This window comes from Nonomuraea sp. NPDC048882 (assembly GCF_040649755.1).
GTDB lineage: Bacteria > Actinomycetota > Actinomycetes > Streptosporangiales > Streptosporangiaceae > Nonomuraea > Nonomuraea maheshkhaliensis.
Genome location: NZ_JBEZGB010000006.1, coordinates 511,619 through 624,748, shown reverse-complemented (window position 1 = coordinate 624,748; position 113,130 = coordinate 511,619). Strand labels below are relative to the sequence as shown.

Sequence of the window (113,130 nt, the reverse complement as noted above, 5' to 3'; positions counted from 1 at the left end):
GGAGAGGCGCGCACGAGGGTGCGCCCCGCCCCGACCTCATCCTGCTCGACCTGAACCTGCCGAAGTACGACGGCCGCCAGGTGCTGGAGCAGATCAAGGGCGATCCCGCGCTGCGCTCGATCCCCGTCGTCGTCCTGACGACCTCCTCGGCCGAGGAGGACATCCTGCGCAGCTACGAGCTGTTCGCGAACGCGTACGTGAGCAAGCCCGTCGACCTCGACCGCTTCATGGCCGTGATCCGCCAGATCGACGACTTCTTCGTCACCGTCGTCCGCCTCCCCGGCCGCGCCCCCTCCATAGGCGACGACGGCCGCCGCTAGACCTCCGCGCCCGGCTGATGCGCCGCCTGGACCCGCTCCGCCTCGGGCCCGGACGCCGGCACCGACCCCACCCGCTCCGCGTCCAGCGGAGGGGCGATGTGCGGCCGCGTCATAGACCGTCTCCGCCGGCTGCGCCTGAACGGCCAGGTCACCAGCCGGACCAGCAGCCGCACCACGCTTCCCGCCAGCAGCGGTACGAGCAGCACCCCGACCAGGATCGGCGCGGCCATGTACCTGAAGTCCTGCGCCGAGATGTTGGCCAGCACCACGACCTGCTGCGCGGCCACGCCCGCCACCACCATGAGGACGTACCGGCTGCGCAGCGCCCACGCCGCCAGCGCCGCCGCCAGGTACGACAGGTACGCCCACGACGCCCCCCGCCACAGCACCCAGTCCCACTCGGGAACCAGCGCACGGTCCAGCCAGGGCTCGGCCACCCGGTTCAGCTCCATCGACAGCGGCCGCAGCGAGAACACCCACCGCTCGGGGAAGTCGGTCACCTCGTGCGGCCCGACGTAGGTGTCGGCGTTCGGCCGCCGCGACAGCCGGTACGTCATCCCGCCGGTCGTCAGCTCGTCCTGCACCGGCCGCCAGGCGATGGCGCCGCGGCACAGCCGGGTCCGCACCACTGTGGCGGGCTCGGTGACCAGCAGCCGCCGCCACAGCTCCAGCAGTTCGGTGGCGTGCATGCCGGCCTGCCACCAGCTGAAGTCCTTGCGCCAGATCAGCGGGTTGATGGTGGCGCAGGCGCCGCCCTCCCACCAACGTTCCAGCGGCGCCACGGACGTGAGCAGGGAGATGTCGGCGGGGGTGAACCATTCCGGATTCTCCCGGTACGCGACCGCGATGTCACCGAAGGCGGTGTGGTAGACGTACGTCCGCGACGGCGGCACGATCCCGTACTGCGGGAAGACGAGGTTGTTCAGCAGCAGCGGGATCGCGGCGGCGAAGGCGCCGGCCAGCAGCAGCCGCACCCGCATGGTGCGCACGATGAGCACCATCACCGGCACGGCCACCGCCACGACGAGGAAGCCGTTCGCGCGGAAGAGCCCGAGCAGCACGAACAGCGTCGAGAGCCAGACGAGCGCGGGCACTGTGACGGCCCGTCTGGCGGCGACGCGCGCGCACGCGCCCGCGATCAGCACGGCGCAGATCGTGAACGGCACGTCCTTCCACAACGTCACCGTGAACGCGCCCACCGGCGGCGCCAGCGGCATGAGCATGGCGACGGCGGTCGTCGCCACGCGCGGCGCGCCCAAACGCACGAGTGACCTGGCCAGGTACGTCAGCGCCCCCGCCATGGCCGTCGTCTGCGCGAACGTCACGGCCCCGAGGTCACCGGTGCCGGTGAAGCTCAGCCACACCAGCCCGTCGTAGAGCACCGAGTGATCGCTCACCCATGGCCCGACCAGGGTGTGGCTGAGATAGAGGACAGAGTCGCGGCTGAACAGGCCGGGGTAGAGCGCCGCCCACCAGCATCCGAGCACCGCCTGGACGACCAGGAAGGTCGCCATCGCGGTCCACGGCCGGCGCCGGGTGTCACTCCCCATGGTTCCCATCCTGAGCTGGGGGAGAGGTGTTAGAAGTAGGTCTCTCCTGGCGTCGGGCCCTTGCCGCGCAGCAGCGTGGGCACCGTGACGAGGTGGTAGCCGCGCTTCTTCAGCTCCTTGAGGATCTGCGGCATGGCCTTCACCGTCTGCGGGACGGTGTCGTGCATGAGGATCACGCCGTCGCGCTTGGCCAGCTTGAGCACGGCCGCCTTGATCTTCTTGGCGTCACGCAGGCGCCAGTCGAGCGTGGTGCCCGTCCAGAGGATCTCCGCCAGCTCGGTCTGAGACGCCGCCCAGAGCACGCGCTCGTCGGTGTGACCGAACGGCGGCCGGAACATCTTCGGCCGCACCCCCGTGGCCTTCTGGATCACTTCCTGGTTGACCTTGATCGCTTCCAGGATCTCGTTGTCGGAGTGGGCCGGCAGCGAGAAGTGGGCGTAGGTGTGGTTGCCGATCGCGTGCCCCCGCGCGACGATCTGCCGCGCGACCTTCGGCCGCTCCTCCACCCGCTTGCCGACCAGGAAGAACGTGGCCTTGGCATTCGCCGCTGACAACGTCTTGAGCAGGGCGGGGGTGTGGGCCCCCGGCCCGTCGTCGAAGGTCAGGGCCAGGCACTTGACCCGGCCGCAGTCGACGGGGGCCTGAGCGGGCACGGAGGTCAGGGCTAAGGAAGCCGCGAGGAGGGCATGAATCACCACAGCAGATAGCCTAAAGCCAACAGAACCCGCCGAAGTTACGCCGGATGTCTCGTTCTGGCCCCATCGACTCCGGCAGGTTCAGCGGCCCCGCCGCGCCCGCAGGAAGAGCGAGACGCCCTTGAGCGACTTGACCGGCAGATAGCGCTCGGCGCGGATGATCACCGACAGGCCGGCGTTGACGATCAGCGGCATCCGGCCCAGGTCGCTGCCGGTCGAGCGGCGGCGGTGCCGGGCCACGAGCGGGCGCAGGAGCACGTTCCAGCTCCAGACGCGATCGACGGTCAGCCCCGCCCCCTCGACGACGACCGTGAGCGAGTCGCGGCCGTAGCGGCGCACGTGGCCGACGGCGTCGTCGTGGGCCGACCACAGCGCCATGTCGCACGGCACCGCGATCAGCGCGTGCCCGCCCGGCGCCAGCACCCGGGCGATCTCGGCGGCGGCCAGGTCGTCCTCGTGGATGTGCTCCAGCACGTCGAACGCGGTCACCAGGTCCACGCTCCTGGACTCGAACGGCAGTGCTCGCGCGTCCGCCAGGACCGCCTTGAGCCCGCGCCGCCTGGCCGTCTCCACCGCCGCCTCACAACTGTCCGTCGCCGTCGCGTCCCAGCCCGCCTCCACCAGCACTCTGGTGTTCCCGCCGCCGGCGGCGCCGATGTCCAGCGCCCGCCCCGGCCGGCCGAGCCTGGCCATTCTGCGCAGTTCGCGGCGCAGCACGGCCCGGCGCTCCCGATACCACCAGTGGCCGTCCTCCAGCGCGATCAGCCGGCGGATCTCAGAGGTTTCCATGCGTCATTTCCTTGTACGGGAGAGGCGGAGCAGCGTGAACAGGCCGTATGTGGCCGTGGAGAAGAACGCCAGCGCGCTGAACCGGGGCGCGGCGCGCGGCCCGAACGTCCACCGGCGATTGGCTTCGACGTTGACGATTCCGGCCAGGACGAGCGCGCAGAGATTCGCCGACGCGGGTGACCAGGATTCGCGCAGGAGCAGATAGGCCAGCGCATAGAGAATGACGGAGAAAGTGCCGATGGCGGCGAACGACGTGAATTTCGCCACCGCCGCCATCGTCGCCGCCCGCGGCGCGGGCGTCACCGCGTCGGGATGCGCGGGCTCGGGCTCCGGCCTGGCCACCTCGACCTCCGCCCGCCCCAGCGCCATCGACCAGGCCACCCTGGCCAGGCCCTTGAGGTCGTCCACGGCCGTCCTGACCACGTGGACGCGGGAGTCGGCGTCCTCGATCCAGTCCACCGGCACCTCGTGCACCCGCAGCCCGTTGTGCTCGGCCAGCAGGAGCAGCTCGGTGTCGAAGAACCAGGAGTCGTCCTCGATCTTGCCCATCAGCGGCCTGGCCACGTCGGCCCTGACCGCCTTGAAACCGCACTGAGCGTCGCTGAAACGCACCCCGAAGCCGTACTTGAGCAGCGCGTTGTAGCCCCGCGACACCACCTCGCGGCGCAGTGAGCGGCGGATGCGCGCGCCGTGCGCCAGCCGGGTGCCGACGGCGAGCTCGGAGTGCCCGCTGGCCACCGAGGCGACGAGCGGGAACAGGGCGCCGAGCCCGGTGGACAGATCCACGTCCATGTACGCCACGACGTCGGCCGGGCTGTCCTGCCAGGCCGCCCGCAGCGCCGCGCCCCGGCCCCTGACGTCCAGGCGGCGCGCGTGCACGTTCTCCAGCTCACCCGCCAGGGCCCTGGCCAGCGGCCAGGTGGCGTCGGTGCTGCCGTTGTCCACGATCGTCACGCGCCACGGCAGCGGGAAGCCGCCGTCGAGGTAGCGGGTCAGCGTACGGACGCAGCCGGGCAGGGCCCGTTCCTCGTTGAGCACGGGGATGACGATGTCGACGCTCGCCACCCGGGCCGCCGGGTCGAGAATCGCGGGACTCGGCTCCACGATGGCACGCGTGTCCATGGACTCCCCTGATCTCTCGTGGCCCTTCGATCCACGGGTATGGTGCTGGGGCGTCCGGCGGGGCGCGGGTGATTTCCCCGGCCCATTCCGCGAACGGGAGGATCTTTTTACTTGCTCAGGGGATTTGATAGATGGAGCAGCACGCATTGCGAAACCGCAACCGGGCGAATTCCTGCGGACGCGGATTCATCCCGGTGAAAAGCCACGTGACGCCATATCGGTCGGCGAGCTGTCGCACGTTCTGCGCGGTGGGCGCGCGGAAGACCGCGTCGTTCGCCGCCAGCCGCGCCTGATCCGCGAACGGCACCGTGAGGTACGAGCCCGCGAACAGCCCGGCCCGTGACAGCGTGCTCTCCGCGTACGCCCAGCCCTCGACCAGCACCCGCCGCTCGCTGAACCCCGACACCCAGAAGTGCCTGCTGTCGCACACCCGCCACCCGTCGTGGAGGCAGTGCAGATCGGTGGCCACCACGTCGCCGGGCGCGGAGTGCTCACGCAGCCACCGCCCCGCCGCCCGCGCCCCCGGCGGGATCAGCCGCTCCCGCTTCTCGCCGTCCGGCACGATGTGCCCGGCCACCTCCCGTACGGAGGTCGGCACGGCGTACCCCGCCAGCACCGCGACCACCGCCAGCACGTGCCCGCGCCGCCACACCAGCAGCGCCGCCACCGCCAGCACCGCGTACGGCAGCACGACCAGCCCCAGCCGTCCACCGGGAAAACCGTCCGGCGCCTGCGCTGTCAGCAGACCGGCCGCCGGCGCGGCGACCAGCGCGGCGACCGCTCCCGCCGCCGCCAGGCAGGCGAGCCGGATCCACGACAGGCGCGGCGCCGCCAGCACCCCGCAGACGGCGGCGATCGACAGGTAGGGCCGGGCCGCCTCCAGGAAGTACAGCTGCGACTCGGCCGGGTGACCGAGCAGCGCGGCCGCGCCGATCCCGGCCGCACCGACACCGAGCACCAGCAACAGGGCCGGCTCCAGCACCCGCCGCCCCAGCCCCGCCACCCCACCCCACACACAGGCCAGACAGAACAGATGCACCCCGGTCAGCACGGCAAGCCACAGAACCGGCGCCGCCGCGGGCTCGGCCAACGCCGTCGCGGGCGCGGACAGCGCCGTCGGGGGCTCGGCCAGCGCTGTCGCGGGCTCGGACAGCGCCACAAGCCGCGCCCACAGCCCCCGCATCGTCGCGAACGGCGACACCACCGTGCCCTGCGCCCCCTGCCCGAACAGCACGAACTGGGCGAACAGGAGGCAGACGAGCGTCCACACCGCCGCCCCCGCCCACGGCCCCCGCCGCCACCGCCCCGCCAACCCCCGCACGACCCCGCCCCGCCCGCCACCCGCACGCCTGGCCGCCCACCGACCTCCGCCCGAACGCCCAGCACCCCTGCCGTCTCGCGCACATGCAGGCACCGCCCGCACCGCCAGGACGAGCAGCAGGGCCGCCAGCAGCATCGGCAGGTAGGTGGCCTTGGCGCCGGCCAGGACGGGGAGCAGCACCGCCAGCGCCGCCCACCGCCGGCCGAACTCGCCGACCAGCAGCAGCACCACGGCCGCGAACAGCAGCGCGCCGAACGTCTGCGTCGGGCTGGCCCAGACGGTGAACATCGAGCGCGTGGGAAAGCTCACGTCCTCCACCAGCTCGGGCCCGAACAGGAAGTACGCCACCCCGGCCGCCGCGACCCCCGCTCCCCACCGCCCGCCCAGCCGCCGCCCGATCGCCGCCACCAGCACGACCGTCGCCGCGGCCATCGGCAGCGTGGACAGCCGGTAGACCAGCGTCACTGGCTCGATCCCGGTAACCCAACTGGTGGCGGCCATCTCGGCGTGGACGAACCAGTGATAGGACAGCCCTTCGCCCAGCACAGACGGCATGGTGAGCGGAAAGTGATGCTTGGCCTCGCCGACCAGGGCCAGGTGGTACGGCATGTCCACATACGCGGCCGCCACCGGGACCCGGTACAGGAACAACGCGCTCCACCCGACCAGGTAGGCCACGATCCCCGCCAGCACCCACGCACACCACCCCGGCACCCGCTCCCGCACCCCGTGCCCGCCCCCCTGCCCACGCCGCCTCCCGGGGAACGGCCGAGACGAGTGCCGTCGCGCGTAGGGTCGCCCGGACGATGGCGGCGCGGATGGGTGCTGCCCGAACGACGGCGGCGCGGATCGGTGCCGCTCGGTCGTAGACGGCCCGGATGGATGCCGTTCGGACGATGTCGGCCCGTATGGGTGCTGCCCGGTCGCAGACGGCTCGGATGGGTACTGCTCGGATGCATCCGGCTCGGATGAGTGCCGCCTGGACGTGGACGGCTCGGGCGCGTGCCGTCCGGACGAAGGCGGCTCCGACGGGGGCCGTGCGGGCGGGAAGGCTCCGGTCGAGTGCCGTCCGGTCGCGTGGCGGGCCCACCAGTGCCGCCTCAGCCGGGGCACGCAGGTGAACGCGCACAGGACCGCGACCGGCGCACCCAGCACGAGCAGCGGCACCCCCACCGCCCTGGCCGGGATGTAGGCCAGCACCTCGACCGCGTACCCCAGCGCCAGCCCCGCCGCCAGCTCCTCGGCCAGGGACCGGCCGCCCCCGGTCAGCGCCCGCCACAGCAGCGTGCCGGGCAGCAGCACCCCTGCCCCCAGATAGGCGGTGAAGAACGCCAGGTCGCGCGCGGAGACCCCGCACCACAGGAACACGGCCAGCGCCCCGCAGCACACGAGGAAGGCCGGCGTCCATCCCGAACGGAACCCGCGAAAGCGTGCAAAAGCCGCCGGCACCCGACCCAGGCCCGGAAAACGCAAGAGACCGCGCCCCCGGAAGCGCAGCAGAGCGGCCGATGGCCACCCCAGGCGGGGGGCGCGCCCGCGGGCCAGGTGGACGAGCCGGCGCCGGGGTGGAGCCGGTGTCATCTGATCACGGTCACCAGACGCGTGAACTCGGCCGGCAGGTCGACACCGTCCCACACCCGGTGGAAGCTCAGCGCGCTGCCCACCGGCACCATGCGGTCGACCCCGCGCCCGGCCAGCCCCATGGCCAGCTCCTCCAGCTCGGCCTGGCCGAACCCGAAGTGGGTCATCGTCTGGTCACGCCGTTCGACCAGCTCCGCCAGCTCGCCCAGGGTCTCCAGCCTGGCGTACGCGAACGTGCCCGCGCCCAGCCACCGGCGCGGCGCCGCGGCGGCGGCCGACAGGCAGACGCAGGCCAGCGCGTTGCCCCGGAACTCCACGCCCTCGGCCAGCCCGTCGGCGGCCAGCCCGTAGGTGGAGACCCGCTTCTCCACGGCCATGGCCGCGTCGACGCCCCACCCGCGTACGGTCACCACCCGAGAGACGTGGTCGGTGAAGTCGGCCCGAGCCGTGTCGCAGTCGCCCTGCGCGCCCACCCAGAACACGGTCCTGGGCGAGGAGCAGGCGGCCTGGTCGAACCAGTAGGTGTCGTTGACGAACCCCTCGGCGACCGTCACCCGCGCCGCCCTGGGCGCGCACAACCACGCCGCCGCCCGGATCACGGCGAAGGAGGAGCGGTCGGGGAAGGTCAGGTCGCGGGCGTGGGGGGCCAGGGCGTGGCGGCGGAGCTCGCTCACGCTGCGGTCGCCGCCCCACACCACCCGCAGGTCGCAGGCGGCCGACAGCGCGGCCGTGACGGCGTCGGAGCGGTCGTAGGAGACGACGCGCTGCGTGGCCGCGACGGCGGGGTCGGCGTCGGCCAGCGACTCGTGCAGCGTCTCCAGGATCGTCTCGGCGACCACGCCGGAACGGGGTGACAGCCGCACGACGTTGCAGTTGCCCATCAGCGCCGACAGGGCCCACGAGTAGACGAAGACCGTGTCGACGTTGGCCGGCGGGACGTGGAAGATCAGGCCGCGCGGGACGCGTACGTGCTGGCTGCCCAGGCCCTCGACCGTGCGGGCCAGCTCGCTCGGCCGCAGGAAGAAGCCCAGCGAGCCCAGCTCGGGATGGCGCCGCGCGAGCGCGGGCCGCAGCAGCCGCCGGCCGAAGGCCGCGAGGAACTCCCTGACCCGCTCGTCACCCACGCGGAGGCTGCCGTCGAGCCCGGCGAGCAGCTCTTCAACCGGCACGGTGCCGGCGGCGGGGAACCTGACGTCCACCACGGGGACGTCGAGTGCGGTGCTGTTGTCCGGCATCAGCCCTGCCCAAGGGTGTCGCTGCAGCCGCGCGCCTCGGCCCGCGGCAACCGGCCGAGGACCTCGAAGCGTTTGCCCGGCCAGCTGCCGTCGTCGACCCCGCGCACCACGCCCATGTCCTCGGTCAGCAGCACGTGACCCGGATAGGACGTGGGCAGCGTGCTGACCACCTCGATCAGCCCAGGCACCCCGTCAGCGGCCTCCTGCCAGGTCTCGGGGTCGCGGATGACCACGTCGGCGAAGTCGGGGCAGTAGAGCCCGTCGCCGTCGGGGCCTTCGAGGAAGACGGTGCCGATCTGCTCGACCATGCCGTAGAAGTTGTGCACCCTGCTCAGCCCGCACTCGGCCGCCAGCCGCCGCCGGAACTCGGCGTTGCCGACCGCCTGCTCGGCCAGCCGCTTCCAGCCGCCCGAGTGGATGAGCACCCCCTGCGACAGGTCGCAGCCCAGGCCGAGCAGGTGGAGCCAGACCATGTAGGTGAAGCCGAAGATCAGGAACGGCTCGCCGCCGTGACGCCGCAGGAAGGACGTGACCGCCTCGGCGTCCACCCCGCCCTGCTCGTCGAGCACGAACGTGTGGTCGCGGCCGAAGTTCATCATGCCGAGCACGCCCGCGCCCCTGGCGCTCAACGTGGGGTCGCGCACCACGGAGCGGGTGTCGACGATCAGCATCGGCAGCCGCCGCTCGCCCAGCACGGCCCGCACGGTGGCGGCCAGCATGCGGGTCTGCGCGGCGGCGGCCTCCTTGTCGAGGTAGATGCGGCTGGGCCGCTGGCCGGTGGTGCCGCTGGAGGTCAGCACCCGGAACACCTGGTCCTCGGGTACGCTGCGCAGCTCGTGGGTCTTGAACAGCCGCACCGGCAGCCACGGCAGGTCGGCCACCCGCTCGTAGGGGGGCGCCGAGCCGATCGCGTCGAGGATGCGGCGGTAGGGCGGGCACGCCTCGCGGTGCCGCTCGGTCAGCTCCGCCAGCCGGGGCAGCAGCGCGGCGTCCCGCTCGGGGCCGGCCAGGGTGAACACGCTCATCGCGCGGGACGCCCGCTCATGCGAGTGACTCCAGGGTGCGGTAGTCGATCTTGCCGGACGCCAGCAGCGGCAGCCGGTCGATGTGGTTGACCTCGAACCCGCTCCAGTGCAGCCGCAGCTCGGCGGCCAGCCGCCGGGCCATGAGCACGCGCGCGGGCGGGTCGAGCGTCTCGGTCCAGATGGTCACCCGGTCGTCGCCGGCGGTGACCGCCACCGGGCCCGAGCCGCGCAGCATGCGCTCGACGTCGTCGAGGTTGACCCGGATGCCGAAGATCTTGGCCATCCGCTTGAGCCGGCCGGTGATGTGCAGGAACCCGTCGGGGTCGACCCGCCCCAGGTCACCCGTGCGCAGCACCCCGCCCAGGTCGTCGCCCCTGGCCAGGTCGTCGGCGGTGTCGGCGTAGCCCATCATGACGTTGGGCCCGTGGTAGAGGATCTCGCCGTCGTCGTCGGCCTCCAGCCGCCCGCCGGGCAGCGCGAGCCCGGCCGAGCCGAGCTTGTCGGCCAGCCGCTCGGGCGGCAGGACGGCCATGCGGGCGGTGGCCTCGGTCTGGCCGTACATCACGTAGAACCGGTCGACCTGGCCGGCGAACTCCCTGATCAGCTCGGGGGCGAGCCGCCCGCCGGCCTGGGTGAGCGTGGTGAGGGCGGGATAGCGCTCGCGGTCGAAGCGCATCCGGCGCATCATCGTGTACTGGTAGGGGACCGCGGCCAGCGACGTGCAGCCGTGGGCGGAGAAGTCGGCCCAGAACGAGCGCTCCAGCAGCCCCGCCTCCGTCAGCACCACGGTCGCGCCGGAGATGAGGTGGCTATTGAGCACGGACAGCCCGTAGCTGTAGTGCAGCGGCAGGCTCGTGGGCGAGATCACGTCGGGCCCGATGGACAGCGTCGAGGCGATGGCGGCGGCGTTGGCCAGGACCGCCTGGCGGGACAGGCGGACGAGCCTGGGGTTGCCGGTCGAGCCCGAGGTGGCCAGGAGCAGGCCCAGGTCGGGATGGGGCTCGGGCAGGTCGCCGCGTGGCGGCGGCGGGCCGTCGAGCGGGTTGGTGAACCCGAGCAGCGCGGCCGGCCTGAACCGCTCGGCCAGGTCGGCCAGCGTGGCGGTGGGCAGGTCGGGGTCGAGCAGCGCGATCGGCCGGCCGGAATGCCAGGCACCGAGGTAGCAGAACACCGAGGCCAGGGTGTTGCGCATGGCGCAGAACAGCGGCCCTGGCCGCAGCCCGTCGAGGTTTTCCGCCGAGCGCTTGACGTAGCGGGCCAGGTCGTCGCCCTCCAGGCCCTTCGCGTCTCCCGCGGCGATGAGCCGGGCGCGCGGGTGGGGGAACATCATGGCACCAGCCCGCCGTCCACGCCGAGCACCTGGCCGGTGATGAACGCGGCGGCCGGCGAGACCAGGAACGCCACGGCGCCGGCGACGTCGGCGGGGCTGCCGAGGCGGCCGAGCGGGGTGGCCGCGACGACCCCGGCCCGGCCTTCGTCGTCGAGCGCGGCGAGCAGATCGGTCTCGATGTAGCCGGGGGCCACGGCGTTGACCCTGACCCCTGCGGGGCCGAGCTCCTTGGCCGCGGCCAGGGTGAGGCCGAGCAGCGCGGCCTTGCTCGCCGAGTAGACCGCCTGGCCGGGGCCGCCCGCGCGGCCCATCACCGAGGAGACCAGCACCACGGCGGGAGCCGCACCCCTGCGCAGCAGCTTCAGCGCGGCTTGCAGGGTGTGGATCGCGCCGACGGCGTTGACCTCGAACAGGTGGCTGATCGTGTCGCGGCTCGTGAGGCCGAGCAGGCCGCCGGCGTGCACGCCGGCGTTGACCACGAGGGTGTCGAGACGGCCGTGGCGCTGGTGGATCCGCCGCATCATGTCGGCGAGCCGCCCGGCGTCGGCCACGTCGCCGTGGGCGTGGTCGGTGGCGCCGCCGGTCTCGGCCGCGACCTCGGCCGCCGCCTTCGCAGCGCGCTCCTCGTCGCGGCCGTGCAGCACGACCGTGTGATGAGCCGCGGCCAGGGCGCGGGCGACGGCCCGGCCGATGCCCCTCGTCGAGCCGGTGACGAGAGCGACCCTGCGCTCCACCGAGCCGCCCGCGCAGCACCCGCCGGGGCCGGTCACGCAGCACTCGGCGGGGCCGGCGGCGCCCGCCGGGCGGGGCTCAGCGGGCGGGCGCACCGACGCCGTGCTTCTCGAGCAGCTCGGCCGCCAGCGCGAACGAGCTCATGTCGATCATCTCGTCAGTGTCGATCATGACGGAGAACTCGTCCTCCATCGCGGCGACCAACGCCATGTGCGCCAGGGAGTCCCACTGCGGGATGGCCCGGTATCGGAGGTCGTCGACGTCGGCGTCGGGCGGCAGGTTGAGCGCCATGCGGAACACGGCCCGCAGGCGATCGAGATGACTCATGATCACTCACTCTCTGTCCTCAAGCCACGACGAAGTGTAGCCGCAATTGTTCGGGAAGAAAAACCAAGACCCCGGCCTGGGTAATGGAAGCGTATAACGAGGCGTGACCCGTGATGGGTGCTGGGAATGTCGGGTGGGACACGGCAACCGTACGGGGGGAATGATGGACGAATCCAATCACTGGTACGGGCACTCCCGCATACTCGGCAGATACTGTGGCCTCCCCGAGGATACGCCAAAGCGCATTCAAGGTTTCCTCCAGCACGGATGGAACTATCTGCACGGATTCCCGCCCAACGACCACTGGTGCAGCCCGGGTTATCCCCGTTTCATCTGGTCGGACGTGCTGCGCCGCAGGGGTTGGTCGATGGGCCGGCGCGGTCACTACCTGATCGGCGCGCCCTGGATTTACCTTCTTGACCTCGAACCCGAGCTGGGCGTCCGGCCGGATCGCGAGGGCACGATCTGGTATCCCTTTCATGGGTGGGAAAAGTATTCCGTCAGCGGTGACCACGCCCGGCTGGCCGACGAGATACGAAATGTCGAGACTGGTCCGGTCACCATCTGCCTTTATTGGTTGGAATACGCAAATCCGGACATTCGACAAGCGTATGGATCGAGGGGGTTCCGGGTCATCTGTCATGGCGATCGCGGGTCCCGCTGGGAGGCCAAGGGCCGCGACTTCCTGCGCAAGCAGCTGATCGAGTTGCGCGGCCACCGCAGGGTGGCCTCCAACCGGCTCGGCAGCGCGCTGTTCTACGGCGCCTCGGTGGGATGCGACGTGGCCGTCTACGGAGACCCGATGCAGTACGAGGACGAGCGGCCCGAATACGGCGGCACCGCGCGCCGCCTGCGGCTGTGGCCGGAGCTGCACGGCACCGACGTCGATCGGGAGCTGGCGGCCGAGGTGGCCCGGCGGGAGCTGGGATTCGAGTATCAGGCGACACCGGAGGAGCTACGGCGCATGTTCGGATGGAAGCGGGAGCGCACCGCGTGAACACCAACGAGACACCTGACAACGTGCGGCTGATCGGCGGGGAGATGCTCCTCTGGTCGGACATGTCCGGCCTGGGCGGCGTGGTGGACTGGCGCGGCGCGGCATTGGACCTGCTCGGGCGGGTGATGCCGGACGACGGCAGGGTGCTGCTGGTCGGGCCGCATCCGCAGGCGCTCGTGGACGACGTGGTCGCGCGGGCGCCGTCGGCCGACGTGCTGCTGCGCTCCTACCCCGACGCCTGCGCCCTGGCCGAACGGCATCCGGAGCTCACCGTCCACTGCGGGCGGCTGGAGCTGCTCGCGGCGGAGGAGCCGTACGAGCTGGTGGTGGCCCTCGACGGGCTGCTGCGCACGCACTCGGCCGAGGCGCCCGCCGCCGCATGGGACGAGTCGCTCGGCGCGCTGGCCGACCTGGTCGCGCCCGGCGGGCGGCTGGTCCTCGGCGTGCACAACGACCTGGGCGTGGACCGGTTCGTCGAGGCCAGGCCGACCGGCCGCGAGTGCGCCGACGACCAGTGGGCCCCCCACGGCTTCGACCCCAGCTACCCCGGCGGGCCGGGGGCGCTGGACGTGGGGCTGGAGTCGGCCGGGCTGAGCGTGCAGCGCTGCTACGCGGCCTTCCCCGACCGGCGGGCGCCCAGGTCGCTGCTGTCCAGGGAGGCGCTGGGCTTCGACCTGCCCGAGGCGCTGACGTTCGCGCTGAGCGCGGGAGACGGTGACCGGATGCTGGTCGCCGACCCGCTGCGGGTGACGCGGCTGGTGTTCCGGCACCGGCTGGGCGAGGAGCTGGCGCCGCTCTGGCTGGCCGTGGCCACCAGGCCGCCGCGCGCCGCGAGCGCGTCCAGGGCGGTGGAGCTGCCGCTCGGCCTCATTGAGGACGGCCAGGCCCTGTACGAGCTCACTCCCACGGGCACCCGCCGGCTGCCCGGCGGCGAGGAGCGGCCGGTCCCCGCTGGCCGCGTGGTGGAGGAGCTGCTGGTCGAGGCGTGCGCCCGCGAGGACGTCAGGACCATCCGCGAGCTGCTGTCCGAGCTGGCCGCGTGGCTGGAGGCGGGCGGCGAGGTGTCGGCGGCGGCCGACAGCCTGGTCCACGACGGGGAGCGGTTCGCCGCCGTCAACCCGCCGGCGGCCCCGTCCACGCCGCCCGAGCCGCACGTCGTGCTCTGCCGCATCCTGTGGCGCTTCGCGGTCAGGCTGCTGGCCGCCGGTCACCACCACCCGTGGCCGTGGCCGCTGGAGGCCGACCAGCTCACGCTGACCCTGTGCGGCATGGCAGGACACACCTGCGACCCCGGTGACCTCGACCTGGCCCGCAAGCTGGACGCCGAGCTCGGCCGGCCCGCCGAGCTGGCCGAGGACGCCCCGGCCTACCGCGACCTGCTGGCCGCGCGCGACCGCCTGGCCGACCAGCTCACCGCCGCGCTGGCCAGGATCGCCCGGCTGGAGACCAAGCTCTCCTACCGCGAGCGCGAGCTGGTCAGGGCCAAGGCGAAGCTGCGCAGGACCCAGCGCAAGGCCACTGCCTATCGCAGAACGCTCGGATACCGCCTCTCCCGCCGCCTGGCCCGTCCCCGCAAGGTCGCCCGCCGCGTCATACGCCTGCTGTCCGGCTGAGCCAACGATGAGGAGTGCCCGTGCCGGTTCTTTCGGTGATCGTCCCGTTCCACAACGTCGAGAAGTACATCGGACCCTGCCTCGACTCCATCGCCGCGCAGACGCTGGGGGAGGAGGTGGAGGTGATCTGCGTGGACGACGGCAGCGCCGACGGGAGCGCGGACGTGGTGGCGTCCAGGCGCGCGGCCGACCCGCGGATCACCCTCGTCCGCCAGGACAACCACGGCGTCGGCCACGCCCGCAACGTCGGGGTGCGCCACGCGGGCGGCGACTACCTCGCGTTCGTGGACGGTGACGACACCGTCCCGGCCGACGCGTTCAAGCGCATGGTGTCCACGCTGGAGGACACCGGCTCCGACCTGGCCTGCGGCAACGTCATGCGCCTCTACCACAACCTGCTCATCCCGTCGTGGGCGCACCGCGAGGCGTTCGCCAAGCCGCTCAGGCGCACCCACATCACCCGCCACCCGCTGCTGATCCGCGACCGCATGTTGTGGAACAAGGTCTACCGCCGCTCCTTCTGGGACCGCCTCGAGCTGAGCTTCCCCGAGCGCATGTACGAGGACCAGCCGGTCGCCATGGCGGCCCACGTCGGCGCCAAGTCCGTGGACGTGCTGGCCAGGGTCGTCTACCACTGGCGGCAGCGCGACGAGCCCGCCTCCTCGATCACCCAGCGCCGCCTGGAGCCGGGCAACCTGCGCGACCGCCTGCTGTCGGTGCTCCAGACCGCCGACCTGCTGGCCGCCGCGGCGCCGCGGCTCAAGGACGACTTCGACCGCGACACGCTCGACATCGACATGGGCGTGGCGGTGGAGGCGATGGCGGCCGCCGGCGCGGCGGCCGACGACGACCTGCTCGACCTGGCCGTCCGCTACCTCGACGGCGTGTCGCCGGAAGCCTGGCGGAGCATCCCGTTCGAGCACCGGCTCCTGGTCCACCTGCTGCACCGGCGCCGCCTCGACGAGCTGGCCGCCGTCTTCGCCCAGGCCAGGGACGGCCACCTGTGGCCCAAGGTCGGCTCGGCGGGCATGTTGCGCAAGCGCTGGTACGGCCGGCACCCGTCGCTGCCGGGCCACCTGTCCGAGATCTCCGGCGAGCTGGGCCTGCAGGCCAGGCTGGTGAGCCTCGACTGGCGCGACGGCGTGCTGCGCGGCGCGGGCCGGGTGGCCGTCGGCAGGTTCGACGTGGGCGGGTTGCGCCGGGTGCGGGTGCGGATCTGGCTGGAGGAACGCGGCACCGGCGACGTCATGCTGCTGTCCGACGAGGAGAGCGCCCCCACCTGGGAGAGCGTCGAGGACGAGGAGGGCGGCCGGCTGCCCGAGCACGCGTTCCCGTTCAGGTTCGCCCTCGACCCCGGCGCGATGTCGCGGGCCCGGCTGGCCAGGCACGGCCTGTGGGACCTGTGCGTGCAGCTCAGGGGGCAGGGGTTGCGGCTGGACGGCAAGGTGGCCGGGCCGCGCTGGCTGCCGCCGCCGATCCCGCTGCCCCGGCGCAGGTCGGGGGTGTGGCTGGTGCCCGTACGCACGTCGCGGGGGGCCTGGTGCCTGCGCGTCCGTACGGCGTCGATGACCGTCGGCGACTGCCGGGTGGACGACGGCGACCTGCTGCTGTCGGGGGTGATGACCGACACCGGCGACGGCGAGCCGGTGCTGCGGCTGCGGCGCAGGAACGACGGCGAGGAGATGTACTTCCCCGTCGAGCTGGACGGCCAGGACTTCCACGCCCGCGTGCCCCTGGCCGGCATCGACGAGCGCGTCGGCCACGAGTCGTGGTGGGAGGTGCTGATCGACCAGGGGCGGGCGCAGCGGCCCCTGGTCCGTACGCGGCCGCGCGCGCGGGTCACGGTCGCCGGGCGGAGCTTCCAGATCGACCGGGGCGAGGACGGCTGCCTGCTGTTGGTCGAGCGCTGATCGCGCGAACTCAGGACAGGATGCCCGCCAGCGTCTCCACGACGCGGTCCTGCTGCGCGTCCGTCAGGTCGGGGAAGAGCGGCAGCGACAGCTGCTCGGCGTAGTACGCCTCGGCCCGCGGGCACAGGCCGCGCCGGTAGCCGAGATCCGCGAACACCGGATGCCGGTACGCCGGCAGGTAGTTGACCTGCACGCCGATCCCGGAGGCGCGCATGCGCTCGTACACCTCGCGCCGCCGCCCGTCGTGCACCCTGACGGGGTAGAGGTGCCAGCTCGGCCGCACGTACGCGCGCTGGGCCGGCAGCGTCAGCCCCGGCACGTCGCGCAGCAGCGTGTTGTACCGGGCGACCAGCTCGGCGCGCCGCGCGCGGAAGCGGTCGAGCCGCCGCAGCTGGCTGAGGCCGAGCGCGCACAGCACGTCGGGCAGCCGGTAGTTGAGCCCGAACGCGTGCACCTCCTGGTGCCAGCCGCCCTCGTCGGGTTCACGCTGCTCGGACGGCTCCCTGACCAGCCCGTGGTTCCTGAACGCGGCGGCGCGCTGGAAGCGCTCCGGGTCGCTCGCCGCCACGGCCCCGCCCTCGGCCGTCGTCACGGTCTTCGTCGGGAAGAAGGAGAACGTGGTCAGATCCGCCAGGGCCCCCACCGGCCGATCCTTGTACGCCGACCCGATCGAGTGCGCCGAGTCGCCCACCAGCACCGCCCCGAACCGCTCGGTCACCGTGCGCAGCTCGTCGTAGTCGGCCGGGTGGCCCGCGTAGTCGACCGCCGTGACCGCCCGCGTCCGGCAGGTGACCAGCGCGGCGGCGGCGTCGGGGTCGAGGTTGCCGGTGTCGGGCTGCACGTCGGCGAAGACCACCCGCGCGCCCAGCAGCGCGGCCGTGGCCGCGGTGGCGACGAACGTCAGCGGCGAGGTGACCACCTCGTCGCCCGGCCCGACCCCGGCGGCCACGTACGCGACGTGCAGCGCCGCAGTACCCGACGTGACCGCCACGCAGGGCACGCCGCCCGTCCACCGGGCCAGCTCCGCCTCGAACCGGCCGACGGCGGGCCCCGTGGTCAGCCAGTCGCCGCGCAGCACCTCGGCGACCGCCGCCACGTCGGACTCGGCGATCGACTGCCGTCCGTAGGGCAGCATCAGCCGGCCACCATGGCGCGCAGGTCCTCGACCGACAGCCAGTGCTCGTTGCTGTCGGAGCGGTAGGCGAAGCCCTCGGGCAACTGCTCGCCGGTCTGCGGCGGCGTGTAGCCCCAGGTCGCGATCGTGGGCTGGACCACGTACCGGTCGGACAGCCGCAGCGCCCTGCGGCCGTCGTCGGCGCCGATCATCTCCTCGTGCAGCTTCTCGCCCGGCCGCACGCCGATCTCGTAGATCGGGCTGTCGGGGGCCAGGGCCTCGGCCAGGTCGGTGATGCGCATGCTGGGGATGCGCGGCACGTACAGCTCGCCGCCCTGCATGAGGTCGAAGGAGTCGACCACGAACCTGACCGCCTGCTCCAGCGTGATCCAGAACCTGGTCATGCGCTTGTCGGTGATCGGCAGACTGCCGCCCTGCTCGGCCAGCCGCTGGAACAGGGGGATGACCGAGCCCCTGCTGCCGACGACGTTGCCGTAGCGGACCACGGAGAAGCGGGTCTCGTGGGCGGCGGCGTAGTGGTTGGCCGAGACGAACAGCTTGTCGGCGACCAGCTTCGTGGCGCCGTAGAGGTTGATCGGGCTGGAGGCCTTGTCGGTGGAGAGCGCGACGACCTTGCGCGCGCCGGAGTCGATCGCGGCCTCCACGACGTTCTGGGAGCCGGCGACGTTGGTGCGGACGTACTCGAACGGGTTGTACTCGGCGGTGTCGACCTGCTTGAGCGCCGCGGCGTGGACCACGTATTCGATGCCGTGCATGGCCCTGGTCAGGCGGTCGCGGTCGCGGACGTCGCCGATGAACCAGCGCAGCCGCTCGTCGTCGGCGAACAGCTGCCTGGTCTCGTACTGCTTGAGCTCGTCGCGGGAGAAGACCACCAGGCGGCGGACCCCCAGCGAGTCGAGCGCGTGACGGATGAATGCCTTGCCGAAGGACCCCGTGCCTCCGGTGATCAGAATCGACGATCCACTGAGAATGCTCACGTGGCCCCCTGAAATCGCGCTTACGCGCTGTCGTCGTCGTGGCAGGCGGTAGCATAGCGCGATCGTTCGGTGACTCACAGTGAGTCCTGTGCATGTGACTGAAGTGCACCTCCTGTCACACGCTGTCATCCGGGGGAATGGGGCTTCGGTGCGGATTGTCGGAATGGTTCAGGCTCGGATGGGCTCAACCCGTCTGCCGGGAAAGGTGCTACGGGACCTGGAGGGCCGCTCCGTCCTCGGCTGGGTGGTCAGGGCCGCCCGCGAGGCGGGCGCGCTCGACGACCTCGTCGTGGCCACCACGTCCGAGCCAGGCGACGACGCGGTGGCCGCCGAGTGCGGCCGGCTCGGCGTGGCCTGTCACCGGGGGCCCGTGGACGACGTGCTGACCCGGTTCGTGGGGGCGCTGGAGGGGCGGCGCTGGGACGCGGTCATGCGGTTCACGGCCGACTGCCCGATGCTCGACCCCGCCGTGATCAGGGAGGCCGCGCTGGTCTTCCGCGCCGTTCCCGGGCTCGACTACCTGAGCACGAGCCTGGCGCGTACGCTGCCGCGCGGGCTCGACGTCGAGATCGCCGGCCGGGCCGCCCTGGCCAGGGCGCACGAGGAGGCCACCGGCTTCCACCGCACCCACGTGACCTCCTACATCTACGAGCACCCCGGTGACGCGCGGCTGCTCGGGCTGGCCTACCGCCCGGCCGGCGACGACCTGCGGGTCACGCTCGACACCGAGGACGACTGGCGGCTCATCTCCGCGGTGGCGGCCGAGCTGGGCGACCGGTGCGTGCCGGTCAGGACGCTGGTGAACTGGCTGCGCGAACGGCCGGACGTGCGCGGGCTCAACGCCCACGTACGCCAGAAGGCGCTGCAGGACGCGTGACGGCCGGCACGGTGCGACGGGTGGGGCTGCGCTGCGACGCCGGGGCCGAGAGCGGGGCCGGGCATCTGGTGCGATGCGTGGCGCTGGCGGAGGAGCTGTGCGCCAGGGGCGTCGAGGTGGTCTTCCTCGGCGAGGTACGAGGGTCGGCGTGGGCGCGGGCCCAGCTTCGTGAGCGTGGCCTGCTGCTGGTCCCGGCTCCGCGCGAGCCCGCCGAGCTGGCCGCGCTGGTGACCGGTCTTGGGCTGGACGCGGTGGTGCTCGACTCGTACGTGCTGCCGGAGAAGACCGGTGCCGTGCTCAGGGAGGCCGGCGTCAGGGTGCTGGCCATCGTGGACGGCGACCCGCTGGGCCAGGAGGCCGACCTTTACCTCGACCAGAACCTCGGCGCCGAGCACCGCCCCTTCCCCACCCCCTTGGTCGTCCCCGCCGCCGGCGCCGAGCGGCTGGCGGGCGCGCGTTATGTGCTGCTGCGCGACAGCGTGCGGCGGCTCAGGCGGGATGAGCGCCCGGCCCCGCGCCGAGGCCGGGTGCCGCGTGTGCTGTGTTTCTTCGGCGGCACCGACAGCGCCGGCGTCGCCCCGGCCTGGACGCGGGCGCTCATGGCGACCGGGCGGCCCTTCGCGGGCACGGTCGTCAGCCCGGTGCCGTTCGAGGCCGGGCATTCAGGAGGAGGCGGGCCGATCGAGGTGATCGCGCCGACGGACCGGCTGCCCGAGCTGATGGCCGGCGCCGACCTCGTGCTCACCGCGGCCGGCTCGGCCGTCTGGGAGCTGCTCCACCTCGGCGTCCCCACCGCGCTGACCTGGGTGGCCGGCAACCAGCTCATCGGGTACGAGGAGCTGGTCGGCAGGGGAGTGGCCGCCGGACTCGGCCCCGAACCGGGACCCGAGGCGGTCGGTGTGCTGGCCGGCCTGCTCGCCGACCCCGCCGCCCGCGAGGAGCACGGCCGGCGCGGCCGCGGCCTCGTGGACGGCAGAGGCCGCGAACGCGTCGCCGACGCCCTCCTCGCACCCCGCTGACACACAGCTCCCCGCGCGAGCGGGCCCGGTCGGCGCGAGCGTCCGGCTAGATGAGGTCCCAGGACAGCGGCGTGCCGAAGGGGACGTCGCGGGTGAAGCGGCGGCCCATCACCTGCTCGGCCGCGTCCGGCGGCAGGCCGCCCGCGGGCCGGATCGAGCGCACGTTGTCGGGGCTGACCTGCTCGCCCGCCCGCACGTCACGCACCACGTACAGGGAACGCCGGAAGCGCAGCCCCTCACGCTCCGACGGCCGCGGCCCGATCGCGGCCTCACCCAGCGACCGCCAGGCCCGCTCGCTCTCCACCACCAGCGCCGCCAGCTCGGCCGGCTCCAGCGAGAACGCGGAGTCCACCCCGCCGTCCGCCCGCGCCATGGTGACGTGCTTCTCGATCAGGCAGGCGCCCAGCCCCACCGCGGCCAGCGCGGCCCCGAGCCCCGGCGTGTGGTCGGACAGGCCCACGACCTCGCCCGTCAGCGCGGCCAGCAGCGGCAGCGAGCGCAGGTTGCTCTCGGCGGGGTCGGCGGGGTAGGAGGCGGTGCACGACAGCACGGCGAGCTGCGTGCAGCCGGCCGCGCGGGCGGCCGACACCGCGGCGTCGATCTCGGCGGCCGAGGCCATCCCCGTGGAGATGATCAGCGGCTTGCCGGTGGCCGCCGCGAGCCGGATCAGCGGCAGGTCCACGATCTCGGACGAGGCGATCTTGTACGCCGGCACGCCCAGCTTCTCCAGCAGCTCGACCGCCGTCGGGTCGAAGGGCGCCGAGAACGCGGCCAGCCCCCGCTCACGCGCCCGCTCGAAGATCGGCTGGTGCCACTCCCACGGCGTGTGGGCCCGTTCGAAGAGCCGGTAGAGGTTCTCCCCGCCCCACAGCTCGTGCTCCTCGCCCAGCCGGAACGCGGGCCCGTCGCAGTCGATGGTCAGCGTGTCGGGCCGGTAGGTCTGCAGCTTCAGCGCGTGCGCCCCGGCTTCGGCCACCGCGTCCACGATGGCCAGGGCCCGCTCCAGGCTGCCGTTGTGGTTGCCGGACAGCTCCGCGACGACGTACGGCGGATGGCCCGGCCCGATCGTGCGTCCCCCGATGGTGATCATGTGTGGTCCCTTCTCAGCTCGATCCGCACGACCTGGCGCGGCACCCCGTCCACGCTCCTCCGGTACACCCCCACCTCGACGAACCCGAAGCGCCTGTGCAGCCGCATGACCGGCTCGTTGCCGGCCAGCACCTCGCCGCGCAGCGTGCTCACCCCGAGTGGCCCGAAGGCGTGCTCGACGGCCGCCCGCTCCAGCCCGATCCAGGCCGGCAGCAGCGCGCCCGCCCGGTCGAGGCCGTCGAAGTCGAGGTAGTAGCCCCAGTACGCGCTCCCGTCCGCCACGTCCGAGTAGGTCACCACCCCGGCGGGGGCCCGCTCGTGGTCGTAGACCAGCACCCGCCTGGCCGGGTCGGAGCGGACGGCCGCCCACCAGCGGGCGTGCTCGTCCTCGGTGATCTCGTGGGTGGTGAAGCTGGCGGCGCGCACGCGCGGGTGGTTGCGCCAGCGGAGCATGACCGGCAGGTCGCCGTCGTGGACGTCTCTGAGCACCGCTCCCCCTACTGTTCGTGCTCGATGACTTGCACAACGTAGCGGATTCCGCGTCAGGTAAAGAGCTCATCAGGGACGGGCATCGAAGCCGGGATCGGCCCGCCGCTCACGTCATGCTGCCCTCGAACCACACCGAGCCTAGGAGTGAATTCGGCATGATCCCCCTGCTCAGCGTCGTCGTCCCGTTCTACAACGTGGAGCCGTACCTCACCGAGTGCCTCAAGTCGCTGGCCGCGCAGACCCTCGACGACATCGAGGTGATCCTGGTGGACGACGGCTCCGTGGACGGCAGCCGGCGCGTCGCCGAGGACTTCGCCGCCAGGGATGAGCGCTTCGTCCTGATCGGTCAGCGCAACCTGGGCCCGGGCCCGGCCCGCAACCAGGCGGTACGTCAGGCGCGCGGCGCCTACCTGGCCTTCGCCGACAGCGACGACGTCGTGCCGCCGGAGGCGTACGAGCTGCTGGTCGGCAAGCTCGCCGAGACCGGCTCCGACCTGGCCTGCGGCGCGGTGCGGCGGCTGGTGGACGGCGAGCTGGAGGAGTCCGTCCTGCACGAGAAGGTGTTCAGGCGGCCGCAGCTGTGCACACACATCACCGACAAGCAGGTGCTGATCAGGGACCGCACGGTGTGGAACAAGGTCTACCGGCGCGACTTCTGGGAGCGCTGCGGCCTGAGCTTCCCGTCCGGCATCTACGAGGACGTGCCCGTCGCCATGCAGGCCCACGTGCTGGCCACCAGCGTGGACATGCTGGGCGAGGTGGTCTACCACTGGCGCAAGCGCGAGGAGGGGGAGCACTCGATCACGCAGCGCCGTTCCGAGCTGTCCAATCTGCGCGAGCGGCTGACGGCCATCCAGTCGGTGCGCGCCTTCCTGGACGAGCGCGCGCCCGAACTGCTCGACGGCTTCGACGCCCTGGTGCTGGAGAAGGACACCGTCTTCCTGTTCCAGGCGCTGGAGCGCGGGGAGGAGGATCCTGGGCCGCTGCTCGACCTGGGCCGCGCCTGGATGGCCGCGCTCGGCCCGCACGTGCTGGCGAGCGCGCCGTCGTTGCGCCGCCTTGAGCTGCACCTGCTCGGCCGCGGCCTGATCTCGGAGCTGCGCGCGGTGCGCGAGTTCCGGCGCGGTCGCGAGGACCTCACCCGGGTGGTCCCGCGCGGCCTGCGCGTCACCAACTGGTACGGCGACTACCCCTTCTTCCGCAGCCGCCGCCTGCGCATCCCCGACGAGGTGTTCGACGCCCGCGACGAGGTCAAGCTGATCGCCAGGGTCGACGCGTGCGAGTGGACCGGCGCCGAGTACCGCCTGCGCGCCCACGTGGCCTTCCACCGCGTCGATCGCAGGATCCCCAAGGTCGGCCTGTGGCTGAGCGACGGCAAACGCCGCGTCCCCCTGGAGACGCGGCGGCAGGGCCGCTACGGCGTCGTGGCCACGATCGATCCGGGCCGCCTGGACGGCGCGGGGCCGTGGCGGCTGCAGGTGCGGGCCGAGCTGCGCGGCCTGGTGTTCAAGGGCTGGTGCCGGGACGGGGAGGCCGGCTCCGCGTGGCGGTTTTCCGTGCCGGGTTGGTCAAGAAGCGGCATGGACATCCCCCAGTAGTTCCAGACAGTAATCGCTCGGGCTCGGTGCGTGGTCATGCTGGAAGGCATGAGGACCTATTCGCTCGATGACGTCCACGAGACACGCAAGCGGAGAGACTCCTGGTGGACCGTGTATTTCGTGGACCCGGTCGCCTGCCGGGTCACCCTCCCCGTCGCCAATCACACCCGGTTGACGCCCAACGGGCTCACCGTGATCTCGCTGGTCCTCGGCCTGGTCTCGGCCGCCTGTTTCGCGACGAACCAGCTCATTGCGGGCGCAGGCTTCTTCTATCTCAGCTTCATGATCGACTGCGTGGACGGCAAAGTGGCCCGGCTCAAGGGCACGGGGACGCCCTTCGGCCTCTGGCTCGACTACGTGGGGGACCGGGTCAGGGTCGTCCTGTGTGCCGGGGGGCTGGCATACGGGCAGTACACGCTGACCGGCGACGTGAGCTTCGTCGTCCTCGGGGCGGCGGTGGCCGTGCTCGACCTGTTCAGGTACGTCAACGCGCCGCAGATGAAGCGTGTGCGCGAGGCGGTCAGGGAGGAGCGGCAGGAGAACGGGCTGGAGCCGCTGGGGCCTGACCCGCTGGCGGTGGACATCATGTCACCGGATCCGCTGGCGGCCGATCCCCTCACGGGGGATCCCTTCGCGGCGGATCCCTTCACGCCGGGCCCGTACCCGGGCCAGTACAGGGCGGATCCCTTCTCGGTGGATCCGCTGGAGCCGCCGGAGCGGGAGCGGATGGGGCGGGGGCCCCGGCCGCGCGCGTTCTTCCGGCTCTTCAAGCGGCTCAACAGGTTCCTGGCCCGCCACCGCGTCCGCTCGCACTTGGTGAGCGGCATCGAGTTCCACGCGGCGGTGTTCGTGATCGCGCCCCTTGCGGGGGCATGGGCGCTGATCCCGCTGGCCGCCGCGTCCGGAGCTCTGCTGCTCGCCAACGAGATCTTCCTTGTCTACCGGATGTGGCTCTTCACGCGCAGGCACGGCGCGAGCTCGTCTCAGGAGAGCCGAGAACACGTTCTCGTCTAAGTTTTTCGGGGGTTAGTACGAAATGTCAGACCGACCAGTCTTCGTCATCGGATGCCCGCGGTCCGGCACCACGATGCTCCAGCTGATGCTCCACTCGCACCCCCGCATGGCGGTGCCGCCGGAGACGCGCTTCCTCATTCCCGCTTACTACCGCCGCCGCACGTGGGGGGACCTGCGGTTCGACCAGCGCCGCCGCGCGCTCGCCGAGTGGATCGCGACCGACCGCAGCACGAAGTTCCGCGAGCTCAAGATCGACAAGGACGAGTTCGTCAGGCAGGCCATGGAGGGCCCCGGCTCGCTCGGCTCGGTGATCGGCACGGCCTTCCGCATGTACGCCGACCGGTTCGACAAGGCCCGCTGGGGCGACAAGCGGCCCAGCTACGTCAAGCAGGTCGACCTGCTGCTCCGGCTCTTCCCCGACGCCCAGTTCATCCACCTCATCAGGGACGGCCGCGACTGCGTGGCCTCGCTGAAGGAGATGCCCTGGTACACGCTCGACTCCTTCCACGCCGTCTCCACCTGGGCCGAGGCCATCGACGCCGGCGGCCGGCTCAGGCGCACGCTGCCCGACGACACCTACTACGAGCTGCGCTACGAGGACCTCACCGACGACCCGATGACCGAGCTGAAGAAGCTCTGCCACTTCCTGGACGAGGACTTCTCCCCGGCGATGATCTCGCCGCGCGAGGCCGCCAGCGTGGCCGTGCCGCAGCACAAGGTCTGGCACAGCAACACCCACCGCGAGGTCACCCGCAGCCGGGTCGGGAGCTGGGCGAACCGGCTGGACGACTGGGAGATCGCGCTGTGCGAGCACATGCTCGGCGACCGCCTGGAGTCCATGGGCTACGAGCTGACCGGCGCGCCCAAGCCGGCCAAGGAGCACGTGACGGCCGCGCAGAAGACGATGCAGAAGCGCAAGGCCAGCCGCATGCGCAAGGCCATGCGCGACCGGTTCAACCGGCTGCGCGAGCCCAGCCCGGTGGCCGCCATGCTCACCACCCGCCAGCGTTCGCTGGCCGGGGTGCCGCAGCAGCGCAAGGAACTCACCGAACCGGTCTGAGCCTGACAGCCTGGGAGTCGGCACAGCTTTGAGCGCTCAGCGCTCGATGCCGTCTTGAGAGCTCAGCGCTCCATGCCGTTTTTGAGCGCTCAGCGCTCGATGTGAGCGAAGAGCGACTCCCAGCGGTCCAGCACGTGGTCGAGGCGGAACGCCTCGGCCCGTGCGCGGGCGTCGGCCCCGAGCCGGCGCCGCTCCTCCTCGTCCCCGGCCAGCCGGGCCAGCTCCGCCGCGAACGCGTCCACGTCGCCCGGCGGCACCAGCACGGGACCGGCCGAGCGCACCCCTCCCGACACGTCGAACGCCACCGCGGGCACCCCGCGCGCCGCCGCCTCCAGCAGGACGATCGGCAGCCCCTCGTGCTCGCTGGTCAGCGCCAGGACCGAGGCCGCCAGGTACTCGGCCGGCATGAGCCAGGCCGGCACCAGCCCCCTGAACACCACCCGGTCGGCCACGCCGTCCCGCTCCGCGTGCGCGCGCAGCCGTTCCCGCTCGCCGCCGTCCCCGATGAGGTGCAGCTCCCACGGGCGCGGCAGCTTCGCGCGGGCGAACGCGCTGATCAGCCGGTCGAACCGCTTGACGCCTTCCAGCCGGCCCACGCCGAGCACGCGCGGCGAGGCGAGGTCCGACATCTCCTCCGGCCAGTCCGCCAGCGGGTTCGGCAGCGTGTACGCGTTCGGCAGCAGCGCGTGCTCGGAGAACAGCCTGGCGTCGTCGTCGCTGAGGAAGAGCGCCTGGTCGAGCCCGGCGTAGTGGCGGCGGATCGAGGCCAGGTGCCAGCAGCCGCGGGCGTGGTCGTACGAGCTGTGATACTGACCGATCGGCCGGAACCCCTCGGGCAGCAGCCCCGACAGCCTGGCCACCACGGACGGCGAGGTCAGGACCGCGTAGCCGGGGCTGATCCGGCGCAGCAGCTCCTTGAGCCGCCGATCGCTCAACCGGCGCGCCAGCGGGCCCTCGGACGCCCGGCGGCCGATCACGTGCCGCTGGTAACGCGGGTGCCGGACGTAGCGGAACGGGCTGGCGGCCGGTTGCAGGCCGATGACGTGCACCTCGTGCCCGCGCCGTGCCAGGCCCTGGGCCAGGGTGTGGGTGACCTGCTGGGTGCCGCCGAGCGTGTCGGCGTCCAGGCAGGTGAAGACGACCGTCGCTGCGCCACTCATTGGGCGCCCTCCCTGGAGTCCTGTCTGGCGTCCTGCCCTGCGTCGGCGAAGAAGTCGGCGACGATCCTGGCCGCCGCGTCGCCGTGCTCGTCGGCGCACCACAGCTCGCGGAAGGCCGCATACCGTTCGGCGTAGGAGGCGTGCACGGCGGGCAGGTCGCGCAGCGCGGCGATCAGGTCTCCGGTCGTCGCGACGCACGGGCCTGGGGCGATGGCCGGCAGGTCGTGGTAGACGCCGCGCTCGGCGAGCCGGTAGTCGTCCCAGTCGTCGATGTAGAACAGCATCGGCTTGCCCGTCAGCGCGTAGTCGCACATGACGGAGGAGTAGTCGGTCAGCAGCGCGTCCGAGGCCGGCATCAGATCGTTGATGTCCGGATACGACCCGGCCGAGCGGACGAAGTGCTTGAGGTGCTCGGGCGGCTGGTAGCGCTCGACCGGATGCGTACGCAGCAGCACCACCCAGTCCTCGGCCAGCTCCTCGGCCATGAGCTCCAGGTCGGCCCGTACGGACCGGCCGCTGCCGATGCCCCGGTCCCGGTAGGTGGGCGCGTAGAGCAGCACCCGGCGGCCGGGCGGCACCTCCAGCCGCCGCCGCACCTCGGCCGCCTTGTCCGCCTGGTCCACCGCCGGCTCGGCGCGGACGAGGGCGTCGCACCGGGGCGTGCCGCACCGGTACACCTTGCCCGAGTAGCCGTTCGACGGCAGGAACACCCGCGAGAACTCCGCGCTCGGCGACACCAGCGCGTCCCACCGCGCGACCGCCGCCCGCCACCGCGCCCGCGGCTTGTCGAAGTCGCCGCGCAGGTCGGGCGCGTCGAACCCGATCGACTTGATCCCCTGCCCGTGCCACGTCTGCAGGTAGCGGGTGCCCTTGGGCTTGGGGTAGTCGAGCGGGAAGCCGTGGCTGTCCACCCAGACGCCGGCCCTGGCCATGGTGTAGATGTAGCGCCAGCTTCCGCGGCGGACGAGCCGCACGTCCGCGGGGAAGTTCCTGCGCCCCCTGGCCACCGACCAGACCACCTCGATCGGCAGGCCGCGCCGGCGCAGCTCCTCGTAGATGGCCCTGGGGCTGCCGCTGTAGCCCTTGCCGACGTCCGACTCGAACAGGGCGAGGTCGTGCCGGCGCGGCAATACCTTGATCATCAGCTTGTACGCCCGCAGCTTGTTCGCCGGCGTGTTGACCCGCTTCATCAGCTGCCGCCTGATCCGCCGCCACACCGAGCGGGCGATGGAGTCGGGCCGTACGCACAGGTAGGCCGCGTAGCCCTCGACCTTGAGCGTGCAGCCGGGCAGCTCGATCGGCTCGGTGTGCGGGTCGGCGATGATCCGGTCGGTCGTGGTGTGCCCGTCGGAGGTCCTGGTGAAGCCGATGCGCGGGTCGCACCGGCCCTTGGGCGTGAACGTGACCCGGCTGACGTACCCGCCCGCGCTCGACGGCTCCGGCGCGATGGGCACCCGGTCCCTGCCGAGCTGCAGGAACGCCGTCCAGGCCGGCGGCAGCACGCCGAACGGGTCGTAGGTGCGCACGGTCATCCGCACCCGGTCCCCGTCGGAGGACAGGTCCGCCACCTCGTGCCGCAGCCGGGAGGAGGTGTAGGGCAGCTCGGCCAGCCGCAGCCGGGTGATGTCCATGCCGGGGGAGGCCGTCGTGCCCCAGTACGTCCGCCCGTCGAGCTGCACCGCCGCCCGCGGCGCCGCCCTGGGCCCGGTCAGCGAGCCGGCCGCGATGCGCAGGTCCTCGATCCGGTCGTCGAGGATGAGCCGGCAGCAGACCCGGTCGAGCGGGGCGATCCGCTCGAACACCTCCTCCGCCACCTCCTCCAGGTACGGCCGCACCACCGAGGCGAACTCCTTGACCCACACCAGGTCGCGCCGGGGCAGCGGGTTCAGGTAGACGCGCAGGTCCTGCCGGACGAACCGGTACTGCCGGTGCGGCACCAGGTCCGCGGCCCCGTGCTCGCGCAGGATGTCGTCGCTCAGCCGGGCCGCGATCACCCGTTGCCGCACGTTGTCCAGGTCGTCGATGCTGAGCGAGATGGAGTCGTTCACGGGCGCGCGGTGCCAGTGGTAGACCACCCACGGCACGACCGCGAACCTGCGGCTGGTCGCGTACAGCTCGGCGGCGAAGACGTGGTCCTCGTAGTGGATGTCCTCGGGGAAGCGCAGCACGTTGTCGCGCAGCCGGCCGACGTCGTAGAGCTTGTTGGTGCTGAAGCTGTCCAGGAACAGCTCGGGCTCCTCGCGGATGCCCTCGACCACCCGCCTTCTGGCGAACAACGACGGGTAGTACGGCTGCAGCCGCCCGCTCGGCTCGTACAGGCGGGAGATCTGCCCGGAGACGAAGTCGGCGCCGGTGCGTTCGATCTCGGCCAGCAGGCTCTTGCACGCGTGCCTGGGCAGCTCGTCGTCGCTGTCGAGGAACATGATGTACGGCGAAGTGGCCGCGTCGATGCCGTCGTTGCGCGGTGCGCCGCAGCCGCCGGAGTTGACCGGTCTGCGTAGGTAACGCACCCGCGGATCGGCCTGGGCGAGCCGCCGCGCCACCTCCGGCGTGCCGTCCGTGCTGGCGTCGTCGGCGATGATCACCTCAAGGTCGCGCAGCGACTGCCCGAGCACGGAACGTACGGCCCTGGGCAGGCGGGCCGCGTCGTTGTACGTGATGACGACGACCGTGCAGTCCGGCATCCCAGTCCCCCGTAGCTAGTTCTACCTGCGGGAATGGGACTTCCCTCAGCCACGGCGAAGTGTCCGGACTTGATGCACTATTTGCCGAAAATCACCGCATAAGGCGACGAATAATCCAGATGATGGCGAGCAGCACCACGAGCGCGCCCGCGACCGGCGCCAGCCGCTTCAGCAGCGGCTGCCCGGCGATCCGCAGCAGGTCGAGCGCCTCCTCGTCGGGCGTGCGCGAGGTGCGCAGCGGGGCCGCGGGCCGTACTTCCTGCTCGGGCGCCGGCGGCACCGCGCTCAGGTGCCGCTCCTCCTCCTGGCCCTGTTCTCGGCCCTGTTCTTGGACTGGGGGCACCTGTTCGACCGTGGGCTCGGAGATCAGCTGGGCCAGGTTGTCGGCGAACCTCTCGATGAGCTTGCCGCCGACCTCGGCCATGACCCCCCGCCCGAACTGCGCCGGCCGGCCCGTCACGTTGAACGACGTCTCCACCGTGACCAGCGTGGCCTCGTCGCGTTCGCGCAGACGCGCCTTGACCGTGGCGGAGGCGGTGCCCGAGCCCCTGGCCTCCTTGCCCGACGCCTGGATGGTGAGCGTGTAGGAGTCTTTGTCCACGTCCTGGAACTTGGCCGTGCCCCGGTAGGTGACCGTGATCGGGCCGACCTTGACCTTCATCCTGCCGGTGAACTCGTCGCCCTCGAAGACGTCGAGCGCCGCACCCGGCAGGCAGGGCGCGACCCGCTCGACGTCGAGCAGCACCGCCCAGGCCTGCTCGATCGGAACGGGAACAGTGAACTCGTGCTCGAACCGCATCGCCATCGATCCGCTCCTTCTCCCAGTGCCTGTGACGATATGCCGCAGCGGGGGCGCCCCGGAAGAGGCGCCCCCTTCAGATCACGGCGAGGCCGTCGCCGTCCGCACCGCGCGGTGGGTCAGCACCCTGGCCAGATGCCGCCGGTAGTCGGGCTGGGCGTGCAGATCGGCGGGCGGAGAGGTGTCGGCCGCCGCCTCCTCGCACGCCTGGCGTACCTGATCGCCCAGCTCCACGCCCTGCAACGCGGCCTCGGTGGCACGGGCGCGCACCGGAGTGGCGCCCATGTTGGTCAGCCCGATCCTGGCCTCGGCGATCGAGCCGTTGGAGCGCCTGACCGCCGCCGCCACGCCGACGATGGCCCACGCCTGCGCGGTCCGGTGGAACTTCTCGTAGTGGAAGCCCCAGCCCGCGCCCAGTTTCGGCACCTTCACCCCGGTCAGGATCTCGCCCTGCCGCAGCGCCGACTCCCAGTAGTCGACGAAGAACGCGGCGGCCGGGATCTCCCGCTCGCCCTGCGCCGAGGCGGCCACGAACACCGCCTCCAGCGCCAGCGCCACCGCCGGCAGGTCGCCGGCCGGATCCGCGTGGGCCAGCGAGCCGCCGAACGTGCCCCGGTGCCTGATCGCCGGATCGGCCACCTGGGCCGCGGCCAGCGCCACCAGCGGGCAGCCGTCCCGCACCACGGGCGAGCGCAGCACCTCGTCGTGCGTGGCCATCGCGCCGATGAAGACGTGGTCACCGCGGTCGTGCACGCCCTTCAGCTCGGCGATCCTGCCGACGTCCACCAGCTTCGACGGGTAGGCCAGCCGCAGCCGCAACAGCGGCAGCAGCGACTGACCGCCGGCCAGGACCTTGGCGTCCTCGTCCGAGGCGAGCGCCTGGCACGCCTGCTCCAGCGAGCTCGGACGTTCGTAGTCGAACTGAGCGGGAATCATCGCCGCACTCCTTCCAGGGCCCGCCAGACGCGCTCGGGCGTGCACGGCATCCGTAGGTCCTCGATCCCGTACGGCCGCAGCGCGTCCACGATCGCGTTCACCACGGCCGGGGTCGAGGCGATCGTGCCCGCCTCGCCGACGCCCTTGGCGCCCAGCGGGTTGCTGGTCGCCGGGGTCTCGGTCCGGTCGAGGGTGAACATCGGCAGGTCGGCGGCCGACGGCAGCAGGTAGTCGGCCATCGTGGTGGTGAGCAGGTTGCCCTCGGCGTCGTACGTGGCCTCCTCGAAGAGCGCCTGCGCGATGCCCTGGGCGATGCCGCCGTGGACCTGGCCCTCCACGATCAGCGGGTTGACGACCTTGCCGATGTCGTCCACCGCCACGTACGAGCGCAGCTTCACCATGCCCGTCTCCGTGTCGACCTCCACCGCGCACAGATGGGTGCCGTGCGGGAAGGAGTAGTTGTCCGGGTCGAACGTGGCGTCGGAGTCGAGGCTCGGCTCGACCCCTTCGGGCAGGTCGTGCGCGGTGAACGTGGCGTAGGCCAGTTCCTGGATCGTCTTGCTCGAATCCGTGCCGCGCACCTTGAACGCCCCGGCCTCGAACTCCAGGTCGTCCGGCGAGCACTCCAGCACGTACGCGGCCAGCTTGCGGGCCTTCTCCTTCACCTTCTCGCACGCCTTGAGCACCGCGACACCGCCGACGACCAGCGAGCGCGAGCCGTAGGTGTCCATGCCCTTGTGCGCGATCGCCGTGTCGCCGTGCAGCACCGTGACGTCCTCGAACGGCACGCCGAGCGCGTCGGCCACGATCTGGCTCCACGACGTCACGTGGCCCTGCCCGTGCGGCGAGGTGCCGGTGATGACCTCGACCTTGCCCGTGGGCAGCATGCGCACCGAGCCGTGCTCCCAGCCGCCCGCGCCGAAGTTCGCGTCCGCCAGCCACCGGGACGGGGCCAGGCCGCACATCTCCGTGTACGTGCTGACGCCGATCCCGAGCTGCACCGGGTCGCCCCGGTCCCGCCGGTCGGCCTGTTCGGCGCGCAGCTTGTCGTAGCCGAACAGCGACAGCGCCCGGTCGGTGGCCGCCTCGTAGTTGCCCGAGTCGTACGTCAGCCCCGAGATCGTGGCGTAGGGGAACTCCTCGTGCTTGATCCAGTTGCGCCTGCGCACCTCGACCGGGTCCACGTTCACCGCGGCCGCGAGCTCGTCCATCATCCGCTCGATGAGGAACGTGGCCTCGGGACGGCCCGCCCCGCGGTAGGCGTCGGTCGGCATCTTCGTGGTGAACACGCCCGTGCAGTTGAACTGGTACGCGTCCATCTTGTAGATCGCGTTGCACATCGACGCGCCCAGCAGCGGGATGCCCGGCGTGAGCAGCATCAGGTACGCGCCCATGTCGGCCAGCAGGCTGACCTGCAGCCCCCTGATGCGCCCGTCGGCCTCGGCCGCCAGCCGTACGTGCTGGATCTGGTCGCGGCCGTGGTGCACGGTCAGGTTGCCCTCGGAGCGCGACTCCGTCCACTTGACCGGCCGGCCCAGCTTGCGGGCCAGCAGCAGGCAGAGCACCTCCTCCGCGGTGACCTGCAGCTTCGAGCCGAACCCGCCGCCCACGTCGGGCGCGATCACCCGCAGCTTGTGCTCGGGGATGCCGGTGACCACGGCCAGCATGACCCGCAGCACGTGCGGGATCTGCGTGGACGACCACAGCGTGAACGACTCGCCGTCGGTGTCGGCCAGGATCGCCCGCGGCTCCATCGCGGTCGGGATGAGCCGCTGCTGGACGAAGGTCCGGTCGACGACGACGGGCGCGTCCCTGAACGCGGCCTCGATGTCGCCGAAGTCGGCCGTCATCTCGTACGCCTTGTTGCCCGTCTCGTGCACCTTCGGGCTGTCCGGCGACAGCGCCTCGGTCATGTCGACCACCGCGGGCAACGGCTCGTAGTCGACCTCGATCGCCTCCAGCGCGTCGGCCGCCCGGTAGCGGTCGACCGCGATCACGCAGGCCACGGCCTCGCCCACGTACCGGACCTCGGAGACCGCCATCGGCGGGTGATCGGGGATCACGATGTCCTCGGTGACCGGCCACGCGCACGGCAGGCTGCCCTGCTCGGCGGCGAGATCTTGGCCGCTGAAGGCCGCCACGACCCCGGGAAGCGCACGCGCCCCCGACACGTCCACCCCGGTGATCCTGGCGTGCGCCATCGGGCTGCGCAGGAACGTCACGTACAGCATCCCAGGACGGGACAGGTTGTCCGTCCACTGCGTGCGGCCCGTCAGCAGCCTGGCGTCCTCTTTGCGCTTACGCGGCCTGCCCACCTCCTGAACGGTCACGGCGTGCTCACCGCCTGACCCATCTCCTGCGCGCCCTTGCGGACGGCGCGCACGATGTTGCAGTAGCCGGTGCAGCGGCAGAGGTTGCCCTCAAGCCCCTGTCTGATCGTCTCTTCCGACGGCTCAGGGTCCTCCCTGAGCAGGTCTATCGCGGCCATGACCATGCCGGGCGTGCAATAGCCGCACTGCAGCGCGTGCTCCTCGTGGAAGGCCCGCTGCATCGGGTGCATCTCACCGGCCGCGCCCAGGCCCTCGATCGTGACGACGTCGCCGCCGTCGGCCTGCACGGCCAGCACCGAGCAGCTCTTGACGCTCTTGCCGTCGAGCATCACCGTGCAGGCGCCGCAGTTACTGGTGTCGCATCCGACCGGGGTTCCGGTCTTGCCCAGTCGTTCTCGTAGGAGATGAACGAGCAGGAGTCGCGGCTCGACTTCCTCCTCGTACGTGATCCCGTCGACAGTGACGGTGATTCGGGGCATACGTCCTCCCTCATTGAGCAGGGGGGGAAAGGCGGACACTCCGAACCTACGCCGGTGTTCTTACCGGTCAAGGGTCACTTACCCCGGACCACCCGCGCGACGATCGCGACCAGCCCCGCGAAGGCCAGTCCCAGCACCGTCACCCCGACCAGAACCAGCGGCTCACGGATCGTGCGTGTCACCGTCAAAATGCCCAGAACGATGAAGAGCACACCGCTGAGCAGGGCCATCCAGTCCGTCCTGTGCACCCGCCTGTACGCTCGATCGGGCCGCTCGACGTCACGCCGCACGCCGCACCTCCATGTCGCCGACTCCGCCCTTGAGGTACAGCACGATCGTGGAGACCTTGCCCTCCGGCTTCGTCTCCGGCTCCAGCACCTTGTCCGAGCGCACCTGCACCCCGCCCTTGAGCGACTGGTCGATGACGATGTCGCCGATCTTGTTGGTGGCGTGCACCTCGACCCTGGCGGTCGGCGGCACGATCACCACCAGCTCTCCCGCCGACACCGCGGCGTTGAACGTCACGTGCGTCCCCGGCGGCAGCCGCAGCTCCGACAGGTCCAGCCGGCCGTCTCCCAGGCCCACGTCGTAGAGCTGGTTCGCCTCGGCGATCGTGGTCGGCGTCCACTCCGACGGGCCGATGTTGCGCGGCAGGCCGCCGAGCACCAGCCCCATCGCCACGATCAGCACGAGCGCGGTGCCCGCGGCCACCAGACCGGCGCCCCGGCCCCACCAGGCGGCGATGAGCAGACCCGCGCCGACGGTGATGAGCATGGCGCCGCCGACGACGGTCGGGCTCACTCCGCCGGCCGACCTGGCTTGGACCGCCACGACGATCCCTCCAATGATGATTGCCAGCAGGATGGTGATGGCGCCGATGTACGACCTGGGCCGGGGCGCCCGCTTGTCCCGCTTGGGCGGGATCGGGCGGCCGTACAGGGCGGGGTCATAAGGGGAGTGGCCGCCGGCCCGCTTGGCCGGGTCGAGCGGCTGGTACGGGCCGTTCGGCGCGAACGGCTCGCCGTAGCCGGAGTAGTCGAGCGCGGCCGGGGGGTCGGGGCGGTAGGCGGGCCGCGGGTCGCTCGGGGCGGCCTCGGGACGCAGCGGCCCCGGCACGGCGTGCTCCGCGGTCACCGCCTCCGGCGACACGCCCCGCTCCCGGCGGGCCGCGGCCTGGCGAGCCCGGTAGGCCGCGTCCCTGGCACTGTCGGCCGCCGCCCGCAACTCCTCGACAGACGCCGCCTCCCGCGCCTCCCTGCCCGGCGCTCCGCTCTCGGCCGGCGCCGCGCTCTCCTGGGGGGCCGCACTCTCGGCCGGCATCGCGCTCTCGGCCGGAGCCGCCGGCGTGGCCGGGGGGCGCACGCTGCCGGTCACCGGCTGCCGTCCCGCGCCCGCTGACGTGACGGATTCGTTCGCTGATGTGACAGATTCATCCGCGTTCGCCGGGGGGACGGCCTCGTCCACGCCCTCCGGCGCGGGGCGCGGGGCGCGGGGGACCGGGGTGGTCGGCGGGGCCGGGGAGAAGTGGGCGGCGGGTCGTTCGCCCTGCCGCCTGAGCAGCCGTTCCGGCATCGACCTGGCCAGCCCGAGCAGATCCACCCCGCTGGAGTGGGCGGCCAGCAGCGACACGGCCAGGAACACCCCGACCACCAGCGTCCCCGTGTCGAGCCAGACCGTCGCCAGGTTGAGCGCCAGCCCGAACGCCAGCACCGCCGACAGCAACGCCATCACGGCCTCGGCGTCGAAGTCGCGCCGCGTCCACTGCTCGATCAGCCCCGGCCGGCCGTTCGGCTCCTTCATCAGCAGGAACGCGGCCAGATAGAGGAGCAGCCCGACCCCGGACCCCAGCAGCAGCACGGCGACGCCCACCCGGAACACCACCGGGTCGATGCCGGTGTAGCGTCCCAGGCCCGCGCAGACTCCCATGAGGAAGCGCCCCTCGCTGCTGCGTCGCAGCTCACGGGGTGGGGCGGCCGGTTGCCTGGGCGGAGCTTCTGTCATGCCTACATCGTGGACCCACGCGCGGGCGGCTCGCATCCGGGAGACCCCTGACCCGACCCGGGGGTTGTTCCCTGATGCTGGAATGCCCCCGACGTGTGACTATGGCCATGTTATGGCTGACCAGAAGCTTCTCGCCGAGCAGAGCGGCGACACGCCCTACCGCCGGATGATGCGCCCCATGGAGGGGCGCCTGCTCGGCGGTGTCGCCCAGGGGCTGGCGGCGCAGCTCAAGCTTGATCCCGTGGTGATCAGGCTGATGTTCGTGCTGCTCACCGTCGTCCATGGGATCGGTGCGGTGGCGTACGCCGTGCTGTGGATGGTCACGCCGCGGCAGCCGTACCAGGGCCAGCAGCCGCAGCGCGACTGGAGCCAGCTGGCCGCGTTCAGCGCGATCGGGGTGGCGCTGCTGGCGTTCGGCTGGCTGACCGGGGCCTCGCAGGGCGGCATCGGCATGCTGCCGTTCGCCGTCGGCGGGATCGGCGCGCTGATTCTCTGGCAGCAGGCCGACCCCGAACGCCGCAAGGGCTGGGTCAGCGGCGCCACGCTCAGCATGCGCAAGAACCGGGTGCGCACGCTGCTCGGCGTCGGCCTGGTCGTGATCGGCGCGACCGGATTCCTGGCCGCGGAAGGCGAGCTGCCCCAGATCAGGGACAGCCTGCTGTTCACCGTGGTCGTGGTCGGCGGGCTTGCCGTCATCGCCGCGCCCTGGCTGGCGGGCCTGTGGAAAGAGCTGCAGCTTGAGCGGCGCGAGCGCATCAGGCAGGAGGAGCGGGCCGAGGTCGCGGCCATGGTGCACGACTCCGTGCTGCACACGCTCACGCTGATCCAGCGCGTCGCGCACGACCCGCGCGAGGTCTCGCGGCTGGCCCGCTCGCAGGAACGCGAGCTGCGTAACTGGCTCTACCAGCCGGCGCAGGACGCCGACGCCACGGTGGCGGCGGCCGTACGCAGGATCGCGGCCGAGGAGGAGGACTCCCACGGGGTGCCGATCGAGGTCGTCTGCGTGGGGGACATCGCCCTCGATCCGGCGGGCAAGCTGGGGGCCATGCTCAAGGCGGCCCGGCAGGCGATGGTCAACGCGGCCAAATACTCTGAGAGTCCCTCTATTTCCGTCTATGCCGAAGTAGAGGGTGAAGAGGTCACGATTTTCGTGAAGGATCGTGGCAAGGGGTTCGACCTTGAGGCGGTGCCGCTCGACAGGATGGGGATCAGGGAGTCCATCATCGGGAGAATGGAACGTCACGGAGGCGCGGCCCGCGTTCGCACGGAGCCCGGCGAGGGCACGGAAGTGATGTTGACGATGAAGGTGGAGAAGGCATGACGCGCGTACTGATCGTCGACGATCACCGGCTGTTCCGATCGGGCGTGCGCGCCGAGCTCGGCGACTCCATCGAGGTGGTCGGGGAGGCGGAGGACGTCGAGAGCGCGGTCAAGGCGATCGCCGCGCACCAGCCCGACGTGGTGCTGCTCGACGTGCACATGCCCGGTGGCGGCGGCCAGGAGGTGCTGCGCCGGGTGCTGGGTGCCGGCTCCCAGGTGCGCTTCCTGGCGCTGTCGGTCTCCGACGCGGCCGAGGACGTCATCGGCGTGATCAGGGGCGGCGCCCGCGGCTACGTGACCAAGAACATCAGCGGCAAGGAGCTCACCGACGCCATCCGCCGGGTGGCCGACGGCGACGCGGTGTTCTCGCCGCGGCTGGCGGGGTTCGTGCTGGACGCGTTCGCCTCGTCGGAGGCTCCCTCCATCGATCCCGAGCTCGACTCGCTGACGCAGCGCGAGCGGGAGGTGCTGCGGCTGATCGCGCGGGGGTACGCGTACAAGGAGATCGCCAAGGAGCTGTTCATCTCGGTCAAGACCGTGGAGACCCACGTGTCGTCCGTCCTGCGCAAACTCCAGCTCTCCAACCGGCACGAGCTGTCCCGCTGGGCCACCGCGCGACGCCTCGTCTGATCTGTCCCTTACGCCGATCTCGCCAGTTTTTGGCGGGTCTTGGACCGTTACAGGAAAGTTATCGGGATTTCGCCAGCGAAACTCTCGTCTCCGTTGTCACACAAGGAGGTAGTCGAAGCACTTAAGTCCAGGAGTAACCCCTTTGAAGCGCGTCACCCGGATGCTTCCGGCTCTGCTCGCTCTGGCCGCCGCCACGGCATGTGCGGCGGAGAGCGTCCCCGCTCCACAGCCCGGCGCCCGAGCCGCCGCTGTGGCCCAGAGCACCACGATCCCCGCTCCCGCCCCCGCCGCGGGTGCCGTCGCCGCCCCGGCGAAAAAGGCAAAGCTGGAGATCGCCGATATCACCCCCATGGGGGAGAAGACGGAGAAGGTGGGGGTCGGGTTCCCGATCATCGTCACCTTCGACCGTGACGTCAAAGACAAGGCCGCGGTCGAGGCCCTGCTCGACGTCGAACCGGAGAAGCCCGTGGAGGGCGCCTGGCGCTGGGTGTCCCCGCGCAAGGTCATCTACCGGACGAAGACGTACTGGAAGCCGTACCAGAAGGTGCTCTTCACCGCGCGTTTGTCCGAGCTGCCCGGCAACGAGAAGGCCAAGAACGTCTCACGCCGCTTCGCGGTCGGCTCCCAGCAGATCTCCTTGGTCAACACGCGGAACCACACGATGAAGGTCTACCGCAACGGCAAGCTGGCCAAGAAGATCGCGATCAGCGCCGGTAAGGGCGGCTTCGTCCGCAACGGCGTGGACGTGTACCTCACCACCAGCGGCACCCACCTCACGATGGGCAAGAAGGCCGTCGAGACCATGACCTCCTCCTGGATGGGCGTGACGGATCCCAAGGATCCGCGCTACTACAAGGAGGAGATCCCGTGGGCGGTGCGCATCTCCGACAGCGGCGAGTACGTGCACCAGAGCGCCGGCTACTACCAGTTCCTGGGGCGCTCGAACCAGAGCCACGGCTGCGTGCGGGCCACTCCGGCCGGAGCCAAGTGGTTCTACACGATCGCCCAGCGCGGTGACGTCGTGAAGATCACCGGCACCAAGCGCAAACTGCAGTGGAACAACGGCTGGAGCTACTGGCAGCTCAACTGGACCCAGTGGAAGAAGGGCAGCGCCCTCAAGCCCTGACCCGGCACTTCATGAAGAGGGGCCGCATTCCCCGCAAAGGAAAGCGGCCCCTCTTCCACGCTCAGCCCTGAGACCCTTCCACGCTCACGCCGGATGCCCGGTTTCCAGGCGCAGGCCCACTATGCGCCCAGGCTCAGAGCTTCTCCAAGGGCGCGTAGGCCAACAGCAGGGTCTTCTCGCCGCCGCTGCCGAAGTCGATCTTCACCTTGGTCTTCTCCGCCACCCCGTCCACGGACACCACCGTGCCCAGCCCGAACGCGTCGTGCGTGACCCGGTCGCCGGGCGTCAGGGACGGGATCTTGCGCCCGCCGCTCTTGGCCGGGGCCGGGCGCGCGGCCGGCTCGCGCTTCGTGGCGGCGCTCCAGGCGGACTTCTCCGGATCGGTACGCCAGTCGATCAGAGTGCCCGGCACCTCGCTGACGAAGCGCGAGGCCGGGTTGAACGACGGCGCCCCCCACGCGCTGCGCACGGCCGCCCGCGTCAGGTAGAGCCGCTTCTGCGCCCTGGTGATGCCGACGTAGGCCAGCCGCCGCTCCTCCTCCAGCTCCTTGGGCTCGCCCAAGGACCGGATGTGCGGGAACACACCGTCCTCCATGGCCGTCAGGAACACGACGGGGAACTCCAGCCCCTTGGCGGTGTGCAGCGTCATCAGCGTGACGACCCCCTGCCCGCCGTCGCTGTCGGGGATCTGGTCGGCGTCGGCCACCAGCGACACCTGCTCCAGGAACTCCACCAGCGTGCCCTCCGGGTTGGCCTCCTCGAACTCGGAGGCCACGGAGATGAGCTCGTTGAGGTTTTCCAGGCGGGACTCGTCCTGCGGATCCTCCGACGCCTCAAGCTCGGCGCGGTAGCCGGTGGCCACCAGGATCTCCTCGGCCAGCGCGGACGGCGGCATGCCCTCGGCCTTGGCGATCAGCTCCTCGAGCATCGAGACGAACTCGCGGATGGCGTTGAGCGAGCGCGTGGCCATCCCGTATGCCTCGTCGGCCCGGCGCAGCGCGTCCCAGAACGGGATCTGCTCGCGCGAGGACAGCGCCTCCACCATCGCCTCGGCCCGGTCGCCGATGCCGCGCTTGGGCACGTTGAGAATGCGCCGCAGCGACACCACGTCGGCCGGGTTGGCCAGCACCCGCAGGTAGGCCAGCAGGTCCTTGACCTCCTTGCGCTCGTAGAAGCGCACCCCGCCGACGACCTTGTAGGGCAGGCCGGTGCGGATGAAGATCTCCTCGAACACGCGGGAGGCGGCGTTGGTGCGGTAGAAGACCGCGACCTCGCCCGGCTTGACGTCCTCCTCGTCGCTGAGCCGGTCGACCTCCTGGGCCACGAACATGGCCTCGTCGTGCTCGTTGTCGGCCACGTAGCCCACGATCTTGGGCCCGTCGCCCTGGTCGGACCAGAGGTTCTTCGGCTTGCGCGACTCGTTGCGCGAGATCACCGCGTTGGCCGCGGCCAGGATGTTCTGCGTGGAGCGGTAGTTCTGCTCCAGCAGGATGGTGCGCGCGTCGGGATAGTCGCGCTCGAACTCCAGGATGTTGCGGATCGTCGCGCCGCGGAAGGCGTAGATCGACTGGTCGGCGTCGCCCACCACGCACAGCTGCGACATGTCGGCGCCCGAGCGCACCAGCTCACCGTCGCCGGTGCGCAGCTCGGGATGGCCGACCAGCTCCCTGATCAGGATGTATTGGGCGTGGTTGGTGTCCTGGTATTCGTCGACCAGCACATGCCTGAACCGCATCCGGTAGTGCTCGGCCACGTCGGGGAAGAGCTGGAACAACGTCACCGTGTTCATGATGATGTCGTCGAAGTCCATCGCGCCGGCCTCGGTCAGCTTGAGCTGATAGGCCTTGTACGCCTGCGCGAGCGTCTTCTCCAGGTGTGAGCCCGCCCGGTCGATCGCGCTCTCGTAGTCGACCAGCTCGTTCTTGAAGTTGCTGACCTGCGCCGAGAACGAACGCGGCGGATAACGCTTGGGGTCGAGCTCCATCTCCCTGCAGACCATGGCCATCAGCCGCTGGGAGTCGGCCTGGTCGTAGATGGAGAAGCTGGACGGGAAGCCCAGCCGCTTGGCCTCCCTGCGCAGGATGCGCATGCAGGCGCTGTGGAACGTCATCACCCACATCGCCTTGGAGCGCGGCCCGACGAGCTTGTCGATGCGCTCCTTCATCTCCCTGGCGGCCTTGTTGGTGAAGGTGATGGCCAGGATCTCGCCCGGATGCACCTCACGTTCGGCCAGCAGATAGGCGATGCGGTGCGTGAGCACCCGCGTCTTTCCCGAGCCCGCCCCGGCCACGATGAGCAGTGGACTGCCGTGATGGATCACGGCCTCGCGCTGTTGCGGGTTGAGGCCGTCGAGCAAGGGGTGGTCAACAGAGACTTGGGTCGGCACCTACCTAGGTTAAGACGCTCCACCGACATTCGGCGCCCGGAATGCCTCCGGCGGGGTCCCGGTTGTCCTCCATGGAAGGTCCAGAGAGGGGAATCATGCTGCCGGAGAGCGAGATCAACCGGGTGCTCGTCGTGACCGCCCATCCTGACGACGCCGATTTCGGCTCGGCGGGCAGCGTGGCGCTGTTCGTGGACCGCGGCGTCGAGGTCACCTACCTGCTGGTCACGGACGGTGACGCGGGCGGCAACGAGCGCGAGCTGGACAACTCCGGCATGGCCGAGCTGCGCAGGGCCGAGCAGCTGGCCGCGGCCAAGGCGGTCGGGGTCACCGACGTGCGCTTCCTCGGCCGCTCCGACGGGCAGGTGGTGCCCTCGCTGGACCTGCGGCGCTCGATCGCCAGGGTCATCCGCCAGGTCAGACCCGACCTGGTCATCACCCATCACCCCGACCGCAACTACCAGTTCATCGCCCCCAGCCATCCGGACCACCGCGCCGTTGGCGGCGCCACCCTGGACGCGGTCTATCCGGACGCGCGCAACCCGTACGCGTTCCCGGAGCTGATCAAGGAGGAGGGGCTGGAGGCGTGGACCGTACGTGAGGTGTGGCTGAACGGGGGCTCCACCCCCAACCACTTCGTGGACATCACCGAGGCCATGGACCGCAAGCTCGCGGCCTTGCAGTCACATGTCAGCCAGGTCGCCCACGTGGACGGCTTCGCCGACTTCGTCAAGAGCCGCTTCGCCGCCTGGGCGAAGCAGGCCGGCCTCGGCGACGACCGCTACGCGGAGGGCTTCCAGGTCGTCCCCACGGCCTGACCCGCGCGACCCGCGCCGCCCTCGTCACCCGGGGCGGTCAGGGGACGGAGCCTGGTGGCACCACCCAGAGCGACGGCTGCCCCGTCACCTCCGAGATGATGTCGAAGGCGTGCCCGTAGTGCAGGATCGTCGCCCCGTGCACCTCGGCGCAGGCGGCGATCAGCAGCTCGTCGGGGCCGATGCCGCGGTGCTGGGAGATCTCGACGAGCTGCCGCTGCACGACCATCGCCCGCGTCTGCACCTCCTGGTCGACCGGCAGCAGGATGCACTGCCGCTGGGCGTGCACCATGCGCTGGTAGTGGCCGTAGTCCTGGGCGCTGTAGAACACCTCGAGATCCACGACACTGCAGGTCGCCACCGCCCTGGCCGCATACAGCGGCTGGAGGGCCTTGGCGATCACCTCGCTGGCCCTGATGCGGGCCAGCGCGCTCTTGTCGAGGAGGTACATCAGTCCTGTCGTCGCCACACCTGCGTCGTGATCTCCGGATCCAGCAGGTCCGGGCTCCCCTCCGTGCGCCAGAACTCGAACGCTCTGATCGCACACTCCTTGTCCGCGTCCTTGTCGACCACTACGCGCAGCGCGGCGTGGACCGTTTCTCTCATGGTCGGCGTACCGAGCTTCTGCTGGGCCGCTTCCAGCAGCTCCTGGTCGATGTCGATTACCGTACGCATGCGACAGCACCTCCGTACCTCCGGCGTATCTGAGTTTCCGTGTTCATCCGTCTTTTTCGGGCATGCGCCAAGCCCGAACCGGGGTGGGTTCGAAACAGGCGCCTCGGAGACGGTAAAGCCTGGACATGCGCAGGTCACAGCGGGACCGGGTGGGCGGGGGAGAAAATCCTTCCGTTAGGTGAAAACTCTTATCCCGCACGAGGCAGATGATCTATCGCGACGCGATCTGCCGGTCACCTCATTCGCTCACTTTTCATGGCGAACAGGTGTCAACCCGCCTTCTCCTGATATGCCGCCCTCGCGCTTGGCGGCGATTCTGGCGAAAAGGTAGCCAAGTGAGTTGGTGGCGAGATGCAGCATGGCCGGAGTGAGCAGGCCGCGGTGGCGGCGCAGCTCGCAGAACAGCACCCCGGCCGCCGCCGTGGACACGACGCTGCCCGCGACCACCCTGGCGGTGTCGAGATGTCCGGGCGACTCACCGGCCGTCAGTGCGCCCAGCGCGGGGTTGGCGCGCGCCATGTCGATCGCGGGAAGGATGTGCCAGAGCCCGAACAGGGTGGAGGAGACCGCCGTCGCGGCGGCTGTGCCCCGGCGGCGACGCACCATGCCGTAGAGAGCGCCACGGAACCCGACCTCCTCCAGCAGAACCGTGCCCAGCGGCACCTGGAGCAGCGCCTCCTCCAGGACGCGGGCTCGCGACAGCGACAGGGCGCGCTCGTCACGGAAGAAGGGCCTGGTGCGGGGGGAGAGGATGCCGACGGTGTAGACGGCGGCCACACCCGCCGCCAGCGCCCCACCGGCCACGGCGCCCCGCCGCCCGTCCTCGAACCCGATCTCCTGCCAGGACAGCCCGGAACGACGAGCCATCGCGACGAGGGCGGCCGTGGCCAGGGTGGACGTCAATGGGCCCAGGCGTGGGGCGACCTTGTTGTTCAGCAGGTTGGCGGCGGTGAGCACGACGATCGACCGAAGCAGCACCCTTGCAGGCTACGCAATCCCCACGCAGCCGCCGCCCCGCAACCTCCGATCCACCCCTGAGCCACCGCCCAACCACCCTCAACCCACCCGGCCAGCCCGCGCAGCGCCCCCGAGGGCTGACCGCGCTGGGCGAGTCTGGGCAGGCCGCACGTCGGTGCCACAGCTGCCTGGACGGGCTGGGCGGTGGTCAGGAGGCTGCGGGGCGGCGCCAGGTTTCGGGGGTGCGGGCGCGGCGGCGTTCTTCCGGGGTGAGGCCGCCCCAGATGCCGTCCGACTCGCCGGCTCGTAAGGCGTAGGAACGGCACTCCTCGATGACCTGGCAGCCGGCGCAGACCGCCTTGGCTCTGGCCTCCTGCAACGGCGTGGGGGCGAGAGGGAAGAAGAGGTCAGGGTCGCTGGATCTGCACGCCCCCCTGCGCAGCCAGCCGATCTCCTCCAGTTGCATGGGTCAAAGGTAGAGCGTGATCATGATCGACCACATCATTCTCCGGGTTGACTCTCGTGTACGTCCTACGGTTTGATCGCACGCCCCCGTGTAGACCCTGTGCGGGTGCCGACCACATGTCCGGCATTTCGCCGCACGCATTCTCGGCGGCCCCGCCCACAGCAGGCGTCCAGGTTGCGTCCACTGTCAGGAGGCGTGCATTCCGACGGGCGTCCCCCAGCATGCGTCTCCCAGCAGGAATTCACCGTCAGCAGGAGTCCACGCCGTCCCGGTAGCCCGTCGCGAACGACGCCTGTCGTTGCTCGGCCGTGCCGTGGGCGGCCGGGTCGAGCCAGTTGTCGGTCGGGTCGCCCGCCGCCTCCAGGCTCAGCAGCAGCTCGTCCTCGTCACCCGCCTCCGCCGTCAGCGCCCCCGAGCCGACCAGGGCGGACAGCGTGCCGCCCGCGTAGCAGTCGGCCTGCAGCTCCATCTGGACGTTGAGCCGGAAGTTCGTCTGCAACTGGGCCTGGACGGCGTGCCCGAACTCGTGCGGAATGATCACGTAGACGGAGCCGTCGCCCATCTCGCTCCACAGCGACTCCATCCAGTCCTGGTCATAAGCGATGAAGTGGCCGATCGGGCAGTAGAAGGCATTGTTCGGTACGGATTTCTCCCCGCCGCAGGACGGCCCGGAGGTTCCCGAATACGGGACGAAGTCGGCGATCGGACGGTAGGTCTGGCCGAGTTGCTGGAAGTGTTGTGTCCAGAACTGCTCCGTGAGCGTGCGCGCCGTGCGGATGTCGTCCTCGAACGAGTCGGCCCCCTGGCGGTCCATCGACCGCGGGGCGACGATGCCGCAGCCGGCGACCAGCAGCACCAGTACGGCCGCGAGCCGGGCGAGGCCGGTGCGGGAGGTCAGAGTGGGGGAGATCCGGTCACGCGTCACGGGTTTCACGCATCCCAGGTGTGCGGGTGGTCGGTCGGCATCCAAGGGTGAGGGGTGGTCGATGTGTCCCAGCCGTGCGGCAGTGGTCGGTGTGTGCGGGTTTCACGTGTCCCAAGTGTGCACGGGGTCGTTGGTGTGCATGCGTTCGATGTACTCGAGTGTCATGCCTCGCAGGGCCTCGTGTCGATCACCCTTCCGTGCTCGTACGTGCTCGACCTGCCACGTGGCCCCCGTACGCCCGGTCAGGCACCGTCCCTCGATGACCGACAGCAGCCGGTCCGCCACGGGACCGTTCACGCCCCACCGGACCAGGCCCTCGTGCGCCAGGGGCAGCAGCCGCCGCAGGATCAGCTCGGCGGCGGGCACCTCGCCCAGCCCGGGCCAGTACAGCCGCGCGTCCAGCCCGTGCCTGGCCGCCGCGGCGAGGTTGTCCTCGGCCGCGCGGAACGACATCTGGCTCCAGATCGGACGCTCGTCGTACGGCAGCATGCGCATCAACCCGTAGTAGAAGGCCGCGTTGGCCGAGATGTCGGCCACGGACGGCCCTGCGGGCAGCACCCGGTTCTCCACGCGCAGGTGCGGCACCCCGTCGACCACCGCGTACACCGGCCGGTTCCACCGGTAGATCGTGCCGTTGTGCAGGGTGAGCTCGTGGAGCTGGGGGATGCGGCCCTGTCCGAGCTCGGCGCGCGGGTCCTCCTCCTCGCAGAGGGGCAGCAGGGCCGGGTAGTAGTTGACGTTCTCCTCGAACAGGTCGAAGACGCTGGTGATCCACCGCTCACCGAACCACACCCTGGGCCGTACGCCCTGCGCCTTGAGCTCGGCCGGACGCGTGTCCGTGGACTGCTCGAACAGCGCGATCCTGGTCTCCCTGTGCAGTTCCTTGCCGAACAGGAACGGCGAGTTCGCCGCCACCGCGACCTGGGCCCCGGAGATGGCCTGGGCGGCGTTCCAGTGCGCGGCGAACATCTCGGGGCTGACCTGCAGATGGAGCTGCACGCTCGTGCAGGCGGCCTCGGGCGCGAGGCTGTCGGCGCGCGTGTCGAGGCGTTCGACGCCCTCGATGGAGATGTGCAGGTCCTCGCCCCTGGCGGCGAAGATCTGCTCGTTCAGCAGGCGGTAGCGCGGGTTGGCCGACAGGGTGCCCTCGCTGATGTCCTGCTCGCGCAGTGTGGGCAGGATGCCGATCAGGACCAGATGGGCGTCCTGCGAACGGGCGCGTTCGTTGGCGTGGTTGAGCCGGGTCCTGACGTCGTTCTCCAGGCGCAGGGCGCCGTCGCCTGCCAGGTCCTGGGGCTGGACGTTGATCTCGATGTTGAACTGGCCCAGCTCCGTGGCCCAGTCGGGCTCGGCGATGGCGTTGAGCACCTGGGCGTTGCGCATGGCGGCCTCGCCGAGGCCGTCCACGATGTTGAGCTCGATCTCCAGGCCGGCCAGCGGGTGGTCGAAGTCGAAACGCGCATCCCGCAGCATCTGGGCGAAGACGTCGAGACACTGATGGACCTTTTCACGATATTTCCGGCGGTCGTCCCGGCTGAACACGACTACTGGCACATCTCTGCCCATAACTCGAAATGTCGCACGTCAAAGCCCACAAGACCAGTGCCCGAATGTGAAAGACCGGATCCAGCCCGCATGACGGAGCCGCCGTCCTCTCCACAGGTGCGGAAGTTGTCCACAGGCGTCCGCGAGACAGCTCCCGGGACGCACGGCAATGGCTAGGGTTCAGGGATGCGCGTTTTGATAACCGGCGGGGCGGGATATATCGGCAGTACGATCGCGTCGGCGTGCCTCGACGCCGGGATCGAGCCCGTCATCCTCGACAGTCTCGTGACGGGGCGGCGGGAGTTCGCCGAGGGCCGGGTGCTCTACGAGGGGAAGATCAGCGACGGCCCGCTGATTGACAGGATATTTACCGAAAATCCCGATATCGAGGCCGTCATCCATTGCGCGGCGCTCATCGTGGTCCCCGATTCCGTGGCCGACCCCATCGGCTACTACCGCGCCAACGTCGCCGAGAGCCTGGAGCTCGTCGACCACCTGATCCGCAACGGCTGCACCCGCATGATCTTCAGCTCCTCGGCCTCGATCTACCGCGCGGGCGACGACCACACGGTCACCGAGGAGTCCCCGCTCGACCCGCAGAGCCCCTACGCGCGCACCAAGGCCGTCTGCGAGGGCATGTTCGCCGACATCGCGGCCGGCGCGCCGATCAGGATCCTGTCCCTGCGTTACTTCAACCCGATCGGCGCCGACCCCAAGATGCGCACGGGCCTGCAACTGCGCCGCCCGAGCCACGCCCTGGGCAAGCTGATCGAGGCGTACGACGACGGCGTCCCGTTCCGGATCACCGGCACCGGCTGGCCGACCATCGACGGCACGGGCATCCGCGACTACGTCCACGTCTGGGACCTGGCCACCGCCCACGTCGCGGCGCTCGAACGCTTCGACGGGCTGGAGGCCGACGTGATCAACCTGGGCACCGGCGCGGGCACCACCGTGCGCGAGCTGGTCGACGCCTTCAACCGGGTCGTCGACCGTCCCGTCGAGGTCGTCGAGGCCCCGGCCAGGCCCGGCGACGTCGCCGGCGCCTACACCCGCAGCGACCTGGCCCACCGCCTGCTCGGCTGGCAGGCCCGCCACTCGATCGAGGAGGGGATCAGGCATTCGCTCGAATGGGCCGCCCTGCGCGACTCCCGCCTGACCTGAGGCGCCTGACCTGAGGCGCCTGACCTGAGGCGCCGCGACCGCCTGACCTGAGGCGCCGCGATCACCTGGCCTGAGGCGATCGCGGCCGGTCCGGCCGCGTGAGGTGCCGCGGCCGGTCCGGCCGCGGCGTGGGTCCTTCGTGGTCCTCCGTGGGAGCGACCTCGGCTATCCGGCGATGGCGCCGACGGAGCTCTCCGAGAGCTGGTCCGGGACCTCGCTGTCCTCGCCGAGGTCCTTGGCGTCGATCCACAGGTCCTCGGCCGGCGCCTTGATGGTGACCTTGGAGCCCCAGCCGATGTACTTGGTGGCGGTGCTGGAGCTGTACTTCCCGAGCACGCCGAAGTCCATGGTCCAGCTCGACCGCAGCTCCCTGACCAGCCCCTTGGAGTTGACCGACAGGGCGTACTCCACCTTGATCTTGCCCAGCTTGCCGCCGAGCTTGCGGCTGTGCGAGGCGGCGGCGAGCTGGTCCTGGGTCAGCGCGCCCTTGTACGTGCCGCCCTTGACGCTCTTGGCCTTCGTCACCAGCGCCTTGAGCACGCCCGGCTGGAACACGTCGATCATCTGGTTGAACGTGGCCCCGGCGGCCACGCCCGGGTAGCGGACCCACTTCTTGCCGTCGGGCAGGTCCTGGCTGAAGGCGCCGCCCTGGACGTAACTGTGGCCGCCGATCGTGATGATGCGCGGCGGCGCCACGGCGGCGGCGGCCTTGGGCGCCTTGTTCTTCATGTCGGAGGCCACGACCCCCGACTTGCCGAAGAGGAAGGTCCCGCTGCTCTTGCCGGTGGAGGCGCTCTTGCCGTCCACGGCCATCCGCGACGTCTCGACGATGCGCACGCCCTTGCCGGCGACGAACTGCTTCTTCAGCGCCTTCACGGGGTCCACGGGGGCGGCGTGGGCCGGCGCCACGGTCACGAGCGCGGCGGCCGTCGTCAACGCGAGGCCCGCGAGAATTCGCTTCATGGGTTTTCCTTCGCTTCAAAGAAGAGGGAAGCAGCAGCCTGCCAATGGAAGATCACGACCCTATATCGAGAAACTGGCCATATGCCCCCGAAACGGTGCACTTCCGGTGCACGTCCCGCCCTGAAGAAGTGAGATCACCGTCACATAGTGGAAGAACCACGACCCGATGACCTGGTCAGGTCAAGCTTCGGGCTAGGCTTCACTGGCGGAAACGCCCGGCACGCATCCCCGAGCGTAGGAGCTCGCCGTGAAAGGGCAAGGCACGATGCCAAGGAGCGGCGAAGCGGACGCGACCGTCAGTGCCGTTGCCCGGGCCGCCGAACATCAGTCGCAATGGAAGAGGACGGACCCTCGTGGACCTGTTCGAACATCAAGCGAAGGAGCTCTTCGCTGACTACGGCATCCCGGTGCCACGTGGCATCGTCGCCCACACCGTGGAGGAGGTACGGTCGGCGGCCACGGAGCTGACCGGCCGCGTTGTCGTCAAGGCCCAGGTCAAGACCGGCGGCCGCGGCAAGGCCGGCGGCGTGAAGGTGGCCGACGACGCCGCCGACGCCGTCACCAAGGCCGAGGCCATCCTCGGCATGGACATCAAGGGCCACACGGTCCACAAGGTCCTCGTGGAGGAGGCCAGCGCGATCGCGGAGGAGTACTACTTCTCCTTCCTGCTCGACCGCGCGAACCGTACCTTCCTCGCCATCTGCTCCGCCGCGGGCGGCATGGACATCGAAGAGGTCGCCCACACCTCGCCGGAGAAGGTCGCCAAGGTGCCGGTCTCGGCGCTGACCGGCGTCGACCGGGCGAAGGCCCGCGAGATCGCGGCGGCCGGCGGCCTGCCGGAGAAGTCGCTCGACGGCGCGGCCGAGCTCATCGAGAAGCTCTGGTGCTGCTTCGTCGACGAGGACGCCACGCTGGTCGAGGTCAACCCGATGATCCTGTCCGCCGACGGCCAGGTGAAGGCCCTCGACGGCAAGGTCACGCTCGACGAGAACGCCGCGTTCCGCCAGCCCGACCACGAGGCGCTGGCCGACAAGGCCGCCGAGGACCCGCTCGAGGCCAAGGCCAAGGAGAAGGACCTCAACTACGTCAAGCTCGACGGCGACGTCGGCATCATCGGCAACGGCGCGGGCCTGGTCATGTCCACCCTCGACGTGGTGGCCTACGCCGGCGAGGCGTTCCCCGGCAAGCCGTCCCCCGCCAACTTCCTCGACATCGGCGGCGGCGCCTCGGCCGAGGTCATGGCCGCGGGCCTGGAGATCATCCTCTCCGACCCGAGCGTCAAGTCGATCTTCGTGAACGTCTTCGGCGGCATCACCGCCTGCGACGCCGTCGCCAACGGCATCGTCTCGGCGTTCAAGCTGCTGGAAAGCCGCGGCGAGGCCGTCACCCACCCGCTGGTGGTCCGCCTCGACGGCAACAACGCCCAGCTCGGGCGGCAGATCCTGGCCGACGCCGCGCTCCCGCGCGTCGAGCTGGTTGACACGATGGACGAGGCGGCCAAGCGTGCCGCCGAGCTCGCTGCGGTAGGTGCGTGACCCATGGCCATCTGGTTGACTGAGAACAGCAAGATCATCGTTCAGGGCATGACCGGCGGCGAGGGCACCAAGCACACCCGCCGCATGCTCGCCTCCGGTGCCCGCGTCGTCGGCGGCGTCAACGCGCGCAAGGCCGGCACCACGCACGAGGGCCTGCCCGTGTTCGGCACGGTCAAGGAGGCCATCGCGCAGACCGGCGCCGACGTGTCGGTCGTCTTCGTGCCGCCGGCGTTCACCAAGGACGCGGTCATCGAGGCCATCGACGCCGAGATCCCGCTTGTCGTGGTGATCACCGAGGGCGTGCCGGTGCACGACTCCACGGCTTTCTGGGCGTACGCCGTCGAAAAGGGCAACAAGACCCGCATCATCGGTCCCAACTGCCCGGGCATCGCCTCTCCCGGCGCCTCCAACGCCGGCATCATCCCCGCCGACATCACCACCGCCGGCCGCATCGGCCTGGTCTCGAAGTCCGGCACGCTCACGTACCAGCTCATGTACGAGCTGCGTGACTTCGGCTTCTCGACCGCCGTCGGCATCGGTGGCGACCCGGTGATCGGCACCACCCACATCGACGCCCTCCAGGCCTTCCAGGAGGACCCGGGCACCGATGCCATCGTGATGATCGGCGAGATCGGCGGCGACGCGGAAGAGCGGGCCGCGGCCTACATCGAGGAGCACGTCACCAAGCCGGTCGTCGCCTACGTCGCGGGCTTCACCGCCCCCGAGGGCAAGACGATGGGCCACGCGGGCGCCATCGTGTCCGGCTCGGCCGGCACCGCGCAGGCCAAGAAGGAAGCGCTGGAGAAGGTCGGCGTCCGCGTCGGCAAGACTCCGTCCGAGACGGCTCGCCTCATGCGCGAGATCATGCAGGCGCGCTGACGGGTTTCCGTCCGTTCGCACCGTTTTTCGCCAGGGCCCTGCTCGATGCGGGGCCCTTCGCGTTGCCTCACCGTCCGACGGAACACGCCGTACGGCCTCAGAGCCCGTGCGGAGGCGCACAAAGTGGGCGGCGGGCGGCGCGTCAACCAAGCTTCGGTCGGGAAAGCTTGAGAAAATCGCCTACTGTGACGGCGATTCTCGACCAGCTGCGTACCGCCCCCCGGTCGGTGCTCGGCAAGCTCCCCGGGGTCTCGAGCGACGACGACGAGACACGGCGGCCGCTGCCGGTGTCGGGAATGCTGGCCGCCGCCTGCACCCTCGGCGTCGGCCTGGCCGCACTGACCACGCTCACCCTGGTCGGCTGGATCGCCGCGCCACGCGGCGCGCTGGGCGCCGGCCTGCCGGGTGTGTTCAGAACGGCGGCGCAGCTCTGGCTGGCCGCCCACCACGCCGGGTTCGCGATCCCCGGCGGGCGCGTCGGGCTGCTGCCGCTCGGGCTGATGATCCTGCCCGCCATGCTGCTCTACCGCGCGGGCCGCTGGATGGCGAATGACGCCGACCTGCGCCTGCGGCTGCCCGCCCGGCTGCCCAAGAACAGCCCGAAGGAGCAGGCGGGAGCCCGCCGCCGGGCCCAGCTCGTGCTGGTGATGCAGGCCGGGGTGTCGCTGGCGGCCCCGTACGCGCTGCTCGCCGGACTGATCGCGCTCGTCGCGGGCAACGAGATCACCCAGCCCTTCATCGGCGAGGCGCTGCTCAGCCACTTCGTGCTGGCGTTCCTGTGCGGCGCGCTGGCCACCGCGCGCATGATCGGGCCGTGGCGGGTGATGCTGCGGCTGCTGCCAGAACGGGTGCGGGCGCTGACCGTCGGCACGGCGCTCGCCACGGCGGTGCTGCTCGTGGCCGGGCTGGCGCTGGTGCTGGTCGCGGTCGTGCTGAACTTCGGGCAGGTCAAGGAGCTGTCCGACGTGCTCGCGCCCGGGTTCGTCGGCGGGGTGCTGCTGGCCCTGGTCCAGCTCCTCTACCTGCTCAACGCCGTCATCTGGGCCTTCTCCTACATCGCCGGGCCCGGCTTCGCGATCGGCGCCGAGACCCTGGTCGCGCCGACGGGCGTGCAACTCGGCACCGTGCCGAGCCTGCCGCTGCTGGGGGCGCTGCCGGAGAGCGGGCCCGTGCCGGCGTGGATGATGGCGGTGATCGCGCTGCCGTTCGCGGCCGGGGCCGTGGCGGGCGTGATGGTGGCCAGGATCGCGCCCTCGCCGTCGTACGAGGCGGCGCCGCTGTGGGGGTTCATCAGCGGGGTGTCCACCGGGCTGGTGGCCGGGGTGCTGGCGGCGCTGTCCGGCGGGCCCATCGGCGGCGGACGGCTGGCCACGGTCGGGCCCTCGCCCTGGGAGGTGGCGCTGTCGGTCGCGATCGAGGTCGGGGTGGCGGCCGGCATCTCGGCGGGCGTGACCAACCTGCTGCTGATCAACAAACGTGCCAGGACCCCGCTCGACAAGGCGGCCGCCCCCGTACGCAAGGCCGGCGCCGCCATCGCCAAGGCGGCCAGCAGGGTCGGGCTGGCCGAGTCCGACCCGCGCCCGCTGCCCGGCCACTGGATGGACGCCACCGAGGCCGACACCCAGGAGATCCCGGTCATCAGGGACGACTGGCAGGACGAGCACGCGTCCGCCGAGGCCGAGACCCTGGCCCAGGCCCGGCCCCGCCCGCCGGAGCCCGAGCCCGCCGCCCGCCCGCCCCGCAAGGACATCGTGGACGAGTCGGACGACCGGGGCGGCCACGTCATCTACGTCGACCCCTACGCCTGGGACCGCGACTGACGCGGCGACGTGTCTCAGTCCGCCGGGACCGCCCGCCGGTAGCGGTCGGCCAGGGCGCGGATCTCGGCGACGAGTTCGGGCGGCTCGGTGACCTCGAAGGGGGCGCCGAGCATGCCGAGGTAGGAGGCCAGCAGTTGCGGCGTGTCCGAGCCGACCTCGGCCACGCAGGCGTCGTCGCCCAGGGGTTCCACCCGGACGCCGGACGGCAGCCGGTCGCGTACGTGCTGGGCCGGCGCGCGGACCGTCACCCGCGCCCGGCACTGCCAGGTCGCGGTGGCCAGACCGGTGGTGACATGGCCGACCAGGTCGCCGCCGGGGTCCTCGCGCGGGGTGAAGCGGGGGCCGTTCGGCGTCCGCAGCCGCATCCGGTCCACCCGGAACGTGCGCCAGTCGGACTTCGCGACGTCCCATCCGACCAGGTACCAGCGGCCCCGGCTGTGCGCGAGCCGGTGCGGCTCGACCTCGCGGCGGGTGGCCGATCCGTCGTGGGCGGCGTAGTCGAAGCGCAGCCGCTCGTGGTCGCGCGTGGCCGCCGCGATGGCGGTGAGCGTCTCGGCGTCCACGTGGGAGCCCGCGTACGGCAGCGGGACGAGCGAGGCACGCAGGCCGTTGACCCGGTGCCGAAGCCGTGACGGCAGCAGCTGCTCCAGCTTGGTCAGCGCACGCAGCGCCGCCTCCTCGATGCCGGTGACCGCGCCCTGCGTGGCGCCCACCCGCAGCCCGACCACGACGGCGACAGCCTCGTCGTCATCGAGCAGCAGGGGTGGCAGCTGCGCGCCGGGTCCGAGCCGGTATCCGCCGGTGACGCCCCTGATCCCGTGCACCGGATAGCCGAGGCCGCGCAGGCGTTCGACGTCGTTGCGCACGGTGCGCCCGGTGACGCCGAGCCGCTCGGCCAGCTCGGGCCCGCTCCAGTCGCGCGGCGTCTGCAACAAGGAGAGCAGCCGCAGCAGTCGTTGTGCTGTGTCCGACATATTTGCCAGTCTGCCCTGATACAGGAACGGCTGGTTCCTGTATCGATCCTACATTTCCGGTATGACGAACAACACGGACATCCGCCCGTTCCACATCGACATCCCCCAGGCCGAGCTGGACGACCTGCGCGACCGCCTCACCCGCGCCCGCTGGCCCCGGCAGCTCCACGGCGCCGGCTGGGAGCGCGGCGTTCCCGTGGACCACCTCAAGGACCTGGCGGACCACTGGGCGAACGGCTTCGACTGGCGCGCGCAGGAGAAGACGCTGAACGAATACCCGCAGTTCATGACCACGATCGACGGCCAGGACCTGCACTTCCTGCACGTCCGCTCACCCGAGCCGGACGCGCTGCCGCTGATCCTCTCCCACGGCTGGCCGGGCTCGTTCGCGGACTTCCTGGACGTCATCGGGCCGCTGACCGACCCCCGCGCGCACGGCGGTGACCCGGCGGACGCGTTCCACGTCGTGATCCCGTCGCTGCCCGGCTTCGGCTTCTCCAACCCGGTGCGGGAGCCGGGCTGGGGCAACCTGTTCCGGGTGGCCGCCGCGTTCGCGGAGCTGATGACCCGGCTCGGGTACGAGCGGTTCGCCGCGCAGGGCGGCGACGTCGGGGGCGGCGTGACCATGCTGCTGCCCATGGTCGCCCCCGGCCGGGTGGTCGCCACTCACATCAACGGTCCTTCGCCGTACCCGTTCGGGCCGTCCATCGAGCTGGACGGACTGTCCGGCGCGGACCGGGATCGCGCCGAGCGCTTCAACGCCTTCCGCGAGGACGGTCTCGGCTACCTGCACCTGCAGTCCACCCGCCCGCAGACGCTGGGCTACTCGCTGAACGACTCGCCGATCGGGCAGTTGGCGTGGATCGTGGAGAAGTTCAAGGAATGGACGGATCCCGCCGCCGAACTGCCGGAGGACGCGGTGGATCGTGACCGGCTGCTCACCGAGGTGAGTCTGTACTGGTTCACCGGGTCAGGGGCATCCTCGGCCGGCGTTCTTTACGAAGGCATGCGCGCCTACCGAGAGATGGCCGCCTCCTCGTCGCACGACGACGACCAGTCCGGTGCCGAGCAGGCCGGGTGGCCGTCCGTGCCGATGCCGCCGCAGGGGATCGCGGTGTTCGCGGCGGACATGACGATCCGCGCCCTCGCCGACCCGGCGAACACCGTCGGCCACTGGTCGGAGTTCGACCGGGGCGGCCACTTCCCGGCGCTGGAGACGCCCGACCTGCTGGTCGGCGACCTGCGCACGTTCTTCCGCACCGTGCGCTGATCCCGGTGGCAGGCGACGCTCGACGCGGCGAGCAGTCGCCGTCGGGCGCCGGCGGAACGACAGGCGGCGCGAGGGGACGCGCCGCCTACGGCTGCATGGCGCCGAGCATCTCCAGGACGTCGGGCGGAAGCTTGCGCTGGGCCGCCTCCCTGAACTGGGCGAAGCACTCGCCCTGCGACGACACCGTGCCCGCGCCCTTCAGGCACTCCTGATAGGCGGAGTATTCGTCCATCAGGTAGAGCTGCATGCCCGCGGCCATGGCCGACAGCGCCAGCGCGATGGAGGAGACCGTGATGCCGCCCACCGCCACGCCCGTCGGCTTGCCCTCGGCCCTCAGCAGCGGCAGCGCCCGGACCCCGGCCATCAGCGCGAACAGCGCCATGACCAGACCCGCGAGCGGCAACATGAACGTCATGGCCAGCGCTGCGATGGACAACCAAATCGCTCGGCGGCCCGCTGCGTCAGCGGGCTGCTGGCCTGCCGGTGCCTTCACCGGTGTCGACACCTGACCTCCTCTGCGTCGCCGGGCGAGGAACAGATACCCTGTGACCCCCACCCTGTTTCCTCTTTGGAGTATGTGTGTCTAAGGCTGGGCGGCTCGTCGTCCTCGTCTCCGGCTCTGGAACCAACCTACAGGCCCTGCTGGACGCTTCTGCCGACCCGTCGTACGGCGCTCGCGTGGTAGCGGTCGGCGCCGACAGGGAGGGCATCGAAGGGCTGACCAGAGCATCGAGGTCAGGCGTCCCGACATTTGTCGAAAAAGTGGGCGATTATGCGACGCGGGCGGACTGGGATGCCGCCATCGCGGCCCGAATCGCGGCGTACGAGCCGGACCTCGTCATCTCGGCGGGGTTCATGAAGATTCTGGGCCCGCCCACGCTCGACGCCTTCCCCGTGCTGAACACCCACCCGGCGCTGCTGCCGTCGTTCCCCGGAGCCCATGGCGTCCGCGACGCGCTCGCCCACGGGGTCAAGGTGACCGGATGCACGGTGATGCTGGCCGACGCGGGCGTCGACACGGGGCCGATCGTGGCGCAGGAGGCGGTGTCCGTGCTCCCCGACGACGATGAGAAGGTCCTGCACGAGCGCATCAAGACGGTCGAGCGCCGGCTGCTCGTCGAGATCGTCGGCCGGATGGCTCGCGAGGGCTGGACGGTCAGCGGACGTAGCGTCCGAATCGGCAACCACACAGGAGGGGAATCCACGTGACTCGCATCGCCATCCGGCGCGCGTTGATCGCTGTTTACGACAAGTCCGGGCTTGAGGAGCTGGCCAGAGCCCTCGACGGCGCCGGGGTGGAGATCGTCTCGACCGGCGGCACGGCGGCCGCCATCTCGTCCTACGGGATCCCGGTGACGAAGGTGGAGCAGCTCACCGGCTTCCCCGAGTGCCTGGACGGGCGGGTCAAGACGCTGCACCCGCGCGTGCACGCCGGGCTGCTGGCCGACGTCACCAAGCCGCACCACGTGGCCCAGCTGGAGGAGCTGGAGATCGACCCGTTCCAGCTGGTCGTGGTCAACCTCTACCCCTTCCAGGAGACCGTCGCCTCGGGCGCCTCCGCCGAGGAGTGCGTCGAGCAGATCGACATCGGCGGCCCTGCCATGATCAGGGGCGCGGCGAAGAACCACAGCACCTGCGCGGTCGTGGTCGACCCCGCCTTCTACGGCGACGTGCTCGACGCGGTGAGCGAGGGCGGCTTCACGCTGACCGAGCGCAGGCGGCTGGCGGGCATCGCGTACGCGCACACGGCCTCCTACGACGTGGCCGTGGCGAACTGGTTCGCGGGGTCGTACGCGGGCGAGGACGAGTTTCCCGCCTTCGCCGGTTCGGCGTACCAGCGCAAGGCCACCCTCCGCTACGGCGAGAACCCGCACCAGCGCGCGGCCCTCTACACCGGCGGCGCGGCGGGCGAGGGCGGGCTGGCCAACGCCGAGCAGTTGCACGGTAAGGAGATGTCCTACAACAACTACCTCGACGCCGACGCCGCCTGGCGCGCGGCGTGGGACTTCGCCGAGCCGTGCGTGGCCATCATCAAGCACCAGAACCCGTGCGGCATCGCGATCGGCGCCGACGTGGCCGAGGCGCACCGCAAGGCGCACGCGTGCGACCCGGTGTCGGCGTACGGCGGCGTGATCGCCGTCAACCGGACGGTCACGGAGGAGCTGGCCAGGCAGATCTTCGACGTGTTCACCGAGGTCGTGGTGGCTCCGGCGTACGACGCGCAGGCTCTTGAGGTGCTGCGCGGCAAGAAGAGCCTGCGCCTGCTGCTGTGCCCGGAGGGGCCTGCCGAGCCGACCGAGTTCCGCAAGATCAGCGGCGGCCTGCTCGTGCAGACGGTCGACCGGGTCGACGCGCCCGGCGACGTGGCCGCCCAGTGGGAGCTCAAGGCGGGCTCGCCCGCCACGCCCGAGCTGCTGGCGGACCTGGAGTTCGCCTGGCGGGCCAGTCGCTCGGTGAAGTCCAACGCCATCCTGCTGGCCAGCGGCGGGGCGACCGTCGGGGTGGGCATGGGCCAGGTCAACCGGGTCGACTCGTGCCGTCTGGCGGTCACCAGGGCGGGGGAGCGGGTTTCTGGGTCGGTGGCGGCTTCCGACGCGTTCTTCCCGTTCCCTGACGGGCTGGAGGTGCTGACGGAGGCCGGCGTACGCGCGATCGTGGAGCCTGGTGGCTCGATCCGGGACGAGCAGGTCATCGAGGCGGCCCAGAAGGCCGGCATCACCCTCTACTTCACCGGAACCCGCCACTTCTTCCACTGATCACGTGCGATCGGCGCCGATCGTTCCTGGAGAGGGCTGACCGGCGCCACGCCCTTGAGCGCTGAACGTTCCTGCAGAGGGCCGATCATCGCCTCAAGGGTTGATCATGCCCCAAGGGTTGATCATCGTCTCAGGGCCTGATCGCCGCCCAAGTGGCTGATCGTCACCGTTAAGTGCTGATCACTGCGATAAGGGCGACATGTGCCGATCATGTCGCCCTTATCCCATTTTGCCGCAAGCACTCATCGCATCCGGTTACTCTGAACCTCTCCCCGTTGCCGTCACTCGGAGTACCCCTATGGCGCTCGACGCGATCCTGCAGGCATTCGTCACCCTGAACGGCCTGTCCACCAGCCCCTTCGTGCTCGTGGCACTCGCCTTCGTCGGTGCTTACCTCGGCAGCCGCGCCGTGGAGCTCATTCCTTACACCCGCCGCATCATCGAGCGCCGCGAGGCCCAGGCCGCCGCCGCCGAACGCGACGCCTGACCCTTTCCGAGTCCAGCGCACGCCCGCAGGTGCAGGCCCATGCCCTCAGGTCCTGGCGTGCGCCCTCAGGTCGGGCCCGGTTCCTGCGGGCGGGTTGCCGGAATGGGTGCCGCGTCTCGTGGGCCGGATGGACGCGGTCAGCTCGTGGGTGGTGGGTGCCAGGCCAGGTGAGCCGCGCCGGCCAGGCTGGCGCGTACGCCCAAAGTGCTCTGCCTGACCTGGACCGCCTTGACGAAGGGCAGGCCGGCGACGTCGTCGAGAGCCTGCTCCAGCGGTTCGAAGAGCACCTTGCCCGCGGCCGAGACGCCGCCGCCGATGACCACCGCGTTGATCTCGACGGCGGCCGCGGTGGAGGCGATCATGCCGGCCAGTGCCCGGGCGCCGCGTTCGAAGGCGGCCACCGCGATGGGGTCGCCCGCCGCGGCGTCCTGCGCGAGCGCCCGCGCGTCCGCTTTCGCGGGGGTGCCGTGGGGAGCCTGGGCGGTGGCGCCGGAGTCGGCGCCAGTGATGCCCGGGCCGGTGCCGCTGGGGCCCGAAGCGGTGCCGGGGCCGGCACCGGCAGTGCGGGAGGCGGTGCCGTTGGAGCCCGAAGCGCTGCCGGGGGTCCAGCCGTTTTCCAGGGCCCAGCGGGTCATGTTGGGGCCGCTGGAGTAGCGCTCGACGCAGCCGCGGCCGCCGCATTCGCAGCGCTCGCCGTACGGGTCGATGCTCATGTGGCCGACATGTCCGGCGTTTCCGGTGGGGCCCAGCAGCGGGACGCCGTCGATCACCAGGCCGCCGCCGATGCCGGTCGACACGACGACGCCCAGCAGCGAGGCGCAGTCGCGGCCGGCGCCCAGCCAGTGTTCCCCGAGGGCGAAGCACTGCGCGTCGCCCGCCAGCACGGTGGGCAGGCCGGTCAGCTCGCGTACCTCACGACGCAGCGGGAACCCGCGCCAGCTCGGCATGTTGACCGGGCTGACGGTGCCGGCGGCGAGGTCGACCGGGCCCGCGCAGCCGATGCCGGCGGCCAGAGGCGGGGGACCGTCGTCCATCACCTCCTTGATGAGGGCGGTCAGAGCGGACATCACGTCGGAACGCGGCGTCGGCCGGGTGTCGGAACGCAGGATGGAGCCCGCCTCGTCCACCAGTGCGGCGGCGAGCTTGGTCCCTCCGATGTCGATGGCGAGTACGCAGGTCATCGGTTTCCGCGCTGGTCGTCGGGCCGGCGGGAATCGCCAGGGTGCTCCAGGCCGGGCACGGGTCTCGATTTCCCGGCGCGCGGATCATCCAGCCGGTGAGCCGGGATCACGCATCGTGTGGCACGCGGGAAGTCCATCTGGTCCGGGCCTTGCGGGAAGCCGGGCCGTTGCGTGGCTCGCGGGAAGGCCGTCCGTCGTGTGGCGCGCGGGCCGGACGTCCGTCGCGCTCTCGGCCGGAGACGGTGGGCGGGGCCGCTCGGTTCGCGGGGGTGGGCGACGGGCTCCGTGTCGAGGTGTGGGATGGCGCTCTCCCGGGTCGTGAGGGTGGGGGCAGGTGGTTGCTGGGGCATGCGTAACTTTAGGCCCTTCCAAGATCAATGACAACGATGTCAGCATGGGGCTGTGGATAACTCGGGGTGGACTGCCTGGCCTCTGTGGATAACTGGGCGATGGTGGGTGTTGTGCGGCTTCCGTACGGCACGATGCCCCGCCGGTGCGGAGGAGCGGGAGCGGCATGGAAGGATTGCGGCATGAGCGCAGTGAAACTCGATGGCAAGGCCACCGCCGCCAAGATCAAGGAAGACCTCAAGAGGCGGGTCGCCGCGCTCAAGGAACGCGGCATCACCCCGGGCCTGGGCACCGTGCTCGTGGGCGACGACCCCGGCAGCCAGATCTACGTGGCCGGCAAGCACCGTGACTGCGCCGAGGTGGGCATCGCCTCCCTTCGCGTCGACCTGCCCGCCACCGCCGCCCAGGCCGACGTCGAGGCGGCCATCGACGAGCTCAACGCCTCGCCCGCGTGCACCGGCTACATCGTGCAGCTGCCACTGCCCAAGCACCTCGACACGATGGCCCTGCTTGAGCGCATCGACCCGGCGAAGGACGCCGACGGCCTGCACCCGGTCAACCTGGGCCGGCTCGTCCACATGGTCGACGCGCCGCTGCCCTGCACCCCGCACGGCATCGTGCTGCTCCTCCAGGAATACGGCGTGCCGATCAAGGGCGCGGAGGTGGTCGTGGTGGGCCGGGGCATCACCGTGGGGCGTTCGCTGGGGCTGCTGCTGACCCGCCGCAGCGAAAACGCCACCGTGACCCTCTGCCACACCGGCACCCAAGACCTGGCCGCTCACGTGCGCCGCGCCGACATCGTGGTCGCGGCGGCCGGCGTGCCCGAGCTCATCAAGCGCGACATGATCAAGCCGGGGGCGGCGGTGCTCGACGTCGGGGTCTCCCGCGTGGACGGCAAGATCGCCGGTGACGTGGCGCTCGACGTCGAGGAGGTGGCCGGCCACCTCACGCCCAACCCGGGCGGCGTCGGGCCGATGACCCGCGCCCTGCTCCTGTCCAACGTGGTCGAGGCCGCAGAAAACCGCCTCTGACACCCGGGCTGCCATGGCGTTCCGGCGAGCGGGCGCGGCTCAGGGGAGCCGGTCATGAGCGGGTGGCGGAGGTGAGGGAGGACAGGTCGGTCTCGATCTTGGTGGCTGTGGCCAGCAGGGGCGGTAACAGGTCGCGCCGGGCCGCCTGCAAGCTCGTCCGCGTGGCGTGCGTCGACACGTTCACCGCGGCCACCGTCCGCCCCGCTCGATCGCGAATGGGCGCCGCGATCGAGCGCAGCCCCTCCTCCAGCTCCTGGTCCACCATCGCCCACCCGCGCCCCCGCACCTCGTCCAGCTCGGTCCGCAGCGCCGCGGGCAGGACGATGGTGTGGGAGGTGAGACGCCGCAGCTCGGCCCGCCCCAGGTAGGTGTCCAGCGCCTCCGGCGGCAGCGCGGCCAGCAGCACCCGGCCCATCGAGGTGCAGTACGCGGGAAACCGGGTGCCGATGCTGATCGTGACCCGCATGATCCGGGCCGTGGCCACCCGCGCCACGTACACCACGTCCTCCCCGTCGAGCACCGCCACCGAGGCGGATTCGCCCACCTCGGCGGCCAGCCGTTCGAGGTGCGGGTCGGCCACCTCGGGCAGCGACAGGCTGGACAGGTAGGCGTAGCCCAGCTCCAGCACCCGCGGCGTGAGCGCGAACAGCCGCCCGTCGCTGCGCACGTACCCGAGGTCGGTGAGCGTGAGCAGGAACCTTCTGGCCGCGGCCCTGCTGAGCCCGGTCGCGCGGGCGACCTGGCTGAGCGTCAGCTCAGGCTCCGCGGCGCTGAACGCCCGGATCACCGCGAGGCCGCGCGCCAGCGACTGCACGTGATCGACCATGCTGATCCCCCTTGACAGGAGCCGGCAGGAGCGTAGGTTCCGCGATACGGGGCTGTTCGGTCAGAGAATACATGTGCGCATCGCGAACAAGTAGGAGCTCATCATGACGTTCCTGGACCCCAAGGTCTGGACGGGCTCGATCTTCGACGGAAGCTGGACGGTCTCGCGCGCCGGTGACGCGCCCGTGGTCGAGCCCGCGACGGGCGAAGAACTCGGCCGCGCGGGAACGGCGGGCGCCGAGGACGTGGCCGCCGCCGCCCTGCGCGCCAGGCAGGAGCAGCGGGCGTGGGCCGCGACGCCGTACGAGGAGCGGGCCGCGCTGCTGCGGCGCGCCGGGCGGCTGTTCGAGGAGCACGCGCAGGAGATCCAGGACTGGATCGTGCGCGAGTCCGGCGGCGTGCCGGGCAAGGCGGGCTTCGAGACGCACGTGGCTGCGCAGGAGTGCTACGAGGCGGCGGCGCTGGCCTCGCAGCCGCTCGGCGAGGTGCTGCCCACCTCACGCAAGCGGCTCAGCTTCGCGCGCCGGGTGCCGGTCGGCGTCGTGGGGGTGATCGCCCCGTTCAACTTCCCGCTGATCCTCGGCATCAGGTCGGTCGCCCCGGCCCTGGCGCTCGGGAACGCGGTCGTCTTCAAGCCGGACCAGCGCACCGCCGTCTGCGGCGGGTACGCCATCGCCCGCGTCTTCGAGGAGGCCGGACTGCCCCCTGGCCTGCTGCACGTGCTGCCCGGCGGCGCCGAGGCCGGGCAGGCCGTGGTGGCCGACCCGAACATCCCGGTGATCTCGTTCACCGGCTCCACGGCGGCGGGCCGCAAGGTCGGCGAGGCGGGAGCGCGCCTGCTCAAGCGGGTGCACCTGGAGCTGGGCGGCAACTCCGCTCTGGTGATCTTCGACGACGCCGACCTCGGCCTGGCGGCGTCGGCGGGCGCGTGGGCGACGTTCTTCCACCAGGGCCAGATCTGCATGACCTCGGGACGGCACCTCGTGCACGAGGCCGTGGCGGAGGAGTACGTGGAACGCCTGGCCGCCAAGGCCGACGGCCTGCCCGTCGGCGACCCGGCCACGGGACAGGTCGCGCTCGGCCCGCTCATCGACGCCCACCAGCGCGACCGGGTGCACCGGCTGGTCACCGAGAGCGTGGCGGCCGGGGCCCGGCTGGCCACGGGAGGGACGTTCGAGGGGCTGTTCTACCGGCCCACGGTGCTGGCGGAGGTGCCGGTCGCGGCGCCCGCGTACGCGGAGGAGGTGTTCGGGCCGGTGGCGCCGGTGACCACGTTCTCCACCCTGGAGGAGGCGGCGGCCCTGGCGGCCGACTCGGAGTACGGCCTGTCGCTCGGCATCCTGACCAGGGACGTGATGAAGGGCATGGCCCTAGCGGACCTGGTGCCGACGGGCATCGTGCACATCAACGACCAGACGGTGGACGACGAGGCGGTGGCTCCCTTCGGCGGGGTGGGGGCGTCGGGGACGGGGAGCAGGTTCGGCGGGACGGGGGCCAACGTGGACGCCTTCACCGAGACGCAGTGGGTCACGATGCAGGGCGACATCGCGGCCTACCCGTTCTGATCAGCACGATCCGCCAGGGGTCACCGGTTGTCACCGGTTGCGGTAGCGGTCGGTGGCCTCCCTGGTCGCGCGGATGGCGGCGTCGGCCGTCTCGTAGCGCCGCTGCGCCAGCCCCACGAAGATGCAGTCCACGATCAGCAGCTGGCTGATCCGGCTGGCCAGCGCCCCGGGCCTGAAGGCGGTCTCTCGCCCCGCGGACACCAGCGTGTGATCGGCCAGCTCGGCCAGCGTGGAGCGCGGGTTGTTGGTGATCCCCACGATCAGCGCGCCCGCCTCGGCCGCGGTCCTAGCCGGCACCAGCACGTCGGGGGTCTCGCCGCTGCAGCTGATCGCCACCGCCACGTCGCCGTCGTGCAGCAGCGCCGCGCTGGTCAGCGCTAGGTGGGCGTCGCTGAACGGATGGCTGGACAGGCCGATGCGCAGCAGCTTCTGCGACATGTCGGTGGCCACCAGCCCCGAGGCCGCCACGCCGTACACGTCCACCCGCCGCGCCTCGGAGATCGCCTTCACCACCTCCCCGAGCCGGTCGGGGTCGAGCTGGGCGGCGGTGTCGGCCAGCGCCTCCGACTCCGCCCGCGCGACCTTGGCGATCACGTCCGTGAGCGGGTCGTCGGGCGCGAGGTCGCCGGGCACCAGCCGTTCCGGCTCCTTGGCCACGGCGGCGGCCAGCGCGAAGCGCATCTGCGAGTACCCGGCGAAGCCGAGCGCCCGCGCCGTGCGCACGATGGTCGCCTCGCTCGTTCCCGACACCGCGCTGAACTCGGTGATCGTGCTGCGCACGACCAGCCCGGGATCGTCGAGGATGAGGCGGGCGATCGACTGCGCGGCCGGGGTCAGCGAGGGCAGCACGGCGCGTACGGCCGCGACGGGGTTCGCGGGCTCGGTGCTCAACGCAGCAGCCATTCCGCGGCGGCCTGCGCCGAGACCCGGGAGATGCCGTGCGTGGCGACGTGGGTCGCGCCCTCGGGGGCGGCGGCGATGCCGGTGTCCACCACGATCGCGCCGGGCCGCAGCGCGAGGGCCTTGGCCACGGTGTCGCGCACCCAGGCGTGCCGGGCCGCGTCGTGCGCCACCAGCACCACCGGCCGCTCGTCGAACGCGGGCAGCTCGCCCTCCTGCTCCATCTGCACTCGTTCGGTGCCGGGCAGCAGGGACGTCAGCGCGGCGGTGATGCCGGTCGGCGTGGCGGGGTCCACGGCCTTGCTGAAGCGGGTGTTGATCTCGACGACCAGGGGGCCGCGGTCGAGCGTGGCGCTGCCCTGGGTGGTCAGCGCCGCGCGGGCGGCACGCAGGCCCACACCCTCGTCGACGTCGTCGTGGACCTCCTGGCGCAGCGCGGACTGGGCGGCGTACCAGCCGGCCAGGGCGCGGACCCGCTCGGCCGCCTGGGCCAGCCGCTCCTCGGGGAGCGTGCCGTTCCTTACCGCCGTGACGATCGCGTCGCGGATCTCGTGCAGGCTGTCCTCGGTCGACAGTCCCACGCAGATGGCGTCCACGCCCGCGCCGAGCGCCCGCACCGCGATCTCGCCGGGGCCGAACATGGCGGCCACCGCCCGCATCTCGATCGCGTCGGTGACGAGCATCCCGTCGAAGCCGAGCTCGCCCCTCAGGAGCTCGGTCATGGCGGTACGGCTCAGCGTCGCCGGCAGCGACGGATCGAGCGCGGGGATGAGCAGGTGGCCGGACATGATCGAACGCACCCCGGCGTCGATCGCGGCCCGGAACGGCGGCAGGTCGCGCTCGGCGAGCACCTCGCGCGAGGCGTGCACGGTCGGCAGAGCCAGATGGGAGTCGGTGATCGTGTCGCCATGGCCGGGGAAGTGCTTGGCGCACGCGGCCACGCCCGCGCCCTGGACGCCGTTGACGTAGGCGACCGTGTGCCGGGCGACCAGCTCCGGCGTCGGCCCGAACGAGCGCACGCCGATCACGGGGTTGGCCGGGTTGGCGTTCACGTCGGCGGAGGGCGCGTAGTTGAGGGTGATGTCGAGATCTGCGAGCATCCTGCCGATCTGGCGGCCCACCCGCTCGGTCAGCTTCACGTCGTCCACCACGCCGAGGGCCCGGTTTCCGGGGAAGGAGCTGCCGGCCATGACCTCAAGCCGGGTGACCGCGCCGCCCTCCTCGTCTATGGAGACGACGGTGTCGGGGTTCTCGGCGCGGAAATCCCTGATCAGCCGGTCGTCGATGGCGTTGCGGGCGAACAGCACCACGCCGCCCAGACCCTCGCCCAGCGCCCGGCGGAGCCAGTCGGGGGCGGAGGTTCCCTCGTACCCCGGATGCAGCACCGTCATCGCCAGTCTGTACAGGTCACCGCTCATCGGCATTTTCCTTCACAGTTGTTGATCTGAAGGTAATTTTCTGTCATCGTCGCCTTCGATACAACCACTTCCGAGAGGCCACCCCCCATGCCCAGCAGAAGAACTCTCCTGAAGGGTCTCGCCCTCGCCGCCGCCGCCTCGGCCGTTCCGCTGCCCGCCTTCGCGGAAGCGGGCTACGTTCCGCCGTTACGGCAGATGCGCGGCATGTGGATCGCGTCCGTGGTCAACATCAACTGGCCGTCGAAGCCCGGCCTCAGCGCCGACGAGCAGAAGGCCGAATATCTCGCCTGGCTGGACGTGGCCGTACAGCGCAAGCTCAACTCGGTGTTCGTGCAGATCAGGCCGACCGCCGACGCGTTCTGGCCGTCACCGTACGAGCCGTGGTCGCAGTATCTGACCGGCACCCAGGGGCAGGACCCCGGCTACGACCCGCTCGCCTTCGCCGTGGCCGAGACGCACAAGCGCGGCCTGGCCTTCCACGCCTGGTTCAACCCGTACCGCGTGTCGATGCAGGCCGACCCGGCCAAGCTGCACCCCGACCACCCCGGCCGCAAGAATCCCGACTGGATCCTGCCGTTCGGCGGCAAGCTCTACTACAACCCGGGCATGCCCGAGGTGCGCAAGTTCTGCCAGGACGCGATGCTCGACGCGGTCACCCGCTACGACATCGACGGCCTGCACTTCGACGACTACTTCTACCCGACCAGCACCACCGACTTCGACGACGCCGAGGAGTTCGCCAAGTACGGCGCCGGCTTCCCCGATCTGGCCGCCTGGCGGCGCAACAACGTCGATCTCATGGTCCAGGAGATGCAGCAGCGCGTGCGCGCGGCCAAGCCCGAGATCGCCTGGGGCATCAGCCCGTCGGGCATCTGGCGGAACAAGGCCACCGACCCGCTCGGCTCCGAGACCAACGGCGGGCAGTCCTACGACAACCTGCACGCCGACACCCGCGGCTGGGTCAAGAAGGGCTGGCTGGACTACATCGCGCCGCAGCTCTACTGGTACATCGGGCAGCCGCCGGCCGACTACTCCAAGCTGGTGCCGTGGTGGTCGGACGTGGCGAGCGGCACGAAGACGCTGCTGTGGATCGGGCAGGCGGCGTACAAGGCGGGCGATCCCGCCCAGGCGGCCGAGTGGCAGGCGCCGGACGAGCTGTCCAGGCACCTGACGCTCAACCGCGCGCACCCCGAGATCGGCGGCGACATCTGGTACAACGCCAACGACGTCAAGGTCGACCGGCTCGCCTCCATCTCCACCGCGGTCGGCGACCACTACCAGCGGCCCGCGCTCGCGCCCGTCCTGCCCAGGCTGGCCAGGGGAGAGGCGCCCAGGCGGCCGGTGCTGGCCTACGCGCTGCGCCGCCACGGCGGCGGGGTCGAGATTCGGGCGGTGGCGACGGGCAGGGACGAGCCGTTCCTGTACGCCGTCTTCCGCTTCGACCGGCCCGCGGGCAGCAGGGCGTTCGACGACGCCCGCGACCTGGTCGCCGTCGTGCCCGGTGACCGGCAGTTGCGCTGGACCGACCCCGAGGGCAGGCGCGGCCACCACTACTACGTGGTCGCGGTGGACCGGGCCAACAGGACCAGCAAGCCGAGCAACGGCTTCAGGGTCATCTGACCGATCGGTTCGCGTGCACCCCGACCCGATCCGCGAACCGGTCTGAGGGAACGCTGCGCCCGCTCGCGTCGCCGGTCAGGTGCCGACCGGCGACGAGCCCGGCGGGCGTCCTCCAGGGACGCTCGCCGGCGCTCGTGAACGTGCCCGCGGGCACGGTGGACGCTCAGGTTCCGATGCTGCCGGAACCCCTCGCCGAAGCCCCGGTCGCGATCCGGTCCCTAAGAAGCCCTGCGCCCGGCGGCCGACGGCTGCTCGGTCGAAGCTCCCGACGACCTCTGCGGCGGAACCACGGGGGTCGGACGCACCAGACCGAGCGCGACGACCTCATTGGCCAGTCGAGTGCGCCGGTTGGTGCCTTCGGGAATCCTGAACTTCTGGTAGAGCCGCAGCAGATGCTGTTTCACCGCGGCTTCGGTCACGACCAGGTCGTCGGCGATCTCACGTGCCGTCGCCGGAGCGACGAACGCCTCGTCGGACAGCGCCGGCCGGCAGAGCGAGGTCAGCACGTCGACCTCACGCCTGGTCAGCTCGGGCGCGGCCGCTCTGCGCAGCTCGACCTCAGGGGTGAAGTCCTCTCGGGGGACTCCACCGATGCGACCCCGGGCCGCGCCGAAGGAGACGACGTCGCCGTCGTCAAGGACCCTCCGGGCGATCGGCCTGCCATTCACCCGCGTGCCGTTCCTGGACAGCCCCAGGTCCACGACATACAGGTAGGGTCCTCGTCTGACGAACTCGGCATGGAGTCGAGACACGCTGGGATCGGTGAGCCGGATGTCGACACCGCGGCCCCTCCCCACAGTCGTGATCTCGGGGCGCAACGGGACCACCTCGCCAGTGTCCTCGATGCGTATGAACGGCCCCTCCACGGCAGTTCCTCCCCAGGTAGCCCGCCGTAACTATTACTACAGCTCCGGCTTACCCAAACGAGGGGATGCGGAATCTCCTTTGCCGAAAGGAGAATCCCACGTGAAATTGGTCTGGACCTCTGCAGTCGGTTTTGCCTGCTCACGGGTAGACTTCGGGCGGAGATAAGCGGAGGAAACACTCATGGCGGACAAGCCCACGAAAGGTCTGGCCGATGTCGTAGCGGCGTCCACCGCGCTGAGCGACATCGACGGAAAGGCCGGCCGGCTCTTCTACCGTGGATACGACATCCACGACCTGGCCGGCCGCGCGACGTTCGAGGAGACCGCACACCTGCTCCAGCGTGGCAAGCTGCCCACCCGAGCCGAGCTCGACGCGTACAGCGCGGAGCTGGCGAGCGGCCGGGAGCTGGGCGCCCTGGTGTCCGCGAACATCGCCGAAATCGCCGAGAAACAGAAACCCATGGAGGCGTTGCGCTCGCTGGTCTCCCTGTCGGCCGCCGACGATCCCGACAAGGACGACATCTCCCCTGAGGCGAACCTGCGCAAGGCCGCACGCCTGGTGGCCCAGCAACCCCTGCTCGTCGCCCGCTACCACGCCGCCCGTACGGGAACGGAGGCCCCCGAGGCCGACCCGTCGCTGAGCATCGCCGCGAACTTCCTGCTCCAGGTCACCGGCCGCACCCCGGGCCCGCGCGAGGTCGAGATCTTCGACGAGTGCCTGGTCCTGCACGCCGACCACACGATGAACGCCTCCACGTTCGCCGCCCGCGTCTGCGCCGCGACCCTGTCGGACATGCACTCCGCCATCGTCGCCGCCATCGGCACCCTCAAGGGCCCGCTGCACGGCGGGGCGAACGAGCAGGTCATGAAGACGCTGGAGTCGCTGTCGCCCGGAGGCGTGGCCCAGGCCGTACGCGACAAGCTCGCCGCCGGCGAGAAGATCATGGGCTTCGGGCACCGCGTCTACAGGACCGAGGACCCCCGCGCCACGCACCTGCGCCGGATGTCGGCCGAACTGGCCGAGTCGACCGGGGACGACACCTACTACCGGATGTCGAAGGAGATGGAGGAGGTCGTCCTGGAGACGAAGGGCCTCTATCCGAACGTCGACTTCTTCGCCGCCTCGGTCTATCACTACCTCGGCATACCGACCGACCTGTTCACTCCGGTATTCTCCATCAGCCGCATGTCGGGGTGGACGGCTCATGTCATCGAGCAGCACGCCGACAATCGGTTGATCCGCCCTGACAGCGAGTACATCGGTGAGACGGACCAGAAGTGGAAGCCGATAGAAGAGCGATGAGCAGCGGGCAGGACAGCGCGGGAACGCCGACGCCGCCCCGCCGCGAGCATGACCCTGAGCAGGTGTGTTGAGCCAGAACGGGACCGAACGCGAAAGCTGGGGGCCGTACCCGCTGATCCTGGCGGGTGCGGCTGTCGGCGTGCTGGTGATCTTCGTCGCGAATCCGCGCTGGGGCGGGTTCGCGCTGGGCGCCGTCATCATGGTCGCCGCCGCGCTGCGCTTCGCCGGCTACGGCGGGCAGCTCGCGCTGCGGAGCAGGAAGGTCGACGTCATCACGCTGTCCGTCTTTGGATTCGTGCTGGTGCTGACCTCACTCCTGCTTTACAACAACGAGCTCAAGGCGCTCATCCAGTCCCTTTTCGCCCCGTGACCGGACGGTCCGATAGCCTCAACGCATCCATTCATTGAAGGGGAACCATTCGCATGCCCAAGATCAAGGTGGAGAATCCCGTCGTCGAGCTTGACGGCGACGAGATGACCCGGATCATCTGGCAGTTCATCAAGGACCAGCTGATCCTTCCCTACCTCGACGTTGACCTGAAGTACTACGACCTCGGTATCGAACACCGGGACGCGACGGACGACCAGGTCACCATCGACGCCGCGAACGCCATCAAGAAGTACGGCGTCGGTGTGAAGTGCGCCACCATCACCCCGGACGAGGCGCGCGTCGAGGAGTTCGGCCTCAAGAAGATGTGGCGATCCCCCAACGGGACCATCCGCAACATCCTCGGCGGCGTCATCTTCCGCGAGCCGATCATCATGTCGAACGTGCCGCGGCTCGTCCCCGGCTGGACCAAGCCGATCGTCGTCGGCCGTCACGCCTTCGGCGACCAGTACCGCGCCACCGACCTGAAGATCCCCGGTGAGGGCACGCTGACCCTGACGTACACGCCGAAGGACGGCTCCGAGCCGATCGAGCTCGACGTGTACGACTTCCCCGGCTCCGGCGTCGCGATGGCGATGTACAACCTGGACGAGTCGATCCGCGACTTCGCCCGCGCCTCCATGCGCTACGGCCTCAACCGCGGCTACCCGGTCTACCTCTCCACGAAGAACACGATCCTGAAGGCGTACGACGGCCGCTTCAAGGACATCTTCGCCGAGGTCTTCGAGTCCGAGTTCAAGGACGAGTTCGACAAGGCCGGCCTCACCTACGAGCACCGCCTCATCGACGACATGGTCGCGGCGGCGCTGAAGTGGGAGGGCGGTTACGTCTGGGCCGCCAAGAACTACGACGGCGACGTGCAGTCCGACACGGTCGCGCAGGGCTTCGGCTCGCTCGGCCTGATGACCTCGGTCCTGATGACCCCCGACGGCCAGACCGTCGAGGCCGAGGCCGCCCACGGCACCGTGACCCGCCACTACCGCCAGCACCAGCAGGGCAAGCCCACCTCCACCAACCCGATCGCCTCGATCTTCGCATGGACGCGTGGCCTGGCCCACCGCGGCAAGCTCGACAACACCCCCGCGGTGACCGAGTTCGCCGACAAGCTGGAGCAGGTCTGCGTCGAGACCGTCGAGAGCGGTCAGATGACCAAGGACCTGGCGCTCCTGGTCGGCGGCGACGCCAAGTGGCTCACCACCCAGGACTTCCTGGCGGCCCTGGACGAGAACCTCAAGAAGAAGATGTCCGCCTGAATGCCGAAAACGGCCTCCACCTGCAGTTGTGCTGCACGGTAGGGGCCGTTTCGCATTTTTCTGCCGCTGCTGACCTATATGCTCCTGCGCCATGTCAACATCATCTTCGTCGCTCGACATGGCCTTCGCCCTGGTGCGGGAGGGCCGGTTGGTCGACGCCGAGCAGGTCATGGTGCGCGAACTCCAGGACGTCACGCGCACGTACGGCGCCGGCAGCCCCGAGTGGGCGTCGGTGCAGTGTGATCTCGGTAACGTCCTGCTCAACTCGGACCAGCCGGCCAGAGCGGTCGATTGTTACCGGGCCGCCTGTTCCGGTCCGATGCCTGATGATCCGGAGGCGCACAAGGACCGCCTGACGTACCGGATGAACCTCGGCATGGTGCTCGGCAGGTTGGGGCGCCTCGACGAGGCGGAGACGGAACTGCGCGCCAACGCGCAGGAGCGGCTCGCCTTCTACGGCCGCGAGCACCCGGGTTACGCGTTCGGTCTTGAGCCGCTGGCGGATGTGCAGCTCAGGCGCGGCGACCTGCGCGCGGCCCGCGAGAGCGTGGAGGAGGCGATCCAGAACTTCTGGCGCGGCGGTCACGAGCGGCTCGCCACCGCGCTGGCGCTGCGGGCCACGATCGTGACGACCGCCGGCGGCGACGAGCCCGCCTTCGTCACGCTGGAGCAGCTGCCGGACGAGGTCGTCGAGAACGTGGCGCTGGCCGTGCTCAACCGGACCGGCGAGCATCCGGAGACCGACGGCGCCGTGCTGTCCCTGCTGGCCGAGGCCATGGAAGCCCGCCTGGGCCCGGACCACCAGGCGACGCTCAACGCGCTCTCCCAACTGGCCAACCACGGCCGGGACGACCACGGCGTGGACCGCGTCGCGGCGATCAGGAAGGTGCTCGCCTCCTACCACCGGCAGGGCATGCGTGAGGAGGCGCTCATGGCCGAGCTCGGCCTGGCGATGGCGCAGAGCGATGCCGGTGACCTCGACGGCGCGCTCCGCACGTATGCCGAGGCTCTGGTCCGGGCGCAGAGCCTGGGCCGGGCCGATCTGGTCTCCCAGGTGTTACGGAACTGGGGGCTGGCGCTGTCTGAGGCGGAGCTGCCGGACGAGGCGGAGCGGTGCCTGCGCGAGGCGCTGTCCGCCGCGCAGGACAGCGGCGACCCGGAGACGCTGGGGCGCGTACGCATCGCGCTCGGCCTGTTCCTCCAGCACCAGGAGCGGCTGGAGGAGGCCCGTCCGATCGTGGAGGCCGGGCTGAGCACGCTCGACGTGGCGCATCCCGACGCGCTCGTGGGGCGCGGCCACCTGGGGGCCATCATGGAGGGCCGCTCGTGTGGCTGCGGCGACATGCCCGAGGTGATCGCCGCGGCGTTCAGGGAGTTCGTCCTCGGCAGGCTGCCGCAGGACCTGCTCGCCGACCTCGACGTGACCGTCAAGGAGGGCGACTTCGCGGTCAACGTGCACCTGCGCAGGGAGCCGGCCGAGGACGAGCTGGAGGAGCTCGACCGGGTGATGCAGGCCGCCACCGCCGAGTTCCGCCGGCGCGTCGCCGAGAGGTGACGTGACGCCGGGGAAGGGCGCCCCGGGCCTTTTCCCATGTCTTGACGCTACGGCAGGCGTGCCGTAGTTGATCAGTTGGGTATGAGGCACCTCACAACAGTCGTGCGCGTCTCGGGGGGTTCGGATGCGACTGCGTATTTTGAGTGGGCTAGGGGTGCTCGCGGCCGCCGCAATCCTGACGGGGTGCGACTCGGAGCCGGAGACCGCCAAGCTGCCCGACACCAAGGCACAGGCCGCGGCCAAGCTCAAGGCCGGCAAGGCAGCCAAGGTGAAGGCCGCCGCGGCGGTCAGGGCGAACGAGCTGGGGCAGATCCCGGTGCTGATGTGGCACCGCATCGTGCCGAAGCCGCAGACCACGGACGACCGGTCGCCGGCGCAGTTCAGGGCGGATCTGGAGCGGCTGGTCAGAGAGGACTACGTGCCGATCACCGCCGCCGAGCTGGCGGCCGGGAAGATCGACATCCCGGCGGGCAAGCACCCCGTGGTGCTGACGTTCGACGACTCCTCGCCCTCCCAGCTCACCCTGAACGAGATGGGCGAGCCGCAGAAGGACACCGCGGTCGCGATCCTACGGGAGGTGGCCGCCAAGCATCCGGGCTGGAAGCCGAAGGCGACGTTCTACGTGACGCGCGACATGTTCGGCAAGACCGTGCGTGAGGAGCAGGCCCAGGCGCTGCTCTGGCTCAAGGACAACGGCTTCGACATCGGCAACCACACGCGCGACCACCTCAACCTGCGCGGACGCTCGAAGCAGGAGGTCGAGGAGCAGATCGGGACGATCGGCAAGACGATCAGCTCGCTGGCCTACCTGAACCCGACCACGATCGCGCTGCCCTACGGCAACCAGCCGAGCAAGAAGGAATGGGCGCTGAAGGGCAAGCAGTACCACCACCAGGGCGCGTTCCTGGCCGGGTACACGCCGGCGCCGGCGCCGTTCAGCAAGTCGTACGACGCGGCGGGCATCCCGCGGATCAAGGCCATGGAGAAGAAGGGCGACTGCGCCCAGTTCTGCTCGGAGGCCTGGCTCGACTGGCTCAAGAAGAACCCGGACATGCGCTACACCTCCGACGGTGACGTGAGCACGGTGGCCTATCCGAAGTACAAGGCGCCGTACCTGCGCAAGTCGTTCACCACCTGGAGCCTGCCCTACTGACCGGGATCAGGATCTGGTGGTGAACGTCACGCCCGCGCGGTGCAGGCGCTCGATGAGGGGCCGGCCCATGGCGGAGGCCGTCGTGAGCTGGCCCGCCCGCGCGGGCACGTCGTCGAAGGCGAGGCAGAGGGCCGACTCGGCGAACATCTTGGCCGTCTCGTCGTAGCCGGGGTCGCCGCCCGCCACCTGCGTGATCACGCGTTCGCCGCCGCCCTCGCCCAGGAACGTGACCTTGAACCAGCTCCTGGCCCGCCGCTCGGCCGAAGGGCCCTCGCCGGGCTTCAGGCGGGCCTGGACGCGGTCGCGTACCGGCGGGACCTGGGCGAGCGCGGCGAACGCGCTCGCGCCCGCCACCGTGGCCACGGCGGCGGGCAGGGTCCTGACCGCGTAGTGCTGCCGGTAGGTGAAGTCGGGGCCGTAGCGGTCGAGCAGCCGGGCGGAGTAGCCGACGATGAGCGGATCGATGGTCGGCATCGGCAGCGCCCAGCCGCCGACGTAGCGCAGGCCGCCCGGCAGGGCGCTCACCCGGCGGCCCGGTGGCCTGGGCTCGGCGGCGCGGCGCAGGGCGCCCGCCCGCGCGGCCTGACCGGCCCGGCCGAGCACGGACAGGGCGCTGGCCAGCGTGCCGCCCGACGGCCGCCCGTTGCCGCGCAGGAAGCCGCTGACCTTGAGCGGGACGCCCTCGGGGAGCAGGCCGACGGTGTGCAGGACACCGAGGTCGTACGGGATCGAGTCGAAGCCGCAGGCGTGCACGAGCTTCGCGCCGCTCATGACCGCCCGCTCGTGGTGGCGCACGTACATGCGGTCCACGAACTCCGATTCGCCCGTGAGGTCCAGATAGTGCGTGCCGGCGTCGGCGCAGGCGGCGACGAGCGGCTCGCCGTGCACGACGTACGGGCCGACCGTGCTCGCCACGACGCGCGTCCGCCGGGCGAGCTCCGCCAGCGAGGCCGGGTCGGTGGCGTCGGCGCGCAGGATGGGCGCGTCGATCCCGAGCCGCTCCAGCTTGGCCGGGTCACGCCCGGCCAGCGCCCACCGGGCGCCCGGCGGGGCGGCCCGCGCGAGGTAGCGGGCGGTCAGCTCGCCGGTGAATCCGCTCGCGCCGAAGAGCACGATGTCGTACGGGCGCTCGTCCATGATCCCGAGGCTGGTCGAGAAGCGGGCCGGACGCAAGGGCTTGCTTACCCATGCTTGCGGAATCGCGGGAAAAGTTTCCTTCGTTCCTGCGAAAATGACGAAGCCGTGCGCGAAAGAGTCGAAGCCGTGACGTCACGAAGCATTAACGGATCCCTGTGAAGTTGCTGAGCGTCGTAAAGTTTGCGTCGATGGGGTTCAGTACACGTGGGGATGACGAATGCCGCAGATCTCGCCGCTGGTCGCCGGCGATCCCACCGAGCTGGGGTCCTTCCGGCTGTCCGGGCGGATCGGGGAGGGCGGCCAGGGCATCGTCTACCTGGGCGTCGACGACAAGGGCGAGCGGGCCGCGATCAAGCTGCTGCACGTCAAGTTCAGCGGTGACACCATCGCCAGGTCGAGGTTCGCCAGGGAGCTGAAGGCGGCGCAGCGGGTGGCGTCGTTCTGCACGGCCCGGGTGATGGAGGCCGATCTCGACGGCGACACGCCGTACATCGCCAGCGAGTACATCGACGGCCGGCCCCTGCGCGAGATCATCGAGGAGGACGGCCCGCTCACCGGCACCGTGCTCGACCGGCTGGCCATCGGCACCGCCACCGCGCTCACGGCGATCCACCACGCCTCGATCGTCCACCGCGACTTCAAGCCCGACAACGTGCTGATCGCCGCCGACGGGCCGCGCGTGGTCGACTTCGGCATCGCCCGGATCATCGACTCCACCGGCACGATCACCAGCCGCGCGATCGGCACCCCCGCCTACATGGCGCCCGAGCAGATCGCCGGCGACGACATCGGGCCCTACACCGACGTGTTCTCCTGGGGCGCCACCATCGCCTTCGCGGCGACCGGGGAGGTGGCCTTCGAGGGCAAGTCCATCGCGATGGTGCTCAACCGGATCCTCAACCACGAGGTCGACGTCGGCATGATGCACGAGCCGCTGCAGAGCGTGGTGCGCTCGGCGCTGGCGAAGTCGCCGGCTGAACGCCCCTCCGCCGACCAGATCCTGCTGCGGCTGCTCGGCCAGGCGTCCACCGTCGGGGCCTCCACGGCGGTGCTGACCCGGGGCGTGCAGGTGGCCAGCGACGACACCACGCCGTTCACCAGGGTGTCGGCCGGCTCGATCACGGAGCAGCCGGGCCGCCAGGGCACCGTGGCGCCGCCGTCCCAGACCGGTGCGGGTGCGGCGCCGTCGTCCACGAGCGGCGGACCCGTGCCGCACGCCCAGGCCCGTGGCGGGCTGTCCCAGCTGACCACGCACGGCTCACCGGCGCAGCAGCAGGAGCACCGCACGACCGGGCAGACGGGATCGGCTCCGCTCACCGGACCCTCGGGGCAGGTGGGCGCGCCGTACGCCGGCCCCGCGCCGCAGGACGGAGGCGGGCCGCCGTACCCGATGGCCGAGCCCGCCGGGCCCGAGCGCAGCCGGCGGGCGCGGGTGTGGCTGGGTGTGCTCACCGCGCTCGCGCTGCTGGCCGCCGCCGCGATCGCGCTGGTCATGAACGGCTGGAGCCCTCTGGCCTTCACCGGCGACACGACCCCGGAGCGCACGTCCAACACGGGCTCCGGCTCCGGCCTGTCCTCGGTCGTGGACAAGGTGGCCCAGACCGGGAAGATCGTCATCGGCGTCAAGGGCGACCTGCCGGGCGTCGGGCTGCAGAACGGCGACGCCTTCCAGGGCTTCGACGTCGAGATCGCCAAACGCCTGGCGACGGGGTTGGGGGCCAGGCAGACGACGTTCGTCAGGGTCGGACGCGACGACCGCGCGTCGTCGCTGGCCGACGGCGGGACCGACCTCATCGTCGCCACCTACTCGATCGACAAGAGCGACACCCAGTTCGCCGGCCCCTACTACCTCGCCCACCAGGACCTCCTCGTGCACGCGGGCGCCGGGATCGACGAGCTCGGCGATCTGAAGGGCAAGCGCATCTGCGCGCCCAACAGCCCGTCGGTCGGCGCCGTCCAGGACCGGGTGAAGGTCGTGCCGGTGGTGGCCAGCGACTACGCCGCCTGCATGGACCTGCTCAGGAGCGGGAAGGTCGACGCGGTGCCCGGTGACGACCTGATCCTGGCCGGCTTCGCGGCCAGGGAGAACCTGCGGTACAAGATCCTCGGCGCGAAGCTGACCAACGAGCGCTACGCCGTCGGGATCAGGGACGGCGACGTGAAGACCTGCAAGGCGGTGAAGGCGGTGATCGCCGACCTCTACGCCAAGGGCGTGGTCGGGCAGCTCCTGACCAGCCATTTCGGAAAGGTCGAGTTCAAAGCGGAGCTGAAAGTGCCCGCGATGGAAACCTGCTGATGACGAGCGGGTAACATCCCCAACGTCAATGAATCACGCTGCGAGTTAGGGGAAGGCCATGGCGTCGTCAGCCACTGCGCCCGTCAAGGTACCGGTCAAGGTGACAGTCACCGGAGCCGCCGGCCAGATCGGCTACGCACTGCTTTTCCGCATCGCGTCGGGGCAGCTGCTCGGCGCCGACGTGCCGGTCAAGCTCAGCCTGCTGGAGATCCCCGCGGCGGTGAAGGCGGCCGAGGGCACCGCGATGGAGCTGGACGACTGCGCGTTCCCGCTGCTGTCCGGGATCGAGATCACCGACGACCCGAACGTCGCGTTCAACGGCGCGAACGTCGCCCTGCTGGTCGGCGCCATGCCGCGTAAGGCCGGCATGGAGCGCGGCGACCTGCTCGGCGCCAACGGCGGCATCTTCGGCCCGCAGGGCAAGGCGATCAACGAGCACGCCGCCGACGACATCAAGGTCCTGGTCGTGGGCAACCCGGCCAACACCAACGCGCTCATCGCCCAGAAGAACGCGCCCGACGTGCCGGCCGACCGCTTCACCGCGATGACCAGGCTCGACCACAACCGCGCGCTGTCGCAGCTGGCGGCCAAGCTCCAGGTGCCGGTCACCGAGATCAAGAAGATGACGATCTGGGGCAACCACTCCGCCACCCAATACCCCGACCTGTTCCACGCCGAGGTGGGCGGCAAGGTCGCGGCCGAGCAGGTCGAGTCCGAGTGGCTGAGCGGCACGTTCATCCCGACGGTGGCCAAGCGCGGCGCCGCCATCATCGAGGCCCGCGGCGCCTCGTCGGCCGCCTCGGCCGCCAACGCCGCGATCGACCACGTCTACGACTGGGTCAACGGCACCGAGTGGACCTCCGCCGCCGTGGTCTCCGACGGCTCCTACGGCGTGCCGGAGGGCCTCATCTCGTCCTTCCCCGTCAGGGCGGCGGGCGGCAAGTTCGAGATCATCCAGGGCCTCGACATCGACGCCTTCTCCCGCGAGCGCATCGACGCCAGCGTGCGCGAGCTGGAGGAGGAGCGTCAGGCGGTCAAGGAGCTGGGCCTTATTTGAGCGGTCCCCACGTTCCATCGAGCGCGCGCGTCCCGTCGGCGGGGGCGCGCGCGTTCTGCTGTACCTGCTGTACGGCGGGTCGGCCCGGCAGTGCGGGCGCCGTTCATCCGGGGCTCGCCTCGTCGCAGGGCCACGGCAGGATCGCCGCGGCGGACTGGGGGGTGGCGAAGATCACGCCGGCCGCGGCCAGGAGGCTGGCGGCCACGATGAGCCCGCCGAAGATCAGCTTCGTGACCCTTGGTGAAAAGCTCCTCACATTTCGATATCACAGCACACATTGCCCCGCCGTATGGCTCATTTCCCGGAAAGCGCTCCCCAGGCGTCGGAGACGATGTCGCGCAGCGACGCCCGTTCGGGCTTCCAGCCCAGCTCACGCTGGATCCGCGCGGACGAGGCGACCAGGACGGCCGGATCGCCGGCGCGCCGCTCGCCCACGACGGCCGGGATCTCGTGCCCGGTGACCTCGCGGCAGACCGAGATCACCTCCTGCACGGAGAAGCCGGTGCCGTTGCCCAGGTTGTAGATCCGGTGCTCGCCGGGCGTGATCGCCCCGAGCGCCAGCAGGTGGGCCCTGGCCAGGTCGGACACGTGGACGTAGTCGCGCACGCAGGTGCCGTCGGGCGTCGGGTAGTCGGTGCCGAACACGCTCACCGATTCGCGCTCGCCGGTCGCGACCTTGAGCACGTTGGGGATGAGGTGGGTCTCGACGGCGTGCCGCTCGCGGAAGCGGTCGTAGGCGCCCGCCACGTTGAAGTAGCGCAGGCTCACCGCGCCCAGCCCGCGCAGCCCCGCGTAGGCGCTCAGGGCCGTGTCCACGGCCAGTTTCGAGGCGCCGTAGGGGTTGGTCGGGCGCGTCGGGTCGTCCTCCTCGATCGGGGAGCGCTCGGGCTCGCCGTACGTGGCCGCCGTCGAGGAGAACACGATCGAGCCCACGCCCGCGTCGCGCATGGCGTCGAGCAGCGCCAGCGTGCCGCCCAGGTTGTTGGCCCAGTAGAGCCCCGGCTTCTGCACCGACTCGCCGACCAGCGACTTGGCCGCGAAGTGCAGCACCGCGTCCACGCCGGCGAGCGCGGGCCCGGCCTCGTGGATGCCGGCCCGGACGAACCTGGCGCCCTCCGGGACCGCGTCCTCGTGCCCGGTCGACAGGTCGTCGAGCACGGTCACCTCGTGTCCCGCCTCGACGAGCTGCGCGGCGACGACACTGCCGACATATCCGGCACCACCGGTGACCAGCAGCCTCATGTTCACTCCTGTTCAAATATGTTTGATTTTGTACGGCTTGCCGTTCAGCATACGCGGGAAACCCGGCGAGTACGCTGCCAACCACCATGTTTGACACCGTCGCGGCCAACATCGCCCTGGTCCTGCTCTTCATCCTGATCGGGGGCTTCTTCGCCGCCGCAGAAATCGCCATGGTCTCCCTGCGTGACAGTCAGGTCCGCAAGCTCTCGCAGCGCGGGCGCAGGGGCGAGCGCGTGGCCAAGCTCGCCCGCGATCCCAACCGGTTCCTGTCGGCCGTGCAGATCGGCGTGACCGTGGCCACCATGCTGTCGGCCGCGTTCGGCGCCGACCGGCTGGCCGCGCAGCTCGTCCCCGTGCTGACGGGCTGGCGCGTGCCCGAGGCCGTGGCGCCCGTCCTGGCGCTGGTGCTGGTGACGCTGGCCATCTCGTACGCGTCGCTGGTCCTCGGCGAGCTGGCGCCCAAGCGGCTGGCCCTGCAACGGGCGGAGGGCCTGTCCCTGTACGTGGCGCCCTTCCTCGACCGGATCGCCTCACTGTCGCGCCCGATCATCTGGATGTTGTCGAAGTCCACCGACGGCGTGGTCAAACTGCTCGGCGGCAATCCGAACGCCGACCGGGAGGAGGTCACCACCGAGGAACTGCGTGACATGGTGGTCGGGCACACCGACCTGACCGCCGACGAGCGCAAGCTCATCGGTGAGGTGTTCGCCGCCGGCAAGCGGCAACTGCGCGAGGTGATGCTGCCGCGCACGGAGGTCGAGTTCATGGAGGCCGACACGCCGCTGAACGAGGCCGCCCGGCTGGCCGCCACGCTCCCGCACTCACGCTTTCCCGTCTATCGCGGCTCCTACGACGAGGTGGTCGGCTTCGTCCACGTACGCGACCTGCTCGACCCGGAGCTGATCGGGCGGATCGAGCCGATCAGCGCGGTCGTGCCGATCAGGACGGCCAAGTTCGTGCCCGCCTCCAAGCGCCTGCTCTCCACGCTCAACGAGATGCGCGACGAGGGCCAGCACCTGGCCATCGTGGTGGACGAGTACGGCGGCACGGCCGGCATCGTCACCATGGAGGACCTGGTCGAGGAGTTGATCGGCGACATCAGGGACGAGTACGACATCGAGGAGGACGTCGTCGTCCTGCCCGCCGGCGAGATCGAGATCGACGGCCTGACGAACCTCAACGACTTCGCCACCGAGACCGGCATCCGGCTCCCGGACGGCCCCTACGAGACGCTGGCCGGCTTCGTCATGGCCATGCTGGGCCACCTTCCGGAGGAGGGGGAACGGGTCGAGCTGGCCGGGTTCGAACTGACCGTCACCGAGCTGGACGGCCGCCGAATCGCCCGGGTACGGGTGAAACGCCGACCGGTGACCGAGTCGCCGCCCGACCAGGATTCCTGACACAATTGCCTGCTATGGCCAGACCTCGTGTACTCTCCGGCATCCAGCCCACGGCGGACTCTTTCCATCTGGGCAACTACCTGGGTGCCGTCCGCCAGTGGGTCACCTTGCAGGAGACCCACGACGCGTTCTACTGCGTGGTCGATCTCCACGCGATCACCGTGCCGACCGAGCCCGCCGCGCTGCGCCGCCGCAGCCGGGTGGCCGCGGCCCAGCTCTTCGCCGCAGGGCTCGACCCCGAGCGCTCCACCGTCTTCGTGCAGTCGCACGTGCGCGAGCACACCGAGCTGGCGTGGGTGCTGATCTGCCTCACCGGCATGGGTGAGGCCGCCAGGATGACGCAGTTCAAGGACAAGTCGGCCAAGTTCGGCGAGAGCGCGGCCAGTGTCGGGCTGTTCACCTACCCGATCCTCCAGGCCGCCGACATCCTGCTCTACCAGGCGAACCGGGTCCCGGTCGGCGCCGACCAGAAGCAGCACCTCGAACTCACCCGTGACCTGGGGCAGCGCTTCAACCACCGGTTCGGCGACACGTTCACGCTGCCGGAGCCGCACATCCTCAAGGAGGTCGAGAAGATCACCGACCTCCAGGACCCGACGGCGAAGATGTCGAAGTCGTCCTCCAGCCCGGCGGGCATCCTCGACGTCCTGGAGCAGCCGGGGCCGCTGCGCAAGAAGGTCATGCGCGCGGTGACCGACACGGGCTCCGAGGTCCTCTTCGACGAGGAGAACAAGCCCGGCATCTCCAACCTGCTGCGCATCCTGTCCGCGCTGACCACCACGCCCATCCCCGAGCTGGTCGCCCGCTACGAGGGTCAGGGCTACGGCACGTTCAAGAAGGACGTCGCTGAGGCGGTCGTGGAGACGTTCTCGCCGATCAGGGAGCGCACCGAGAAGCTGCTGTCCGACGAGGCCGAGCTGGACCGGCTGCTGGCGATCGGCGCCGGGCGCGCCGCCGCGGTGGCCAAGGAGACCATGGCTCTCGTCCGCGAGCGGGTGGGCTTCCTGCCCACGCTGTGACCTCACGGCCGTCAAGGGCCGGGCGCGCCGATCGACCGGCGCGCCCGGCCTTTTTCGCCCCGGTCCCCGAGCCCGCCCCGGCCCGGGGACGGGCCGCTCATCTCGTCCGCGCCGCCCGGTGCACGCGCAGCAGGGCCCGCAGGGCCGCCAGGCTGGGCCTGGTGAGACGTACGTCGCCACGGACGGCGGTCCAGCCGGACGGATCCCGTTCGAAGGTCCATCCGGAGAACTCGCGGTTCGCCTCCTGCAGCAGGTGTTCCATGACGAAGTCGGCACTCGGCGCACTAGACATGAACGCACAGTGGCATGTGAACGCCTGTGCGTGACGAACTCGGGCGAAAGATCTCCCCGTTCGCGATGACCGAACTCCCAGTTCGTACGTCAGCCGGGGATACCTCAGATGGGGATGTCGTGCCGTTCGGCCAGATAGCGGACCTCAGGCGCCCACGACGGCCGCGCCCGGCGCGCCAGTGACCTGACCATCTCCCGCAGCAGCAGCTTGTGGTCGAGCTCCTCCGGGCATTCCCGCTCGATCCGCAGCAGGTGGAGCAGGCTGGCGGCGTCGTCGCCCAGGTCCTCGCAGGCGCGGGCGACATGGCCGAGGTGGGTGGCGCGCCGCTCGATGGACGGCGTGCGCCGCAGGTCGATGTCGTCGGCCAGGCGCAGCACCGCCTCGGGGCGGCCGATGTCGTGCTCGATGCTGGCGACGTGGATGGCGACGTTGGTGGGCCCGAAGAAGGCCAGGTCGTAGTCGGCCGAGGCGTCGTCCACGCGTTCGGCCAGCCGCGCGGCGGGCCCGCGCAGACGTTCCCTGGCCCCGTCGTCGTCGCCCATCCTGGCCTCGCCGATCGCGGTGAGCAGGTGCAGCGCGCCGAGCGCCTTGAGATGGCGATCGTCGCCGTCGGCGACGTGCGGTTCGAGCAGTTCGATGCCGCGCCGGCCGACGTCGTACGCGATCTCGTGCATGTCGTCGGAGAGCATCGACTGTCCGAGGTTCCAGTACGCCCACGCGATCATCAGCGCGTCCTCGGACTCCTCGGCGAAGCGCATGGCCCGGTCGGCCGCGAGATGCGACAGATCCACCCGCCGCAGGTGCTTCAGCACCCCCCTGGCCAGCAGGTAAGCGTCCGTCGCCACACGGTAGGAGCTCGGCGTGTGATCGAGCACCAGGTTCTCGGCGTCGGTGACGAGGGAGGGCAGCGCGGCCATGAGGATCGAGTAGCGGCGGGTCGAGGTGAACCAGGCGCTGCGCGCCGCGGCCACCCGTTCGGCGAGCTGCTCGGCGTCGGGCGGCTCGATGTCGGGCGCCAGCGACCGGCACGTGAACAGGGCCCGCTCGATGTCGCCGATCTGCGGCCTGCTGGGCTCATGGGAGTCGCGCGGGGTCTCGCCTAAGAGGACCGCGGTGCGGACGCCGAGCACTTTGGCGATCTCCCTGAGCAGCGGCAGCGACGGTGTTCGCTTGCCGTGCTCGATCAGCTCGATGTGCCTGGGGGTGCACCCGGACTGGGTGGCCAGCGCGGTGGTGCTCATGCCCCGCCGTTCGCGCTGAAGCCTGACCATTTGCCCGGTGGCTATTTCGGACATAGGCGTGACGCCTCCTGGATCGGTCCCAACACCCCACAGGTTAGGGCTCCCGATGTCCGCCCGTATGGGTTTCCGCCCTGCTCAGGCCGTATCACGCGGAGAACGGCGGGTCGGCGGGCGCTCCCGGGGAACGCGTAGAAGATTCATGTTTCGGTCGCGGTCAGGAGCGCGAGCAGGCCGTCCTCATCGGGCGGACGCCCATCGGGGGGCGCTGGTCAGGCCGGGCACCCAAGGCCGGGCACCCAAGGCCGGGCACCCAAGGCCGGGCACCCAAGGCCGGGCACCCAGGGGCGGGCGCTCAGCGGAAGCGGCGGCGGCCCACGTGGATCAGCAGTTCGCGGAGTGCGTCGGCGGCCTGGCGCACCGTCTCCTCCGGCAGCGCCGCGGTGATCTCGGTGTGGGCCCTGGTCGAGGCTTCGAGGGCCGTCCTGGCCTGGCGCCGGCCCTCGTCCGTCAGCCGGACCCAGCGGCTGCGCGCGTCGCCGGGATCGGCCTCGCGCTCGACGTATCCGGCCGCCGCCAGCCGCTGCAGCACGTTGCTGATGCCGCCCGAGGTGAGCATCAGCGACTTCGACAGCTCGCTCGGCTTCATCCGGTACGGCGGATCGTCGACCCGGTTGAGCGTCGTCAGCACGTCGAACTCGGCGTAGGTCAGCCCCAGCTCCGACAGCTCAGCCTTGATCGCCTGCTCGAACAGCAGGTTGAGGCGGGTGACCCGCTTGCCCAGCTCCAGCGTGGCGATGAGCGACGACGGCAGCCCCGCCTCTTTCCAGCGGGGCACGAGCGCGTCGATCTCATCCTGTTTCACGCCATCGAGGATACCCAGCAGCAGATTGCTTTCTGAAAAGCTTCTGAATAAGCTTTCGAGTATGCATAGTCTGATCAAGAACGGCCTCGTCATCGACACCGACCCGGAGCCCGTCGTCCTCGGCCACGCCGACGTGCGCGTCCAGGACGGCGTGATCACCGAAGTGGGCCGGGACCTGCCCGAGGCCCAGGGAGCGGAGGTGGCGGAGGTGATCGACGCGACCGGGCGGATCGTGCTGCCCGGCTTCGTCGACACCCACCGCCACACCTGGCAGGCGGGCATCAGGGCGGCCGCACCTGACGTCGACTTCCCGCAGTACATGCATCGCGTCTTCGACGAGCTGGCCCCGCGCCACCGCCCCCAGGACGTCTACGCGGGCACCCTGGCCGGGGCGCTGGAGTGCCTGGACGCCGGCATCACCACGCTCCTCGACTGGTCCCACGCCCAGTTCACCCCCGAGCACACCGGCGCCTCCGTCCGGGCTCTGCGCGAGTCCGGCATCAGGGCCGTCTTCGGCTACTGCTACGGCGGCCCGCCCGGCGGGCTGGTCGCGGAGACCCGCCGGGTGCGCGAGACGCTCTTCGACACGCCCGGCCTGGTCAGCATGGCGATGGCGGCCCTCGGCCCCGAGATCGCGGGGGAGGAGCGCGCCCTGGAGGAGTGGCGGCTGGCGGAGGAGCTGGGCCTGCCGGTCACCGCGCACCTCGGCGGGCACGGCAGGGAGAACGCGGTCAAAGGGCTCGCCTTCCTGGAGGAACACGGGCTGCTGGCCGTTCCCACCACGTTCGTGCACGCGCTGCACTACACCGACGAGGAGTTCCGGCGCATCGCCGCCGCGGGCGGCACCGCCTCGGTCTCGCCGGTGGACGAGATGAACCTGGGCCTGGGCTACCCCACCACCGGCCGGGCCAGGGCGGCGGGCGTCCCGACCAGCTTGAGCGCCGACACCGTGGTGTGCGCCCCCGGCGACATGTTCAGCCAGATGCGCACCGCCCACCTGCTCGAACGCGGCCGCCCCGACGGCGCGGGGCTCGGCTTCACCACCCGCGACGCGCTGCGCCTGGCCACCATCGAGGGCGCTGAGGTGCTCGGCCTGGCCGGCGTCGTCGGCTCGCTGCGGCCGGGCAAGCAGGCCGACCTCGTGCTCCTGCGTACGGACACGTTCGGCATGGCCGCCGCCCACGACCCGATCGGCGCGGTCGTGCTGAACGCCGACACCAGCGTGGTCGAGACGGTCATGGTCGCCGGGCGTGTGGTCAAGCGCGGTGGGCAGTTGCTCCACCACGACCCGGCAGCGGTGCGCACGGCCCTGGCGGAGACGGCGGCCGCGGTGGCAGGGACGTGATCACGGGGTAGGAGCAGCCCCGGGAAGAGGGGCGGGCGATGGCGAGTCTGACGGAACGCGTCGAGTCGGTGAAGTCGTGGGGCCGGGCCAAGGTGGAGCGGTGGCGGGTGCGCCGGCTCTCGCTCGACCACCTCATCAGGGCGGTGCGGCGCTACCAGGCGCAGACCGGCGACCTGCTGGCGGGCGCGGTCACCTACTTCGCGTTCCTGTCCTTCTTCCCGCTGGTGGCGCTCTCGTACGCGGTGCTCGGGTTCGCGGTGGCGACCAGCGACGCCACCAGGGACGCCCTGCAGCAGGCGATCGAGGAACGGCTGCCCGGCATCGCTGAGAACCTCGACCTGGCGAGCATCGCCACCGCCAGGGAGACCGCCGGGATCATCGGTCTGCTCGGCCTGCTCTACGCCGGGCTCGGCGCGCTCGACGCGCTGCGCACGGCGCTGCGGGAGATGACGATGACCACCACGCCGCCGCTCGGCTTCTTCGTCGGCAAGCTGCGCGACCTGGCCGCGCTGGTCATGATCGGCGTGACGGCGATCGTTTCCGTGCTGGTCGCCGGGTTCGCCACGACGGCCACGGATCAGGTCCTGCACTACCTGTTCGGCGGGTCAGCGCTGGCCGGCCTCGGGCTCAGGGTGGCCGGGGTGGTGGCGAGCGTGGGGGCCGACTGGCTGCTGTTCGTGATCCTGCTCGGCTGGGTCGGGCGGTCGGCCCAGCCGTTCCGTGAGATCGCCAAGGGGGCGCTGCTCGGGGCGGTCGGGTTCGGCGTGCTCAAGCAGATCGCGACGCTGCTGCTGGCGAGCACGCTCGGCAACTCGGCGCTGTACGGCACGTTCGCGGTCATCGTCGGCCTGCTGGTCTGGATCAACTTCTCGGCCAGGCTCGTGCTCCTCGTCGCCGCCTGGACGGCCACCGCCGGGCTCTGCCCGCCCCCTTTCCCCACGCCGATCCCGGGCTCAGGTCCCAGCTCAGATACCGGCTCCAGCTCGGAGGGGGAGGGCAGGCTCTCAGAGGCGTGAGCGGGTGCGCCTGCGGTGGATGCCGTACGCGAGCCAGATCAGCCCGAACAGCAGCCCGCCGCCGATCACCAGCGAGCCGATCATCCTGGTGTCGTCGGTCTGCCTGCCCGCCGCCGAGTCGAGCAGCGGCGGCTGCGCGGCCGGCGTGACCGAGGTGCCCGGCGAGGCGGAGGCGGCCGGCGCAGGCGCCGCGACCGGGAGCGGATCGACCAGCTGCCCGACGGGGGCGGCCTTGCCCCGCACCGAGAAGCCCCAGTCCAGCAGCGAGGCGACCTCTTCCCAGAAGAAGCCCTCGTGCCGCATGATGCTCACCACGATCGTATGGCCGCCCCGGGTGGCCGCGCCGACGAAGCTCGCGCGGGCCTTCGACGTCCAGCCGTTCTTGACGCCGACCATGCCGTTGTAGCGCCAGAGCAGCTTGTTGTGGTTGCTGATCTCGTAGTGCCCTCTGGGCGCCGGGAACTTCGTGGTCTTCGTGCTGATGTAGCGCTTGAAGTCCGGGTTGGCCAGGCCGGCGCGGGCGATCAGCGCCAGGTCGTACGCGGAGCTGCTCTGCCCCGGCTTGTCCAGGCCGCTCGGCGTCTTGGCCACGGTGTCGAACGCCTGCAGCCGCTTGGCCTCGGCGTTCATGTCACTCATGGTCTTGTCGAGGCCGCCGTTCGTCTCGGCCAGGGCCATGGCGGCGTCGTTGCCCGACGACATCAGCAGGCCCTTGAACAGGTCGTCGATCTTGTACGTCGCCTTGACCGACAGCCCGACCGCGCTGCCCTCCTGGTTGCAGGCGTTCCTGCTGGGCCGGATCTTGCGGTCCTTGTCCAGCTTCGGGATCAGCGTGAGCGCGGTCAGCGCCTTCAGCGTGCTGGCCGGCAGATAGCGCCCGTGGGCGTCCTTCGCCGCCAGCACCTGCCCCGTGTCGGCGTCCGCGATGACGTACGAAGTAGCCTTGCTCTTGGGCGGCTTCTTGACGCCTGCGGGGGCGACCAGTCCGCGGCTGCCCAGCGCCTCGCCGCCGACCGGGGTCGTCGGCGCGGCGTACGCGGTCCCGCTGGTGAGCGAGGCCGCGGCGATGAGTGCCGTGACCGGCACGAGTTTCGTCCACATGGCGGTCTCAGCGTAGCTCCGTGTTAATGCCCATGTGGCGACACATCCCCCGAAGATCCACCTTCGATACTAGAGAGGCGCATGTGTCACGAAAGCTGGCCGCATTCCTCATCATTCTCGGCGTGTTTATGATCTTCGAGTGGGTGAATCTCGGGTTTAACTTGGCCGACGGGCATCCGACCGCCTTCTACGTCGTGCACGGCATCCTGATCGCGGTGAACGTCGTCCTCGGGGTCGTCCTGGGGATCATCGGCTGGAGGGCCGTACGTGGCTCCGGGTCCGGCTCCGATGGGGGCGCCGCCCTCAAGGGCCGCAGAGGAGACGGCGGGTGACGGCGTGCAGCTCGTCGGCCTCCTCGCGCGAGTCGCCGATCGAGGTGAAGCCCAGCTTGCCGTGCTCGGGCAGCGCGCCGAGCAGGTGGAAGACGTTCCCGGTACGCCGGTTCGCGTCGAAGCCGAGCCCGAGGCGTTCCGCCGTCCGCATCACCTCGCCGGGCGTACGCCCACGCAGGCATGACGAAGCGCAGTTGTCGGTCGCGGTGTAGAACTTCGGCTGATTTCCGGACATGAGATGACCGGTGGCCTCGTCGTACGTGGCCCCGGTCGTCAGCACGGCGGCCCCGAACGGATGCGTCGTGCCGCCGATCCGCAGATTGATCTCGCACAGCAGCGCCGCGTACCCGGCGTCGGCCTTCAGCGCGAAGAAGTCCATCCCGAACAGCCCGACCACGCCCCGCTCCGCCAGCACCTCCGCGATCCGCCGCGCCGACGAGCCCACCTCGGCGCGGTACTCGGGCGCGGCGGGGAACGTGCAGCCCTGGTAGACCTGCCCGTTCGGGCCGCCGAGCACCTGGTCGTGGGTGGCGAGCACCTGGGCCTGCCCGCCCGGCGTGATCTGCGCCAGCGCGCTCGGGTAGTAGAGCGGGCGGTGTTCGATGTACTCCTCGACCACGGCCCCCCGGTCGCGGATCTTCGCGGTGAAGCTGCCCCAGCTCTCACCCGCCGCCGAGAAGCTCGTCATCGCCCGGTCGGACTTCGGGACGATCACGTTGCCGAGCCCCGAGTACCCGTCGTTGAGCTTGACGATCACCCGCTCACCGGGCAGCGCCTCGATCGCCTCCTCGATCTGGAGTTCGGTGCGCACGTCGCCGAAACCCCGCGCCATCGGCACGCCGGCCTCGTGTCCCACTTCCCTGGCCCCGCTCTTGGAGCCGTAATAGGAAAGGGACGTCGCCGGTCCGTAGAGGGGCACGTTGAGTAACGACGCGAGCTGCTCCTCCAGCTCGCTCAGGACGAACGGCACCAGCCAAGCGTCACCGACGATCGCGGAGCGTAGTTGCTCGATGGCGTCGGGGCGGTCGAGCAGGTTCCTGGTCAACGGCTGGGACCAGGGCTCGTCGAGGCTGATCAGCGTCAGACGCTTGGCGGCGTCATCCGGATCGGGCAGGAACGAGAGGTAGTAGTCGACGATCTCGGGGTCGACCGGGGCCGAGGAGAGGTAGACCACCTTGACGCCGGGCTCGCGGAGCGTCAGCAGGAGGAACAGCAGGCGTTCCTCGTACGACCTGGCTCCCGTGATCCGGCGCAGCTCATCCTGCGGAAGGGAGAGCGAGGGTACGACCACCAGGGTCCCCTCACTCGGCTCGAAGATGCTCAACCCAGCATTCTTCTCCCCGAACGGGATATTAGTGATCATATAGCGAGTGAAACACGCATTCTTCTCAAAGACAGCCATCGCTAGAGTGTGATGACCATGACAGAAGGTGACAGGATTCGGAATCGCTGACCACGTTTGAACTGACAGCATCGGGTCACGATCTACTGATCCCTTGTGACTATTTCCGGGTCAGCCGGACCGGCACGGAGCGTGACGACCTGCGGTTACGGTCGTGTCATCGGCTAACTTTTGGTGTGACTGTCGGCGCGAAGCGGCATGAGAGCGATAAAGTCGAAGCATCGCCATCGGGCTCACGGCCGACCGCTGTGCTCCCGGCCTGAGCGGCGCTCGCGACGATGAATGCGAAGCCCGTGCTGACGATCTCGCGCACCGAAACCAGTGGGTGTGTCTTTGGATTCGCCGAGCGGCCGCTCTAACCGGGTGGCCACCACGGGATGGGATGGTTTATTTGACGCGCATGAGCCGCGATGGCCGACACGTGTGGGGCCGCGCGGCATGGGACAGGATGGTGACATATGCGGGGACGTGAGCTTCGGGGGGAACTCGACGCGTTCCTGGCGGGGATGGAGCAGGACCTCGTGGCCTTCCGCCGCGACCTGCACATGCACCCCGAACTGGCCTTCGCCGAATATCGCACCACGCAGCGGATCGCCGAGCGGCTCACCGCCGCCGGGCTGACCCCTTCGGTGCTGCCGCGAGGCACGGGGCTGATCTGCGACGTGGGCAGCGGCGACGGGCCGACCATCGCGTTGCGGGCCGACATCGACGCGCTGCCGCTGCAGGACGAGAAGGACGTGGCCTACCGCTCGACCGTGGCGGGAGCCTGCCACGCCTGCGGCCACGACGTGCACACCACGGTGCTGCTCGGCACCTCGCTCTTCCTCGCCCAGCAGGCCGCCGCCGGGCTGCTGCCCGGCCGCGTACGCCTGATCTTCCAGCCCGCCGAGGAGCTGCCCGGCGGCGCGCTTGAGGTCATGGCCCAAGGCGGCATCAGCGGCGTCGACCGCATCTTCGGCCTCCACTGCGACCCGCGGGTCGACGTCGGCCAGCTCGGCCTGCGGACCGGGCCCATCACCTCCGCCTGCGACAAGATCGCCGTGCGGGTGTCCGGGCCCGGCGGCCACACCGCCCGTCCCCACCTGACCGCCGACCTCGTCTTCGCGCTGGCCAAGATCCTCACCGAGCTGCCCGCCGCGCTGTCGCGCCGGGTCGACCCGCGCTCGTCGCTCAGCCTCGTCTGGGGCAAGGTCGTCGCGGGCTCGGCGGCCAACGCCATCCCCGACGACGGGGTGGCCGAGGGCACCGTGCGCTGCCTCGACGAGGACGCCTGGCACGCCGCCCCCGACCTGATCAAGTCGCTGCTGGAGTCGGTCGCGAGCGCCTACGGCGTCGAGGCCACCCTTGACTACACGCGCGGGGTGCCGCCGGTCGTCAACGACGAGGTCAGCGTCGAGATGCTGAGCGAGGCGGCCGAGCAGGCGCTGGGCGCGGGGGCGGTCGTCCCCACGCAGCAGTCGCTCGGCGGCGAGGACTTCGCCTGGTACCTGGAGTCGATCCCCGGAGCGTTCGCCCGGCTCGGCACGCGCTCGCCCGACGGGATTACGTACGACATCCACCAGGGCACGTTCGACGTGGACGAGCAGGCCATCGCCATGGGGGTCAGGGTCATGGCCACCACGGCGCTGACCTCGCTGTGGGAGGTCGGGCCGCTCGACTCGATCACCAGCGCCATGGCCTGAACCCGCCGCCCGGCCGGAGACACCGTCCCCGCCGGCCCGCTCCCTCTCCGCCGCACCGCGGCGGAGGTTTCCTGGGGGGAGCGGGCGGCGGGGTCGTTTTTTCCCTGGCCTGAGTGGGTGACTCAGAACAGCTTGCCGAGCACCACCGGGAGGTGGAGGGCCGACTGGCCGGGCGAGACGGTGACCTTGGTGCCGGCCGGATAACGCAGGGTGTAGTCGTAGTCGGTCGAGATGATCACCAGACCCAGCCGGTGTCCCTTCTTGAACAGGTAGTCGGTCGGCTGGAAGTCCCAGGTGAAGGAGTACTCCTTGCCGGGCCGCAACGGTTCCGTGCGGTCGGCGCGGTGCCGGTTGCGGACGTCGAGCCAGCCCCTGGTGACGATCTTGTACGGGGTCGTGGAGGTGCCGAGCGTGCGCAGGACGGTGCAGCCGGTGTCACCGGGGATGCCCTGGCCGTAACAGTAGTTCTGGCCGGTCGAGACCAGGCTCCCGTTGGGCCGCACGTCGGTGCCGTAGTCCACCAGCAGCGCCGTCAGGTACGGCGAGGCCCCGTCCTTCATGGAGGCCCGCACCGACACGGTCGGCGTGCCTGAGACGCGTACGTCGGCGGGCAGCGCCTTGGTCGTGTACGCCAGCCGGTTCGGGTCCGCCCCCACCGCCTCCACGAGCTGCTCGGCCGTCCTCGTCTTCTGGTCCGTGAACGACTCCTTGGCCGTGCGCGGGCGCGGGAACAGACCCAGCGACGAGCCGGACCCCGGGTGGAGCGGCACGGTGACGGTGCCGGGCAGCGGCCATGAGGCGTGCCGGCCCCACTGACCGGGCGCGATCTCCACGTCGGCCTGCGGCTCGCGCATGATGCCCGAGTCGATGCCGTACAGCCAGTGGTCGAACCAGCCGTGCAGCTGGCGCAGCCACTCCTCCGTACGCAGGTTGAAGGGGTTCATGTGGGTGCCCTGGTGCAGCCAGATCTTGCGCGGCACGTGCCGCTTGGCCAGGGCGTACCACCACTGCGCGAACTGCTTGGTCTTGACGTTCCAGTCGTTGAGCCCGTGCACGACGAAGACGCTGGCCTTGACCTTGCGCACGTCGTTCAGGTAATTGCGGGCGTCCCAGAGCGGGCTGTAGTCGCCGGTGATCCGGTCCTGGGTGGCGGTCAGCTGATCCATCAGCCCGCCGCACACCTCCTGGCCGTTCTCCCGAGTCAGCACGTACTTGGCGAGCACGTCGAGGTCTTCGCCCTGGAACCCGCCTGGGGCCAGGACGCCGCCGTTGGCGCGGTAGTAGTCGTACCAGCTGGAGATGGCGGCGATCGGGACGATCGTCTCCAGGCCCTTGACGCCGGTGGCGGCGACGGCGTTCGGCAGCGTGCCGTTGTAGGAGACGCCGATCATGCCGACCTTGCCGGTCGCCCAGGTGGCCTGGACCGGGGCGCCCGCGGCGTCGAAGCCCTTGGCGCGGCCGTTCAGCCAGTCGATGGCGGCCTTCGGTCCGGCCGTCTCGTTGCGGTCGCCCGAGGTGGGGCAGCCGGTGGCGCGGCCGCTGCCGATGTTCTCGACCAGGGCGATGGCGTAGCCGCGGGGCACGAAGTAGTTGTCGTAGTAGCCGTCGAACGGCTCGGCGGCCAGCTTGGGCGAGGCGGACCTCAGCGCGGGCAGCGGGTTGCCGTTCGCGTCCACGTCCACGGGGTGGTTGGCGACGTCGTTGCCGCCCGCGTAGTACGGGCTCGCCTCCATGATGACCGGGACCTTCAGCCCCTGGTCGGTCTCCTTGGGCCGCAGGATGTCCACGGCCACCCGGTCCGGCTTGCCGTCGTTGTCGCTGTCGGTGCCCGCGACCTCGACGAACACCGTCTGGCTGATGGCGTCCGCCCGGGAGAAGATCGGCTGGGTGGCGTTGTTCTCGACCTTGATCGCGGGGGTGGCCGGCGTGGCCGCGGCGGGCGCGGTGCCCGCCAGGCTCGCCACCAACAGTGCGGTCAATGGCACGATGAGCTTGGATAAAGCCTTGCGTGGGTGCATGCGGGGCTCCGATATGAGGTTTCCACCGTCGGTGGGAATCTCTGACACGATGGGGGTTCGGGGCAAGGGGTGATCGTGCACCAAAGTTGGGCAAAATTTCGTCGAGCCCCTGCTGTGTCACGAAACTGCGACACAGGTCACGGACGCGACTGATGTCGATAACGGACAGGTTGCGACCCTGTGTCCCGGTTTGGTTGGCCCTGGTCAAGCAACTATCTTCCGTGCAGGTGCCGTACGTTTCTTCGCGCCTGCGATGAGATTCGGCGGCGGGGAAATGGAAGGGAGTCGCCTTGCTCGGCAAGCGATTCAACAGGATGGCGCTCGGCTCGGTCGCCGGCGTCATGCTCATGGCAGCGGCCGCCTGTGGTGGCGGCGATGGTGGGGGCACCACGGCGAGTCAGGAGCCGACCGGCGCGGCCAGCGAGGCGCCGAAGGACGCGCTCAAGGTGGGTCTCGCGTTCGACGTCGGCGGGCGCGGTGACAAGTCCTTCAACGACGCCGCCTACGCCGGCCTGGAGAAGGCCAAGACGGACCTCGGTGCCGAGATCAAGGAGCTGAGCCCGTCCGCCGACGGCTCCAACCGCGGCGACCTGCTGCGCCAGCTCGCGGACGCCGGCTACAACCCGATCATCGGGGTCGGCTTCGCCTACGGCGAGGACATCAAGAAGACCGCAGAGGAATACCCGGACATCCAGTTCGCGGTCGTCGACTCCGCCTCCAACGCGCCCAACGTGACCGGCCTGCTGTTCGCCGAGGAGCAGGGCTCCTACCTGGCGGGCGTGGCCGCGGCGAACAAGTCGGAGAGCGGCCACGTCGGCTTCGTCGGCGGCGTCGAGTCCGACCTGATCAAGAAGTTCGAGGCCGGCTTCGTGGCCGGGGTGAAGTCGGTCAAGGCCGATGCCAAGATCGACGTCACGTACCTCACCCCCGACGGCGACTTCTCCGGCTTCAGGGCCCCCGACAAGGGCAAGGTCGCGGCCGAGAAGATGTACCAGGACGGCGCCGACATCGTCTACCACGCCTCCGGCGACTCCGGCCTCGGCGTGTTCCAGGCGGCCGCCGCGGCCAAGAAGAAGGCCATCGGCGTCGACTCCGACCAGCGCCAGACGGTCAAGGAGACCGACCTGCAGTCGGTCATCATGACCTCGATGCTCAAGCGCGTGGACGTCGGCGTCTTCGAGTTCATCAAGGCCTTCCAGGGCGGCGCCAAGGGCGGCTCGAACGTGACGTACGACCTCAAGGTCGACGGCGTCGGTCTGTCCACCACCGGCGGCGAGATCGACGACATCAAGGACAAGCTCGACGCTGCCAAGAAGGACATCGTCGACGGCAAGATCACGGTTCCGGCCAAGCCGTAACCGGGGTATGAGTGACAGATGAGGGCCCGGAGTCCGTAAACTTCGGGCCTTCTGTCTATGTCGCCCACCCGCTCTAGGAGAGGCGAAATGAGTGCTGACACCCTGGCCACGGCGCGACCCGCCGTAGAGCTGGAGGGCATCACCAAGCGTTTCCCCGGTGTCGTCGCGAACCACGACATCCGCATCACCGTCCAGCCCGGCACGGTGCACGCCATCGTCGGGGAGAACGGCGCGGGCAAGTCCACCCTGATGAAGATCCTCTACGGCATGCAGAAGCCGGACGAGGGGACGATCAAGGTCAACGGCACGGAGGTCAGCTTCCGCACGCCGAGCGATGCCATCGAGGTCGGGATCGGCATGGTGCACCAGCACTTCATGCTCGCCGACAACTTCACGGTGCTGGAGAACATCATTCTCGGCGCCGAGCCGAAACGGGCCGGGCGGCTCGACACGGCCGCGGCCCGCAAGCGCATCACCGAGCTGGCCGCCGCCCACGGCCTGCGTGTCGATCCCGACCGGCTGGTCGAGGACCTCGGCGTCGGTGACCGCCAGCGGGTCGAGATCCTCAAGGTGCTCTATCGCGGCGCCCGCATCCTCATCCTCGACGAGCCGACCGCCGTGCTCGTGCCGCAGGAGGTGGACGAGCTCTTCCAGAACCTGCGCGAGCTCAAGGCCGAGGGCCTGACGGTCATCTTCATCTCCCACAAGCTCGACGAGGTGCTCGGCATCGCCGACGCCATCACCGTGATCCGCCGCGGCACCACCGTCGCCAGCGTCGATCCGGGCGACGTCACCGCGCGCCAGCTCGCCGAGCTGATGGTGGGCAGCGAGCTGCCGACCCCCGAGACCCGAGAGTCCACGGTGACCGACACGGTCGCGCTGCGGGTCTCCGAGCTCACCGTGGAGGCCGACGGCCACCACCCCCTGCCCAAGGGCGTCTCCGTCGGCGACTACGCCGCCCGGCTGCGCGCCGAGGGCAAGCGGCTGCTGCTCGACGAGGTCTCGCTGCGGGTGCGCAAGGGCGAGATCCTGGGCATCGCCGGCGTCGAGGGCAACGGGCAGTCGGAGCTGATCGAGGCCATCATGGGCATCCGCGCCGCGCACGGCCGCGTCGAGCTGAACGGGCGCGACATCAGCGGCTGGTCCACGCTGCGCCGCCGCGAGGCCGGCATCGGCTACATCCCGGAGGACCGGCACCGCCAGGGCCTGCTCCTGGAGGCCTCGCTCTGGGAGAACCGGGTGCTCGGCCACCAGACCAGGAAGCCCGCGCGCAACGGCATCTGGGTGGACCGGCGCGCCTCCAAGGCCGACACTCAGCGCATCATCGAGGCGTACGACGTCCGCACCCCCGGCGTCGACACACTGGCCCTGGCCCTGTCGGGCGGCAACCAGCAGAAGCTGATCGTGGGCCGCGAGATGAGCGGCGAGCCCGCGTTCCTCATCGCCGCGCACCCCACGCGCGGCGTGGACGTCGGCGCCCAGGCCGCCATCTGGGACCATCTGCGCGACGCCCGCGCCGCCGGGCTGGCCGTGCTGCTCATCTCCGCCGACCTCGACGAGCTGATCGGCCTGTCCGACTCGATCCAGGTCATCTACCGCGGCCGGCTCGTGGCCGCGCTCGACCCTTCCGAGATCACGCCCGAACGGCTGGGCGGTTACATGACCGGCGCGATCGTCGGCACTGAGGAGACGTGATGCCCGCCGGGCTCAACCGGGCGCTGCTCACCGTCGCCGGCGCCGCCGTCGCCGTCGTCCTGGCGATCGCGATCTGCAGTGTGGCCATCGTCATCGCGGGCGGCAGCCCGCTCGACGCGCTGGCCGCCTTCTTCGACTTCGGCAGAAGCGAGTCGGCGGAGTCGAACGCCGTCGCCGTCTTCCTCAACCGGGCGGTGCCGCTGTTCATCGCCGGGCTGGCGGTGGCCGTCGGCTTCCGCATGAACCTCTTCAACATCGGCGTCGAGGGCCAGTACCGCATCGCGGCCCTCTGCGCCGCGTACGTGGGCTCCACCTTCACCGCCCCCGCCCCCGTCCAGATCGGGGTCATCATCCTGGTCGCGGCCGCGGTGGGCGGCCTGTACGCGCTCATCCCCGCCGTCATGAAGGTGACCAGGGGCGTGAACGAGGTCATCTCCACGATCATGCTCAACTACATCGCCATCGCCGTGTCGGCCTATTTGGTCCGCGGCCCCTTCGCGGGCGAGCGCGCGCAGGGCCAGCTCACCACGACCACCCCGCCGCTGCCGCCGTCCGGCATGTTCCCCGACCTGAACTTCGTCTTCGAGTGGTTCGGCATGGTGACGCCTACCCGCAACGGCGGCCTGTGGGGCTTCCTCATCGTGGCCGTCGTGCTCGGCGTGGTGATCTGGCTCGTGCTGGAGCGCACGCGGTTCGGCTTCAACGTCAAGGCCAGCGGGCTCAACGGGCCCGCCGCGCTGGCCTCCGGCGTCAACCCCAAGACGATGATCATCGCGGCCATGGTGCTGTCCGGCGGGATCGCCGGGCTCATCGGTCTGCCCGAGATCCTCGGCGACCGGGGCGCGTTCGGCTCCAACTTCACCGCCGGCCTGGGCTTCCTCGGCATCGCGGTGGCGCTGCTCGGCCGTAACAAGCCGCTCGGCATCGCGATCGCCGCGCTGCTGTTCGCCTTCCTCGACCGGGCCCAGGGCGCGCTGCAGTTCGCCGACATCCCCGCGTCCGTCGTCACGATCATCCAGGGCGCGATCGTGCTGCTGGTCGTCGTGGCCAACGAGGTGACCAACCGGATCGCGCTCAGACTCGAAGAACGGCGAGCCGCCCAGCAGCTCGGCCGGAACACCCCCGTTGAGGTGGCCGCATGAGCAGGGTCCGCAAATACCACCTGGCGCTCATCGGCGTCGCCGGGCTCATCGTGGTGGTGTCGCTGGTCCGCGTGCTGACCGGCTTCGACGACCTCACCTCCTCCGGCACGGTCGCCGCCGCGCTGCTGCTGGCCGTGCCGATCGCGCTGGCCGGTCTCGGCGGCCTGTGGGCCGAACGGGCCGGCGTGGTCAACATCGGCCTCGAAGGCATGATGGTGCTCGGCACCTGGTTCGCCGGCTGGGCCGGATACCAGTGGGGTCCCCTGGGGGCGCTGGCCGCCGGGCTGATCGGCGGCGCGCTCGGTGGGCTGCTGCACGCCATCGCGACCGTGTCGTTCGGCGTCGACCACATCATCAGCGGCGTCGCCATCAACCTGCTCGGCCCCGGCATCACCCGCTTCCTGTCGGAGGTCCTCTACAAGGAGGGCACGCCGGCCGCCGAGGCGGGCGCCGGCATCACCACCTCGCCCGCCGTCTCCGGGCAGACGCCGGAGTTCAACCTGCCGATCCTGTCCTCAGGGCCCGACCTGCTCGGCCAGTTGGAGAGCACCCACTGGTTCCTGGTCGCCGACCTGGCCGGTGTCCTGCGCGGGGTCACGCACAACCTCAACGTGCTGGTCATCCTGGCCGTGCTGCTGCTGCCGCTGACGTTCTACGTGCTCTGGCACACCGCCTTCGGCCTGCGGCTGCGCTCGGCCGGCGAGAACCCGTGGGCGGCCGAGTCGCTCGGCGTCAACGTCTACCGGATCAAGTACGCGGCCGTCGTCATCTCCGGCGCCTTCGCCGGCCTCGGCGGCGTGTTCCTGGTCTTCGTCTCCGACAAGTACGTCGAGGGCCAGACACAGGGGCGCGGCTTCATCGGCCTGGCCGCCATGATCTTCGGCAACTGGCGGCCCGGCGGCCTCGCGGCCGGCTCCGCGTTGTTCGGTTACGCCAACAGCCTGCAACTGCGCAGCGCCCCCGCGGTCAACACGTTCTTCCTGTTCGGTGCGGTGCTGCTGCTGGTCTACCTCGGCCTGCAGATCCGCCGCCTGACCGCCGCCGACCGGCCGGTCGAGCTGGCCGCCCCGGGGCCGCGCCAGTACACCCTGATGGGCCTGGCCGCGCTCGGCGCCGTCTTCCTGGTCTGGCTCTGGCTGACCATCGACCAGCTGCCCAACGACTTCATCTTCATCACGCCACACGTGCTCACGCTGCTCGTGCTCCTGGTCGCCTCGCAGCGCCTGCGGATGCCCAAGGCCGACGGCGTCAGCTATCGCCGGGGGGAACAACATTGAACATCGACTGGGACGGCCTGCGGGACGAGGCCAGGGAGGCCATGCGGCACGCGTACGCGCCGTACTCGAAATTCCCCGTGGGGGCGGCCGCGCTGGTCGACGACGGGAGGATCGTCACCGGCTGCAACGTCGAGAACGCCTCCTACGGCCTCGGCCTGTGCGCCGAGTGCGGCCTCGTCTCGGCGCTGCAGCGCTCCGGCGGCGGCCGGCTGGTGGCCTTCACCTGCGTGGACGGCCACGGTGAGCTGCTCATGCCGTGCGGGCGCTGCCGCCAGCTCCTGTACGAGTTCGGCGGCGAAGACCTGGTGCTGGAGACCGAGGACGGGCCGAAGCGCATGGCCGAGATCCTGCCGTACGCGTTCGGGCCGCAGGACCTCAGCAGGAGCGCGTGATGGACGCCATCGAGGTCATCCGCGCCAAGCGTGACCGGGGCGAGCTGACCACGGAGCAGATCGACTGGGTGATCGGCGCCTACACGCGCGGCGACGTCGCCGACGAGCAGATGTCCGCGCTGGCCATGGCGATCCTGCTGAACGGCATGAACCGGCGCGAGATCGCCGACTGGACCCAGGCCATGATCCGCTCGGGCGAGCGCATGGACTGGTCGGTGCTCGACCGGCCCACGGCCGACAAGCACTCGACCGGCGGGGTCGGCGACAAGATCACGCTGCCGCTGGCGCCGCTGGTGGCGGCCTGCGGAGCGTACGTGCCGCAGTTGTCGGGCCGCGGGCTCGGCCACACCGGCGGCACCCTGGACAAGATGGAGGCGATCCCCGGCTGGCGGGCCTCGCTGTCCAACGACGAGATGCTGGGCGTGCTGCGCGCGGCGGGCGCGGTCGTGTGCGCGGCCGGCTCCGGGCTGGCCCCGGCCGACAAGAAGCTCTACGCCCTGCGCGACGTCACCGGCACCGTCGAGTCGATCCCGCTGATCGCCTCGTCCATCATGTCGAAGAAGATCGCCGAGGGGACGGGCTCGCTCGTCCTCGACGTGAAGGTGGGTTCGGGCGCGTTCATGAAGAACGTCGCCGACGCCAGGGAGCTGGCCGAGACCATGGTCGCGCTCGGGACCGACGCCGGGGTGCGCACGGTCGCGCTGCTGACCGCGATGGACCGGCCGCTCGGGCGGGCCGTGGGCAACGCGCTGGAGGTCGAGGAGTCGGTCGAGGTGCTGGCCGGCGGGGGTCCCGCCGACGTGGTCGAGCTGACCGTACGGCTGGCGCGGGAAATGCTGGCGGCCGCAGGGGTGTCCTCGGGCAAGGACCCTGAGCAGGCGCTGAAGGACGGCTCGGCGATGGACGCCTGGCGGCGCATGATCGCGGCTCAGGGCGGAGACCCGGACGCGCTGCTGCCCAGGGCGGCTGAGACGATGACCGTGGAGGCGCCCGCATCCGGGGTGCTGACGCGGTTGGACGCGTACGCGGTGGGGCTGGCCGCCTGGCGGCTCGGGGCCGGGCGGGCGCGCAAGGAGGACCCGGTCTCGGCGGGCGCCGGGGTCGTGCTGCATGCCAAACCGGGGGATCTGGTACGGGCCGGGCAGCCGTTGCTGACGCTGCACACGGACGAGACGTCGCGTTTCGATCGGGCGGTCGAGGCGTTGCGGGACGGCTATGCGGTGGGGGAGGCGAGCGAGGAGCAGTTGCCGCTGGTCATCGACCGCATCACCGCCTCGTAGCCCTGCACGGTCCTCAGGCTTTCGCGATCATCGGTCCTCAGGCTTTCGCGATCATCGGCCCTTAGGCGCTGCCGCGATCACCGGCTCGGTCTCTGAGCGGGGACCGGGCCGGTGGTCAGCAGGCCCGGGATCGGGGCGTCGGCGAAGATCTCGGTGAGGACGGCCCGCTGCGTCGGCAGGGCTTCGGCGTGGCGGGAGCGGCCCTCGTCCGTGATGCAGACGTACACCCCGCGCCGGTCCGCGTCGCACACCCCGCGCGAGACCAGCGACGCCTTCTCCAGCCTGGCCACCACCCGCGACAGCGCGCTCTGGCTCAGGTGGACCTCTTCGCACAGCTCCTGGATGCGCAGCTTCCTGTCGTGATGGACGATCCGGTCGAGCACCTCGAACTCGCTGGGCCCCAGGCCGTGCCGATCGCCCAGCTCCCGCTCCAGCGCGCACATCGCCTTGGCATGCCTGCCCAGGACGTAATGCCAGGTGTCGACCACGAGCTCTTCGTCCATGTCGCGGAGGTTACCACTTCCGTAAATCTCATGCAACGACATTAAATGCAGTTGCATTAGATGTTCGTGCATGTATTGTTCTGACTCATGTCCTCTACCTCATCCCGCTGGGGCGCGCTCGCCGTGCTCTGCGCAGTGATATTCCTTGACGCCCTTGACGTGTCGATGGTCGGCGTCGCCCTGCCGGCCATCCAGCATGACCTGGATCTTGACACCTCCGCCCTGCAGTGGGTGGTCAGCGGCTACGTGCTCGGCTACGGCGGTCTTCTTCTGCTCGGGGGCAGGACCGCCGACCTGCTCGGGCGGCGCAGGGTGTTCCTGGTCGCGCTGGGTGTCTTCGCCGTGGCGTCGTTGCTCGGTGGCATCGTGGACGACGGCGGCCTGCTGATCGTGGCCCGGTTCGTCAAGGGTGTGGCCGCCGCGTTCACGGCTCCGGCCGCGTTGTCGATCATCACGACCACGTTTGCCGAGGGGCCCGAGCGTAACCGGGCGTTGAGCTTCTTCACCGCCTCGGGGGCCAGCGGCTACTCGCTCGGTCTCGTGCTGTCCGGCCTGCTGACCGAGATCGGCTGGCGGTGGACGTTGCTGATGCCGGTGCCGGTCGCGGTCATCGCGCTGGTCGCCGCGTTGAAGGTGCTGCCGCGAGGCCGGGAGGAGCGGGCCGAAGGCGGTCACGACCTGGTCGGCGCCGTGACCATCACCGCGTCGATGTTGCTGCTGGTCTTCACCGTCGTGCAGGCCCCCGAGGCCGGCTGGGCCTCCCTGCGCACGATCGGCTCGCTGGCCGGCGTGGCCGCGCTGCTCGCGCTGTTCGTGGTGACCGAGCTCAAGGTGCGGCACCCGCTGGTGCGGCTGGGCATCCTGCGCTCCGGCCACATCGTGCGGGCCAACCTGGGGCTGCTCATCCTCATGGGCTCGTACGTGTCGTTCCAGTTCGTCGCCATGCAGTACTTCCAGAACCTGCTGGGCTGGTCGGCCCTCGGCACCGCCATGGCGTTCCTGCCCGCCGGCGTGCTCGTCGCGGTCACCTCGACCAAGATGGGCGACTTCGCCGACCGGTTCGGGACCGGCAAACTGATCGTCATCGGCGCCGCCGCGCTGGCCGGCGGATACGCGATCTTCCTCGGCATCGACCGCACCCCCAGCCTGGGCGGCATGGTGATCCCCGGCATGGTCCTGCTGGGCATCGCCTTCGCGCTGTCGTTCCCCTCGCTGAACATCCAGGCCACCAGCGGCGTGCACGACGACGAGCAGGGGCTGGCCTCCGGCCTGCTGAACACCTCGGGGCAGGTGGGCGGCGCGATCGTGCTGGCCGTCGTGACCGCCGTGCTCACCTCGGGCGGCGAGACCCTGTCCATCGGGGCGCTGCGCGCGGCGATCGTGGTGTCGCTGGTGCTGGCGCTGGTCGGCCTGGTGATCTCGGCCACCGGCCTGCGCGCCCGCAAGCCGGTGCCCGCCGCCGAGCCGGAGGCCCGGGTGTACGAGACCGTCTGACGGCGGCACCCGGTCGGTCTGCCCATGGCGATGGCGCCGGTCGGTCTGACGGCGGAGGCGGTGGCACGCCGGGGTCGGTCTGATCGCGATGGCGCGAGGCCCGGCGTGGCGCGCCCCTGGGCTGGGCATTTAGCGGGCATGCGCTCGTCATCCCCGTCCGCCGGTCGGTCGCCGCGCACCCGTGCGGCCGTCATGGTGGCCTGCCTGGCCGTGTTGATCGCAGGGCTGACCGGGTGCGGCACCGTCCGGCAGACCACACTGCCGCAGACCCCCGGCAGCACGGAGACCGGCTCGGCCCCCGCAGCTCCCGGGGTCCCGACCAACACCGCCGAGGTGGACGTCGATCGGAGTGGCACCGAGCCGGCCGTCGTGACGGGGGTGCGTTTCGCCGCCCACGACGGTTACGACCGGCTGGTGGTGGACCTCAAGGGCGGGATGCCCGGATACAACGTGAAATGGGTGGACGAACTCGTCCAGGACGGCTCGGGCAAGCCGATCGACGTGCGCGGTGGCGCGTACCTTCAGCTCACGCTCTTCCCCGCGAACGCCCACGACGAGAACGGCGAGCCCACCTGGAGCGACGGGCCCGTCTACCCGGCCGGTCTGGCCAATCTGGCCGACGTCGTCAGGACCGGCGACTTCGAGGGCCGGGTCGGGATCGGGCTGGTGCTGGACAGGCGGGCCGCGTTCCAGGTCACGGAGCAGAGGTCGCCGAACCGCCTGGTCCTGGACGTGGCACACTGACCTGGTGGTCAGAAAGATCGGGGCTCCGGCCCGCATTCCCGTACCAGGCGGCAAGCTCATCGACGAGCACGTGGGTCGCGTCAGCAGCGGCGACGAGGCGATCTCGATCGCTCACATGGTCGCCCCGCCCGGCTGGGAGGAGCCGCCGCAGACGCCGGCGTTCACCGAATACACGGTGGTGCTGCGCGGCACGGTGATCGTGGCGCACGACGAGGGCACGACGCTGGTCGAGGCCGGGCAGTCGGTGGTGACCTCGCCGGGGGAGAAGGTCCGCTACAGCGCCGGGCCCGAGGGCGCCGAGTACGTCGCCGTGTGCCTGCCCGCCTTCTCCCCGGACGGCGCCGGACGAGACTGACGGAACGGGGCCGGCAAGGACCGGTCGGGGCTGACCGGCGCGGAACGGGCCCTGCCGACCGGCACGGGGCTGACCGGGTGGTGGGCGGTGCTCATATCATGGCCTGATGAGGCCCACGCTTGACGAGATCCGGCGGGCTCCCAAGGTGTTGCTGCACGATCACCTCGACGGCGGGCTCCGCGCCGAGACGATCGTCGAGCTGGCCAGGGAGACCGACTACGGCCGGCTGCCCACCCACGATCCCGACAACCTGCGTCAGTGGTTCGAGGAGGCGGCCGACTCCGGTTCGCTCGAACGCTACCTGGAGACGTTCGACCACACGGTCGGCGTCATGCAGACGCGCGAGTCGCTGGTGCGCGTGGCCGCAGAATGCGCGGAAGACCTGGCCGCCGACGGCGTGGTCTACGCCGAGGTGCGGTTCGCGCCCGAGCAGCACACCACCACGGGCCTGAGCCTCGACCAGGTCGTGGAGGCGGTGCTGGACGGGTTCGCGCGCGGCTCGGAAGGGCGCGGCATCCGCGTCGGCACCCTGCTGACGGCCATGCGGCACCAGGCGCGTTCCAGGGAGATCGCCGAGCTGGCGGTGCGTTACCGCGACGGCGGCGTGGTGGGCTTCGACATCGCGGGCGCCGAGGCCGGCTACCCGCCCACCCGCCACCTCGACGCCTTCGAATACCTCCAGCGGGAGAACGCCCACTTCACCATCCACGCGGGCGAGGGGTTCGGGCTGCCGTCGATCTGGCAGGCCATCCAGTGGTGCGGCGCCGACCGGCTCGGCCACGGGGTGCGCATCATCGACGACATCTCCGTGTCCGAGGACGGGTCGGCCAAGCTGGGGCGGCTGGCGGCGTACGTTCGCGACAAGCGCATTCCGCTGGAGATGTGCCCCACGTCCAACCTGCAGACCGGAGCGGCCGCGTCGATCGCCGACCACCCCATCGGGCTGCTGCGGCGGCTGCACTTCCGCGTCACCGTCAACACCGACAACCGGCTGATGAGTGCGACCGGCCTGTCGCTGGAGTTTCTCAAGCTGGTCGAGGCGTTCGGCTACGGCTGGGACGATCTGCAGTGGTTCACGGTCAACGCGATGAAGTCGGCGTTCCTCCCGTTCGACGAGCGGCTGGCGCTGATCAACGGCCGGATCAAGCCGGGGTTCGCGCAGCTGAAGTGGCAGCCGTGAAGCAGACCTACCGGTCCAGGACCGCGTTCGTGCTGGCATGGGTGTGGCTGGCGTTCGTGGCCTTCAACGTCTTCGACCTGATCGTCCGCTACAGCGGCAAGGCGTCGCTGGTGGCGCTGGCCGTGCTGGGGGCGCTGACGGCGCTCGTCTACGCGGTCGCGCTGCGCCCCGCCACCGTGCTCACGGAGGCGGGGCTGGTCGGGCGCAACCCGTTCCGCACCACGTTCGTGCCCTGGGCTTCGATCGAGGACGTCACGGTGTCCCACTCCATCAACGTGCACCACGGCGAGGAGCAGGTGTTGCGGCTGTGGACGCCGATGAGCAGCGCGCGTGAGCGGGCCAAGGCGCAGCGGCGCGGCGCCCCCGCGCCGCAGCGGGGGCGCTTCAAGACCGAGCCGACGCTGACGAAGGGCGAGCAGGCGGCGGCGGAGGCGTTCTCCGGCAAGACGCACGCCGACTGGGTGGGCGACCAGATCCGCGAGCGCGCCGAGTCGGCCAGGCGCCGCGACGAGCAGGCGGCGCCGGCTCGGATGACGTGGTCCTACGACGCGATCGGGGTGCTGGTGGTCGCGGTGGCGCTGGTGATCGCCGCGCTCGTCGTCGCCTAGCCGGAAGCGCTGACCCGCGCGGCCGGTTGACGGTCGCCTGGCCCGCGCGGCCTGTTGACCGGCGCCTAGCCTGCTCGTTTCCTGTTGACGAAGGCGTTCATGCCGGCCTGGGCGATGCCGGACGCCTCCACCTGCTCGGCCGCCTCGGTCTCCACCTGGAAGGCCCGCTCGACCTCCGCCAGTGACGGGCGGAGCAGGGTGAGGTGGACCGCCGTGGCCGTGCCCGCGGCGCTCCAGTGGCGTACGCGGGCGATGGCCGTCTCCACCAGCGCCTCCGGGGCCACGATCTCGTCCAGCAGGCCGACGGCGAGGGCGTCCTCGGCGCTCATCCTGGTCGAGTCGAGCACCAGCCGCAGCGCCCGGCCGCCGACGAGGCGCGGGAGCAGGTAGCTGGAGGCGTTGGAGATCGACAGGCCGATGTGGTTCTCCGGCAGGAAATACTCGGCCGCCGGCGTGCCGATGCGGGCGTCGAAGCAGAGCGTCCACTCAGCGGCGCCGCCCACGGCCAGGCCGTTGACCGCCGCCACCACAGGCACCCGGGTCTCCAGTACGGCCCTGGTCATGTCGTGGAACAGCTCCACCTCCTCGATCAGCGACCGGCCGACGGCCTGGTCGATGTCCTCGCCGGCGGAGAAGGCCCGGCCGGTCCCCGTGACCACGATGCCCCTGCCGCTGCGGCCGTGCTCGCGGACGGCGGCGGCGAGATCCCTGCGCATGGGGGCGGTGAGGGCGTTGAGCTTGGCCGGTCGGGCGAGGGTGATCAGGGCCACCTCGTCGCGTACGGTCACGTCGATCATCTCTGCTCCTTGTCCGGCCGGCCGGCAGGGGTGGTGGCGCGCTGGTCGCGCGCAGGAGGGACCTGGACGGCGGGCCCGGGGGGCTGGTCGCGTTCGGGCTGAACCTGGATGGCGGGGGCGGCGCGCTGGTCGCGCTCGGGGTGGAGGAGGTGGCGTTTCTCGATTCGGGCCGACGGGGTCAGCGGGAACGCCTCGACGAACTCCACGTACGCCGGGATCTTGAACCGGGCCAGCCGCCCCCTGGCGTGCGCGATCACGCTCGCGGCGGTCTCGGCCGTGGCCGGATGGCCCGGCCGGAGCTGGAGGAACGCCTTGGGCAGCTCGCCGAACAGCTCGTCGGGGATGGGCACCAGGGCGGCGGAGACGACGGCCGGATGCTCGGCCAGCACGTGCTCCACCTCGGCGCAGGAGATGTTCTCGCCGCCCCTGCGCACCATGTCCTTGATCCGCCCGGCGTGCCTGATCCGGCCCTGGGAGTCGCGGACGCCCAGGTCGCCGGTGTGGTACCAGCCGCCTCTGAAGGCGTGGGCGGTCGCGTCCGGATGGTTCCAGTACCCCTTCATCATGGGCACGCCCCTGACCAGGATCTCGCCGGTGCCGGGGTCCAGCTCGACCTCCTTGCCGGGCGGCGCCACCCCCATGGCGCCGGTGCCGACCGTGCCGGTGTCGTCGAGGGGTGAGACCAGGTCGGTGCCGCTCTCGGTGGAGCCGTACAGCTCGCGCCACGGCGCGCCCCAGCGTTCCTCGAACGTGCGGTGCAGGTCCGGCTGGATGCCCGAGCAGAGCACCGCGCGCATGCGGTTGGCCCGGTCGAGGGGGTGGGGCGGCTGCTTGTGCAGGAGAAGGGGCATCGTGCCCAGCACGTACGTGAGCGTCGCGCCGTGCTCCCTGGCTGAGGCCCAGAAGCCGGAGGCGGAGAAGCGGGGGAGCACGACGAGCGGGACACCGCCCATGAGGGCGAGGAGGGTGACCCACTGGGGGTCCATGTAGGAGTACGCCTGCGCGATCATCAGGACGTCGTCGTCGCGCAGGGAGACCTGTTCGGCGACGACGGCGGCGGACCTGAGCCAGTAGGCGTGGGTGAGCATGCAGGCCTTACTGAAAATTCGCGACATCGTCGGCTTTAGGCGTATCGAGGGAAGTGAGGGGTGTTCCATCCAATTGGTCGAGGAGGTGGACTGTGCCAGGGATGTGCGGGGCGTACTCGGCGGTGGTGATCGTGGCCACGGCCCCGGAGTCGCGCAGGACGTGCTCCAGGTCGGCGGCCCGGTAACGGACGTTCACCGGCACGGTGATCGCGCCCGCCTTGAGGACGGCCAGCCAGCTCAGCGGCCAGCCGGCCACGTTGTCCAGCATGATCGCCACCCGGTCGCCGGGTCGCACACCCTTGTCGGCCAGCGCTCCGGCCAGCCGATCCGATCGTTCGTCGGCCTCGGTGAAGGTCAGGGAGACGGGTGAGGGGTCGGGGAAACGGAGGAACTCGCGCTCGCCGTACGTGTCAGCGGCGTGCCTCATCAGGTCGGGGATCGTTGCTTGCATGCGGCGGCTCCCACGGGAACTCGGGCAGCAGGGCGAAGTCGGCCGTCACAGTGGCATTGACGGGGGCATTGACGGGGGCATTGACGGGGGCCTGGGCGGGGGCCTGAGCGGGGGCGCGGACGGCGGCCAGGCCGATCGCGACGAACTCGGCGCACACCTGCTCCAGCGTGGAGTCCCCGTCGGGGCGGTACCACTCGCTGGTGCCGGTGCACATGGACATCAGGGCGAGCCGGGTCAGCCTCTCGTCGGCGACCCGGAAGACGCCCTGCTCGACGCCGTCGGCCAGCGCGTGCTTCCAGTGGTCCTCGTACGCGTCGCGCAGGGCGATGATCTCGGCGTGGGCGGCGGAGCCGGGCGTCAGGGAGCGCAGCTCGCCGTCCATGACGCGGCTGGTCATGGGGGTGAGGGCGTGGACGGCGGTGAGTGAGCTGATCAGCAGGGCGAGGCGGTCGGCCGGCCGCTCGTACGGGGCCAGCATGCGCTCGGTGGCCTCGATCAGCTCGCGCTGCGCGACCCGCATGAGGTCGGCCAGCAGCGCTTCCTTGCTGGTCACGTGGTGGTAGATCCCGGCGTTGGTCATGCCGACCGCCTTACCGAGGTCTCTGATGCTGGTGGCCGCGTAGCCCCGCCGCGCGAACAGCAGCACGGCCGCGGTCCTGATCCGCCGGCCGGCATCGGTGTCGCGGTCGGTGAGGTCTACGATCATCATGTCTTACCGAACGTTCGGTTGCCTCTTAGATCCGAAAAATACCCCATGTCCTACGAAATCGCCATAGGTTGCCTCTGACGTCGTGTCACTGTCTCCGGGACACCGATGATTTCGGAGGCCGGGCTTCGTATGAAGGGAGAGAAGGAGGCAACAACATATGCCGCAGATCATCGAATTCCCGCCGCGCCCGTACCTCGGGGTGCGCCGTACCATCACCATGACCACGTTCCACCTGGTCGCCGACCGGATCGGCGAGATCATCGGCCACCTGGCCGAGCGCAGCACCGCCCCCGCAGGGGCGCCGTTCCTGCGCTACCACAGCATCGACATGGCCGCAGACCGCCTGGAGGTGTCGGCCGGGGTGCCCGTGCCGGCCCCGATGGAGTGGGAAGGCGACCTCTACGCCGCCACCCTCCCCGCCGGCCGCTACGCCACCACCACCCACCACGGCCACCCGGACCAACTCGTGGGCACCGTTGAGTCACTGCTGCGCTGGGGACGCGAGCAGGGCCTGGAGTGGGACCTGACCGAGAAGGACGGCGCCGAGCACTGGGGCTGCCGCCTGGAGCTGTACCGGACGGACCCACGCGTGGAGCCCGACATGAACAACTGGGACATCGACCTGCAACTACGCCTGACCTGACACCCGGCCACGGGAAGCGGACCTCACCGCCACGCGTCGACCAACTGCTCCGGCCCGACGTGGACGACGCCGTCCACGTCGCAGCCGCTGCGGGAGACGGCGTAGAGCGGAGTGGTGCTGCCGGCTCCTTCGACCTGCGCATGGTGGGCGATGAGCTCGCGCAGATCGTGCTCGTCGAAGGGCCGGTTCTCCAGCCACTTCACCGATCCGACAAAGGTGATCTTCTTGGCGACCGGCTCTTTGTCCGCTCCGATCAGGTCGATCTCCGGGTTGTTGGTCCTCGTCCAGTAACCTCCGATCGCCCTGGTGTCCTCGGGCAGTCCGTCCATGCGACGGAGCGACTCGCGGACGAAAGGCTCGACCGCGGCGCCGCGCCACGCCGTCCAGGAACGTTCGATCCGCTGGAGGACGAGGTCGCCGCGGTCGCGGTCGATCGCGGTCAGGTTCGGTCCGATGAACGAGAGCCAGAAGCGCAGGTGCGTGTCCGCGATGTGGTAGCGGCGTTCCCGCGACGGCCGTACGGACAGCGGCACCTCCGCCGTCACCATGCGCTTCTCCTGGAGGATCTGCAGACCGCGCGTCGTCGACGTGCTGGGCAGGCCGCTGGCCTTGGAGATCGACGCGTACGTGCGTTGCCCGGAGCCGATGGCGCGCAGCAGGACGCTCGCCTGGGCTTCCGGCGGGAACTCCGCCGCCATGGCCCGCACGCCACTCACCGTCAGGGCCGAGCCCGGCATCGGGACGGTCGTCTCCAGGAACTCTCTGACGGAGGCGCCGGCCGGCCATTCGTCCAGGATCTGCGGCAGGCCGCCGGTAATCAGGTGCGCGTCGACGGCCTCCGCGGCGGGCAGGCCCAGCTTGTCCGCCACATCGGCGGCGGTGAGCGGGTTGACCACCATCTCCGACGCGCGCATGTGGAAGGGACGGTCGTACTGGTTGATCGCCTCCATGATGGACAGATCGGAGCCGATCAGGATGAGCAGCATGGGCCGCCGGGAGAACTCGCGGTCGAAGAGGCGCTGCAGGGTGCTTTCGAGGTAGGGGTCCTGCTGGATCAGGTAAGGGAGCTCGTCGATGACGACGATGCTCGGTGAGTCCTGCGGGACGGCCTGAGCCATCAGCCGCAGGGCACTGTCCCAGGACGTGGGTGTGACACCGTCGAACTGGGAGGCGTCGGGCAGGTCCGAGGCGGCCACATCGGCGATGAAGCGTTCGAGCTGCACGGCCGGCGGCTGCTGGTCGGCGGCGAAGAAGAGGCTCGGCACACCGCTTCGCCGGATGAACTCCTCGGCGAGGCGCGTCTTGCCCACGCGGCGTCTGCCGCGCATGAGGATGGCGCGGCCTGGAAGATCGCCTGTCCGCACTCGGCTGAAATAGCGGCTGAGCTGGGCCAGCTCACGCCGCCGCCCGATGAACCCGTCTACCCGAGTCCCTCCCCTCGATACACCCAAATTTGGTCGTCCCAACTTTGGTACAACCAAATTTGGTTGCTACCCAGAGAACGTTAGCTCGTGCCGCGCATGAACGGCAGGTCATCGGCCCCAGGAGTCCAGTTCGGGGCCGTGGCCGGCGGCGCGGGCATGGGGTTCGAGGTCGTTCAGCAGCCCCCGGAGGGCCGCCGGGGCGTCGGGGGACAGGGCGGACTCCAGGCGTGGCAGCAGGTCCCCGGCGGGCCATCCGTCCAGGGGGTGGTGGCGCAGCTCCCACTCCAGGTACTTGTTGTACGGCCGCACCCGCCCGTGCAGCGCGAACAGGTGGCTCAGGAAGGCCGGCACCGCCTCCGAGCCGTCCAGCAGGACGCCGAGACGATTGCCGTCGCGGGCGTTCTTCATGCACCGGTACACGCTGTTGAGGAACGCGCCCAGCGCCTCGCGCCCGATGGCGAACGCCTCGTCCGGGGTGAGCGTGCCCTTGGCGGCGACCAGGGAGGCGATGCCGCCGGTGTCCTTGAGCACCTGGGCGTGGGTGAAGGCGTACCGGTTCCACTCGGTGCCGGAGCCGGGCAGGGCGTGGGCGCGGAACTCGCCGAGCGTCATCACCACCAGGTCCACGAGCGCGTCCCTGCGCGGCTCGAACGGGGCTCCGTCGGCGGCGATCAGGTAGACGTCGTGGTCGGAGTGCGCGGTGGCGGTGCCCTCACGGGCCTGCGACCCGCTCAGCACCAGGCCCAGCACGCGGGGATCGGGCAGGGCCCGCGACAGGAAGATCTCGTACGTCTCCACGCGGCCAGACTGCCACGATCTTCATCGCCACGCGTCCAGCAGTTGCTCCGGGGTGATGTGGGTGACGCCGGCCACATTGCAGCCACTGCGGGAGACGGCGTACAGGGGCGTGGAGGTGTCCGTTCCAGGCATCCTGGAGCGGTGAACGATGAGTTCGCTCAGGTCGTGGTGGTCGAAGGGCCGGTTCTCGAGCCACTTCACCGAGCCGACCATGGTGATCGTCTTCGCGACGGGTTCCCTGTCGGCTCCGACGATGTCGATCTCGGGATCGTTGGTCCTGGTCCAGTAGCCGCCGATCGCTCCCGTTCGCTCAGGCAGGTCGTCCATACGGCGAAGCGACTCGTGGATCAGCGGCTCGACGGCCATGCCCCTCCACGAGGTCCAGGAACGGCGGATCCGGTCCAGGAGCTTGTCTCCCCGGCCGCGTTCCACGTCGGTCAGGTGCGGCCTGACGAACGGAAGCCAGAACCGCAGGTGGGAGTCGATCACGCGGTAGCGCGTATCCCTGGAGGGGCGGGTGGACAGAGGACGATCTATGGCGATCAAGCGCTTTTCCAGGAGGAGCTGCAGGGCTCGGTTCATCGTCGCGCGGGGGATCTCCTGGGTGGCGGCAGCGATGTTGGAATGTGTGCGTTGTCCTGACCCGATGACGCTGAGGACCTGCTGAGCGTGAGCCTCCGGAGGGAGTTCGGCGGCGAGCGCACGTTCTCCGCTGACGATCAGCGCCGACAACGGATCATCGAGCGCCTGCTCCAGATAGGTCATGACCGAGGCGCCCTTGGGCCACTCTTCGCAGATCATCGGAAGCCCGCCCGAGACCAGGTGTGCGTCGAACGCGTCGGCTGGACCGAGTTCGAGGGCCTGAGCGATGTCGTACGGTCCGAGGGGGTGGACCACGAAGTCGGCCGCCCGCTGGTAGAAGGGGCGGCCATAGGTGTTGATCGTCTCCATCATGGACAGGTCCGAGCCGATGAGGAGCAGCAGGACCGGCCGTCTCGAGAACGCCTTGTCGAAGAGCTTCTGCAGCACGCCCTCCAGGCTGGGGTCCGCCTTGATCAGGTACGGAAGCTCGTCCAGGACGACGATGCTGGGAGCGTCGTCAGGAAGGGCGCGGGCCAGGAGGGAGAGCGCGTCATGCCATGACCCGGGTGGCCCGCCGTCGAAAAGGGAGGCGCCGGGCAGGTCGGACGAGCGCATCTCTTCCGCGAAGACGCTGAGCTCCTTGCCGAGTGTCTGCCCGGTGGCCGTGTAGTACGCGTGCGGCACCTGCGCGCGCCGGATGAACTCTTCCGCCAGCCTCGACTTGCCGACTCGGCGGCGGCCCCTGACGAGGAGCGCACGTCCCGGCCGGTCGAATTGCCGTCTGCCGGTCTTCTCGAGCGCGCGTTGCAGGATACCGAGCTCTCGCCGCCTGCCGATGAAAGGTTCCAACACCGCTCCTCTTGGTCTCATGAATGAGA

General features: G+C 70.7%; 103 protein-coding genes (1 of these 103 running past the window's edge). 49 read left to right on the top strand and 54 right to left on the bottom strand.

What is annotated here, in order from left to right; all coding sequences use genetic code 11:
• A protein-coding gene (locus AB0C27_RS24710; protein WP_357847847.1) for a response regulator crosses the window boundary here: on the top strand, positions 1-320 show its 3' portion. 148 nt of this gene lie to the left of the window's left edge; only the last 320 of its 468 coding nucleotides appear in the window; the start codon falls outside the window, past its left edge; it ends in the stop codon at positions 318-320.
• Here AB0C27_RS24710 and AB0C27_RS24705 read toward each other — a convergent pair.
• The 10 genes from AB0C27_RS24705 to AB0C27_RS24660 form a co-directional block, all read right to left on the bottom strand.
• The gene (locus tag AB0C27_RS24705; RefSeq protein ID WP_357847845.1) at positions 317-1,870 is read right to left on the bottom strand and encodes a hypothetical protein; all 1,554 of its coding nucleotides are present in this window, start codon (positions 1,868-1,870) and stop codon (positions 317-319) included. The genes AB0C27_RS24710 and AB0C27_RS24705 overlap by 4 nt on opposite strands.
• A 29-nt stretch (positions 1,871-1,899) precedes the next feature.
• A complete protein-coding gene (locus AB0C27_RS24700) occupies positions 1,900-2,568 on the bottom strand; it encodes a polysaccharide deacetylase family protein (protein ID WP_357847843.1) in 669 nt (222 codons plus the stop codon).
• A 78-nt stretch (positions 2,569-2,646) separates the two neighbouring features.
• Entirely contained in the window at positions 2,647-3,354 is a 708-nt protein-coding gene (locus tag AB0C27_RS24695) for a class I SAM-dependent methyltransferase (RefSeq protein ID WP_346110123.1), read from the bottom strand.
• A 3-nt stretch (positions 3,355-3,357) separates the two neighbouring features.
• Positions 3,358-4,476 (bottom strand): glycosyltransferase, encoded by a 1,119-nt coding sequence (locus AB0C27_RS24690; protein WP_357847841.1) that lies wholly within the window; start codon positions 4,474-4,476, stop codon positions 3,358-3,360.
• A 115-nt stretch (positions 4,477-4,591) separates the two neighbouring features.
• Positions 4,592-7,186 carry a hypothetical protein gene (locus tag AB0C27_RS24685; RefSeq protein WP_357847839.1) on the bottom strand — a complete coding sequence of 865 codons (2,595 nt, stop codon included), beginning with the start codon at positions 7,184-7,186 and terminating at the stop codon, positions 4,592-4,594.
• A gap of 188 nt (positions 7,187-7,374) precedes the next feature.
• Complete coding sequence (locus tag AB0C27_RS24680) at positions 7,375-8,613, bottom strand: acyl-CoA reductase (RefSeq protein WP_357847837.1); 1,239 nt, start codon at positions 8,611-8,613, stop codon at positions 7,375-7,377.
• The gene (locus tag AB0C27_RS24675; protein ID WP_357847835.1) at positions 8,613-9,638 is read right to left on the bottom strand and encodes an acyl-protein synthetase; all 1,026 of its coding nucleotides are present in this window, start codon (positions 9,636-9,638) and stop codon (positions 8,613-8,615) included. Before AB0C27_RS24675 ends, AB0C27_RS24680 begins: the two co-directional genes overlap by 1 nt.
• Before the next feature lie 16 nt (positions 9,639-9,654).
• A complete protein-coding gene (locus AB0C27_RS24670; protein WP_346110128.1) occupies positions 9,655-10,968 on the bottom strand; it encodes an AMP-binding protein in 1,314 nt (437 codons plus the stop codon).
• Positions 10,965-11,795: an SDR family oxidoreductase gene (locus AB0C27_RS24665; RefSeq protein ID WP_357847833.1), complete on the bottom strand. Its 831-nt coding sequence runs from the start codon at positions 11,793-11,795 to the stop codon at positions 10,965-10,967. Before AB0C27_RS24665 ends, AB0C27_RS24670 begins: the two co-directional genes overlap by 4 nt.
• Positions 11,779-12,027, bottom strand: coding sequence for an acyl carrier protein (locus tag AB0C27_RS24660; RefSeq protein WP_346110620.1), 249 nt, complete (start codon positions 12,025-12,027; stop codon positions 11,779-11,781). Before AB0C27_RS24660 ends, AB0C27_RS24665 begins: the two co-directional genes overlap by 17 nt.
• A 163-nt stretch (positions 12,028-12,190) precedes the next feature.
• Here AB0C27_RS24660 and AB0C27_RS24655 point away from each other — a divergent pair, with 163 nt between their 5' ends.
• The 3 genes from AB0C27_RS24655 to AB0C27_RS24645 are packed head-to-tail and all read left to right on the top strand — an operon-like array spanning position 12,191 to position 16,547.
• Positions 12,191-13,024, top strand: a complete 834-nt coding sequence (locus AB0C27_RS24655; RefSeq protein ID WP_357847831.1) for a hypothetical protein — start codon at positions 12,191-12,193, stop codon at positions 13,022-13,024.
• The gene (locus tag AB0C27_RS24650; RefSeq protein ID WP_357847829.1) at positions 13,021-14,637 is read left to right on the top strand and encodes a hypothetical protein; all 1,617 of its coding nucleotides are present in this window, start codon (positions 13,021-13,023) and stop codon (positions 14,635-14,637) included. Before AB0C27_RS24655 ends, AB0C27_RS24650 begins: the two co-directional genes overlap by 4 nt.
• Positions 14,638-14,657: 20 nt before the next feature.
• The gene (locus tag AB0C27_RS24645) at positions 14,658-16,547 is read left to right on the top strand and encodes a glycosyltransferase family 2 protein (RefSeq protein ID WP_357847827.1); all 1,890 of its coding nucleotides are present in this window, start codon (positions 14,658-14,660) and stop codon (positions 16,545-16,547) included.
• A gap of 10 nt (positions 16,548-16,557) precedes the next feature.
• Here AB0C27_RS24645 and AB0C27_RS24640 read toward each other — a convergent pair whose 3' ends face one another.
• Positions 16,558-17,682 carry an aminotransferase class I/II-fold pyridoxal phosphate-dependent enzyme gene (locus AB0C27_RS24640; protein ID WP_357847824.1) on the bottom strand — a complete coding sequence of 375 codons (1,125 nt, stop codon included), beginning with the start codon at positions 17,680-17,682 and terminating at the stop codon, positions 16,558-16,560.
• Entirely contained in the window at positions 17,682-18,659 is a 978-nt protein-coding gene (gene pseB, locus AB0C27_RS24635) for a UDP-N-acetylglucosamine 4,6-dehydratase (inverting) (protein ID WP_357847822.1), read from the bottom strand. Before pseB ends, AB0C27_RS24640 begins: the two co-directional genes overlap by 1 nt.
• Before the next feature lie 163 nt (positions 18,660-18,822).
• On the opposite strand from pseB, the gene AB0C27_RS24630 reads away from it, so the two are divergent.
• Together AB0C27_RS24630 and AB0C27_RS24625 are read left to right on the top strand one after the other, a co-directional pair.
• On the top strand, positions 18,823-19,536 hold the full coding sequence (locus tag AB0C27_RS24630; RefSeq protein ID WP_357847820.1) for a glycosyltransferase family protein: 714 nt from the start codon (positions 18,823-18,825) through the stop codon (positions 19,534-19,536).
• Positions 19,533-20,555 (top strand): hypothetical protein, encoded by a 1,023-nt coding sequence (locus tag AB0C27_RS24625; RefSeq protein WP_357847818.1) that lies wholly within the window; start codon positions 19,533-19,535, stop codon positions 20,553-20,555. The genes AB0C27_RS24630 and AB0C27_RS24625 overlap by 4 nt, the downstream gene beginning before the upstream one ends.
• 46 nt (positions 20,556-20,601) lie before the next feature.
• Here AB0C27_RS24625 and pseI read toward each other — a convergent pair whose 3' ends face one another.
• Positions 20,602-21,645 (bottom strand): pseudaminic acid synthase, encoded by a 1,044-nt coding sequence (gene pseI, locus AB0C27_RS24620; protein WP_357847816.1) that lies wholly within the window; start codon positions 21,643-21,645, stop codon positions 20,602-20,604.
• Positions 21,642-22,133, bottom strand: a complete 492-nt coding sequence (locus AB0C27_RS24615) for a GNAT family N-acetyltransferase (RefSeq protein ID WP_357847814.1) — start codon at positions 22,131-22,133, stop codon at positions 21,642-21,644. Before AB0C27_RS24615 ends, pseI begins: the two co-directional genes overlap by 4 nt.
• A gap of 155 nt (positions 22,134-22,288) precedes the next feature.
• Here AB0C27_RS24615 and AB0C27_RS24610 point away from each other — a divergent pair, with 155 nt between their 5' ends.
• Genes AB0C27_RS24610 through AB0C27_RS24600 form a run of 3 tightly spaced genes read left to right on the top strand, consistent with a single transcriptional unit; the run spans position 22,289 to position 25,805 of the window.
• Positions 22,289-23,731 (top strand): glycosyltransferase family 2 protein, encoded by a 1,443-nt coding sequence (locus AB0C27_RS24610; RefSeq protein WP_357847812.1) that lies wholly within the window; start codon positions 22,289-22,291, stop codon positions 23,729-23,731.
• A 48-nt stretch (positions 23,732-23,779) separates the two neighbouring features.
• On the top strand, positions 23,780-24,745 hold the full coding sequence (locus tag AB0C27_RS24605) for a CDP-alcohol phosphatidyltransferase family protein (protein WP_357847810.1): 966 nt from the start codon (positions 23,780-23,782) through the stop codon (positions 24,743-24,745).
• Positions 24,746-24,767: 22 nt separating this feature from the next.
• The gene (locus AB0C27_RS24600; protein WP_357847808.1) at positions 24,768-25,805 is read left to right on the top strand and encodes a sulfotransferase; all 1,038 of its coding nucleotides are present in this window, start codon (positions 24,768-24,770) and stop codon (positions 25,803-25,805) included.
• Between the two features lie 89 nt (positions 25,806-25,894).
• Here the strand turns inward: AB0C27_RS24600 and AB0C27_RS24595 are convergent, their stop codons facing one another.
• From AB0C27_RS24595 to AB0C27_RS24560, 8 genes are all read right to left on the bottom strand, one after another.
• The gene (locus AB0C27_RS24595; RefSeq protein WP_357847806.1) at positions 25,895-26,965 is read right to left on the bottom strand and encodes a glycosyltransferase; all 1,071 of its coding nucleotides are present in this window, start codon (positions 26,963-26,965) and stop codon (positions 25,895-25,897) included.
• Complete coding sequence (locus AB0C27_RS24590; protein ID WP_357847804.1) at positions 26,962-29,649, bottom strand: CDP-glycerol glycerophosphotransferase family protein; 2,688 nt, start codon at positions 29,647-29,649, stop codon at positions 26,962-26,964. Before AB0C27_RS24590 ends, AB0C27_RS24595 begins: the two co-directional genes overlap by 4 nt.
• A 91-nt stretch (positions 29,650-29,740) precedes the next feature.
• Positions 29,741-30,454 carry an SRPBCC family protein gene (locus tag AB0C27_RS24585; protein WP_357847802.1) on the bottom strand — a complete coding sequence of 238 codons (714 nt, stop codon included), beginning with the start codon at positions 30,452-30,454 and terminating at the stop codon, positions 29,741-29,743.
• 75 nt (positions 30,455-30,529) lie between these two features.
• On the bottom strand, positions 30,530-31,384 hold the full coding sequence (locus AB0C27_RS24580; RefSeq protein WP_326630871.1) for a xanthine dehydrogenase family protein subunit M: 855 nt from the start codon (positions 31,382-31,384) through the stop codon (positions 30,530-30,532).
• Positions 31,381-33,714 (bottom strand): xanthine dehydrogenase family protein molybdopterin-binding subunit, encoded by a 2,334-nt coding sequence (locus AB0C27_RS24575; protein ID WP_357847800.1) that lies wholly within the window; start codon positions 33,712-33,714, stop codon positions 31,381-31,383. Before AB0C27_RS24575 ends, AB0C27_RS24580 begins: the two co-directional genes overlap by 4 nt.
• Positions 33,711-34,193 (bottom strand): (2Fe-2S)-binding protein, encoded by a 483-nt coding sequence (locus AB0C27_RS24570; RefSeq protein WP_106236243.1) that lies wholly within the window; start codon positions 34,191-34,193, stop codon positions 33,711-33,713. Before AB0C27_RS24570 ends, AB0C27_RS24575 begins: the two co-directional genes overlap by 4 nt.
• Before the next feature lie 74 nt (positions 34,194-34,267).
• Positions 34,268-34,483, bottom strand: coding sequence for a hypothetical protein (locus tag AB0C27_RS24565; protein WP_357847798.1), 216 nt, complete (start codon positions 34,481-34,483; stop codon positions 34,268-34,270).
• Entirely contained in the window at positions 34,473-36,194 is a 1,722-nt protein-coding gene (locus AB0C27_RS24560; protein ID WP_357847796.1) for a PspC domain-containing protein, read from the bottom strand. The genes AB0C27_RS24565 and AB0C27_RS24560 overlap by 11 nt, the downstream gene beginning before the upstream one ends.
• A 112-nt stretch (positions 36,195-36,306) precedes the next feature.
• Between AB0C27_RS24560 and AB0C27_RS24555 the strand changes: the two genes are divergently transcribed.
• The 3 genes from AB0C27_RS24555 to AB0C27_RS24545 all read left to right on the top strand — a co-directional run bounded on the left by AB0C27_RS24555 (position 36,307) and on the right by AB0C27_RS24545 (position 39,270).
• Positions 36,307-37,515, top strand: a complete 1,209-nt coding sequence (locus tag AB0C27_RS24555) for a PspC domain-containing protein (RefSeq protein ID WP_346110600.1) — start codon at positions 36,307-36,309, stop codon at positions 37,513-37,515.
• Positions 37,512-38,144, top strand: coding sequence for a response regulator transcription factor (locus AB0C27_RS24550; protein ID WP_346110599.1), 633 nt, complete (start codon positions 37,512-37,514; stop codon positions 38,142-38,144). Before AB0C27_RS24555 ends, AB0C27_RS24550 begins: the two co-directional genes overlap by 4 nt.
• A gap of 142 nt (positions 38,145-38,286) precedes the next feature.
• On the top strand, positions 38,287-39,270 hold the full coding sequence (locus AB0C27_RS24545; RefSeq protein ID WP_357847793.1) for a L,D-transpeptidase: 984 nt from the start codon (positions 38,287-38,289) through the stop codon (positions 39,268-39,270).
• Between the two features lie 133 nt (positions 39,271-39,403).
• On the opposite strand, the gene pcrA is transcribed toward AB0C27_RS24545, so the two are convergent.
• Positions 39,404-41,626 carry a DNA helicase PcrA gene (pcrA, locus tag AB0C27_RS24540; RefSeq protein WP_357847882.1) on the bottom strand — a complete coding sequence of 741 codons (2,223 nt, stop codon included), beginning with the start codon at positions 41,624-41,626 and terminating at the stop codon, positions 39,404-39,406.
• 125 nt (positions 41,627-41,751) lie between these two features.
• Between pcrA and AB0C27_RS24535 the strand changes: the two genes are divergently transcribed.
• Positions 41,752-42,471 carry a PIG-L deacetylase family protein gene (locus tag AB0C27_RS24535; protein ID WP_357847791.1) on the top strand — a complete coding sequence of 240 codons (720 nt, stop codon included), beginning with the start codon at positions 41,752-41,754 and terminating at the stop codon, positions 42,469-42,471.
• A gap of 37 nt (positions 42,472-42,508) precedes the next feature.
• On the opposite strand, the gene AB0C27_RS24530 is transcribed toward AB0C27_RS24535, so the two are convergent.
• From AB0C27_RS24530 to AB0C27_RS24505, 6 genes are all read right to left on the bottom strand, one after another.
• Complete coding sequence (locus tag AB0C27_RS24530) at positions 42,509-42,937, bottom strand: PIN domain-containing protein (protein WP_357847789.1); 429 nt, start codon at positions 42,935-42,937, stop codon at positions 42,509-42,511.
• A complete protein-coding gene (locus AB0C27_RS24525; RefSeq protein WP_357847787.1) occupies positions 42,919-43,143 on the bottom strand; it encodes a type II toxin-antitoxin system VapB family antitoxin in 225 nt (74 codons plus the stop codon). The genes AB0C27_RS24530 and AB0C27_RS24525 overlap by 19 nt, the downstream gene beginning before the upstream one ends.
• A gap of 246 nt (positions 43,144-43,389) precedes the next feature.
• Positions 43,390-44,121 carry a CPBP family intramembrane glutamic endopeptidase gene (locus AB0C27_RS24520; RefSeq protein WP_357847785.1) on the bottom strand — a complete coding sequence of 244 codons (732 nt, stop codon included), beginning with the start codon at positions 44,119-44,121 and terminating at the stop codon, positions 43,390-43,392.
• Between the two features lie 187 nt (positions 44,122-44,308).
• Positions 44,309-44,566 (bottom strand): WhiB family transcriptional regulator, encoded by a 258-nt coding sequence (locus tag AB0C27_RS24515; protein WP_357847783.1) that lies wholly within the window; start codon positions 44,564-44,566, stop codon positions 44,309-44,311.
• 247 nt (positions 44,567-44,813) lie between these two features.
• Entirely contained in the window at positions 44,814-45,500 is a 687-nt protein-coding gene (locus AB0C27_RS24510; RefSeq protein WP_357847781.1) for a neutral zinc metallopeptidase, read from the bottom strand.
• 93 nt (positions 45,501-45,593) lie between these two features.
• The gene (locus tag AB0C27_RS24505; protein WP_357847778.1) at positions 45,594-46,964 is read right to left on the bottom strand and encodes a glutamate--cysteine ligase; all 1,371 of its coding nucleotides are present in this window, start codon (positions 46,962-46,964) and stop codon (positions 45,594-45,596) included.
• Positions 46,965-47,222: 258 nt separating this feature from the next.
• On the opposite strand from AB0C27_RS24505, the gene galE (AB0C27_RS24500) reads away from it, so the two are divergent.
• A complete protein-coding gene (gene galE, locus AB0C27_RS24500) occupies positions 47,223-48,200 on the top strand; it encodes a UDP-glucose 4-epimerase GalE (protein ID WP_357847776.1) in 978 nt (325 codons plus the stop codon).
• 165 nt (positions 48,201-48,365) lie between these two features.
• On the opposite strand, the gene AB0C27_RS24495 is transcribed toward galE (AB0C27_RS24500), so the two are convergent.
• Positions 48,366-49,163 (bottom strand): hypothetical protein, encoded by a 798-nt coding sequence (locus AB0C27_RS24495; RefSeq protein WP_357847774.1) that lies wholly within the window; start codon positions 49,161-49,163, stop codon positions 48,366-48,368.
• 353 nt (positions 49,164-49,516) lie between these two features.
• Between AB0C27_RS24495 and sucC the strand changes: the two genes are divergently transcribed.
• The 3 genes from sucC to AB0C27_RS24480 all read left to right on the top strand — a co-directional run bounded on the left by sucC (position 49,517) and on the right by AB0C27_RS24480 (position 53,397).
• Entirely contained in the window at positions 49,517-50,698 is a 1,182-nt protein-coding gene (gene sucC, locus AB0C27_RS24490; RefSeq protein WP_357847772.1) for an ADP-forming succinate--CoA ligase subunit beta, read from the top strand.
• Positions 50,699-50,701: 3 nt separating this feature from the next.
• The gene (sucD, locus tag AB0C27_RS24485; protein WP_346110586.1) at positions 50,702-51,577 is read left to right on the top strand and encodes a succinate--CoA ligase subunit alpha; all 876 of its coding nucleotides are present in this window, start codon (positions 50,702-50,704) and stop codon (positions 51,575-51,577) included.
• Between the two features lie 185 nt (positions 51,578-51,762).
• Positions 51,763-53,397, top strand: coding sequence for a DUF6350 family protein (locus AB0C27_RS24480; protein WP_357847770.1), 1,635 nt, complete (start codon positions 51,763-51,765; stop codon positions 53,395-53,397).
• 14 nt (positions 53,398-53,411) lie between these two features.
• Here AB0C27_RS24480 and AB0C27_RS24475 read toward each other — a convergent pair whose 3' ends face one another.
• Positions 53,412-54,371 (bottom strand): YafY family protein, encoded by a 960-nt coding sequence (locus AB0C27_RS24475; RefSeq protein ID WP_357847768.1) that lies wholly within the window; start codon positions 54,369-54,371, stop codon positions 53,412-53,414.
• A gap of 61 nt (positions 54,372-54,432) precedes the next feature.
• Between AB0C27_RS24475 and AB0C27_RS24470 the strand changes: the two genes are divergently transcribed.
• Positions 54,433-55,641 (top strand): epoxide hydrolase family protein, encoded by a 1,209-nt coding sequence (locus tag AB0C27_RS24470; RefSeq protein WP_357847766.1) that lies wholly within the window; start codon positions 54,433-54,435, stop codon positions 55,639-55,641.
• Between the two features lie 85 nt (positions 55,642-55,726).
• Here AB0C27_RS24470 and AB0C27_RS24465 read toward each other — a convergent pair whose 3' ends face one another.
• Entirely contained in the window at positions 55,727-56,077 is a 351-nt protein-coding gene (locus AB0C27_RS24465; RefSeq protein WP_357847764.1) for a hypothetical protein, read from the bottom strand.
• A gap of 143 nt (positions 56,078-56,220) precedes the next feature.
• Between AB0C27_RS24465 and purN the strand changes: the two genes are divergently transcribed.
• From purN to AB0C27_RS24450, 3 genes are all read left to right on the top strand, one after another.
• Positions 56,221-56,850, top strand: coding sequence for a phosphoribosylglycinamide formyltransferase (purN, locus tag AB0C27_RS24460; protein WP_357847762.1), 630 nt, complete (start codon positions 56,221-56,223; stop codon positions 56,848-56,850).
• Positions 56,847-58,397 carry a bifunctional phosphoribosylaminoimidazolecarboxamide formyltransferase/IMP cyclohydrolase gene (gene purH / locus AB0C27_RS24455; protein WP_357847760.1) on the top strand — a complete coding sequence of 517 codons (1,551 nt, stop codon included), beginning with the start codon at positions 56,847-56,849 and terminating at the stop codon, positions 58,395-58,397. Before purN ends, purH begins: the two co-directional genes overlap by 4 nt.
• A gap of 298 nt (positions 58,398-58,695) precedes the next feature.
• Positions 58,696-58,884, top strand: coding sequence for a hypothetical protein (locus AB0C27_RS24450; RefSeq protein ID WP_346110577.1), 189 nt, complete (start codon positions 58,696-58,698; stop codon positions 58,882-58,884).
• Between the two features lie 137 nt (positions 58,885-59,021).
• Here AB0C27_RS24450 and AB0C27_RS24445 read toward each other — a convergent pair whose 3' ends face one another.
• Positions 59,022-60,065, bottom strand: a complete 1,044-nt coding sequence (locus AB0C27_RS24445; protein ID WP_357847757.1) for an ROK family protein — start codon at positions 60,063-60,065, stop codon at positions 59,022-59,024.
• A gap of 530 nt (positions 60,066-60,595) precedes the next feature.
• Between AB0C27_RS24445 and AB0C27_RS24440 the strand changes: the two genes are divergently transcribed.
• Positions 60,596-61,444 carry a bifunctional methylenetetrahydrofolate dehydrogenase/methenyltetrahydrofolate cyclohydrolase gene (locus AB0C27_RS24440; protein ID WP_346110575.1) on the top strand — a complete coding sequence of 283 codons (849 nt, stop codon included), beginning with the start codon at positions 60,596-60,598 and terminating at the stop codon, positions 61,442-61,444.
• 52 nt (positions 61,445-61,496) lie between these two features.
• Here AB0C27_RS24440 and AB0C27_RS24435 read toward each other — a convergent pair whose 3' ends face one another.
• The gene (locus AB0C27_RS24435; protein ID WP_357847755.1) at positions 61,497-62,270 is read right to left on the bottom strand and encodes an IclR family transcriptional regulator C-terminal domain-containing protein; all 774 of its coding nucleotides are present in this window, start codon (positions 62,268-62,270) and stop codon (positions 61,497-61,499) included.
• 103 nt (positions 62,271-62,373) lie between these two features.
• On the opposite strand from AB0C27_RS24435, the gene AB0C27_RS24430 reads away from it, so the two are divergent.
• Positions 62,374-63,834 carry a benzaldehyde dehydrogenase gene (locus AB0C27_RS24430; protein WP_357847753.1) on the top strand — a complete coding sequence of 487 codons (1,461 nt, stop codon included), beginning with the start codon at positions 62,374-62,376 and terminating at the stop codon, positions 63,832-63,834.
• A gap of 30 nt (positions 63,835-63,864) precedes the next feature.
• Here AB0C27_RS24430 and AB0C27_RS24425 read toward each other — a convergent pair whose 3' ends face one another.
• Together AB0C27_RS24425 and AB0C27_RS24420 are read right to left on the bottom strand one after the other, a co-directional pair.
• On the bottom strand, positions 63,865-64,725 hold the full coding sequence (locus AB0C27_RS24425; protein ID WP_357847751.1) for a MurR/RpiR family transcriptional regulator: 861 nt from the start codon (positions 64,723-64,725) through the stop codon (positions 63,865-63,867).
• Positions 64,722-66,152, bottom strand: a complete 1,431-nt coding sequence (locus AB0C27_RS24420; RefSeq protein WP_357847749.1) for a glycoside hydrolase family 3 N-terminal domain-containing protein — start codon at positions 66,150-66,152, stop codon at positions 64,722-64,724. The genes AB0C27_RS24425 and AB0C27_RS24420 overlap by 4 nt, the downstream gene beginning before the upstream one ends.
• 87 nt (positions 66,153-66,239) lie before the next feature.
• Between AB0C27_RS24420 and AB0C27_RS24415 the strand changes: the two genes are divergently transcribed.
• Positions 66,240-67,772 carry a family 10 glycosylhydrolase gene (locus AB0C27_RS24415; RefSeq protein ID WP_357847747.1) on the top strand — a complete coding sequence of 511 codons (1,533 nt, stop codon included), beginning with the start codon at positions 66,240-66,242 and terminating at the stop codon, positions 67,770-67,772.
• 218 nt (positions 67,773-67,990) lie between these two features.
• Here AB0C27_RS24415 and AB0C27_RS24410 read toward each other — a convergent pair whose 3' ends face one another.
• On the bottom strand, positions 67,991-68,638 hold the full coding sequence (locus tag AB0C27_RS24410; protein WP_106236302.1) for an FHA domain-containing protein: 648 nt from the start codon (positions 68,636-68,638) through the stop codon (positions 67,991-67,993).
• A 181-nt stretch (positions 68,639-68,819) separates the two neighbouring features.
• On the opposite strand from AB0C27_RS24410, the gene AB0C27_RS24405 reads away from it, so the two are divergent.
• The 5 genes from AB0C27_RS24405 (at position 68,820) to AB0C27_RS24385 (ending at position 74,290) form a co-directional block, all read left to right on the top strand.
• Entirely contained in the window at positions 68,820-69,941 is a 1,122-nt protein-coding gene (locus AB0C27_RS24405; RefSeq protein ID WP_357847744.1) for a citrate/2-methylcitrate synthase, read from the top strand.
• A 67-nt stretch (positions 69,942-70,008) separates the two neighbouring features.
• Entirely contained in the window at positions 70,009-70,311 is a 303-nt protein-coding gene (locus AB0C27_RS24400) for a DUF3017 domain-containing protein (RefSeq protein WP_357847742.1), read from the top strand.
• Positions 70,312-70,364: 53 nt separating this feature from the next.
• Positions 70,365-71,582, top strand: coding sequence for an NADP-dependent isocitrate dehydrogenase (locus tag AB0C27_RS24395; RefSeq protein ID WP_357847740.1), 1,218 nt, complete (start codon positions 70,365-70,367; stop codon positions 71,580-71,582).
• A 91-nt stretch (positions 71,583-71,673) separates the two neighbouring features.
• Complete coding sequence (locus tag AB0C27_RS24390; protein WP_357847738.1) at positions 71,674-73,137, top strand: tetratricopeptide repeat protein; 1,464 nt, start codon at positions 71,674-71,676, stop codon at positions 73,135-73,137.
• A 124-nt stretch (positions 73,138-73,261) separates the two neighbouring features.
• Positions 73,262-74,290 carry a polysaccharide deacetylase family protein gene (locus tag AB0C27_RS24385; protein WP_357847737.1) on the top strand — a complete coding sequence of 343 codons (1,029 nt, stop codon included), beginning with the start codon at positions 73,262-73,264 and terminating at the stop codon, positions 74,288-74,290.
• Between the two features lie 6 nt (positions 74,291-74,296).
• Here AB0C27_RS24385 and AB0C27_RS24380 read toward each other — a convergent pair whose 3' ends face one another.
• Positions 74,297-75,427 carry a saccharopine dehydrogenase NADP-binding domain-containing protein gene (locus AB0C27_RS24380; protein WP_357847735.1) on the bottom strand — a complete coding sequence of 377 codons (1,131 nt, stop codon included), beginning with the start codon at positions 75,425-75,427 and terminating at the stop codon, positions 74,297-74,299.
• A gap of 217 nt (positions 75,428-75,644) precedes the next feature.
• Here AB0C27_RS24380 and AB0C27_RS24375 point away from each other — a divergent pair, with 217 nt between their 5' ends.
• Both AB0C27_RS24375 and AB0C27_RS24370 read left to right on the top strand, forming a co-directional pair.
• Positions 75,645-77,723 (top strand): transporter substrate-binding domain-containing protein, encoded by a 2,079-nt coding sequence (locus AB0C27_RS24375; protein WP_357847733.1) that lies wholly within the window; start codon positions 75,645-75,647, stop codon positions 77,721-77,723.
• A 58-nt stretch (positions 77,724-77,781) separates the two neighbouring features.
• The gene (locus AB0C27_RS24370) at positions 77,782-78,780 is read left to right on the top strand and encodes a malate dehydrogenase (protein ID WP_357847731.1); all 999 of its coding nucleotides are present in this window, start codon (positions 77,782-77,784) and stop codon (positions 78,778-78,780) included.
• A gap of 103 nt (positions 78,781-78,883) precedes the next feature.
• On the opposite strand, the gene AB0C27_RS24365 is transcribed toward AB0C27_RS24370, so the two are convergent.
• Both AB0C27_RS24365 and galE (AB0C27_RS24360) read right to left on the bottom strand, forming a co-directional pair.
• Positions 78,884-79,036: a hypothetical protein gene (locus AB0C27_RS24365; RefSeq protein WP_357847729.1), complete on the bottom strand. Its 153-nt coding sequence runs from the start codon at positions 79,034-79,036 to the stop codon at positions 78,884-78,886.
• A 38-nt stretch (positions 79,037-79,074) separates the two neighbouring features.
• Positions 79,075-80,022: a UDP-glucose 4-epimerase GalE gene (galE, locus tag AB0C27_RS24360; protein ID WP_357847727.1), complete on the bottom strand. Its 948-nt coding sequence runs from the start codon at positions 80,020-80,022 to the stop codon at positions 79,075-79,077.
• A gap of 86 nt (positions 80,023-80,108) precedes the next feature.
• On the opposite strand from galE (AB0C27_RS24360), the gene AB0C27_RS24355 reads away from it, so the two are divergent.
• Positions 80,109-81,422, top strand: coding sequence for a hemolysin family protein (locus tag AB0C27_RS24355; RefSeq protein ID WP_357847725.1), 1,314 nt, complete (start codon positions 80,109-80,111; stop codon positions 81,420-81,422).
• A 14-nt stretch (positions 81,423-81,436) separates the two neighbouring features.
• On the top strand, positions 81,437-82,441 hold the full coding sequence (gene trpS, locus AB0C27_RS24350; RefSeq protein WP_346109641.1) for a tryptophan--tRNA ligase: 1,005 nt from the start codon (positions 81,437-81,439) through the stop codon (positions 82,439-82,441).
• 97 nt (positions 82,442-82,538) lie between these two features.
• Here the strand turns inward: trpS and AB0C27_RS24345 are convergent, their stop codons facing one another.
• From AB0C27_RS24345 to AB0C27_RS24335, 3 genes are all read right to left on the bottom strand, one after another.
• A complete protein-coding gene (locus AB0C27_RS24345; protein ID WP_346109640.1) occupies positions 82,539-82,733 on the bottom strand; it encodes a hypothetical protein in 195 nt (64 codons plus the stop codon).
• 104 nt (positions 82,734-82,837) lie between these two features.
• Complete coding sequence (locus AB0C27_RS24340; protein WP_357847722.1) at positions 82,838-84,004, bottom strand: helix-turn-helix transcriptional regulator; 1,167 nt, start codon at positions 84,002-84,004, stop codon at positions 82,838-82,840.
• Positions 84,005-84,326: 322 nt separating this feature from the next.
• Positions 84,327-84,836 (bottom strand): MarR family winged helix-turn-helix transcriptional regulator, encoded by a 510-nt coding sequence (locus AB0C27_RS24335; protein ID WP_357847720.1) that lies wholly within the window; start codon positions 84,834-84,836, stop codon positions 84,327-84,329.
• A gap of 61 nt (positions 84,837-84,897) precedes the next feature.
• On the opposite strand from AB0C27_RS24335, the gene AB0C27_RS24330 reads away from it, so the two are divergent.
• Positions 84,898-86,181: an amidohydrolase family protein gene (locus AB0C27_RS24330; RefSeq protein WP_357847718.1), complete on the top strand. Its 1,284-nt coding sequence runs from the start codon at positions 84,898-84,900 to the stop codon at positions 86,179-86,181.
• A 38-nt stretch (positions 86,182-86,219) separates the two neighbouring features.
• Positions 86,220-87,197, top strand: coding sequence for a YihY/virulence factor BrkB family protein (locus AB0C27_RS24325; RefSeq protein WP_357847716.1), 978 nt, complete (start codon positions 86,220-86,222; stop codon positions 87,195-87,197).
• On the opposite strand, the gene AB0C27_RS24320 is transcribed toward AB0C27_RS24325, so the two are convergent.
• Positions 87,186-88,298, bottom strand: coding sequence for a D-alanyl-D-alanine carboxypeptidase (locus tag AB0C27_RS24320; protein WP_357847714.1), 1,113 nt, complete (start codon positions 88,296-88,298; stop codon positions 87,186-87,188). The two genes, AB0C27_RS24325 and AB0C27_RS24320, sit on opposite strands and share 12 nt — an antisense overlap.
• A gap of 143 nt (positions 88,299-88,441) precedes the next feature.
• On the opposite strand from AB0C27_RS24320, the gene AB0C27_RS24315 reads away from it, so the two are divergent.
• A complete protein-coding gene (locus AB0C27_RS24315) occupies positions 88,442-88,630 on the top strand; it encodes a hypothetical protein (RefSeq protein ID WP_357847712.1) in 189 nt (62 codons plus the stop codon).
• Here AB0C27_RS24315 and AB0C27_RS24310 read toward each other — a convergent pair.
• Positions 88,602-89,954: a peptide ligase PGM1-related protein gene (locus tag AB0C27_RS24310; RefSeq protein WP_357847710.1), complete on the bottom strand. Its 1,353-nt coding sequence runs from the start codon at positions 89,952-89,954 to the stop codon at positions 88,602-88,604. The two genes, AB0C27_RS24315 and AB0C27_RS24310, sit on opposite strands and share 29 nt — an antisense overlap.
• 536 nt (positions 89,955-90,490) lie before the next feature.
• Between AB0C27_RS24310 and AB0C27_RS24305 the strand changes: the two genes are divergently transcribed.
• Positions 90,491-91,714, top strand: coding sequence for a M20 family metallopeptidase (locus tag AB0C27_RS24305; protein ID WP_357847708.1), 1,224 nt, complete (start codon positions 90,491-90,493; stop codon positions 91,712-91,714).
• Positions 91,715-91,836: 122 nt separating this feature from the next.
• On the opposite strand, the gene AB0C27_RS24300 is transcribed toward AB0C27_RS24305, so the two are convergent.
• Entirely contained in the window at positions 91,837-93,699 is a 1,863-nt protein-coding gene (locus AB0C27_RS24300) for a Xaa-Pro dipeptidyl-peptidase (RefSeq protein ID WP_357847706.1), read from the bottom strand.
• Positions 93,700-94,022: 323 nt separating this feature from the next.
• Between AB0C27_RS24300 and AB0C27_RS24295 the strand changes: the two genes are divergently transcribed.
• The 6 genes from AB0C27_RS24295 to AB0C27_RS24270 all read left to right on the top strand — a co-directional run bounded on the left by AB0C27_RS24295 (position 94,023) and on the right by AB0C27_RS24270 (position 100,876).
• Positions 94,023-95,090: a BMP family ABC transporter substrate-binding protein gene (locus AB0C27_RS24295; protein WP_357847704.1), complete on the top strand. Its 1,068-nt coding sequence runs from the start codon at positions 94,023-94,025 to the stop codon at positions 95,088-95,090.
• 87 nt (positions 95,091-95,177) lie between these two features.
• Positions 95,178-96,785: an ABC transporter ATP-binding protein gene (locus tag AB0C27_RS24290; protein ID WP_357847702.1), complete on the top strand. Its 1,608-nt coding sequence runs from the start codon at positions 95,178-95,180 to the stop codon at positions 96,783-96,785.
• Entirely contained in the window at positions 96,785-97,927 is a 1,143-nt protein-coding gene (locus tag AB0C27_RS24285; RefSeq protein ID WP_357847700.1) for an ABC transporter permease, read from the top strand. The genes AB0C27_RS24290 and AB0C27_RS24285 overlap by 1 nt, the downstream gene beginning before the upstream one ends.
• Entirely contained in the window at positions 97,924-99,204 is a 1,281-nt protein-coding gene (locus AB0C27_RS24280; RefSeq protein ID WP_357847698.1) for an ABC transporter permease, read from the top strand. Before AB0C27_RS24285 ends, AB0C27_RS24280 begins: the two co-directional genes overlap by 4 nt.
• Positions 99,201-99,596 carry a cytidine deaminase gene (locus AB0C27_RS24275; RefSeq protein ID WP_346109626.1) on the top strand — a complete coding sequence of 132 codons (396 nt, stop codon included), beginning with the start codon at positions 99,201-99,203 and terminating at the stop codon, positions 99,594-99,596. Before AB0C27_RS24280 ends, AB0C27_RS24275 begins: the two co-directional genes overlap by 4 nt.
• Entirely contained in the window at positions 99,596-100,876 is a 1,281-nt protein-coding gene (locus AB0C27_RS24270; protein WP_357847695.1) for a thymidine phosphorylase, read from the top strand. The genes AB0C27_RS24275 and AB0C27_RS24270 overlap by 1 nt, the downstream gene beginning before the upstream one ends.
• A gap of 77 nt (positions 100,877-100,953) precedes the next feature.
• Here AB0C27_RS24270 and AB0C27_RS24265 read toward each other — a convergent pair whose 3' ends face one another.
• Positions 100,954-101,379, bottom strand: a complete 426-nt coding sequence (locus tag AB0C27_RS24265) for a MarR family transcriptional regulator (protein ID WP_357847693.1) — start codon at positions 101,377-101,379, stop codon at positions 100,954-100,956.
• 87 nt (positions 101,380-101,466) lie between these two features.
• Here AB0C27_RS24265 and AB0C27_RS24260 point away from each other — a divergent pair, with 87 nt between their 5' ends.
• The 5 genes from AB0C27_RS24260 to AB0C27_RS24240 all read left to right on the top strand — a co-directional run bounded on the left by AB0C27_RS24260 (position 101,467) and on the right by AB0C27_RS24240 (position 105,760).
• Complete coding sequence (locus AB0C27_RS24260; RefSeq protein ID WP_357847691.1) at positions 101,467-102,873, top strand: MFS transporter; 1,407 nt, start codon at positions 101,467-101,469, stop codon at positions 102,871-102,873.
• A 138-nt stretch (positions 102,874-103,011) separates the two neighbouring features.
• Positions 103,012-103,617, top strand: a complete 606-nt coding sequence (locus AB0C27_RS24255) for a hypothetical protein (protein ID WP_357847689.1) — start codon at positions 103,012-103,014, stop codon at positions 103,615-103,617.
• Positions 103,618-103,621: 4 nt separating this feature from the next.
• Complete coding sequence (locus AB0C27_RS24250; protein ID WP_357847687.1) at positions 103,622-103,972, top strand: cupin; 351 nt, start codon at positions 103,622-103,624, stop codon at positions 103,970-103,972.
• A 106-nt stretch (positions 103,973-104,078) separates the two neighbouring features.
• The gene (locus tag AB0C27_RS24245; protein ID WP_357847685.1) at positions 104,079-105,152 is read left to right on the top strand and encodes an adenosine deaminase; all 1,074 of its coding nucleotides are present in this window, start codon (positions 104,079-104,081) and stop codon (positions 105,150-105,152) included.
• Positions 105,149-105,760, top strand: coding sequence for a PH domain-containing protein (locus AB0C27_RS24240; protein WP_357847683.1), 612 nt, complete (start codon positions 105,149-105,151; stop codon positions 105,758-105,760). Before AB0C27_RS24245 ends, AB0C27_RS24240 begins: the two co-directional genes overlap by 4 nt.
• 65 nt (positions 105,761-105,825) lie before the next feature.
• On the opposite strand, the gene AB0C27_RS24235 is transcribed toward AB0C27_RS24240, so the two are convergent.
• The 4 genes from AB0C27_RS24235 to AB0C27_RS24220 are packed head-to-tail and all read right to left on the bottom strand — an operon-like array spanning position 105,826 to position 108,805.
• Positions 105,826-106,557 (bottom strand): enoyl-CoA hydratase/isomerase family protein, encoded by a 732-nt coding sequence (locus AB0C27_RS24235; protein WP_357847681.1) that lies wholly within the window; start codon positions 106,555-106,557, stop codon positions 105,826-105,828.
• On the bottom strand, positions 106,554-107,645 hold the full coding sequence (locus AB0C27_RS24230; protein WP_357847679.1) for an AMP-binding protein: 1,092 nt from the start codon (positions 107,643-107,645) through the stop codon (positions 106,554-106,556). The genes AB0C27_RS24235 and AB0C27_RS24230 overlap by 4 nt, the downstream gene beginning before the upstream one ends.
• A gap of 7 nt (positions 107,646-107,652) precedes the next feature.
• The gene (locus AB0C27_RS24225; protein ID WP_357847677.1) at positions 107,653-108,096 is read right to left on the bottom strand and encodes a class I adenylate-forming enzyme family protein; all 444 of its coding nucleotides are present in this window, start codon (positions 108,094-108,096) and stop codon (positions 107,653-107,655) included.
• Positions 108,056-108,805, bottom strand: a complete 750-nt coding sequence (locus AB0C27_RS24220) for a TetR/AcrR family transcriptional regulator (RefSeq protein WP_357847675.1) — start codon at positions 108,803-108,805, stop codon at positions 108,056-108,058. Before AB0C27_RS24220 ends, AB0C27_RS24225 begins: the two co-directional genes overlap by 41 nt.
• 157 nt (positions 108,806-108,962) lie before the next feature.
• On the opposite strand from AB0C27_RS24220, the gene AB0C27_RS24215 reads away from it, so the two are divergent.
• Positions 108,963-109,448: a GyrI-like domain-containing protein gene (locus AB0C27_RS24215; RefSeq protein ID WP_357847673.1), complete on the top strand. Its 486-nt coding sequence runs from the start codon at positions 108,963-108,965 to the stop codon at positions 109,446-109,448.
• Positions 109,449-109,471: 23 nt separating this feature from the next.
• On the opposite strand, the gene AB0C27_RS24210 is transcribed toward AB0C27_RS24215, so the two are convergent.
• The 3 genes from AB0C27_RS24210 to AB0C27_RS24200 form a co-directional block, all read right to left on the bottom strand.
• A complete protein-coding gene (locus tag AB0C27_RS24210) occupies positions 109,472-110,899 on the bottom strand; it encodes a DUF234 domain-containing protein (protein WP_357847671.1) in 1,428 nt (475 codons plus the stop codon).
• Between the two features lie 81 nt (positions 110,900-110,980).
• Positions 110,981-111,670 (bottom strand): hypothetical protein, encoded by a 690-nt coding sequence (locus AB0C27_RS24205; protein WP_357847669.1) that lies wholly within the window; start codon positions 111,668-111,670, stop codon positions 110,981-110,983.
• Positions 111,671-111,691: 21 nt separating this feature from the next.
• Positions 111,692-113,101: a DUF234 domain-containing protein gene (locus AB0C27_RS24200; RefSeq protein ID WP_357847667.1), complete on the bottom strand. Its 1,410-nt coding sequence runs from the start codon at positions 113,099-113,101 to the stop codon at positions 111,692-111,694.
• Positions 113,102-113,130: the final 29 nt, after the last annotated feature.

What these genes read in the sequence shown, in the direction of transcription:
- AB0C27_RS24705 (WP_357847845.1), bottom strand. Translation starts at nt 1,870, where the DNA reads ATGGGGAGTGACACCCGGCGCCGGCCGTGGACCGCGATGGCGACCTTC.
- AB0C27_RS24695 (WP_346110123.1), bottom strand. Translation starts at nt 3,354, where the DNA reads ATGGAAACCTCTGAGATCCGCCGGCTGATCGCGCTGGAGGACGGCCAC.
- AB0C27_RS24690 (WP_357847841.1), bottom strand. Translation starts at nt 4,476, where the DNA reads ATGGACACGCGTGCCATCGTGGAGCCGAGTCCCGCGATTCTCGACCCG.
- AB0C27_RS24680 (WP_357847837.1), bottom strand. Translation starts at nt 8,613, where the DNA reads ATGCCGGACAACAGCACCGCACTCGACGTCCCCGTGGTGGACGTCAGG.
- AB0C27_RS24675 (WP_357847835.1), bottom strand. Translation starts at nt 9,638, where the DNA reads ATGAGCGTGTTCACCCTGGCCGGCCCCGAGCGGGACGCCGCGCTGCTG.
- AB0C27_RS24670 (WP_346110128.1), bottom strand. Translation starts at nt 10,968, where the DNA reads ATGATGTTCCCCCACCCGCGCGCCCGGCTCATCGCCGCGGGAGACGCG.
- AB0C27_RS24660 (WP_346110620.1), bottom strand. Translation starts at nt 12,027, where the DNA reads ATGAGTCATCTCGATCGCCTGCGGGCCGTGTTCCGCATGGCGCTCAAC.
- AB0C27_RS24655 (WP_357847831.1), top strand. Translation starts at nt 12,191, where the DNA reads ATGGACGAATCCAATCACTGGTACGGGCACTCCCGCATACTCGGCAGA.
- AB0C27_RS24640 (WP_357847824.1), bottom strand. Translation starts at nt 17,682, where the DNA reads ATGCTGCCCTACGGACGGCAGTCGATCGCCGAGTCCGACGTGGCGGCG.
- AB0C27_RS24630 (WP_357847820.1), top strand. Translation starts at nt 18,823, where the DNA reads ATGGTTCAGGCTCGGATGGGCTCAACCCGTCTGCCGGGAAAGGTGCTA.
- pseI (WP_357847816.1), bottom strand. Translation starts at nt 21,645, where the DNA reads ATGATCACCATCGGGGGACGCACGATCGGGCCGGGCCATCCGCCGTAC.
- AB0C27_RS24610 (WP_357847812.1), top strand. Translation starts at nt 22,289, where the DNA reads ATGATCCCCCTGCTCAGCGTCGTCGTCCCGTTCTACAACGTGGAGCCG.
- AB0C27_RS24605 (WP_357847810.1), top strand. Translation starts at nt 23,780, where the DNA reads ATGAGGACCTATTCGCTCGATGACGTCCACGAGACACGCAAGCGGAGA.
- AB0C27_RS24600 (WP_357847808.1), top strand. Translation starts at nt 24,768, where the DNA reads ATGTCAGACCGACCAGTCTTCGTCATCGGATGCCCGCGGTCCGGCACC.
- AB0C27_RS24595 (WP_357847806.1), bottom strand. Translation starts at nt 26,965, where the DNA reads ATGAGTGGCGCAGCGACGGTCGTCTTCACCTGCCTGGACGCCGACACG.
- AB0C27_RS24590 (WP_357847804.1), bottom strand. Translation starts at nt 29,649, where the DNA reads ATGCCGGACTGCACGGTCGTCGTCATCACGTACAACGACGCGGCCCGC.
- AB0C27_RS24585 (WP_357847802.1), bottom strand. Translation starts at nt 30,454, where the DNA reads ATGGCGATGCGGTTCGAGCACGAGTTCACTGTTCCCGTTCCGATCGAG.
- AB0C27_RS24580 (WP_326630871.1), bottom strand. Translation starts at nt 31,384, where the DNA reads ATGATTCCCGCTCAGTTCGACTACGAACGTCCGAGCTCGCTGGAGCAG.
- AB0C27_RS24570 (WP_106236243.1), bottom strand. Translation starts at nt 34,193, where the DNA reads ATGCCCCGAATCACCGTCACTGTCGACGGGATCACGTACGAGGAGGAA.
- AB0C27_RS24560 (WP_357847796.1), bottom strand. Translation starts at nt 36,194, where the DNA reads ATGACAGAAGCTCCGCCCAGGCAACCGGCCGCCCCACCCCGTGAGCTG.
- AB0C27_RS24555 (WP_346110600.1), top strand. Translation starts at nt 36,307, where the DNA reads ATGGCTGACCAGAAGCTTCTCGCCGAGCAGAGCGGCGACACGCCCTAC.
- AB0C27_RS24550 (WP_346110599.1), top strand. Translation starts at nt 37,512, where the DNA reads ATGACGCGCGTACTGATCGTCGACGATCACCGGCTGTTCCGATCGGGC.
- AB0C27_RS24535 (WP_357847791.1), top strand. Translation starts at nt 41,752, where the DNA reads ATGCTGCCGGAGAGCGAGATCAACCGGGTGCTCGTCGTGACCGCCCAT.
- AB0C27_RS24525 (WP_357847787.1), bottom strand. Translation starts at nt 43,143, where the DNA reads ATGCGTACGGTAATCGACATCGACCAGGAGCTGCTGGAAGCGGCCCAG.
- AB0C27_RS24515 (WP_357847783.1), bottom strand. Translation starts at nt 44,566, where the DNA reads ATGCAACTGGAGGAGATCGGCTGGCTGCGCAGGGGGGCGTGCAGATCC.
- AB0C27_RS24505 (WP_357847778.1), bottom strand. Translation starts at nt 46,964, where the DNA reads ATGCTGCGGGATGCGCGTTTCGACTTCGACCACCCGCTGGCCGGCCTG.
- galE (WP_357847776.1), top strand. Translation starts at nt 47,223, where the DNA reads ATGCGCGTTTTGATAACCGGCGGGGCGGGATATATCGGCAGTACGATC.
- AB0C27_RS24495 (WP_357847774.1), bottom strand. Translation starts at nt 49,163, where the DNA reads ATGAAGCGAATTCTCGCGGGCCTCGCGTTGACGACGGCCGCCGCGCTC.
- sucD (WP_346110586.1), top strand. Translation starts at nt 50,702, where the DNA reads ATGGCCATCTGGTTGACTGAGAACAGCAAGATCATCGTTCAGGGCATG.
- AB0C27_RS24475 (WP_357847768.1), bottom strand. Translation starts at nt 54,371, where the DNA reads ATGTCGGACACAGCACAACGACTGCTGCGGCTGCTCTCCTTGTTGCAG.
- AB0C27_RS24470 (WP_357847766.1), top strand. Translation starts at nt 54,433, where the DNA reads ATGACGAACAACACGGACATCCGCCCGTTCCACATCGACATCCCCCAG.
- AB0C27_RS24450 (WP_346110577.1), top strand. Translation starts at nt 58,696, where the DNA reads ATGGCGCTCGACGCGATCCTGCAGGCATTCGTCACCCTGAACGGCCTG.
- AB0C27_RS24445 (WP_357847757.1), bottom strand. Translation starts at nt 60,065, where the DNA reads ATGACCTGCGTACTCGCCATCGACATCGGAGGGACCAAGCTCGCCGCC.
- AB0C27_RS24440 (WP_346110575.1), top strand. Translation starts at nt 60,596, where the DNA reads ATGAGCGCAGTGAAACTCGATGGCAAGGCCACCGCCGCCAAGATCAAG.
- AB0C27_RS24435 (WP_357847755.1), bottom strand. Translation starts at nt 62,270, where the DNA reads ATGGTCGATCACGTGCAGTCGCTGGCGCGCGGCCTCGCGGTGATCCGG.
- AB0C27_RS24430 (WP_357847753.1), top strand. Translation starts at nt 62,374, where the DNA reads ATGACGTTCCTGGACCCCAAGGTCTGGACGGGCTCGATCTTCGACGGA.
- AB0C27_RS24420 (WP_357847749.1), bottom strand. Translation starts at nt 66,152, where the DNA reads ATGAGCGGTGACCTGTACAGACTGGCGATGACGGTGCTGCATCCGGGG.
- AB0C27_RS24415 (WP_357847747.1), top strand. Translation starts at nt 66,240, where the DNA reads ATGCCCAGCAGAAGAACTCTCCTGAAGGGTCTCGCCCTCGCCGCCGCC.
- AB0C27_RS24405 (WP_357847744.1), top strand. Translation starts at nt 68,820, where the DNA reads ATGGCGGACAAGCCCACGAAAGGTCTGGCCGATGTCGTAGCGGCGTCC.
- AB0C27_RS24395 (WP_357847740.1), top strand. Translation starts at nt 70,365, where the DNA reads ATGCCCAAGATCAAGGTGGAGAATCCCGTCGTCGAGCTTGACGGCGAC.
- AB0C27_RS24390 (WP_357847738.1), top strand. Translation starts at nt 71,674, where the DNA reads ATGTCAACATCATCTTCGTCGCTCGACATGGCCTTCGCCCTGGTGCGG.
- AB0C27_RS24385 (WP_357847737.1), top strand. Translation starts at nt 73,262, where the DNA reads ATGCGACTGCGTATTTTGAGTGGGCTAGGGGTGCTCGCGGCCGCCGCA.
- AB0C27_RS24380 (WP_357847735.1), bottom strand. Translation starts at nt 75,427, where the DNA reads ATGGACGAGCGCCCGTACGACATCGTGCTCTTCGGCGCGAGCGGATTC.
- AB0C27_RS24375 (WP_357847733.1), top strand. Translation starts at nt 75,645, where the DNA reads ATGCCGCAGATCTCGCCGCTGGTCGCCGGCGATCCCACCGAGCTGGGG.
- AB0C27_RS24370 (WP_357847731.1), top strand. Translation starts at nt 77,782, where the DNA reads ATGGCGTCGTCAGCCACTGCGCCCGTCAAGGTACCGGTCAAGGTGACA.
- galE (WP_357847727.1), bottom strand. Translation starts at nt 80,022, where the DNA reads ATGAGGCTGCTGGTCACCGGTGGTGCCGGATATGTCGGCAGTGTCGTC.
- AB0C27_RS24355 (WP_357847725.1), top strand. Translation starts at nt 80,109, where the DNA reads ATGTTTGACACCGTCGCGGCCAACATCGCCCTGGTCCTGCTCTTCATC.
- trpS (WP_346109641.1), top strand. Translation starts at nt 81,437, where the DNA reads ATGGCCAGACCTCGTGTACTCTCCGGCATCCAGCCCACGGCGGACTCT.
- AB0C27_RS24345 (WP_346109640.1), bottom strand. Translation starts at nt 82,733, where the DNA reads ATGTCTAGTGCGCCGAGTGCCGACTTCGTCATGGAACACCTGCTGCAG.
- AB0C27_RS24340 (WP_357847722.1), bottom strand. Translation starts at nt 84,004, where the DNA reads ATGGTCAGGCTTCAGCGCGAACGGCGGGGCATGAGCACCACCGCGCTG.
- AB0C27_RS24330 (WP_357847718.1), top strand. Translation starts at nt 84,898, where the DNA reads ATGCATAGTCTGATCAAGAACGGCCTCGTCATCGACACCGACCCGGAG.
- AB0C27_RS24325 (WP_357847716.1), top strand. Translation starts at nt 86,220, where the DNA reads ATGGCGAGTCTGACGGAACGCGTCGAGTCGGTGAAGTCGTGGGGCCGG.
- AB0C27_RS24320 (WP_357847714.1), bottom strand. Translation starts at nt 88,298, where the DNA reads ATGTGGACGAAACTCGTGCCGGTCACGGCACTCATCGCCGCGGCCTCG.
- AB0C27_RS24305 (WP_357847708.1), top strand. Translation starts at nt 90,491, where the DNA reads ATGCGGGGACGTGAGCTTCGGGGGGAACTCGACGCGTTCCTGGCGGGG.
- AB0C27_RS24290 (WP_357847702.1), top strand. Translation starts at nt 95,178, where the DNA reads ATGAGTGCTGACACCCTGGCCACGGCGCGACCCGCCGTAGAGCTGGAG.
- AB0C27_RS24285 (WP_357847700.1), top strand. Translation starts at nt 96,785, where the DNA reads ATGCCCGCCGGGCTCAACCGGGCGCTGCTCACCGTCGCCGGCGCCGCC.
- AB0C27_RS24280 (WP_357847698.1), top strand. Translation starts at nt 97,924, where the DNA reads ATGAGCAGGGTCCGCAAATACCACCTGGCGCTCATCGGCGTCGCCGGG.
- AB0C27_RS24270 (WP_357847695.1), top strand. Translation starts at nt 99,596, where the DNA reads ATGGACGCCATCGAGGTCATCCGCGCCAAGCGTGACCGGGGCGAGCTG.
- AB0C27_RS24265 (WP_357847693.1), bottom strand. Translation starts at nt 101,379, where the DNA reads ATGGACGAAGAGCTCGTGGTCGACACCTGGCATTACGTCCTGGGCAGG.
- AB0C27_RS24260 (WP_357847691.1), top strand. Translation starts at nt 101,467, where the DNA reads ATGTCCTCTACCTCATCCCGCTGGGGCGCGCTCGCCGTGCTCTGCGCA.
- AB0C27_RS24255 (WP_357847689.1), top strand. Translation starts at nt 103,012, where the DNA reads ATGCGCTCGTCATCCCCGTCCGCCGGTCGGTCGCCGCGCACCCGTGCG.
- AB0C27_RS24245 (WP_357847685.1), top strand. Translation starts at nt 104,079, where the DNA reads ATGAGGCCCACGCTTGACGAGATCCGGCGGGCTCCCAAGGTGTTGCTG.
- AB0C27_RS24235 (WP_357847681.1), bottom strand. Translation starts at nt 106,557, where the DNA reads ATGATCGACGTGACCGTACGCGACGAGGTGGCCCTGATCACCCTCGCC.
- AB0C27_RS24230 (WP_357847679.1), bottom strand. Translation starts at nt 107,645, where the DNA reads ATGCTCACCCACGCCTACTGGCTCAGGTCCGCCGCCGTCGTCGCCGAA.
- AB0C27_RS24225 (WP_357847677.1), bottom strand. Translation starts at nt 108,096, where the DNA reads ATGCAAGCAACGATCCCCGACCTGATGAGGCACGCCGCTGACACGTAC.
- AB0C27_RS24220 (WP_357847675.1), bottom strand. Translation starts at nt 108,805, where the DNA reads ATGATGATCGTAGACCTCACCGACCGCGACACCGATGCCGGCCGGCGG.
- AB0C27_RS24215 (WP_357847673.1), top strand. Translation starts at nt 108,963, where the DNA reads ATGCCGCAGATCATCGAATTCCCGCCGCGCCCGTACCTCGGGGTGCGC.